Source organism: Phreatobacter sp. (assembly GCF_022843985.1).
Classification (GTDB): Bacteria; Pseudomonadota; Alphaproteobacteria; order Rhizobiales; family Phreatobacteraceae; genus Phreatobacter.
Genome location: NZ_JALHMP010000010.1, coordinates 1 through 108546, shown reverse-complemented (window position 1 = coordinate 108546; position 108546 = coordinate 1). Strand labels below are relative to the sequence as shown.

Sequence of the window (108546 nt, the reverse complement as noted above, 5' to 3'; positions counted from 1 at the left end):
CATCGTCCGCTGGATCCGGGGAATTGAGGCGGCTGCAGTGGCGCGGGCGTCGCAGCAGCCACGGCTCGCGCCGGTTGAGCCGACCATGCCGGACGATATCCGGCGGGTGTCGGAAGCCTTCAACGCCCTGGTCACCGACCAGGCAGAGCGGGTGGAGAGGCTGAACCTCACCATCGGCGCCAACCGCCATCTGGTGCGGGAGCTGCATCATCGGGTGAAGAACAGCCTGCAGGTGGTGCAGAGCTATATCAGCCTGGCACGCCGGCAGCAGGACACCGCGCATCGCCCGGTCCTCGCCGCGATCGAGGCGAAGGTGCAGGTGCTGTCCAGCGCCTATCGTCACGCCCTGGCGCTGGGCGAGATGCGCCCCGTCGAACTGAAGCCCTTCCTCGACGAGGTTTCGGCCATGCTGAACGGCCTGATGCAGGCGGGCAAGCCGTGGATCTCCACTGTCGCGCCCGACGATGTCGCGCTCGTCGTCGACAGGGCCATCCCCCTTGGCCTGCTGGTGGTCGAAATCGCCTCCCATGCAATCCATGAGGGGTATGAGAACCATGTGGTGGTGGAGATCAGTGGCGGGTCCGAGGGCCATCTGATCCTCTCCGTCGTCACCGACGACCGGCGCATCGGTGCCCTGGAGACGAAAATCGCCCGCGGACTGCTGCGCCAGATCGGGGCGACCCGCATGGAGGCCGCAGACGGGGCCAGCGCCGGGCGCTGGGACCTGCCGGTCTGAGCGGTTTCGGTCCTCACGCTACGTTCGAATAGGCCTGGGTGGCGGTGATGTCGACGCCGACCGACAGGCTGATCTGCGCGCCGACCGGCCCGACGAAACTGCCGGCCACCGGCGAGGCATCCCAGGGCACCCGCGCCACGGCGACGCGGATCAGGTGGGGATCGGCGACCAGGGCATTGGTCGGATCGAACTCGACCCAACCGTCGCCGGGAACGAATACCTCGGCCCAGGCATGAGTCAGCCCGACCGCCGCACGGTTGGATGGGTCGTCATTGGCGCTGGTGTGCAGGTAGCCGCTGACGAAGCGGGCGGCATAGCCGAGGCGCCGCACTGCCTCGATGAAGAGCCAGGCGAGGTCACGGCAGGATCCCGATCGCAGCGACAGGGTTTGCGATGGCGCCTGCGTGCCCTCCTCGAACCGGACGGCATAGCCGAAGCCGGCATGGATGGCACGGGACAGACGGGCCAGCGGATCCTCGTCGGCGGCGCCCTGGGCCAGGACCTCGGCGATCCAGGCGGCCAGCACGCCGCCGTCGTCGCCGGCGGCAGGCGTCATGAAGGGCTGCAGGACGATGCGCTCGCCATCGGCATAATGGGGGGCGAACAGGGCGCTGGCCGCCTTGCGGTCGCGCGGGAAGGCGGCAGCATAGCGGCGCAGCACGAGCCCGCTGGTGATCTCAAGCCGGTCCGCCGGCTGGGCGAAGGTCGCAACAGCGACCGTGTTGCCATAGACGTCGTGCGACCAGTGCAGGGCGGCCGGCGGAAAGATCTCGATCCGCGTGTCGAGGATCCGGATGTCGAAGCTGTCCCTGGGCCGGAGCATGAGCTTGTGCGGCCCGAACTGGACGGGCCCGGCATAGCGGTAGGTGGTGACGTGGCGAACCTGAAGGTCCATGGCGAATGATCGTCCTGTGCCGCGGATCGCGAGCCGAACCCTATCCGACAGTCGCCGACGGGGCAAAAAAGAAGCCGCCAGAGGCGGCTTCAGTGAGAGGTCCACATCGCGGGAAGGGTAAGCGATGATCGGGGGAACAACGCCCGGTCCCGGCTTCGGTTCCCTTGCCGCGGCGGGCCTTGCACGCCGCCGCAGCCGGCACTGCGGCGCACCGCCGCTCAGGCGGCCTCACGGCGTGGCCATTAGCTTCCACAGTGACTTGCGCAGCGGGCTCGCCTGCATATGCGCGCCGGCGGGACGGCGGATGAGCGTCACCTTCCGCGTGTGGAAATCCTCAAGGCCCGGGCGATGGCCGACACTGATAAGCGTCGATCCCGCGAGCTCCTTCTGGAACAGCGAGAGCAGGCTGTCCTGGCTGCCCTCGTCCAGCGCGGCGGTGGCCTCGTCCATGATGATGATGGGTGGCCGGTGGATGAGCAGGCGGCAGAAGGCGACCCGCTGGCGTTCGCCGCCGGAGAGGACGCGGTCCCAGTCGTCATCCGCGTTGAGGCGCTTGACCATGTAGTCGAGGCCGCATCGTTCCATGGCGGCGCGGATCACGTCCTCCGTCACCGGGGCGTCCGATTCCGGATAGAGCAGAACATCCTTCAAGGTGCCGCGCGGCAGGTAGGGCTTTTGCGGCACGAAGGCGTAGCGCACGTTCTTCGGAAAGGCGATCCGTCCCGAGCCCCAGGGCCAGAGGCCTGCGAGGGCGCGGATCAGCGTGCTCTTGCCGGTGCCGCTCTCGCCGGCGATCAGCACCTTCTCGCCCTGCGCGATGCGGATGGAGGCGTCGTCGATAACGACGCGGCCGTTGCGATGGGACAGCGACAGATTGTCGATATGGATGGCGTCGTCGTCGCTTTCACCAAGTTCGATCTGCTGCTCGTCCTCCATGATGGCGCCGATGTCGACCTCCTCCAGGGTCTGGGCTAATTCATCGACGCGCACCACCGAGGCATACCATTCCGAAAGACGAACGAAATTGTCGACGAACCAGATCAGCGCGGCCTGGACGGCGCTGAAGGCCGCGGCAACCTGGATGACGGCGCCGAGGGACAGATCGCCGGACAGATATTTCGGGGCGGCCAGCAGCAGCGGCACGAGGGGAAACAGGGCGCCGTTGGTGTTCAGAACGAGGGCGAGAAAGCCCTGACGCCGCACCACCGCCATCCAGGCCACCACGACATTCCTGTAGGTCTCCCGGACGGAAGCCCGCTCGTCGGAATCGCCCTTGATCAGGGCGATGCTCTCGGCATTCTCGCGCAGCCGCGTCATCTCGGCACGAAACAGCGCCTCAGTCTCGTTCTTCTCGGCGACCTTGCCGACAAGGGCGCGGCCGACGAAATAGGCGGCGAGCGAGGCGACGACTGCATAGACCACGGCGGCGATCGCCATATAGGCCGGAATGAACACGGTGCGTCCGGCGATCTCGAAGGTGATGGAGCCGGCGACGGTCCACAGGATCGCCGCGAAGGTCAGCGCCGTCACCGCCGCCGAGATGAGGCCGATGGCGAATTCGACCAGCGGCTCGGTGGCGATGCGCACGTCCTCGGCGATGCGGAATTCCGGCGCCGAATGTTCCGTGTCGAGAAAGCCGAGCCGATAGTAGCGCTGGTCGGCGATCCACCAGCCGGCGAGCCTGTTTGTCAGCCATTCGCGCCAGCGCACCTGCAGCAGCATGCGCGAGACCACCAGTCCCGACATGGTGAAGGAGGCGATGCCGAGCAAAAGCGGCAGGAGGCTGACCGTCGTGACGACGGCGCCGATATCCTTTCGCTCGAGGGCGTCGAAGAACAGTCGGTTCCAGCCGTTGATGCCGACCTGGGCGGTAATCTGGGCGAAGGCGAAGGCGAGAACGATGATCGTCAGCAGCCAGGCCCGCCGCGCCGAGGATCCGGTCCAAAATCCCCGCGCCATGCCGAAGAAGGCGCGGGAGCGCGACCGGATCGGCATCTCGGCGGGGTGGACTGGCGTGGCATCCACGGGGACATTCCGGAGGATCATCCGCCCCTCCCCCTGCCGTCGCGATCCCGGGGACGGCGGCAGGACATACGGAACAGGCGCAAGGAAACCCCGGAGCGCCGGGCGAGTTCCATGGCCGGGTCGACAGACCAGGCCCGCAGGACCACATTCCGAACCTCAGGAGCGTCATGCCACCCCATCCGCCGCCCCGGGCTCCGGCCCATCCGTGGTGCCGCGCCTGTCCGCTGCGACAGCGGCGGGCCTTTCATGAGAAGAGCCCCGAGGAGGTCGACTTCACCGCCTCGATGAAGATGGATCACCGGCGGGTTCCGGCCGGCCAGGAGATCATCTTTCCCGGCCAGGACGATGCTGAACTCTTCACGCTCTATTCCGGCTGGGCCTTCCGCTTCAAGGCGCTCAGCGACGGGCGCCGGCAGATCCTCAACTTCCTCCTTCCCGGCGACCTGATGGGTCTGCAGGCCTCGCTGCTGTCGGTCGCCCAGCACGGCATCGAGGCCCTGACCGATGTCGAGGTCTGCGTCTTCCCGCGCAAGAAGGTCTGGGACCTGTTCGTGAGGATGCCGCGGCTGGCCTATGAGGTGGCATGGCTCGGGTCTCGGGAGGAGAGCCTGATCGACGAGAACCTGCTGTCGATCGGCCAGCGCAACGCCACCGAACGCATCGCCTCGCTGGTCATCTCGCTCTATCGCCGTGCCGAGGCGCTTGACCTCGTCAGCGACCGCAGCTTTGTCTTCCCCCTGTCCCAGCAGCATCTCGCCGATGCCCTCGGCCTGTCGCTGGTCCACACCAACAAGACCTTTGCGAAGCTGCGCCGCGCCGGACTGTTCCGCTTCGCCCAGGGGCGGCTCAGGCTGGAGAACACGCGCCTGACGGAGCGAATCGCCGCACAATACGACCGGGATTTCGCACGGCGCCCGATCCTGTGACATGCTGGCGGCAGCCGGTGGTCAGCAGCCCGAGCGGAACGCCCAGGTCACGTCGGCCCGGAACTTCGCAGCGCATGGTGGCGTTTCCCAGTGGGCCCTGGATGTCCGTCGTGGGTTCGTTGCGAGCAACATCCAGCGCCCGGCAGGGCAGGGAGACCGGGATGCATATCCACTACGGCTACGATATCGAGATCCAATGCGAGCAGGAGCTTCCGTCAATCCTGATGCTCGATATTCATCCTGATCGACGCTCGGACATCACGCAGCCCGACACCATGACCGTGACGGCGCTGGCGGGCGGCATAAGCTGCCCGACCGAAACCTATCTGGATTCGTTCGGGAACATCTGCCGCCGCGTCACGCTGCCGCCCGGCGGCGCGCAGATCAGCGCCCTTGGAATCCTGCATGATTCCGGCTTTCCGGACCCCAGCCCCGTCGAGACGGCAATCGTCCCGCCCGAGGCGCTGCCTGCCGACACGCTCGGCTTCCTCCTCGGCAGCCGCTACTGCGAGACCGACCAGATGACCGCGATGGCCTGGCAGATGTTCGGCTCTCTTCCACCGGGCGGGGCGCAGGTTCAGGCGATCTGTGACTTCGTCCACCGCCATATTCGCTTCGACTACAAGGCGGCGCGATCGACACGCACGGCGGTGGAGGCCTTCACAGAAGGCGTCGGCGTGTGCCGCGACTATGCACATCTCGCCATCACCCTCTGCCGCTGCATGAACATCCCGGCCCGATACTGTACCGGCTATCTCGGCGATATCGGTGTGCCCGCGGACGCCCAACCAATGGACTTCAGCGCCTGGTTCGAGGTGTTTCTCGGCGGACGGTGGTTCGCCCTCGACGCGCGGCACAACCAGCCGCGGATCGGCCGGATCGTCATCGCGCGCGGACGCGACGCCACCGAGGTGCCCTTCTTCCATTCCTTCGGTCCGCACCGTCTGACCCATTTCTCGGTGGTGACCGAGGCGGTCTCCGGCGAGCGCTTTCCACAAACCGCGGAGAACCGCCGCGACCATTGGGAGTCCATCGCCCGCATCCGTAGTGCCGGCTAAACACATGGCGAATCCGTCCGCAATGTCGGTTTGCCGGGAACATTCGCCCCATCGGCCGGTTGATCGCAGAGCAGTGCCGCCCACGTCCGAGAGCGCCGGCAGCACTGGTCCGCCCCACCACAGCCCGAGGAGGCACCACCATGCTGAAGACCTATCTTGTGAACGCATCGGTCGCGACCATGCTTGCTACCGGCGCCCTGGCGCAGACCAGCGCCCCGGCCCCGCAGGCTCCGGCCGCACCGGCCCAGAGCCGAACCGCCGTCCCTCCGTCGACCGGCACGATGACCCGTGCCGCCAGCGAACAGCTCACCACGAGCAAGATCGTCGGCATCTCGGTCTACGCGCCGAAGCCGGATACGGCGGCCACCACCGGTTCGACAACCACCCGCGGCCCGACGGCCGGGTCCACCGCAAGCCCGGCGCCGGGCAGCGGTTCGGGGGCAATGACCCCGGGCTCGACGGCCGGGACCACCGGCAGCACGGCGCCAGGCACAACGGCCAGCGGGGCGATGGGCAGCGGCCAGATGACGATCACCCCGGTCAGCGACGAGCAGTGGCGCACGATGCGTGACCAGCACGATTCGATCGGCACCATCAGCGACCTGCTGGTCGGCGCCGACGGCCGCATCTCCCACGCCGTTCTCGGCGTCGGTGGTTTCCTCGGGATCGGCGAGAAGAACGTCGCCCTTCCGCTGGGCCAGCTGCGGCTGATGCGTCAGGCCGACGGCACGCTTGTCGGTTTCGTGAGCAGCACGAAACAGCAGCTGAAGGACATGCCGACGTTCGACGCGTCGCGCTCCTGACCCACCGTCTGATCGGGTCGAACAGGCCCGCTGGACAGGGCCCCGCGCTACACGGCGCGGGGCTTTTGCCGTGCGCCTGTCCGCTGCAGGCCCGCTGCGGAACAGGTCACTGGCGGCAGATGGCATGCGCCGCGCAGGCAAGGTCGGCGAGCATCAGGACGCGGGAAATGGCGAACATCTCGACCATGGGACGCTCCGCAGGCGGTCAACGGGATAACCTGCCGCGGCGCCAACCCTTCCCGCACCGGTCTCGGGCCGACATGAACCTTTTGGGTCACCCGACGTTGTCGTTCCAGGACCGTCAGTCGAGGAGGCAAGCCATGAAGGTCAGTGCTCACGCCCACCGCATCAGCATGGGCCTGATCGGCACCGCGGCGCTGGCCGCCGTTGTCGTGCTCGGCGTCGCTGCCGGGCCCAGCCGCAACAGTGCGCCGACAGCGGGGGCGATTGTCCATGCGCCGTCGCCTGGCTATCTCGACTTCGCCCACCGCGCCTTCGACCGCTTCCGCGATCTGCCTCCGGAACAGGATTTCAACGCTGCGGCAGCGGCAAGGTCGCGTCCTCAGCCGATCTGACGACAGCCTGATCATCATCGTCCCTGGATCCCCGCAAGCAAAACGGCGGCCCGCAAGGGCCGCCGTTGGTCGGTGTCGCCGACTCCGTGATCCGTCAGTGACGGGCGTAAGGCGTATAGTAGTCAAGCGAGGGTGCCTGGCCGGCGCCGTCTTGCTTCATCAGGTCCTCGAGATCGTAGGACGGGGCCTTCTCCAAAACATCGCGCGAAAGGCCGACGACATAGCCTCCGGTGTCGGCGTTGTAGTCGAGCATCGACCAGGGCATGGCGTGGTAACGCTCGCCGATGCCGAGGAAGCCGCCGAAACCGAGCACGGCGAACATCACCTTGTCCGACATCTTGTCGAGGACGACATCCTCGACATGGCCGATCTTGTCGCCCTGCTCGTTGTAGACATTGGTGCCCGTGACGCGCGAGGCGGCGATGGCGCGGGTATGGCCAGACGGGGTGGGCATTGGGAACCTCCTCCTGTTGGATTGACACCGGACCAACGCGCTCTGCCGCGCTTCGTTCCCCGTCAGGGGGTCTCGGCAAGGCGGTGCCTACATTGATTTCGCCGGCTCACCAGGTCCGTCGAACGAATGAGCACACTGTGCCTTGGCCTGAATCGCCGCGGCGATGAGGCCCTGCAGGGCAACCGGTTGGACGGGCTTGGGAAGAAACACGTGGTCGAGGCGGGCCAGGATTCCATCGATGCAACTGTCGCCGGAGATCACGACGATGCGCAGCCCTGCCTCGGCGAAGATCTCGGCGAGACGCGGCCCCGTGTGCCCGTCGTCAAGATGGAGGTCCATGAGCACGAGGTCGGGTGCGCTCAGCGCGGCGAGGTCGCGGGCCTCCGCGAAGGAGGCGGCTGAGCCGCAGGTCACCGCGCCGCAAGCAACCACGAGAGCCTCGAGTTCAAGGGCCAGAATGGGGTCATCCTCACAGATCAGCACATGCAGCGCGTCGGCGGCGATCGGCTGGCGGAGACGGCGGGCTGCGGTCATGAGAAGCTCTCCTGCACGGGCGCCGCCACATGGAGACTGGACGCGGTGGTTCATCGGTCGGAGACGGCGCTGGTGGATGTGGCGGAAGGGATCAATCTGCCTTGCCCCGCTGGCGGCCGAGGACGGCGCCGAGGGCCGCGATGCCGGCGATGACGCCGGCCGCAATCACCGGATGGGAGGCCACGGCGCGGACGGCCGGTGGCGCCATGGCAGGTGCGACCATCATGGCGGTTGTGGCGAGCGAATGCCGGCGACGCTGTCGGCGGACCAGGCCGGCCCAGAGCATGATGACCATGGCCAACAGGAAAAAGATCGCGGCAATGATCAGGCTCGCAGCCGTGGCTCCCCAGCTGTCAGCGAGAACGCCGTGTCCTGCCGCGACGAGAAAGCCGAGGGCGCAGATCAGTGACGCTGCCGCCAGCACAGACGTGATGACGGTCGCGACGCTGCGTTTCATGGCGCTGCCGAGTTCGGTTGCGGCCAGGAGTGTGAGCCCCCTCCACATGACGGTCACCGCGACGACAGCAAGCCGAGAACAAGCCCTGCCGCAGCGGCGAGGCCGAGCGTGCGCAACGGGTGCCCCTGCATCTCGTCGCGGACGACCGTTTCGAAACCGCTGGCCCGGTCCTTGGCGGCGGCGACCATCACGTCGGTGTCGATGCCGACGGCCTTCAGCCGCGCGCTCAGGTCCTCGGCGATCTCGGCAGCACGATCGGCGGCAACCTCCGGGGCGGCAGAAGCCTTGCGACCGGAACCGCCGATGGCGTCCACGGCATCGGATGCACCGTTGCGGGCCATCCCGGCAACCCTACCCGCCGTCTCCTTGACGGAGTCGGGGGTCGAATCATGGTCGGCTACGGCGCGCGACATGGGCTCACTCCTGAAGGTCCTGCGGTGTGGGGCGCCGGAAATTGCCACCTGGCGCCGTCCTGCAGCCAAGAACGCGATGGGCCGCCTTATGGTTCCTGGCGGCGGGCAGCGGGCCATGACGAAGAGCCTGCCGAGGTCGAGGCGGAAGACGACGCAGCCGTCTCCGGCAGGGCCGCGACCGGACGATCGGCTGTTGCCACCGCAGTGGCGCGCAAGACCGCATCCGGGGCGCTGGAACAAGGTCGGGCCGGCGACGTTGGTCCGGTGACATCGCAATAGCCGCGGCGGTGCGCTGCGACCAATCCGTCCTCTGTTCCGGAGATCCACCATGGGTTCGCTTCTTCACTGGGCCATCGTTTTTCTCGTCGTCGCGCTCATCGCCGCCGCCCTCGGCTTCGGCGGCCTGGCCGGCACCGCCATGGGCGGCGCCCAGTTGCTTTTCTGGGTCGCGATCGTTCTCTTTGTCGTGTCGGTGGTTGCCGGCCTGATCCGACGGGCCTGACCGCGGCGGTCGGAGGAAACACCCTGGCTCTGCGGCCGCGAGCGTCTTGCCCCGGCAGGCGCGCGCTCGCCTGCCCTGCGTCTTTTGACACGATCGGGCCTTATCCTGGTGCTATGGATGAACGCCGGACGGTCGCACCGGCGGGACCTGCATGATCGATCAGTACAGGGTTGTGAGATTGATGCGGAGCGCCGGGAGCCCGACCCCGGCGCTCGTCCTGCGTTGCCTGACCGAACCGCCAGTGGACCGCGGGTCGCCAGGATTACGGGCCGCGCATCCGTCATGACGAATGGCAGCACATGGACAGAGCGGCTGGCGTGCCGCGGCGGCGAGATGGGCCGGATCATCGCCGCCCATGACTGGACCGCGTCGGGGCTCGGCCCGATCGAAGGCTGGTCCGCGACCCTCAGAACCGTGGTGAAGGTCATCCTCGCTTCTCCCGCTCCGCAGGTGCTGTTGGTCGGTGCCGACGGCCTCATGATCTATAATGACGGCTATGCGCAGATTGCCGGCTCGCGCCATCCGCACATTCTCGGACAGGCGGTCTGTACAGGCTGGCCGGAGGCGGCGGCGTTCAACAGGACCGTGCTCGACACGGTGCTCGCCGGCACCCCCGTCACCTATACCGACCTGCCCCTGGTCCTCTATCGCAACGGCGGCCCGGAGGATCTGTGGTTCGATCTCGCTTACAGCCCGGTCGTCGACGAGGCGGGTGCACGCATCGGTGTTCTGGGAATCGTGACCGAGACAACGGAGCGGGTGCGTGTCCAGCAGGAACTGGCGCGCAGCCGCGAAAGGCTGGCCTTCGCGCTCAACTCAGCCGGCATGATCGGCACCTGGGACTGGCATATCGGCTCCAACCTGTTCTTCCCAGATGCACGCCTCGCGGATCTCTTCGGCCCCGGCAGGGTGTCGGGCGAAGCCGGCATGCCAGTGGAGCAATATCTCGAGTCGATCCATCCCGACGACATTGCGAGGGTGCGCGATGCCTTCCGCGTCGCCATCGCCAGCAAAGAGAAATACTCGGCCGAATACCGCCTCAAGGCGCGCGACGGCGGCTGGCGCTGGGTCATCGCCCGCGGCGAATGCCTCTATGACCACGAGGGTCGGCCGGCCCGTTTTCCCGGCGCCATCGTCGACATCACCGAGTTGAAGGAATCGGAGGAGGCGCGCTCGATCCTGCTGCGCGAGCTCAATCACCGGGTGAAAAACATCTTCGCCGTGGTGTCCGGTCTCATCTCCATGACCGCCCGCACGACGGCGACACCGCGGGACATGGCGGAAGCCCTGCGCGGGCGGCTGACGGCGCTCGCCGCGGCCCATGACCTGATCCGGTCCGCCGTGTTCGGAGAACCGAACGAGACCGAGACGACCCCCCTGTCTGACCTGCTCGAGCGCATCCTGGCCCCCCATCTCGGCCATCCCGACCAGGTGAGGGTGACCGGTCCGCCCGTCATGCTCGGTGCGTCGGCGGCGACGAGCCTGGCGCTGGTCTTCCACGAACTGGCCACCAATGCCGCCAAATATGGAGCGCTGGCGGAGGAGGGCAGCGCGCTGGACATCGCCTGGACGGCCACGGCGACCGAGGTGACGCTCAACTGGACCGAGCACAAGGCGACGGCAACCGGCGAAGCGCCGACCCATCGCGGCTTCGGTAGCCAGCTCATCACCATGAGCGTTCAGCGCCAGTTGAAGGGCGCGCTGACCTATGACTGGTCACGGTCGGGCCTGCGAGTCAGCCTGACGGTGCCGATCCAGACACTTGTGCGGTGACGCCGACGGCCTGTCACCTGTCGCATGGCCTGCGACATCGACAGGGCCCGGGACATGCCCGGTCCCTCCGTCCGATCGGGTCCATGCCGCTACGGGAGCCGCGTTCAGCCGCCCCAGAAAATGGCGAGAAGAATGATGATCGGCAGGGGAATGCCGATCAGCCACAGGAGAGCGCCGCGTCCGAGTCCCATGTTTCCATCTCCCTGTCTTGCGGTCTCGCGCTGACAACGCAGAGCTTCGGGAGAAGGTTCCGGAGCGGTTTCACCCCGGGGCGGCGACGGCCTCACGGCAGTCATGGGAGGCGATGGTGACGGCAACGATCCTGCCGGGCTCGACGGGAGCGGTGAGACGCACCGGGGTGAAGTGCTCGGTGCGGCCCATGTCGCGCGTCTCGGCCAGCACCCGGTAGCTGCGGCCGACCATGGCGTCGAGATGGGCGACGAGGGCGGCCTGGCCCTTGTCGCGCAGGCGGCGGGCGCGATCCTTCACCACGTCGCGGGCAACCTGGGGCATCCGGGCGGCGGGGGTTCCCGGCCGCGGGGAATAGGGAAAGACGTGCAGATGCGTCAGCCCGCAATCCTCGACGATGGCCAGCGAGCCGGAAAACATCGCCTCCGTCTCCGTCGGGAAGCCGGCGATGATGTCCGCCCCGAAGACCATGTCGGGCCGCAGGCGGCGGACCTCCGCGCAGAACCGGACGGCATCCTCGCGCAGGTGGCGGCGCTTCATCCGCTTCAGGACCATGTCGTCGCCGGCCTGCAGCGACAGGTGCAGATGCGGCATGAAGCGCGCCTCGCCGGCAATGACGTCGAGCAGGTCGGGATCGGCCTCGACGGAATCGATGGAGGAGATGCGCAGCCGCTCGAGAGCGGGAACGTGGCGGAGGATCGCCTTGACCAGTGCGCCGAGCCTGGGCTCGCCCGGCAGGCCCTGGCCGTAGCTGGTGATGTCGACACCGGTCAGCACCACCTCGCGGTAGCCGTTGTCGACGAGCCTCATGACCTGATCCACCACCTCGCCCATCGGCACGGACCGGCTGTTGCCGCGCCCATAGGGGATGATGCAGAAGGTGCAGCGATGGTCGCAGCCGTTCTGCACCTGGACGAAGGCGCGCGAGCGGCCGGTCAGCCCGTCGATCAGGTGCAGGGCCTGTTCGCGCACCGCCATGATGTCGTTGACCGCGACCTTCTCGCTGGCAGCGATGCCGAAATCGGGCCCGCGCGCCAGGGCCTGGCGGGTCTCGCCCCAGGCCTCGGCCTTCATCTTCTCGTCATTGCCGATGACCCGGTCGACCTCCGCCATGGCGGCGAAGACCTCGGGCTCGGTCTGCGCGGCGCAGCCGGTGACGACGATGCGGGCGTCGGGATTCTCGCGCTTCAGGCGGCGGATGGCCTGGCGCGCCTGCCGCGTCGCCTCGGCGGTGACCGCGCAGGTGTTGACGACGATGGCCTCGGTCAGCCCGGCCTCGGCGGCGAGCCGCTGCATGACCTCGGATTCCGAGGTGTTGAGCCGGCAGCCGAAGGTGATGACCTCGACCGAGGCGGGACGCGGGTCCATGGCGTCAGGCGGCCGTGGCAAAAAGCGCGGGCGCGAAGGTGCCCTGGTGCTCGAGTTCGGTCGGGCCGGTCATGATGACGTGATTATCCTCCCGCCATGCGACAAAGAGATCGCCGCCGGGCAGGGACACGGTTGCGGCGCGGTCGGTGCGCTTCGTCCGCGCCGCCGCGACGACGGTGGCACAGGCGGCCGAGCCGCAGGCGCGCGTGATGCCGACGCCGCGCTCCCAGACCCAGAGCAGGATATGGTCGCGCGCCTTCACCGCGGCGAGCGAGATGTTGGCCCGCTCGGGGAAGATCGGGTGGTTCTCAAGCATAGGCCCGATCTTCGGCAGGTCGAAGGCATAGGGGTCGTCGACCCAGAAGATCGCATGGGGATTGCCCATCGAGACCACCGAGGGCGAGTGCAGAACGGGCGCGTCGATGGGGCCGATCTGCAGTTCGATGGCGCGGGTGTCGCGGAACTCCTCGGCCAGCGGGATGTCCTGCCAGCCGAACTTCGGCTCGCCCATGTCGACCGAGAAGGCATGGGGACCGACGCGCCGGCAGGCGAGGAGACCGGCGACCGTCTCGACCGTGAACCGGTCGCTGCCGTCTTCCTCGGCCAGAACCCAGGCGACGCAGCGCGTGCCATTGCCGCAGGCGCCCGCCTCGGTGCCGTCGGTGTTGTAGATGCGGATATAGCAGCGCGTGCCGGGGGTACGCGGCTTGTGCAGCACCATCATCTGGTCGAAGCGCGAGCTTTCGTCGGCCGCAATCGCCCGCGCCTCGACGGCGGTGACGACATGGCCGGAGGCGCGCAGGTCGAGGACGACGATCTCGTTGCCGGCGCCGTTCATCTTCCAGAACGGATGGTTGGCGAGCGGGCTCATGCTCGGGACCCGTGGTGCAGCGTGGGAGTTGATGGGAGAATGTGATGGCGAGGACACAATGCGCGGTTCCTATATAGGATATCCTCGCCTTATCCAAAACCGACGGAAGGCTTGGGTCCGGGCAGGCGACGGGCACGAGAGGATCGACATGATGCGACGGGGTGCCGGATACGGTCTCAGCACTGCGCTCCTGGCCGGGCTCGTGGCCTTCGCGATGGGAGGGGAGGCCGCGGCCCAGACGCCGGCACCGCCGGCGGCGACCGAGGCGCCTCCCCCCGGACTGGTCGCCCCGGCCGAAGCCCCGCCCGCCGTGCCGCCGGCCGCTGCCAGCGTTCTGCCCTCCGACGAGGCGATCCAGGCGGCGGGCTTTGGCGACGAGGTGACGCTGGCGGCCCGGCCGGCGCTGATCCTGACCGGCAAGACCTCCTGGGACGACCTCTACGGGACCTTCCGCAAGGCCATTGCCGAGCTCAGGGCCATCGCCGCCCGCGAGGGCGCGGTGATCTCCGGACCGCCGATGATCCGCTTCGTCTCCTCCTCCGACGACGCCGTCGACTATGAGGCGATCCTGCCCGTGCGCGAGGCTACCCGACCCGCGGCGGCCTATGCGCCCGGCAGGCCCGGTGAAACTCCGGCCGGCCGGGCCCTGCGTTTTGTCCATCATGGCGGTTACGACACGATGGAACAGACCTATGACGAGATTGCCAACCACCTCGACGTCCAGTCGATCACGGCCGAGGACGCCTTCGTCGAGGAATATGTCCGCGATCCCGACACGACGCCGGAGACCGGCATGGCGACCTTCATCTATGTCTTCCCGAAGGCCAACTGACCCGACTGCCGCGGCGGGCGCGGGCGGCTGAGACGGACGCATAGTCGGCTTGCGCCGCTGCAACGTCTTTGCCGTGGCGCCCGGGCCCGCGCCCCCTATCTTGCCGTCAACGGGGCGCGACAGGCGTCCGACAGGAGGCTTTCATGTCCTTCAACGGCATCCACCATGTCACCGCCATTTCCGGCCCGGCGCGGCGCAACCTCGCCTTCTATGCCGACATCCTCGGGCTGCGTCTGGTAAAGAAAACCGTCAATTTCGACGATCCCGGCACCTATCACCTCTATTTCGGCGACGGGGCGGGCACGCCCGGCACGATCCTGACCTTCTTCCCCTGGGAGCAGGCGGCGCCGGGACGGCTCGGCGTCGGCCAGATCCAGGAGACGGTGTTCCGTGTGCCGGAAAGCGCGCTCGGCTGGTGGGCGCACCGGTTCGTCGACAAGGGCGTGCCGCACGAGACGATCGAGAAGCGCTTCGGCGACCCGGTCCTCGCCTTCCGCGATCCCGACGGGATGCGCCTGGCGCTGGTCGGCGTGCGGGGACTGGAGGCGGAGCCCGCGTGGGCGGACAGCGGCTTTCCCGCTGCCCATGCGATCCGCGGCTTCCATGGCGTCAGCCTGCTGGTCGACAGGGGCGAGGCGACGGGCGCCATCCTTACCGATGTCTTCGGCTTCGCGCGGGTCGGGATGGAGGGCGCGGTGACGCGCTATGCCGTGCCCGGCAACCCCCTCGGTGGCATTGTCGACATCCGGGCGTCCGGCGGGTTCCTCAAGGGCCGCGAGGGCGCCGGTTCCGTCCACCATGTCGCCTTCCGCGCCACCGACGATGCGGCCCAGCAGGCCATGGTGGAGCGCCTCACCCTCCGGCACGGCCAGCGCGTCACCGAACAACGGGACCGCAACTATTTCCGCTCGGTCTATTTCCGTGAACCGGGCGGCGTGCTGTTCGAGATTGCCACCGACGTGCCCGGCTTTGCCGTGGACGAGCCGGTTGAGACGCTCGGCGAGGCCCTGAAACTGCCGGCCGGTCTCGAACCGATGCGCGCCCGCATCGAGGCCGTCCTGCCCTCGCTCGCCTGACGCAGCCCCACGACACCGTCGCGCCATCCGGTGCGACGGCCGGCCAGACAAGGGTCTCCCATGACAACCATGACCGACACCGCCGGCGGATTCGTGCATCGATTCGTGCCTGGCAGTGGCCAGGGCGGACCCACGCTGCTGCTGCTGCACGGCACCGGCGGCGACGAGAGCGATCTGCTGCCGCTCGGCCAGATGATCGCTCCCGGCGCGGCGCTGCTGTCACCGCGCGGCCAGGTCCTGGAAAACGGGATGCCGCGCTTCTTCCGCCGGCTGGCGGAAGGCGTCTTCGACCACGAGGACGTGGTGCGGCGCGCCCATGACCTCGCCGATTTCGTCACGGCCACGGTCGCCCGCCACGGTCTTGCCGCACCGGTGGCGGTCGGCTTCTCGAACGGCGCCAATATCGCGGCAGCCATGATGCTGCTCCGCCCCGAGGTGCTCGGCGGCGCCGTGCTCATCCGCGCCATGGTGCCGCTGCCGCAACCGCCGGTCGCGGTCCTCGCGGGCCAACCCGTGCTGATCCTGTCGGGCGGCATGGACCCGATCGTGCCGGAGGAGGAAGCGGCGCGGCTGGCCGCCCAATTGACGGCCGCCGGCGCCGCGGTCGACCACGAGATCCTGCCGGCCGGCCACGGCTTGACACAGGCGGACGTCACCCTGGCGCGGCGGTGGCTCGCCGGTCTCGACCGGGCCGGAGAGGACGCCGGCGGGCCGCGCTGAGGCGGGCCGGCCTGCCCGGCGGATCGTCAGCGCTTGACGATGACCGTGGTGCCGACGCCGACGCGGTTCATCAGGTCGACGACATCCTCATTGAGCATGCGGAAACAGCCGAAGGAGGCCGCGGTGCCGACCGAGCGGCGCATGCTTTCCGTGGTGCCGTGGATGGCATATTCGCCGCCGGCAAGAGTCAGCGCCCCTTCGCCCATCGGATTGTTGGGGGCACCGCCGGGAATGACATCGGGCAGGTTCGGTTTGGCGCGCCGGACGACGGCCGGCGGCGACCAGGCCGGGCGTATGTGACGGCCATTGACGACCGTCCGGCCCTCCCACTGTTCCGACGCGCGGCCCACGGCGACGCGGTAGCGGATGGCGACGCCATTCTCCTTGACGAGGTACAGCCGACGTTCGGAATTGCGGATGACGATCGTGCCGGGCTCGGCCTGGAAATTCAGGCGAACGACCTCGCGCGCCTCAGCGCGCTCCGGTGCTGCAATACCAGCCACCGCACAAGCAACGAAGGCCGCGGCCACCAGCGGCCGCGTCAGACGACGTCCCATGACCCTCTCCCATACCGCCCTTCACCATCCGGCGGTCACGCGCCGAGAAAGCGGGGCGAGCAGTTTCTCTTCAGTTGTCGAAAGAAGAAAAATCGGAGCCAGAGTCAACGACTGGTTGCTTTGTGGCCAGCACGTGGCGGCGCCCTGTTGCCGCGCCGCAACGCCGGGGAAGCCGCAGGTCGTCAATGCTCATAAACCATTCACCACGATCACGATTCACGCGTCCTCAACCATGTCGGTCAACCCGGTCCTCTCCGGCTGTCGGTGACACTGCCTGCTGTCGCAGGGAGGACACGGGTGCGCACTACGGTGGGAGAGGCTGTCAGGCTGCCGGACCGGCGGACAACGCCTGCGCTGCTGGCCCTGTGCGCCTTCGCGGTCATGGCGAGCCTGCCCGTGGCGCTGCTCTGGGGCCTTGCCGGTGGGTCACCGGCGCCGACCGAGACCATCCGCCCCTCGATCGCCGCCGATGACGCCGCCGACGCCCTGCCCGTCTGGCGGGCGGTGACGGCGCGCCATGCCGGCTTCGACGTCGACGCACCGCGCTGGCGGCCGCTTGGCCAGGACGTCTCCCTGTTCCGGCGCTCCGACGGACTCGCCCGGGAAGTCTTCCGCTTCGGCCTCGCCGAGGACGCCCGCCGCCATGCGGCGCTGGTGATCGACCGCAGCGATGTCCCCGCCGCGACACCGGCCGCCGACCTGGCTGCGGTCCTCAGCGATCTCGGCTTGTCGGCGACGATCAACGCCAATCCGCTGCCGCTGGCGACCAAGTTCGGGCCGATGGCGACGGCCGACATGACATTGGAGAGCGAAGAGGGCAGCAAGGCCTGCCTCGGCTTTGCCCTGCGCGACGGCGAGGCGGGCATCCGGTTGACCGGGTGGGTCTGCAACGGCGGTCCGGAGATCGTCAACCGCCAGGATGCCTCCTGCTTCGTCGATCGGCTCTTCACCGTCGGGGTCCGCGACGCCGCCATCGCCGCCCTCTTCGCCCGGGCGGAACTGGCGCGCCTTCCCTGCAGCGCTGCGGCCGCGACGGCCCCCGCCAGCCCTGTTGCTTCCGACCGGGGCGGCCGGCCGATGCCGCTCCGCCTCAACCGCCTGTGAGCCGACGCGTGCCGGTCCTGCGCAGGATCTTTACCTCCGGTTAACCATGTTTCGGCACTGTCCCCGTCATCATTGACGGGGAGGCAGGGATGGCCATCGGTCAGATCGGAACGGGCGGAATCGGCCAGACGGGCGACCGCGCTGCTGGCGGCCAGTCTTCCGCGAGCGCCGTCAGGCCCGCCGATTCCGCGCCGCGCATGCGGACCGCGAATGTCACGGTGACGCTCTCACCGGAAGCCCGCCAGCATCTCTCGCGGCTCGAGGGCTTCGCCGCCACGATCGGCACGTCGAAACAGCCCAAGCAGATGACCAAGCCCGGGATCAATATCGACTTCCGCACCTGAGGCCCGGCGCGGGACGGTCCTCCCCGCGCCGCGGGCTGGCCGTCAGCCCGCCAGGTGCTGGAGTTCCTTGATGATGGCGTCGCCCATGCCGACGGTGCCGACCACATGGGTGTTGTCCGAGCGGATATCCGCCGTGCGCAGCCCCGAGGCCAGGACGTTGGTCACCGCCTTGTCGAGCATGTCGGCGGCCTCGATCGCCTTGAACGAATAGCGCAAGGCCATCGAGAAGGACGAGATCGTGGCGATCGGATTGGCCGCGCCGGTGCCGGCAATGTCCGGCGCCGAACCGTGGACCGGCTCATAGAGCGCCTTGCGCTTGCCGGAGACCGGGTCCTCGGCGCCGAGCGAGGCGGACGGCAGCATGCCGAGCGAGCCGGTCAGCATGGCCGCGACGTCCGAGAGAATATCGCCGAACAGATTGTCGCAGACGATGACGTCATACTGCTTGGGCCAGCGGACCAGCTGCATGGCGCAATTGTCGGCGAGGACGTGCTCGAGCGCGACATCGGCGAATTCCGCCTTGTGAACCCGCGTCACCACCTGCTTCCACAGGACGCCGGTCTTCATGACATTGTGCTTCTCGGCCGAGGAGACCTTGTTACGGCGGGTCTTCGCCAGTTCGAAGGCGACGCGGGTGATGCGCTCGATCTCGGATGTCGTGTAGACCTGCGTATCGATGCCGCGCTGCTGACCGTCCTCCAGCGTCACGATCTCCTTCGGCTCGCCAAAATAGACGCCGCCGGTCAGCTCGCGGACGATGAGGATATCGAGCCCTTCCACCACTTCCGGCTTCAGCGAGGAGGCCGCGGCCAGCGCCGGGAAGCAGATGGCGGGACGGAGGTTGGCGAAGAGGCCGAGATCCTTGCGCAGGCGCAGCAGGCCGGCCTCGGGGCGCTTGGAATAGGGCACGTCGGCCCATTTGGGACCGCCGACCGCGCCGAACAGCACAGCATCGGCCGCCTGGGCGAGCGCCATGTCGCTGTTGGAAATGGCCTCGCCATGGGCGTCGTAGGCGCTGCCGCCGACCAGGCCGCGCTCGGTCTCGAAGCCGGCGACGCCCTGCTTGCCGAACCAGGCGACGACCTTCTCGACCTCGGCCATTACCTCCGGGCCGATGCCGTCGCCGGGCAGGATGAGAAGCTTGTGCGTCGCCATGGAAATGTGTCCCCGTTCAGAGCGTTTGCGCGCTCTAGCGTTCCCGCCGGCTCAGGGCAAGGTCCCCGAACGCATGAGGGCGCGCCCTGCAGCGCGCCCCCTGAACCTCGCCCGTGTGGCGATCACTCGGCAGCGGGGGTCTTCTCGCCGGCGGGAGCCGCCGGATCATCCTCGACGCGCGGCGTGCGGCGCTTGCGGACACGGGGGGCGGGCGCCTCCCGTTCCTCGGCAGCTGCGGCGGCCGGGACGACGGCCGCGCCGCCGGTGATGAAGGAGGGCAGGCCGAGACCCGCCTCTTCCTCGCGCCGGGCCGGCGCCGGCTGGGACGGAGGGCCCTGGTCGGCATCAGGACCATCGCCTTCGAAGCTGCCGGGCTCGCGCCGGGCCTGCCGCTCGGCGAAACGCTCGGCGCGGCGGCGCTCGAAGCGCTCGCGCCGGCTCTCATAGGGACGCTGCCCGTCGCGGGGCATGCCCCCCTCGGCATCCGGTCCGGACCCGGCAATGTCGGGCTGATCACCGGCCACCACGTCAGGCTGCGGGCGGAGACGGTCCTGGCGATCAGGGCGGTCCTGGCGATCAGGACGGTCCTGACGATCCGGGAAGCGCTGGCCGCCACCGGGGAACCGGTCGCGATCACGGTCGCGATCACGGTCACGGTCGCGGTCGCGATCGCGATCGCGATCGCGATTCTGCCCCTGGAAGTCGCGCTGCCCCTGGAAATCACGCTGGCCCTGGAAGTCGCGCTGACCCTGGAAATCGCGCTGGCCCTGATAGTCGCGCGGCTGGCCGCCGGCGAAATCCCGCGGCGGCTGGGGCGGCAGTTCGGGCTTGGCCTGGACCGGGGATTCGAAGCGCTTGTCGAAGGGCGAGGCGAAATCGTCGTCGTCGTCGTCCTCGCCGTCATCCTCGACCTGCTGGCCTTCGATGCGGGGCGCCTGCTGCTGGCGCAGCGCCTCCTGGGCAGCGGCGATGAGGCGGAAATAATGCTCGGCGTGCTGGAGATAGCTCTCGGCGGATACGGGATCGCCGGATGAGTGGGCATCGCGCGCCAGCTGCAGATATTTCTCCGCGACGTGCTGGGCGGTCCCGCGAATCTTCACGTCGGGCCCGTTCGACTCGTAGCTTCGGGAGAGCGGATTGGGGCCCTTGCCGCCGCCGCGATTGTTGCGGCCACGCATGCGCTTGTTGTTGCTGTTTCTCATGTCGGTCCTTTATCGACCTCCTCAAGCGGAGCACGCGTCCAAGCGATGCATCCGGATCCTTCGGCGGAGCGCAGACAGACCTCGCAGGCATCTCGCGCCCGGCCTTGCCGCGTCCGGCAGTTCAACGATCTTCAGGGTTCAGGGCGACGGCTGACCATCCCGCCCTTCGCGCCTCGCGCGCGCCTCGTCCTTCATTCGGGATCGGATCATGGCGCCCCTCGCGCCCTGGCTCCGACGTGCCAAACCCCACCAGACCTGTTTGCTGTTGTGTTCGATGCGCGGATATGACCCCGGGCCGCAACGAATCTTGTGTTCGATTGTTTAACTGGTCGCAAGCTGGATTCCAAGCGGTTTCTCGGCCGGCATCCCTACCGTCAGGGCGCCGGGTTGCCCCTGAGCTGGTGGACGGCGTCGATGGCCGCGAGGGTGTCGGGAGAGAGGATCGTCTCGCCGGCGTCGATGGCGGTCTTCAACTGGGCCATGGAGGTCGCGCCGATGATGGTCGAGGTGACGAAGGGGCGGCTGGCGACGAAAGCGATGGCCAGGGTCGCGGGGTCAAGGCCGGCCTCGCGCGCGATGGCAACATAGTCCCGGATCGCCGCCTCCGAGCCAGGCTTCTGGTAGCGCTGCTGGCGGTCGAAGAGCGTCACGCGCGCGCCCGGCGGGCGGGCACCGTCGAGATATTTCCCCGTCAGGAAGCCCTGGGCGAGGGGCGAATAGGCAAGCAGCCCCACCTGTTCCCGCAAGGCGATCTCCGCCATCGCGGTCTCGTAGGTGCGGTTGAGCAGGTGATAGGCGTTCTGCACGCTCTGCACCCGCGGCAGGTCGCGCTTCTGGCTCTCCTTCAGGAACGTCATGGTGCCCCAGGCGCTCTCGTTCGACAGGCCGATGAAGCGCACTTTCCCCGCCCTGACGAAATCGCCGAGGACGTCGAGCTGCTCGCCGATGGTCGTGTCGTCGGCGCGCGGCGCCCAGCCCTCGGGGTCGAAGCGCGTCGGATTGGCGCCGAAGGGCGCGGCGCGCTCCGGCCAGTGGAGCTGGTAGAGGTCGATGTAGTCGGTACCGAGCCGCTTCAGGCTCTGGTCGAGCGCGGTCTGCATCTGCGCGCGCGTCAGCCGCGTCGCCGCGCCATCGGGCCGAAGCCATGTCATGGGGCCGGCGCCGGCGACCTTGGTGGCGAGGATGATGTCGTCGCGGCGGCCGTGCTTCTTCAGCCAGGTGCCGATGATCCGCTCGGTGGCGCCATAGGTCTCGGCCTTCGGCGGCACCGCATACATTTCCGCCGTGTCGAAGAAGGTCACGCCGCGCGAGACGGCATAGTCCATCTGGGCATGGCCCTCGGCCTCGGTGTTCTGCTCGCCGAAGGTCATGGTGCCGAGGCACAGGGCGGTGACGTCGAGGCCGGTGCGGCCGAGGGGACGGGTCTGCATGCTGTGCGCCGATCGCTGCGGGGAGGACGGCCGTGGTTAGGAAGGGAAAACCCGCCGGTCAACCACCGCGGCGAGATCGTACCTGTGCGATCAGGTCCTCGACCTTCGGCAGGATGCGCCGGACGATGACGTCGACGCCCTTGGCATTGGGGTGCATGCCGTCCGCGAGATTCAGGCCCGCCTCGCCGGCGACCCCGTCGAGGAAGAAGGGGTCGAAAAGCACACCGTGCTTGGCGGCAAGGTCCGGGAAGATCGGATTGAAGGCCGCCCCGAAGGTGCTGCCCATATTGGGCGGCGCCACCATACCGGACAGGAGAACAGTGATGCCGCGCGCCTTCAGGCGGGTGACGATCGCGTCGATATTGCGCCGGGTGACCGCCGGATCGATGCCGCGCAGGGCATCGTTGGCGCCGAGTTCGACGATGACGGCGTCGACGCCATCGCCCACCGCCCAGTCGAGCCGCTCGAGGCCGCCGGAGGAGGTATCGCCGGAGACGCCGGCATTCTCGACGGTGACGGCATGGCCCCTGGCCCGCAGCGCCGCCTGGAGCCGCACCGGAAAGGCCTCGGCGGGACCCAGCCCGTAGCCGGCGGTGAGGCTGTCACCGAGGGCGACGATGCTGACGGGTCGCGCCTGTTGAGCGCCAGCCGGCGCGCCGGACAGGGCCAGGACCAGGGCGGTCAGGCCGATCACGAACTGTCGCACGAGGTTTCCCTTTCCAAAGCCTGCTGCCGTTGCCATCTAGGGTCTTAGGTGCAATGCCGCAATGCGCGGCGCGAGACGAGCGACCGACATCATGCCCATGCCGACCGAAACGCCCCTCCGGGCGCCCGACGCCATCGTCATCGACACGGTCGAACTCTCGCTCGGGCGCGGCGCCTCGCGTGTCCACATCCTGAAAAACCTGTCGCTGTCGATCGCGGCGGGACAGTCGGTCGGCCTCGTCGGTCCGTCCGGCTCGGGCAAGTCGACCCTCCTCATGGTGATGGCCGGCCTGGAGCGACCCGATTCCGGCCGCGTGACGGTGGCGGGAACCGACATCACCAGTCTGGACGAGGACGCCCTCGCGCGCTTCCGCGGCCGCCATGCGGGTATCGTCTTCCAGTCGTTCCACCTCATCCCGACGATGACCGCGCTGGAGAACGTCGCCGTGCCGCTGGAGCTGGCGGGAGCGCCGGATGCCTTCGACCGGGCCGCCGACGAGCTGGACGCGGTCGGCCTCGGCACCCGCCTCAACCACTACCCGACGCAGATGTCCGGCGGCGAGCAGCAGCGCACCGCGCTGGCGCGCGCCCTGTCGGTTCGCCCCGACATCCTCTTCGCCGACGAGCCGACCGGCAATCTCGACGAGGCCACCGGCCGCACCATCATCGACCTGATGTTCGCCAAACAGGCCGAACGCGGCGCGACGCTGGTTCTCGTCACCCATGACCGGGCGTTGGCCGAACGCTGCGACCGCGTCGTGCGCCTGCGCTCGGGCGTCATCGTCGAGGACAGCCGCGCGGCGGAGCGGGTGGCGTGAGCGGCTTCGTCGCACGGCCGCGCCGCCTGCCCACCGCCATCCGCCTCGGCCTGCGGGACCTGCGCGGTGGCTTCAGGGGCTTCGGCACCTTCATCGCCTGCATCGCGCTCGGCGTCGCGGCCATCGCCGGCGTCGGCTCCTTCGCGCGCGGGCTGGTGGAGGGCCTCGCGCGCGAGGGCCGCGTCATCCTCGGCGCCGACGCCTCCTTCCAGGTGCTGCACCGCGAACTGCCGGAGGCGATCGTCCAGGCCCTGGCGGAGCGCGGGGTGGTCGCCACCATGGCGACGACGCGCGCCATGGCCCGTACCCCGGCGGTGGGCGATGCCGCCAAGTCCTCCCTGGTCGAGATCAAGGCCGTCGATCCCGGCCTCTATCCGCTGGTCGGCAGGCTCGAGACCGAGCCGGCCCTCAGCACGCCCGAGGCCCTCGCCGTCGTCGACGGACGGGCGGGCGTCCTGGTCGAGCCGGCGCTGCTGGCCCGTCTCGACGTCAAGGTCGGCGATTCCATCGTGCTCGGCGATCTGCCGGTGCGGATCGCCGGCGTCATCCGCAGCGAGCCCGACAGGCTCGCCGGCGGGCTCGGCTTCGGCCCGCGCCTCCTGCTGTCGCTCGACACGTTCCGCCAGACCGGACTGATCCAGCCGGGATCGCTGATCCGCTGGATGTACCAGCTCGATCTCGGCTCGAGCCAGGCGACCGATGCCGACCTGCGGCGGGTCGTCGCCGATATCCGGGCGCGCTATCCCGATGCCGGCTTCGAGATCCGCACACGGATGAACGCCTCGCCGCAGCTGACGACGCAGATCGAGCGCTTCTCGCAGTTCCTGACGCTGGTCGGGCTGACCGCGCTGCTGGTCGGCGGGGTCGGCGTCGCCAATGCGGTGGCGAGCCTCGTCGACCGCAAGCGCGACGACATCGCAACGCTGAAGGCGCTCGGCGCCACCGGCGGCATGGTCTTCGCGGCGACGCTCACACAGGTCGGGCTCCTCGCCCTCGTCGGCACGGCGATCGGGCTGGCGGTCGGCGCCATCCTGCCGGCGGCCGTGGTGGCGGCCTTCGGTGCGGCAATCCCGATCCCGGTCGCCACCGGCGTCCAACCGGGCGAGCTGGCAACGGCGGCCGCCTATGGCCTGCTGGTGGCGCTCGCCTTCGCCCTCTGGCCGCTCGGCCGGGCCCATGACGTGCCGGTGTCGGCGCTGTTCCGCGACACGGTCGACGGCGAGCGGCGCTGGCCGCGGCCGCGCTACCTCGCCCTGGTGGCCGCCACGCTGGTCGTGCTCGTCGGCCTGTCGGTCGCGACCTCGTTCAATCCGCGCCTCGCCCTCGGCTTCATGGCGGGTGCCGCCGGCATCTTCATCGCGCTGCGGCTGGTGGCGGCCGGCATCATGGCGCTGGCCGCCCGGATGCCGCACTCGCGCCGCACCAGCCTCCGGCTGGCCGTCGCCAACCTGCACCGGCCCGGCGCGCTCACCCCCTCCGTGGTGCTCTCCCTCGGCCTCGGCCTGACCCTGCTCGCCGTCATCGCCCTCGTGGATGCCAGCTTCCGCCGCCAGATCGAGGAGGCGCTGCCGGACCGGGCGCCGTCCTTCTTCTTCGTCGACATCGTCAATGCCGAGGCCGCCCGCTTCGACGCCTTCATCGCCGACAAGGCTCCGGGTGCCGACCTCAACCGGGTCCCGATGCTGCGCGGCCGCTTCGTCCGCCTCGGCGGCCGGCCGGTCGAGGAGATCCGTGCCGGCGACGACATTGCCTGGGCGCTGCGCGGCGATCGCGGCATCACCTATGCGGAGAGCCTGCCGCGCAACTCCCGCATCACCTCCGGCGACTGGTGGCCGGCAGATTATAACGGCCCGCCGCTGGTCTCCTTCGACGAGCGCATGGGCCGCGGCTTCGGGCTGAACCTTGGCGACGAGGTGACCGTCAACGTGCTGGGACGCAACATTACCGCACGGATTGCCAATTTCCGACACATCCAGTGGGACAATCTCGGGATCAATTTCATTGTCGTCTTCTCGCCAAACACCTTCAGGGCAGCGCCGCATGCCCATCTCGCCACCCTGACCTACCGCCAGCCCGCCTCGGCGGCCGAGGAGATCGCACTCCTCCAGCAGGTGGCGGCCGCTTTCCCGGCGGTCACCACGGTGCGGGTCAAGGATGCACTGGAGGCAGTCGGCCAGTTGGCGACACAGATCGCCACCGGCATTCGCGGTGCCAGCATCGTGACGCTGGTGGCGGCCATCCTGGTGCTGGCGGGCGCGCTCGCCGCCGGCCACCGGGCCCGGGTCTATGATGCAGTCATCCTCAAGACCCTCGGGGCACCACGGGCCATGCTGATCCGGACCTATGCGCTGGAATATGCACTGCTCGGCACGGTAACGGCGCTGTTCGGCCTCGCCACCGGCTGCGTCGCCGCCTGGGTGGTGACGACCCAGGTGATGACCATCCCCTTCGCCTTCGCGCCGTTGCAGGCGCTGGGGATCATCGTGCTGGCCATCGTGCTCACCGTCGGCTTCGGCCTGGTGGGCACCTGGCGGGCGCTGGGCGAAAAACCCGCTCCGGTTCTGCGCAACATGTGAATGAAACAGGACGGTGACAGTCCTGTCCCCGGCCATGTGAGGACTTGCGACAAAGGGACGCGAAGCCTCACCAATGCTGGTCCGGAGCGGGTCGGGGTCTTGTTTCCGTCATGTCCTCAGCCATATTGGGTAGCGGATGACAGATCCTGACCAGGGTCCGTCTTTTAGGGGAAAGCCAGAGGTTCTTCCATGTCGCACTACGATCCGAATGCCCAGGCCTATGGCGGCTACGGTTATGGCCAGCCAACGGCCGTTCAGCAGGCCCAGATCGACCAGGGCCTTCGCTCCTACATGGTCGGCGTCTACAACTACATGATGATCGGCCTGGCCATCACCGGCATGGCCGCCCTGGGCATCTACATGCTCTCGGTCACCGGTGACGCTTCGCTCGCCCAGCAGACGGCGCGCGGCGCCATGCGGGTGTCCGGCGGCCAGTTCCTGACGCCCTTCGGCGCCTTCCTGTTCGCCAGCTGGTTCAAGTTCGTCGTCATCCTCGCACCGCTCGGCGTGGTGATGCTGCTCTCCTTCCGCGCCGACCGGCTGAGCGCCCCCGCGGCCCAGATCACCTTCTGGATCTATGCGGCGCTTGTCGGCGTCTCGCTGACGACCATCCTGCTGGTCTATGCCCACACCTCGGTCGCCCGCGTGTTCTTCATCACTGCGGCCGCCTTCGGTGCGCTGTCGCTCTATGGCTACACGACCAAGCGCGACCTCTCGGGCATGGGCACGTTCCTGATGATGGGTCTCTTCGGCCTGATCATCGCCATGCTGGTCAATATCGGCATCGCCGCCTTCACCGGTACGCCGTCGACCATGCTGCAGTGGATCATCTCGGTGGTCGGTGTTCTGATCTTCGCAGGCCTCACCGCCTATGACACGCAGAACATCAAGAACGAGTACATCTACAGCCTGGCCTATGCGAATGACGGTTCGATGGTGCAGAAGGCCGCCATTTTCGGCGCGCTGCAGCTCTACATCAACTTCGTCGGCATGTTCCAGTTCCTGATGGCTCTGCTCGGCCAGCGCGAGGAATAAGTCCGACGACCGATCCGGCACTCCGATCCGACAACCCCCGGCCACAAGGCCGGGGGTTTTGCTTTGTCGGGGTCGGCAACGACGACCTTGCGGCGACCGGGCGGGGCGGTGCCCCGCCTCAGCCGGCGGCGAAGACCAGCGCCCGCGGAATGCCGGAGAGGTCTGAGATGAGGCGTGTCAGCCGGAACCGGCAAGCGCGGGCGATACCGGCGACGTCAGGGGCCTGGCCGATGCCGATCTCGACCGCGACATGGCCTCCCGGGACCAGCACCCGGCCGGCATCGGCAAAGATGGCACGATAGGCATCGAGCCCGTCCGCGCCGCCATCGAGGGCGAGGCGCGGGTCGTGCAGTGCGACCTCCGGTTCGAGGCCATCACAGTCAGCCGACGGGATGTAGGGCGGGTTGGAAACGATCAGATCGAAGGGACCGTCGAGGCCTTCGGTCCAGCGGCCCTCGGCGAAAGCCGCGCGGTCCGCGAGCGCGAGGGCACGGGCATTGTCGCGCGCTGCCGCGAGCGCCTGCGCCGAAAGGTCGATGCCGAGACCGGAGGCCTCGGGGCGCTCACTGAGGATTGCGAGCAGGACGGTGCCGGGCCCGACGCCGAGGTCGAGGATCCGGGCCTGAGCATCGGCCGGCAGCAGGTCCAGCGCCGCGGCCACCAGCGCCTCGGTATCGTCGCGGGGGATCAGGCAGGCCGCGTTGAGCGCCAGGTCGAGGCCGTGAAAGGCGCCCGTCCCAATGATCCGGGCCACCGGCTCGCGGGTGAGGCGGCGGGCGATGAGCGCCTCGATGCGGTCACGCTGCGCCGGGTCGAGGCACGTGCCGGCGGCGGCACCCGGCAGGGCCGGGTCGAGGCCCGTGGCCAGCCGCAGCAGGATGCGCGCCTCGCTGGCGGCCGCCTCGATACCGGCGGCCGCCAGCCGTTCGGCGGCGAGGCGCCGCGCCATGGCAAGGTTGGTGCCGGACGGGATCACGCCGCGCTGTCCAGCGCCAGAAGCCCGGCCTGGTGATCGGCGATGAGGGCGTCGATGATCTCGCCGAGGGCGGTACCGGCCATGATCTCCGGCAGCTTGTAGAGGGTCAGTTCAATCCGATGGTCAGTCACCCGCCCCTGCGGGAAATTATAGGTGCGGATACGCTCGGACCGGTCGCCCGAGCCGACCTGGAGGCGGCGGTCCTCGGCCCGCGTGGCGGCGAGGCGGCGGCGCTCCTCGTCGAAGATACGCGAGCGCAGGATGGCCATGGCGCGGGCGCGGTTCTTGTGCTGCGAGCGCTCGTCCTGGACCAGCACGACGGTGTTGGTGGGAATATGGGTGATGCGCACCGCCGACTCGGTCTTGTTGACGTGCTGGCCGCCGGCGCCCTGGGCCCGCATCACGTCGATCCGGAGATCGTCGTCGTTGATCGCGACATCGACCTCCTCGGCCTCGGGGAGAACGGCGACGGTCGCTGCGGAGGTATGGATCCGGCCGCCGGATTCGGTCGCCGGCACGCGCTGGACCCGGTGGACTCCGCTCTCGAACTTCAGTTTCGCATAGGCCCCGGCGCCGCGGATCTCGGCGACGATCTCCTTGAAGCCGCCGACCGTCCCCTCGCTGGCCGAGATGAGTTCCATGGCCCAGCCCTGCAGGGCGGAATAGCGCTCATACATGCGGAACAGATCACCGGCGAAGAGCGAGGCCTCATCGCCGCCCGTTCCGGCGCGGATCTCGAGGATGGCGTTCTTCGCGTCGGCCGCATCCTTGGGCAGGAGGGCGAGGCGGAGCTGGTGCTCCAGCGTCGCGACGCGCGCCTCCAGCGCCGGCTTCTCCTCGTGGGCGAGGTCGGCCATGTCGCGGTCAGTGGCGGGATCGGCGAGGAGCTGTTCGATGTCGGCGAGTTCGGCCCGGGCGGCGCGCCAGGCATTGATCGCCTCGACCACCGGCGTCAGTTCGGAGAACTCGCGCGACAGGGTCACATAGCGATCGCCCTCGACGCCGGCGGAAAGCTCGGCCTCGACGAGGTCGCGCCGCACGACCAGGGCCTGAAGCTTGGCGAGCGGCAGCATCAGAGGCTCACGCCCTCGGCTTCGGCGAAGTCGCGCAGGCGCTGGCGGATCGACTGGCCCTGGCGCGGCTGGTCGATCAGATCGTCGAGCAGCGCGGCAAAGCGCGAGAGGTCGAGGTCGAGCAGCATGGACTTCACCGGGCCCATGGCGGCCGGCGAAAGCGACAGCGACCGGTAGCCGAGGCCGGCCAGCGCCATGGCCTCCAGCGGCCGGGAGGCGAGCTCACCGCAGAGTGTGACGGACTTCCCATGCTCGCGACCCTTGCGGGCGAGGCTGCGGAGGGCGCGCAGGATGGGCGGTGTCAGCACGTCGAAACGGTTGGCGACGCGGTTATTGCCGCGATCCACCGCGAACATGAACTGGACGAGGTCGTTGGAACCAACCGACAGGAAGTCGACCCGCGGCAGGAGCTCGTCCAGCTGGAACAACAGGGCCGGTACCTCGACCATGACGCCGACCTGGACCCGTTCGGGCATGCGGTGGTCATGGCGGCGCAGATGGGTCAGCTCGCGCTCGACGATGGCCTTGGCGGCATCGAACTCCTCGATGGCCGCGACCATCGGGAACATGATGCGCACCTCGCGACCGGCGCCGGCGCGCAGCATGGCGCGGATCTGGCTGCGCAGCAGGCCGGGGCGATCGAGGCCGAGGCGGATGGCGCGCCAGCCCAGGGCCGGGTTCTCTTCCTGGATGACGTCCATGTAGGGCAGCACCTTGTCGCCGCCGATGTCTAGGGTGCGGAAGGTCACGGGACGGCTGCCGGCGGCGTCGAGCACCTTGCGGTAGAGGTCGAGCTGCTCGGCGATGCGCGGCAGGGCGTTGGCCACCATGAACTGAAGTTCGGTGCGGAACAGGCCGATGCCCGAGGCACCGGTCTCCTCCAGGAAGGGCAGGTCGACCATCAGGCCGGCATTGAGGTTCAGCTTGATCTCGACGCCGTCGCGCGTCACCGCCGGCAGGTGACGGATGGCGGCATATTGCGCCTGACGGCGGGCGCGGAACCGCACCTTCTCGGCATAGGCGCTCTCGACGTCACCGGTCGGCCTGAGATGCACCTCGCCGGTGGCCCCGTCGATGATGATGGCATCGCCGGGATCGGCAAGGCTGGTGACGTTCTCGGCCTGGCCAACGGTGGGGATGCCGAGGGCACGGGCGACGATGGCGACGTGGCTGGTCGCGCCACCCTCCTCCAGGACAAGGCCGCGCAGCTTGGTGCGGTCGTAGTCGAGCAGCGCCGCCGGCCCCATGTGACGGGCCACGACGATGGCGTTGTCGGGCAGCTCCATCCGCACCTCGCCCTTGGCACCGGTGAGCTGGCGCATCAGCCGGTTGGCGAGATCGTCGAGATCATGCATCCGTTCGCGCAGATAGGGATCGGTCTGGCGCATCATGCGGGCACGGTTGTCCGACTGGACGCGCTCGACGGCCGCCTCGGCCGTGATGCCGGTGCCGATCGCCTCCTTCAGACGGCGCACGAAGCCGCGGTCATGGGCGAACATGCGATAGGCTTCGAGGATGTCCTTGTGCTCGCCGCCGCGGGCGACATCCTCGGCGTCCAGCATGTGGTCGATCTCCGCGCGCAGCGACTCGATCGCCGCCTCGATGCGCAGGAGTTCGCGGGCCGGATCATCGGCGATGAGCTTGGTGACCTGGATGCGCGGCTCGTGCAGGACGACATGGCCGAGGCCGACGCCCTCCGCCAGGCCCTCGCCCGGCAGATGCAGCGGGCGACGGGCGGCGGGTTCCTGGCCGGGCGGGGCGAGTGCGGAGAGCTCGCCCGAGGCGATCATCTCCGCCAGCACCATCGAGGTCGTCTGCAGCGCCTCGACCTCGTCTTCCTCATATTTGCGGTGGGCGCGGTTCTGCACGACGAGGACGCCGAGCGTGTTGCCGCCGCGCAGGATCGGCACGCCGAGGAAGGAGTGGAAGATCTCCTCGCCCGTTTCCGGCTTGAAGGCGAAGGAGGGATGCTCCTGGGCGTCAGACAGATTGAGGGATTCGGCGGTCTGCGCCACCAGGCCGACCAGGCCCTCGCCGGCGCGCATCACGGTGAGGTGGACGGCTTCCCGGTTGAGGCCCTGGGTCGCATAGAGTTCGAGCGTCGCGTCGACGCGCAGGACATAGACCGAGCAGACCTCGGCCACCATGTTGGCCGCGATCAGAACCACGATCTTGTCGAGGCGTTCCTGCGCCGAAATCTGCTCCGCCATCACCTCGCGGAGGCGGCGGAGCAGGAGGCGCGGACCGCCGAATGCGGAGCGCATCGGCATCGTCACGATCTGGGCGGTGAGCCCGTTCCTGAGCATAAGACGCGGCGAGCCTCTGCCGCAGAATCCACCATTAAGGTGGTGGTGACGGTTTGCAAAGCCGGTCGCAGGCACCCTGCCGGCCGCAAGGCCGCCCAGGGGCCGCTGGCGGACGGGCCGCCGGGGGGCGACCCCGGCGATGATGATCACCCGGCCTTGTCGAGACCGTAGAGCGTGTGGAGGGTGCGTGCGGCCAGTTCGGTATAGGCGGCGTCGATCAGCACGGAAAATTTGATCTCCGAGGTGGTGATGGCGCGGATGTTGATGCCCTTGTCGGCCAGCGCCTGGAAGGCTTTTGCCGCAACACCGGCATGGGAGCGCATGCCGACACCGATGCAGGAGACCTTGACCACGTCAGAGGCGGTTTCCAGCGCCTTGAAGCCGATGGCCTGGCGCGCCTCCATCAGGACGTGGCGCGCCCGCTCGAGATCGGCACCCGGACACGTAAAGGTGATGTCCGTCGTCGCGCCGTCGGACGAGACGTTCTGGACGATCATGTCGACATTGATATTGGCCTCGGCGAGCGGGCCGAAGATCGCGGCGGCCACGCCCGGCTTGTCGGCGACGGCGCGCACACTGACCTGGGCCTCGTCCTTCGAGAAGGCGATGCCGGTCACGACCTGCTTTTCCACGATTTCCTCCTCGTCGCAGATGAGAGTGCCCAGTTGCGGGTTCTCGGGATCGTCAAAGGACGAGCGGACATAGGTGCGCACGCCATGGATCATTGAAAGCTCGACGGAGCGGACCTGCAGGACCTTCGAGCCCAGCGAGGCCATTTCCAGCATTTCCTCGAAGCCCACCTTGTCGAGGCGGCGGGCCTTCGGGACGATGCGCGGGTCGGTCGTATAGACCCCGTCGACGTCGGTGTAGATGTCGCAGCGTTCGGCGCGGATGGCCGCGGCGACGGCGACGGCGGAAGTGTCGGAGCCGCCGCGCCCCAGCGTCGCGATGCGGTTCGTCTCGCGCGAGACGCCCTGGAAGCCGGAAATGACCGCTACTTCCCCTTGGGCGAAGGCGGCATCGAGATGGGTGGCGGGAATGTCGGCGATGCGCGCCACAGCATGGGCCTCATCGGTGATGATCGGCACCTGCCAGCCCTGCCAGGAGCGCGCCTTGATGCCCATGGCGTTGAGGACGATGGCAAGCAGACCGGAGGTCACCTGCTCGCCGGCGGCGACCACGGTGTCATATTCGGCGAGGTCATGAAGCGGTGCGGCCTCCTTGCACCAGGCGACCAGTTCGTTGGTCTTGCCGGACATGGCGGAGACGACCACGGCCACCTGATAACCGGCCTCGATCTCGCGTTTGACGTGCCGCGCGACGTTCTTGATGCGGTCGACATTGGCGACGGACGTGCCGCCGAACTTCATCACGAGGCGAGGCATGGCTTGAAAACGATCCGGCGCCAGCGGCGCCCCTTGGGTCAAAAAGGCGCGTAGTCATAACCATCGATCGGATGTAAGGCAACGCGGGAGACCGTCCGTCCGACGACTGCCGAGGACCGGAAGCCCATGCACCCGACCGAGACGCCGACGCCCACCACGCTCGACCCCGGCGAGGTCGAGAAGTTTTCCCGCCTTGCCGCAGAATGGTGGAACCCGACGGGCAAGATGGGGGTGCTGCACAAGTTCAACCCGGTCCGGCTCGCCCACATCCGCGAGATGGCCTGCCAGCGGTTCGGCCGCGACCGGACGGCCCTGGACGCCCTTACCGGCCTGTCGGTGCTCGATATCGGCTGTGGCGGGGGGCTGCTCTGCGAGCCTCTCGCCCGCATGGGCGCCAGCGTCACAGGGATCGACCCGGCCCGGACCAATGTCGAAACGGCGCGCCTGCACGCCAAGCTTTCCGGCCTGGACATCGACTATCGTTGCACGACGGCAGAGGAACGCGCCGCGGCGGGCGCGTCCTTTGACATCGTCCTGGCGATGGAGGTTGTCGAACATGTGGCCGACGTCGCCCTTTTCGTCAGAGCCTGCTCGGCGTTGGTGAAGCCCGGCGGACTGCTGGTGATGGCGACAATCAACCGCACCATGAAAAGCTACGCGCTGGCCATCGTCGGCGCCGAATATGTGCTGCGCTGGCTGCCGCGCGGCACCCACGAATGGGACAAGTTTGTCACACCTGCCGATCTCGCGGGGGAGATGACCGCCAACGACCTCTCCGTCATCGACCGCAAGGGCGTGCGCTACGACCTTCTGCGTGACCGCTGGGTCGAAACCTCCGATCTCTCGGTCAATTACATGCTGACCGCCGGGCGCGGCTGACATTTCCGCAATCTTCCCGCGTTGGACGCGCGCGCCGGGCCTGCTAGGCTCTCGCCATGCGCCATGCGGTCCTCGTTGTCGCCGTCGTCAGCGCCGTTCTTGCCACAGGCCGCGAGAGCGCGGCCCAGCCACGCGCGACAGATCCGGCAGCCGAAATCGTCCAGCGCCAGCCCTTCACGCCCGGCCCTCCGGTGACCATGCCGCCCTGTACCTGCCGTGCAGCCGGCAAAAGTTGGATCGTCGGGGAGACAATCTGCCTCAAGACCCCCAGTGGGGAGAGGCTTGCTGTCTGCACAACCGACGAAAATGTTACAACGTGGCGTATATCACCTGTCCCATGCGCGACGTCTTCTTTGACGCCATATAGATCGGCGCAGATGACGCAGCGAAACGCCTGCTGATTCACCCAAAAGGGGCTGTGCAGTCCCAAAAATCCGAGTTACGCTTCTTTCTGGCTCTCAGATCCGGGCGGCGAGGATCTGGCGGCGATCCGGTCCCACCATGGTTCCGGAGCATCGCGGACATGTGCTGATCCGGAGCTCTAGCAGGTTCGCAATCGTGCGGAACCGGCAGTGCATTCGGAAAGGCTGACCGGCATGTCGATGACGGGGACCGTCAAGTTCTTCAACACTGAGAAAGGCTACGGCTTCATCAAGCCGGACGATGGGGGCAAGGACATCTTCGTCCATATTTCAGCTGTCCAGCGTTCGGGCCTCGCAAGTCTCGCCGAGGGGCAGAAACTGGAGTTCGAACTCGAACCCGACAAGCGCGGCAAGGGACCCAAGGCGGTCAATCTCGCCGTGCGCGGCTGATCCGCGGGGACCGCTCTTGCGGTAAGGGGCGGCGCGAGGTCGGTTTCATCGCCTCCGCGCGCGCAGGGGCCTTGCGCGTTGATCAATGTCGCGCGCGCCCCCCCGGCGAAACTCTCCGGTCGAGCGCCCGGACCGATCCAGGCCTGATCCGCGAATGTGAACGTCCCGGCATGCGGTTCCGATTTCTTCGGGCCCCGACTTCCGCTAAATCCCGGTCATGAGCCAGGATCCGACATCGCCCGCCCGCACCGCCATTCTCATCGCCGGGGGCGGCCTCGCCGGTCTTTCCCTCGCCGTCGCGCTCAAAACATCGCTCGGCCACACGTTCCACGTCACCGTCGCCGATCCCGCGCTGGGAGCGCCGCCATCGGAGTCCAGCAGGGCGTCGGCCTTCGCGGCGGCGGCGCGCCGCATGTTCGAGGCAACGGGCGTCTGGGACGCCATCGCGCCGGACGCCCAGCCGATCCTCGACATGGTGGTAACCGACAGCCGGACGCTCGACGTGGTGCGACCGGTCTTCCTGACCTTCGACGGCGAGGTGGCCCCCGGCGAGCCTTTCGCCCATATGGCGTCGAACGCCGTGGTGACGCGGGCCCTGAAGGATCGCGCCCGGGCGCTGGGCGTGACCTTCCTGGCCTCCTCGGTGGCCGCCTTCGAGGCTGGCGCGGGGGAGGCAAGCGTGACGCTGGCTGACGGCCAGGTGATCGCGACGCCGCTTCTGGTTGCCTGCGACGGCGGACGCTCGCGCCTGCGTGACCTCGCGGGGATCCGCACGGTCGGCTGGGACTATGGCCAGTCAGGCATTGTCTGCACGGTCGGCCATGAGCATGACCACGAGGGCCGTGCAGAAGAACACTTTCTGCCGGCCGGGCCTTTCGCCATCCTGCCGCTGACGGGCCGGCGCTCGTCGATCGTCTGGACCGAGGAGACTGGCCGGGCGGAACGGCTGTGCCGGCTGCCGCGCGAACTGTTTCTCGATGAACTCGAGACGCGGTTCGGCCACCGCCTCGGCGAGATCTCCCTCCTCGACACGCCCGCGGCCTATCCGCTCGGCCTGAAGGTGGCGCGCGACTTCGTGGCACCGCGCCTGGCCCTGGTGGGGGACGCAGCCCACGTCATTCATCCCATCGCCGGCCAGGGCATCAATATGGGCTTCCGCGACGTCGCCGCGCTTGCCGAATGCCTCGCCGATGCGGCCAGACTCGGCATGGACCACGGCGCAGCCGACGTGCTGGCCCGCTACCAGCGCTGGCGGCGCTTCGACACGACGGTCATGGGTGTCACGACCGACGGGCTGAACCGGCTCTTCTCCAACGGCTCGCAGCCGGTCCGTTTCGTGCGCGACCTCGGGCTCGGCCTTGTCGATAGGCTGCCGGGCCTGAAGAGCTTCTTCATCCGCCAGGCCGCCGGCATCACCGGCGACGTCCCCAAGCTGCTGCGCGGCGAAATGCCCTGACGCCCGAAGAGGCCGGGAGGGCTAGAGCCGCCCGGCCAGCCAGTGCAGGTCACGGTCGCGGAAACCGAGCTCCTCGATCGCCTTCACGGTGTTGAGAACATAGTCGGGATTGGCGCCGGAACGGCCGTGTCCTTGGCGGACGATATGGAGCTGACGGTCGAGCGGCAGGCGGCCGGCATATTGGGCATGGCCGCGGTCGACGATATAGGTCAGGGCGCGGACACGGGGCCGGTCGGGTCGCTCCAGCGTGACGTTGCGATAGACCTCGAGATAGACCGAGGTCGCCTGTTCGCGCGCGCGCAGATAGGCGATGGTCTCGTCGGCCTGGGCTGCGGCGACGCGGAAGGCCATGCCCCGGCAGGTGCCGCCGCGATCAAGGCCGAGGACCAGGCCAGGTTGCTCGGGCGTGCCGCGGTGGACATGGGAATAGACGCAGAGCGACCGGTGCAGGCCGACGAGGCGGGCGGGATGGCGCTCGACGAAGACAAAGCCCGGTCGCCAGATCAGCGAACCGTAGCCGAAGACCCAGAGATCGCCGGATTCATGCTGCATGCGACTTGACGGGGTGAGGGACGAGTCCTGAAGGTTCTGCTATAGACCCAGCCCTTCCTGTGCAAGCATCCCCGCCGGACGGAGCCCATGCGACCACGCACCATCATCCTGCCCCTCGCCGTCGTCGGTATCGCCATCGCCGGCTGGAGCGCCGTCTGGGCCTGGGGCGCCGGCCGCGCCGAGGACGCCGTCCAGCGATGGCTCGCGGCGGAGGCCGCCAATGGCCGGGTCATCCAGTGCGGCGAGCGCTCGCGCGGCGGCTATCCGTTCCGCATGGAGATCACCTGCAGCAAGCCCATGGTAGAGCTGCGGGACGAGGCGCGCCCCTACCAGACCTACCGGTTCGAGACGCTGAAGGTGGTCTCGCAGATCTGGAGCCCGGGCCATGTCATCTCCGAATGGACCGGCCCGATGACGGTGGTGACGGAGGGGGATCCCTCGGTCATCACGGCGACATGGCGGCTCGCCCAGGCCTCCGCCCAGTTGCAGATCGGCGGCTACGACAGTTCCAATGCGGTGATCGACGGGCTCGAGGTGGTGCGCGACGGCGTGACGCTGGTGAAGGCGGCGCGCGGCGAACTGCACACGCGCCCGAACCGCACCGACCCCGTCAGCATCGATGTCGTCGCCAGCCTCAAGAGCGCGACCTTTGCCGTCCGCCCCATGGCGCCGGTCGACGCGGAGATTCAGTTCGTCGCCCGCAAGCTGCTGCGAAACCCCAGCCGGGCTCAGATTCTGCCGGTGCGGCAATGGCAGGCGGCGGGCGGGGCCATCGACCTCGTCCTGCTTCGCCTCGTGCAGGGACCGGCGGTCGCGGTCGCCAAGGGCACGCTGCGCCTGACGCCGGAGGGCAAGCCGGACGGCGAGATCGAGCTCAGGGTGGCCAATGTCGAGGCGGCGCTACAGGCGAGCGGCCTCGGCGCCACGCTCGGCCCTCTCGCCGCCGGGGCGATGACGCTGGCGAGCCGTCCGACGGATGTCGAAGGCAAGCCCGGACGCATCTTCAACCTGCGGGCGACGGACGGGCGCCTGCAGATCGGCCCCCTCCGCATCGCCCTGCCCACCATCGCTCCCTGACGGCGGACCCGAGATGACCGCGACGACATTGCCCGTCGACCCGGGTGCCCGCCGGCCGGGCGGGCGGGGAACGCGCACCGAGGAACTCCAGACCCGACTCGCCGAAGCCATCGTCACCGGGCGGCTGAAGCCGGGAGCCGCCCTCGACGAGGTGCAGATCGCCGCCGAATATGCGGTGTCGCGCACCCCGGTGCGCGAGGCTCTGCGGCAATTGTCGGCGTCCGGACTGGTCGAGATCCGGCCGCATCGCGGCGCCGTCGTCGCCAAGCCGGACCATGCCCAGTTGCGCGACATGTTCGCCGTCATGGGTGAACTGGAGGCGCTGAGCGCCGGGCTCAGCGCCGCGCAGATGAACCGGTCCGAACGCGCGGCGCTGGAGGAGTTGCACGGGTCCATGGCCGTCCTGGTCCGCGCCGGCGACCTCGACGCCTACAGCGCAGCGAACATCGCCTTCCACGTCAGCATCTACCGGGGATCCCATAACAGCTACCTCGCCGAGCTCGCCTCCGCGACGCGCCGCCGGCTGGCACCGTTCCGGCGCGCCCAGTTCGAGGGCCGGGACCGCCTCACCCGGTCGCACCACGAGCATAGCCTGGTCGTCCAGGCGATCCTGCGGGCCGACAGCGCGCGCGCCGCGGCCGCCATGCGCGAGCATATCGGCCTTTCCGCCCGCGCCTGGGACGATCTGGCCAAGGCGACGACGGAAGCGATATGACAGGCAAATGCATGCTTTATGAGCACATTTTGCGATCATCGGCGTAATTGCATACAATCGCGTGATGCGTGTCCGCCCCTCTACGCGGTGCCCCGCGAACCCATTTTGTCAATATCTTTCAATAGCTTGATATTCACCACCCGGGTGGTCTGTCCGGTGGCATCCCTGGAACGCCCGGGCACGGCTGGTTTGGCACGTGCATTGCGACATGCCCTGCGCACGAGCAGGATCCATGTACAGCGAAAGCGCAACCACGATCGCCAATCTCCATGCCGGCTATGCCGGCGGAACGCCCGTCGCGGCGACGGTTTCGGCCGTCTATCGTCGTATCGCGGCGGTGGATGATCCCGGCATCTTCATCCACCTGCGTCCCGAGGCCGATGTGGCGGCGGCGGCGGCGGCCCTGCCGCCTTTCGATCCCGTCGCCTTTCCGCTCTGGGGCATACCGGTCGCGGTGAAGGACAATATCGACGTTGCCGGCCTGCCGACGACGGCCGCATGCCCCGCCTTTTCCTGCGTGCCCGTGCGGTCCGCGACCGTCGTCGAGAAGCTCGTGGCGGCCGGCGCCCTCGTCATCGGCAAGACCAATCTCGACCAGTTCGCCACCGGTCTCGTCGGGGTGCGCTCGCCCTATCCGATCCCGCGCAACGCCTTCGATCCGGCGCGCGTGCCAGGGGGCTCGTCATCGGGCTCGGCTATCGCCGTGGCGCGGGGCATCGTGCCGATCGCGCTCGGCACGGACACGGCGGGCTCCGGCCGGGTGCCAGCCGGGCTCAACGACCTCGTCGGCCTCAAGCCCTCGCTCGGGGCCCTCTCCACCCGGGGCGTGCTTCCGGCCTGCCGGACGCTCGACTGCGTCTCGGTCTTCGCGCACAGCGTCGACGATGCATTCGCCGCCTATGCGGTGATGCGCGGCCTCGACCGCGAGGACGCCTATTCGCGGCCGGTGGCGCAGGACCTGCCGTCGGAGGTCACGCCGATCATCCGGCTGGGCGTGCCGCGCGGCGCCGACCGCCTGTTCTTCGGCGACGCCGCCATGGCGGATGCCTATGCGGCGGCGCTTGACATCGTGACGCCGCTCGCCGCCAGCACCACCGAGATCGATTTCACCGCCTTCTTCGCCGTGGCGAAACTGCTCTACGAGGGTCCCTGGGTGGCCGAGCGCCATGCCGCGATGCGCGCCTTCCTCGCAACCCATGCGGCCGACGTGCATCCGGTGACGCGGATGATCGTCGGGGCCGCCGAGCGGTTCTCCGCGACCGATGCCTTCGAAGGGCTCTACAGGCTGGCGGCGCTGAAGCGCGCGACGGAACAGGTCTGGGACCAGGTCGAGGCGCTGGTGGTGCCGACGGCGCCGGTCTTCCCGACCCTCGCCGACCTCGCCGCCGATCCCATCGGCCCCAACAGCCGTCTCGGCACCTACACCAATTTCGTCAACCTGCTCGATCTCGCTGCGCTCGCCGTGCCGGGACCGTTCCGCGCCGACGGGCTCCCGGCCGGGATCACCCTGATCGGACCGCGCGGCAGCGACGCGGCGCTCGCCCGGCTCGGCGCAGCCTTTGTCGCGGCGGCGGGCGAGCGGCGCCATGCCGCGTCCCCGGCTGCAGCGTGAGGCGGTAAGAGGCCATGGCGATGCAGCACCCCATCAACAGGAGCCTCGGGAGGCCGCCTTGGCGGACATGATCGAAATCGTCGTCGTCGGGGCCCATCTCTCGGGCATGCCGCTGAACGGTGAACTGGCCAGCCGGGGCGCCAGCTTCCGGCGCGTCGTGCAGACGATGCCGGACTACAAGCTCTATGCGCTGGCCGGCGGCCCGCCGAAGCGACCCGGCCTGATCCGGGTTGCGGCAGGGACCGGGGCGGCCATCGCCTGCGAGGTCTGGGCGCTGCCGCCGGCAGGCTTCGGCACCTTCGTCGACACCATCCCCTCGCCGCTCGGCATCGGCACGCTGAAGCTCGCCGACGGCACCATGCCGAAAGGGTTTCTGGTCGAACCCGAAGGCCTCGCCGGCGCCGAGGACATCACCGCCCATGGCGGCTGGCGGGCCTATATCGCCGCGCTTTCAGGCCAGGCCGCATGACTGATCGCATTCCCCGCCCGACGGACGGGCGGGTCGCACAAGCAGACGGGATCCAACCCGCAACCCCTTCCAACGGAGTCACCCACATGATCGTTCGCCGTCACTTCCTCATCGGCGCCGGCCTCGCTGCCGGCACGCTTTCCGCCCCCTCCGTGCTGCGCGCTCAGGAGCGCGTGATCAAGATGGGCTCCCTGCGCCTCATCCACTCCATGCCGCCGCATTTCTACGAGCGCTTCGCGCCGGCCGGAACCAAGATCGAGATCATCACCTTTGACAGCCCGACCGACGGCAAGAACGCGGTCGTCACCAAGTCGGTCGATTTCGGCGCCTTCGGCATCGCGGCGGCGACCCTGGGTGCCGCCGCCGGCGAGCCGGTGGTCGTGGTCGGTGCCTTCTCCAACAGGGGCATGGGCGTCGTTTCCAAGGCGGGCTCCGACATCAAGACCGTCAAGGACCTGAAGGGCAAGCGCGTCGGCATCTGGCCGGGTTCCACCCAGGAAGTCTTCATCATGGAGCGCCTGCGCATGGAGGGCCTGTCGATCCGCGACGTCACGGCGGTCCGCGTTCCCTTCGGCGAGATGCACGCCATGCTGTCGCGGGGCGATATCGACGCCTATGTCGGCGCCGAGCCGGGCCCGGGCCTGTCGATCTCGTCGGGTGTCGGACAGTTGGTCGAATATCCCTACGGGACCAATATGGGCGGCCTCAACATGATCTTCGCCACCCATGAGGACACCGTGTCCGGCAGGCCCGACCTGGTGAAGGCGGCGCTCGGCGTCCACCGCAAGGCGGTCGAGTTCATGGTGGCCAACAAGCAGGCCGTCGCGGACATGACCGTTCAGCGGCTCGGCGCCAACCGCGCCGCGGTCGAACATGCGCTCGGCGCCAACAATGTCGAATATGTCTGGAAAATGGACGAGACCATGCTGCGCCAGGCCCGGACCTATGCCGAGCAGATGCTGTCGCTGCGCCAGATCCGCGCCCTGCCGGACTTCGCCAAGTTCCTCAACCCGAAGTTCTCCAACGAGATCTCCGCCTGATCCGGCTGAACGCACCGGCGCCGTCCGCATGGCGGGCGGCGCCTCCGATCGCTTGCATGTCACGAGAGGACAGCACCCATGGCGCTGGTTGAGACGGTGCCGCCGCCGGCGGCCTTGGTCACCGAGAAGCCCGTAGGGAAAACGCCGTGGGGGCGGGTCAAGCCGCTGGTGCTGGCGCTGATCGTGCCGACGCTGCTGCTCGCCTTCTGGCACATCGCCACCACCCAGCGCTGGACCCGCCTCATCCCGACCCCCTATGAGGTCGGCGAATACATGATCGATTTCGCCGTGGGCGGCATCTACGACGACGCCTTTTCCGGCACATTGCTGACCCATCTCATCGCCTCGATGAGCCGCGTCTATGGCGGCTTCGCCCTCGCCGCGCTGTTCGCTCTGCCGCTCGGCCTCATGATCGGCCGCATCCCGACCGCCCGGATGGTGCTCGACCCCTTCCTGCAGGTGATGCGCCCCATCCCCGTGACGGCCTGGCTGCCGCTGTCGATGATCCTCTTCGGCCTCGGTCCGCGCTCGGCCTTCGCCCTCGTCTGCCTCGGTGCCTTCTATCCAATCCTCCTCAACACGATCTTCGGCGTCCGCTCGGTCGACCCGAAACTGTTCGAGGCGGCCTCGATGCTCGGCTGCCAGGGCAACGCCCAGTTCTACAAGGTGGTGTTGCCGGCGGCCCTGCCTTCGATCTTCACAGGCCTGCGTCTGGGCCTCGGCCTTGCCTGGTTCGTCATCGTGGTCGGCGAGATGACCGGCGTGCCCCAGGGCCTGGGCGCCGTCATCATGGACGGGCGCACCCTGTCACGCACCGAACTCGTCATCTGCGGCATGATCATCATCGGCATCGCCGGCTATCTCTCCGATCGGATCGTGGTGATGATCGGCAACCGCCTGCTCGCCTGGAGCCCGACCCATCATGGCTGAATCCAAGACGCCGATCATCGAGATCAAGCAGGTTTCCAAGGTCTTCAAGCTGCAGGACCAGACGATCAACGCCCTGCACGACGCCAACATCTCCATCCGCAAGGGCGAGTTCGTCTGCCTGATCGGTGCGTCGGGCTGCGGCAAGTCCACGCTGCTGCGCATCATCGCCGGCTTCGAACAGCCGACGACGGGCGATGCATTGATGTGGGGCTCACCGATCAAGGGACCGGACCCGACGCGCGGCATGGTCTTCCAGGACTATGCGCTCTTCCCCTGGCTGTCGGTGCGCGACAATATCGCCTTCGGGCCGGCCTCGCGCGGCCTCGCCAAGGCGGTGGTGAAGGAGACGGTCGACAAGTTCATCGATCTCGTCGGCCTCGGCAAATTCGCCAGCGCCTATCCGCACCAGCTCTCCGGCGGCATGAAGCAGCGCGTGGCGATCGCCCGCGTGCTGGCCAATGACGCCGAGGTCGTTCTGATGGACGAGCCCTTCGGCGCCCTCGACGCCATGACGCGCGAGCGTCTGCAGGACGAGTTGCTCGATATCTGGCAGCGCACCGGCCTGACCGTCGTCTTCGTCACCCATTCCATCGAGGAAGCGATCTTCCTTGCCGACCGCGTGGTGGTGATGACGCCGGGCCCCGGCCGCATCGAGAGCGACAATCCGCTGCTCCTGCAGCGGCCGCGCGACGTGGCGAGCCCCGAGTTCAACGACATCCGTCGCGTGATGAGCGCCAAGCTGCACAGCCACCACGGCAAGAAGGCGGCCTGAGCCGTCTCCGGTCTTCGCACGGCCCCCGACCCTCGCCCTCTCTCCTCAGATTGTGATCGGGGCGAGGGGCCGACCATCATTCCCGACACCGGACCGAGCCGTCATCCCATGACCGAGCCCCTGCGCCCCGAACAACGTCTCCCCTACAGGGCCGCCATCGACCGGCCGCGCATCGCCGGCGCAGCGCATGAGGCCGGCTGGGAGTTCATGGGCCATGGCTGGCACCAGGTGCCGACCCATCGGATCGACGACCAGAAGGCGATGATTGCCCGCACGGTGGAGACGCTGTCGAGCTTCACCGGCGCGCCGATCGTCGGCTGGCTCGGCCCCGGCCTCACCGAGACGCTGGAGACCGCCGATCTCCTCGCCGCGGCAGGCATTCGCTATATCGGCGACTGGGTTGTGGACGACCTGCCCTGCCGGCTGAAAACGACCGCGGGCGAGGTGCTGACCATGCCCTATTCGGTCGAGTTGAATGATATCCCGATGATGATGATCCAGCACCATCAGGCGCGCGAGTTCCTCGATCGAACCCTCGCCCAGGCCGACCGGCTGATCGCCGAGGCGAAGAGCAGCGGCCCGATGGGCGGGGCGAAGGTGCTGTCCTTCGCCATCCACCCCTTCATTCTCGGCGTTCCGCACCGGGTCGCCGTTCTCGAGACGCTGCTGGCGGAACTGGCCTCCCGGCCGGACCTCGTGTTCATGCAGGGCCGCGAGATCATGGACTGGTATCTCGCCTCGGGCGATCCGACCTGACCTGAAACGCGCTTTACGAGTCCACGCTCCAGCCGTTGCTCTCGCTCAAAGACCTCCCCCCGCCGCTTCGGTAATCTTGTCGCCACGACCGACAGCAGGAGGAGAGTTCACCATGACCGAACGCATCTCGCTCGCCGGCAAGGTGGCGGTTATTACCGGAGCGGCCGGCGCCATCGGCAGCGCCACCGCCGCCCTGATGGGCCGTCGCGGCGCGGCGATCTTCGCCATCGACCGGCCGGGCACGGATTTCGCGCCCTTGCGCGGGCTCATGCCGCCCGGCGCCCGCCTCGAGACAGCCACGGCGGATGTGAGCGTCGAGGCGGATATCGCGAACGCCGTGGCCGCGGTGCGCGCCGCCTTCGGCCGGATCGACATCTTTTTCAACAATGCCGGCATCGAGGGCGTGGTCCAGCCGATCGAGGACTATCCGCTCGCGACGTTCCGACAGGTGATCGATGTCAACGTCATCGGCGTGTTCCTCGGCCTGAAACACGTGTTGCCGGTGATGTACGGGCAGGGCAGCGGCTGCATCGTGAACAATTCCAGCATTGCCGGCCTCAAGGGGACGCCGGGGCTTTCCGCCTATACGGCCTCCAAACATGCGGTGATCGGCATCACCCGGTCCGTTGCAGCCGAGGCCGGGCCGCGGGGCGTCCGGGTGGTCTCGGTCAATCCCGGGCCGATCGAGAGCCGCATGATGGACTCGATCAATGCCGGCCAGAGCCCGGATGTGCAGGCTGCCCGTGCCGCCGTCTCGGCCGCCGTGCCTCAGGGACGCTATGGCCATGTCGACGAGGTGGCCGAGCTCGTCGCCTTCCTCGCCTCCGATGCCGCCGGTTACTGTCACGGCGGGGTGTACAGCGTCGACGGCGGCATGTGCGCCGTCTGACCCTGCCCGATCAGGCGACGGCCGTAGGCTCGGCCAGAACGAGCGCCCAGAAGACGCGGTAGCGCGAGCCCGGGCGGAAGCCCGTCGCGATGCCGAGACGGGTGACGGCGGGGTTCAGCATGTTGGCGCGGTGGGGCGGGGAATCGCGCCAGCCGGAAAAGGCCTCGGCGAGGGTGAGATAGCCGGCGGACGTGTTCTCGACAGCGGCCCGGTGGCGATAGCCGGCCGTGGTCAGCCTGGCGCCGACGGCGCCGGTGCGCACGCCGACCTGGTCCGCCTGGGTCATGGCCGTGGCCTGGGCTTCGGCCACCGCCATCAGGACGGGATCGACGGTCAGGGCGCTGCGGCCGTTGTTGCGGCGGAAGCCGGAGATCATCGCGGCGGCCATGGCGGAATCGACGCGCGCCCCCGCCTGCGCGAGGTTGCGATAGAAGCTCGGCTGGGACGGCGCCGCCACCGGAGGCGCCGAGCAGGCGCCGAGAAGAAGCGACGCGCCGCCGCCGGCGAGGAGCATCCGGCGCGGCAGCAGGTCGCCGCGGCCCTTCAGGTCATATTCAGCCATTGAACCTTTTCCTTCACCCGAACCACCCATGCCCATCACGGCTCCATGGATGGGCCATGAATGGTTAAGCAAACTTCTCAACGCTCTCTCAACGTCGATGTGGTTGGGAGAGGCTTGAACAGGAAATTGGACGGAAACATGCCCTGGTATCGTTGCGACGCCCGTGGAGAAACCGACAGCGCCAACGGCTCGCGCTTTGCGGCGACCCGTTTCATCGAGGCCGATATCGCCGAAACGGCGGCGGCGCATGTGCGCAAGAGCCTCGGCCGCGAACTCGTGCGGCAGGGCGTCTGCCCGCTCAACGCCGAGAAGATGGTCTCGGTGGATGCCGTCAGCCGCATCGACGAGGACGACGTGCCCGGTATCGTCGCGCCTGACATGGTGTGGATGGCGCGGGCCTGAGTTCGCCTGCCGTCAGTGAATGGCGAGGGCTGGCATCTCGATCATGGCGGCACCGACCACGGCCCCCGGGCGCCGCGGCGTCCCGGCCTGGACGAGGACCGCCAGCCGCTCGCATTCCGGCGCGACCTGTTCGCGGCGGGAGACCGTGAAGGTCTGCGCGCCGCCGGTCCATTCGCCGAGAATGGCGTGGGAGCGCACCACATTGCGATAGATCATCGTCTGGCCGCGGTTCTCGCCGCGGGTGATGTCCACCGGCTGGCGCGACGAGACGCCGAACAGGAAGACGGTGGCGGGATTGTCAGTCCCGAGGCCGAGATTGGCCGGCGGCAGGATGATGGTGATCGTGTCACCGCTGATGCGCAGCGTCACCGGCACGGCAAGCACCCCGGCCTGGCCGCGGGTCTGTTCCATCACGCGCTCGACGGCGGGGCGATCGGAACCGATCACATGGCCGATGCCGTTGACGATCATCTGTGGCGTGTAGATCTGCCGGTCGCCGCGCAGATAGGCATAGGCCTTCTGGCGCTTGGCATGGATCGGCCGGGCGAGGGTGTCGCGCCAGCCGAGATAGTCCCAGTAGTCGACCGCCAGGGTCAGGGCGATCACATCAGGACGATCGGCCAGATCGGCGACGAAGCGGTCGGCGGGCGGGCAGGACGAGCAGCCCTGGCTGGTAAAGAGTTCGACCACGGCAGTGGGACGCTGAAGCGGCGATGCCTGCGCTCCTCCCAAAGCGATGAAGGCGCACGCGAACACGCCGCAGATTCTGCCAAGCAACATCGAAATCCGCCCCGATTTCGGGAACCCGTTCGGTTCCGCGAGGGTTGTCTACGCCCACGACCCTCCCGGAGGCTACTCACGGTTGGGTGAAAATAGCGCAAACGGCCGTGAATGCCTGCTGCATCCCCAAAAAGACAACGGCGGCTTGGCACATACCAAGCCGCCGCGACCGGGCTAACCGGCTGCGAACAAGGCGCTCAGGAACACTCCATGCGTAAGGTCGCCGACGCGGGCGCTCCCCGGGGCGCGATAACCCGAACAATGTCAATGAAACACGCCTTGTAGTCTCGAAGCTCTTCTCTGAAAAAATCTTTCAGATTCCAGCGGCTTCCGATCCGAAAGCCGGCCGAGCTATTGGGATATCGAAAAATGACCAGCGCCCGAGTTGGGTCTTCGGCATTCTGGATCGAATCGATCATGATCATGATCTTCTTGTCGGTCAGGTCGACTGTGCGCCCGACCTGCAGCTCAAAGATGCCTTCATCGACGCGCATGAGACGGGCGTTGTCGCTTTGGGTCAGTACGGGATGAGCTGGCACTGACGCCGAAGGCTGAACGCCCTGTCCCCAAACTGCCGATGCGCTTCCAAGCTGCAGCATCAGCAAGACCATCCCAATCCGTCTCATTGAGCACCCCTTGTCCCTATTGCATCACGAGATCAACTGTCGGCGGCTCGTCCGACGCCATGCGGTGCGGCCGCACGATGAACCGCGGCGCATCCGACCATCTCAGTCCGCAAAGCTCGCCAAACAGGCAGAACTGTCGGTTCCGGCCATCGAGATAGTAGAGGCGCGTGCCGGACATGCTTTCGATGACGATCCGGCTGGCTCCGTCGGAGGAGCAGAGCACGTCATTGGGCTTGACCCGGATGATCGGAGCCGCCCCCAGGACGGTGCAGCCCGCGAATGTCCGAGGGCCGTCGCCACGGGTCGTCGCCGGCGGTGGAGCGACCGGCACAGCCACCGCCGTGACGACAGGAGGCGGGGTGGCCGTCACGATTGGTACGGCAGGCGCCGGGGCTGGCACCGGCACCGCGACGATCGGAGCGGCGGCGACCGGCGCAACAGCGACCGGCGGTGACGCCGGTGGCGGCGCAGCCGAACCCGACGTGACTGCTGGCTTTGCTGCGCTGACCGTCTCAGACCTTGTATCTTGCGAGGAAGGAGGTGCCGTCGCATGGCCGGCATTGACCGTAGGTGAAATGATCACCGTCGGCGAGATCACCACCTGAGGCGGCTGCATGATCGCTGAGGGTGGCGGCGCACTTTCCTTAGGCGGAGCCGGGGCGGCAAAAAACACTGTCCACCACGTGACCGCCCCTCCCACCGCCGTTCCCACAGCGATAAGGCTGCCGACCACAGCGGTCGACGCGTTGGCAATCTTCGTCACGCGCTCGGACTTTGTTTCCGTGCGCGAAGGATCTGCCGCCGGACTTTCACCTGTCATACTTCGGAGCCTGAATGGCGTGACATAGCGTCAGGATAACTATGTCACGCCGCAGTCTTAGGCGGCAAGATCGCGCAGCACGTATTGCAGGATGCCGCCGTTCTTGAAGTACTCGATCTCGTCCAGCGTATCGATGCGGCAGAGGATCGGCACCTTCTTGACCTTGCCGTCGGCGAAGGTGACCTCGGCGGTCATCTTCTGGCGCGGCTTGACGGTCTCAAGGCCCTTGATGGTGACGGTCTCGTCGCCCTTCAGGCCGAGGGAGGCCCAGGTCGTGCCTTCCTCGAAGGTGAAGGGTACGATGCCCATGCCGACGAGGTTGGAGCGATGGATGCGCTCGAAGGACTGGGCGATGACAGCGCGCACGCCGAGCAGGTTGGTGCCCTTGGCGGCCCAGTCGCGCGAGGAGCCGTTGCCGTATTCGATGCCGGCGAAGACGACCAGCGGCACCTTCTCGGCGCGGTACTTCATGGCGGCGTCGTAGATCGACATCTCCTCCTTGGAGGGATAGTGGATCGTGAAGCCGCCTTCCTTGCCGTTCGGGCCCATCATGTGGTTGCGGATGCGGATATTGGCGAAGGTGCCGCGCATCATCACTTCATGGTTGCCGCGGCGGGTGCCGTACTGGTTGAAGTCGGCGACATCGACCTTGTTGTCGAGGAGATATTTGCCCGCCGGGCTCGCTGCCTTGATGGAACCGGCCGGCGAGATGTGGTCGGTGGTGATCTTGTCGCCGAACAGGCCGAGGACGCGGGCGCCCTCGATGTTGCTGATGGCGTTCGGCTTCATGCCCATGCCGACGAAATAGGGCGGGTTCTGCACATAGGTGGACCCGTCGTCCCAGGCATAGGTCTGGCCGGTCGGCGCCTTCACCTTGGCCCAGTTGGCGTCGCCCTTGAACACGTCGGCATAGCGCTCCTTGAAGAGCTTCTTGGTGACGTTCTTGGCGATGAAGGCGTTGATCTCCTGCGAGGAGGGCCAGATATCGCGGAGATAGACCGGGTTGCCCTTCTTGTCGGTGCCCAAAGGCTCCTTGGTCAGGTCCATGGTGACCGAACCGGCGAGCGCATAGGCGACAACGAGGGGCGGCGAGGCGAGGTAGTTCGCCTGGACGTCGGGGGAGACGCGGCCCTCGAAATTGCGGTTGCCCGAGAGCACGGCCGAGGCGATCAGGCCGTTGTCGTTGATCGCCTTGGAAATCTCGGCCGGCAGCGGGCCGGAATTGCCGATGCAGGTGGTGCAGCCGAAGCCGACGAGGTTGAAGCCGAGCTTGTCGAGGTCCTTCTGCAGGCCGGAATTCGACAGATACTCGGCGACGACCTGGCTGCCGGGGGCGAGCGAGGTCTTCACCCAGGGCTTGGTTTTCAGGCCCTTGGCGACGGCGTTGCGGGCGAGGAGGCCGGCGGCGAAGAGCACGGCCGGATTGGACGTGTTGGTGCAGGAGGTGATGGCGGCAATCGCCACGTCGCCATGGCCGAGGGTGAAGTCACGGCCCTCCACCTTGACGCGGCGGCTCATCTCGGAGGCCTTCTTGTAGTCCTTCTCCATGGCATCGGCGAAGCCGGCACCGACGGCCTCCAGCGCGACGCGGCCCTCGGGACGCTTCGGACCGGCCATGGAGGGCACCACGGTGTCGAGCGCGAGGTCCAGCGTGTCGGTGAAGACCGGATCGGGCGAGGCCTTGGTGCGGAACAGACCCTGGGCCTTGGAGTATTTCTCCACCAGGGCGATGCGGGCCGGCTTGCGACCCGACGTCGTCAGGTAATTCAGCGTCTCCTCGTCGACGGGGAAGAAGCCGCAGGTGGCGCCATATTCCGGGGCCATGTTGGCGATGGTGGCGCGGTCGGCCAGCGTCATGTTGTTGAGGCCGGGGCCGTAGAATTCGACGAACTTGCCGACGACGCCCTTCTTGCGCAGCATCTGGGTGACGGTCAGCACCAGATCGGTGGCGGTGACGCCTTCCTTCAAGCGGCCCGTCAGCTTGAAGCCGATGACCTCGGGCAGCAGCATGGACTGCGGCTGGCCGAGCATGGCGGCCTCGGCCTCGATGCCGCCGACGCCCCAGCCGAGGACGGCGAGGCCGTTGACCATGGTCGTGTGGCTGTCGGTGCCGACCAGCGTGTCGGGATAGGCGACCTCGTAGGTGACGGTGGTCTTCTTGCCGTTGACCGTCTTCACGGCCTTTTCCTTCTTCGTCCAGACGGTCTGGGCGAGATATTCGAGGTTCACCTGGTGGCAGATCCCGGTGCCGGGCGGCACGACGGAGAAGTTCTTGAAGGCCTGCTGGCCCCACTTGAGGAAGCGGTAGCGCTCGCCGTTGCGGGCATATTCGAGATCGACGTTCTTCTTGAAGGCCTTGGGCGAGCCGAACTCGTCGACGATGACGGAATGGTCGATGACGAGATCGACGGGGACCAGCGGGTTGATCTTCTGCGGGTCGCCGCCGAGCGCCTTCATGGCGTCGCGCATCGCGGCGAGGTCGACGACCGCGGGCACGCCGGTGAAGTCCTGCATCAGCACGCGGGCCGGGCGGAAGGCGATTTCCTTGCCGGCCTTGCCCTTGTCGTTGATCCAGGCCGCGACCGCCTCGATGTCGGCCTTGGTGACGGAGCGGCCGTCCTCGGCGCGCAGGAGGTTCTCGAGCAGCACCTTCATCGAGAAGGGCAAGGCCGAAATGCCGGCGAGGCCGTTCTTCTCGGCCTCCTTCAGGCTGTAATAGACGTAGGACTTGGAGCCGACCTTGAGCGTCTTGCGGGCCTTGAAGCTGTCGAGCGACATATGGCGATGATCCCCTCGTTCTGGAGGCCGACGTCGCGCCCTGAAACCCTGGGCCCTCGATACACGCATGAGAGGCGGCGGCCGATCGGCGGCGTTATAGAGGGATTCCAATCAGCCCGCCATATGGTTAGAAGCGCTTATCGCCTCTCGCAGGTCACCCTTTCGTCGCGGAGGAATGCGGCATGATGCGCCTGACCGCCCATGCCCTGACCTGCCAGCGCGGCGGCCGAATCGTCTTCGCCGACCTGGGCTTTGCCGTCGATGCCGGCGAGGCTGTGCAGGTGACCGGGCCGAACGGGGCTGGCAAGTCGAGCCTGTTGCGCCTGATCGCCGGACTGGTGCGCATCGAGGAGGGCCAACTCACGCTGGAGGGCGGCGACCCCGAGGCGAGCATCGGCGAACAGTGCCACTATTGCGGCCATCAGGACGCCTTCAAGGGATCGCTGACCGTGGCCGAGAACCTCGCCTTCTGGACCCGCTATCTCGGCGGTGGCGGCCGGGGTCCGGAGGCAGCCATGGAACGGCTCGGCATCGGCCATCTCGCAGCCCTGCCGGCGGGCTATCTCTCCGCCGGCCAGCGGCGCCGGCTGGCGCTCGCCCGGCTGCTGACGGTCACCCGGCCGATCTGGCTCCTCGATGAGCCGACCGCGGCCCTCGACCTCGCCAGCCAGAGGGTGTTGGCCGGGATCATGGCCGACCACGTGGCGTCCGGCGGACTGATTCTCGCCGCCACGCACGGGCCCCTCGGCCTGCCGACGCGGGAACTGGCCATCGGACGGGCAGCATGACCGGACCGCTCGCCGCCATCTTCCGCCGCGACCTCCTTCTCGCCATGCGCATCGGCGGTGGGGCGATGGTCGGCGTCGTGTTCTTCCTCGCGGTGGTCACCATTGTGCCCTTCGGGGTCGGGCCCGACATGAACCTGCTGGCGCGGATCGGCCCCGCCATCCTGTGGATCGGCGCCCTGCTGGCGACGCTGCTTGGCCTCGACCGGCTGTTCCAGGCCGATGCCGATGACGGGTCCCTCGACCTGATGATGATGGCGCCGACACCCCTGCCGCTGGTCATCGCCACCAAAGCAGCAGCGCACTGGCTGGCGACCGGCCTGCCGCTGGTGGCGGCGGCCCCGGTGCTCGGGCTCTTCCTCAACGTGCCGCCGGAGGCCATGGGCGCCGTCGCGCTGACGCTTGGCGCGGGCACGCCGGCCCTCAGCCTCATCGGTGCGGTCGGTGCCGCGCTGGCGGTGTCGCTCCGGCGCGGCGGCCTCTTGATGGCGATCCTCGTGCTGCCGCTGACCATCCCGGTGCTGATCTTCGGCGTGGCGGCGACGAACGCCGCCATTATCGGACCGCTGCCCTTCGGCCAGCCCTTCATGATCCTGGTGGCGCTGTCGCTGATGAGCCTGGTGCTGGGGCCGATCGCCGCGGCGGCAGCCCTGCGCTTCGGTCTGGAATAGGCTCAGCCCTTCGCGGAGGTCGCGGCCCAGGCCTCGGGCATCAGGGCGATGAAGCCATCGAGCCAGGCGACGAGGCGCGGATGGCTCTGGCGCCAGGTCCCCTCGAAGCGGATGTCCTGATAGCCGAGGGCGCAGGCCAGCGTGATGGTGCCGGCATGGACGGCGAGAGCCGGGGGCGCGGCCTCGAGCGCCGCCATGGCCCGCTCGACCTTGCCGCGCTGGTGGGCGAGCCACTTTTCCGAGCGTGCCGCCTCGTCGTGGAACATGGCCTCGTAGCGCTGCTGGATGAGCGCATCCATGATGCCATCGGCGAGCGCCTGCAGGGTCAGAGCCGTTATGCGGGCCTTCGGCTCCGCGGGGATGAGCTTGCCGCCGGCCACGAGGTCGAGATGTTCGATGATGACGCGGCTGTCGTAGACGACCGTGCCGTCGGCGAGGACGAGGGCCGGAATCTTGCCGAGCGGATTCGTCCGACGGATCGGATCCTCCGCATTCATCGTATCGGTGGTGACGACGGTGACATCGGCCAGACTCCCGAGATGGTGCAGCGCCAGCTTCACCTTGCGGCCGAAGGGGGAAAGGGGCGAGGAGTGCAGGGTCATCGTCATGGCGGCGTTTTCCGAACCGTTCGGTGGCGGGAGCGCCGACCCTTCGCAGCGCCGTGACCCCGGGTCAAGGCCGGCCTGCGGAGGCGCGCTGCCCGGCGGCTTGCCTTGCCGCGGCAGCCCGCCACCCCCATAATCCGTGATCTGCTTCGCTGGACATCATGAAGATCGACTCGCCCTATTTCGACAGCATCCGGGTCAAGCCCGGCGACGACCGGCGCACCCGTGCCCGGCCGGGCATGCGCGTGTGCGGGTTCAACGGCTGTCCCTGCGAGGCGACCCACCGGGCCCCCCTGGGGCGGGACCGGGAGGGTGAATTCGTCTGGTTCTGCCTCGACCACGTCAAGGAATACAACGCCAGCTACAATTATTTCGCCGGTATGAACGACGCGGCGGTGGCGGCCTATCAGAAGGACGCGCTGACCGGGCACCGGCCGACCTGGAGCATGGGCGTCAATTCGTGGACGAAATCCGGGCGACGCGAGGAGCCGAAGCCGCATTTCGACCCGCGCAAGGCTGCCGACCCCTTCGGCATGTTCGACGGTGCCGACTGGCGGCAGGCCGGCGAGCGGGCGGCCGAGCCCGAGGGGCGGATGATCCGCAATGCCGAGCGCAAGGCGCTCGACACGCTCAACCTCGACATCCATGCCACTGCGACCGAGATCAAGGCGCGGTTCAAGGAGCTCGCCAAGCGCCTGCATCCGGACGCCAATGGCGGCGACCGCTCGCGCGAGGACAAGCTGCGCGAGATCATCCAGGCCTATAATTATCTCAAATCCGTCGGCTTCTGCTGACCCCGGATGGTCGGCACCATGATGCGACGCATCAGAATTTCGAATGGCATTCCCGCGAAGGGCACCCTTCCGGGCTTTGGATGCGATCTGGTAAGGTCGCCGCCATCATGTGGACATGGCTCGCTGCGCCGAACGCGGCATCGGAGGTTCTTTCGTGACAGTGCAGACTGACAATGTGTCCGGGCTCCCGGATACGACCGTTTCCGTGCGCCAGGTGTTCGGCATCGATTCCGACATGGTGGCGCCCGCCTATTCCCAGGGCGGCGACCATGTCCCGGACCTCGACACGGATTATCTGTTCGACAAGCCGACGACGCTGGCCATCCTCGCCGGTTTCGCCTTCAACCGCCGCGTCATGGTCTCGGGCTATCACGGCACGGGCAAGTCGACCCATATCGAGCAGGTCGCCGCCCGCCTCAACTGGCCCTGCATCCGCGTCAACCTCGACAGCCATGTCAGCCGCATCGACCTCGTCGGCAAGGACGCGATCGTGCTGAAGGACGGCAAGCAGATCACCGAATTCCGCGACGGCATCCTGCCCTGGGCCTATCAGCACAATGTCGCGCTCTGCTTCGACGAATACGACGCCGGCCGCCCGGACGTGATGTTCGTCATCCAGCGCGTGCTGGAAAGCTCGGGCCGTCTCACCCTGCTCGATCAGAGCCGCGTCATCCGCCCGCATCCCGCCTTCCGCCTCTTCGCCACCGCCAATACGGTCGGCCTCGGCGACACGACGGGCCTCTATCACGGCACGCAGCAGATCAACCAGGCGCAGATGGACCGCTGGTCCATCGTCACCACGCTGAACTACCTGCCGCACGACAACGAGGTCGGCATCATCCTCGCCAAGGCGAAGAACTTCGCCAAGACCGCCGAGGGCCGCGACCAAGTGAACAAGATGGTGCGCGTGGCGGACCTCACCCGCAACGCCTTCATGAACGGCGACCTCTCCACCGTCATGAGCCCGCGCACCGTGCTGACCTGGGCCGAGAATGCTGACATCTTCAAGGATATCGGCTTCGCCTTCCGCCTCACCTTCCTGAACAAGTGCGACGAGCTGGAGCGGACGCTGGTCGCCGAGTTCTACCAGCGCTGCTTCGGCCAGGAATTGCCGGAAAGCGCCGTCAACGTGGCGCTGAGCTAACAGGAGGGGAGCGGGCATGGGCCAGATCGTCAAGGACAAGGCTGAGAAGGCCCGGCCCGCGACGAAGGCCCATACCCGCTATGAGGAGGACCTCTACACCTGGGTGTTCGAACAGGTTGCGCTCCTGAAGGCTGGCCGCGTAGCTGAAATCGACGTGGCCAACATTGCCGAGGAGCTAGCCGACGTGGGGCGTTCGGAGGAGAGCAGGCTGGAAAGCGCGCTCAAGGTGCTCCTCATGCATATGCTGAAGTGGGACCAGCAACCCGAGAGGCGATCGCGCAGCTGGGAGGCGACCATCCGGGAGCAGAGGCGACGGATTGCTCGGGTCCTTGGGAAAAGCCCCGGGCTCAAAGCACGGTTGAGCGGCATCCTTGCCGAAGCGTACGAGGATGGTCGGGCCTGGGCCGCGGTCGAGACATTGCTGCCGGAGGCTGATTTTCCGCCCGAGTGCCCCTACTCCTGGGACGAGATCCAGACCCGACCGTTCGAGGTCGATCCGGCGTCATGACTGTCGCGCAGGCCGGCCGGCAAGATGCATGGATGCAGCGGTTTCGTGAGGGCAGCGACGCCTATCGCGCGTGGCTCAAACTGACATTTGAGGGCAGCATCTCAACCGGCTGGCAGCACGGCGACAGCGACCCGGATGACTATCCGGACAATGGGTGGCCGGACGAAGAGCGGTGCTTCCTACTCGGAGCGTTGTGCCAGCGCGCGGGCGAGGATCTCGCCCGCTACTCAGACCAAGCCGCCGGTTACGGTCTGTATTTTACGTTTTCCAATGCCTGTTCGAGGATGAGCGAGGCTCTGACAGAGCAGACGGTCGAGCGCGATTTGCGCGTCGCGGCGATTAGGTCGTTGCCAATCCTCTATCGCGACTTTTTCGCAGTGCGGTTCCCGACGGGGCAATTGGACGATCGCCCCGGGCCATTGGCTGATTGTCTCTATATGCTCTGGGACATGGCGGCATTCGGCTTCGATCTCACCGATGAGCAGATGTCGGATATCGGCGAGGATCTCCTAGATGTGCTGGCCGCCATTCTGGCCATGGAGAATGTCGCCTGCACCCAAAGCGCGTTGCACGGACTGAACCACAAGGCTTCCAAGAGCGCCCGTGCGTCGAAGGTCATCGATGAATGGCTTAAAGCCCATCCTTCGATATCAGAGGAGCTTCGCGCTGAGGCTCTGGCGGCGCGCGGAGGGCTTTCGATGTGAGCTACACTACGCTCCGCATCGCCGAGGACAGCCGCGTCGCCGAGACGGCGCGGGCCGTGGTCAAGGGCCTCGTCGCCTATAACGCGGCGCAGGCCGGGCCGTCGAAGTGGAAGCGCTTCGCCGTCTCGGTGCGCGACGATGCCGGCACCATCAAGGGCGGCGTCGTCGGCTCTACGCTGTGGGACTGGTGCTTCATCGAGCTCCTGTGGCTCGACGAGGCGCTGCGCGGCACCGGCTTCGGCACGGACCTGATGGCGAGGGCCGAGGCGGTGGCGGCGAAGCGTGGCGCACGCCATGTCTATCTCGACACGTTCTCGTTCCAGGGCGACGGCTTCTACCAGAAGCTGGGATACGAGGTTTATGGCGAGCTCGGCGATTTTCCGCCCGGCCATCGCCGCATCTGGCTGAAAAAGGACCTTTCGTGAGCTCCAATTCCAAGGCCAAGCCTACACCCAAGGAAAGCCCGACCGAGCCGTTCAAGCGCTCCGTCGCCTCCTGCATGCGCGCCATCGCCCGCCGCGACCTCGAGGTCACCTATGCCGCCGACAAGCCGGGGCTGGCCGGTGACAAGGCGCGCCTGCCCGAGCCGCCACGCAAGCTTTCGGCCAAGGACGCCGCCATCGTGCGCGGCCATGGCGACGCCATGGCGCTGCGCCTCGCCGTGCACAATGCCAAGGTCCACCGGCAGATGACGCCCGACGGCCAGCAGGCCCGCGCCGTGTTCGAGGCGGTGGAGAATGCCCGCATCGAGGCGATCGGCTCCAACCGCATGGCGGGCGTGGCGCAGAACCTCACGGCGCGGCTCGAGGACCACTACCACCGCATGGGCAAGTACGAGGAGATCACCGACAAGGCCGATGCGCCGCTGGAGGATGCCCTCGCCCTCATGGTTCGCGAAAGGCTGACGGGACAGGCGGCGCCGGCCCAGGCGGCGAAGATCGTCGATCTCTGGCGCGAGACGATCGAGACCAAGGCGGGCAAGAATCTCGAGGCGCTGGTCGGCCTCGAGAACAACCAGCGCGCCTTCGGCAAGGCGGTGCGCGACCTCCTGACCTCGCTCGACATGGGCGACGAGCAGGGCCGCTCCGACGAGGACAATGACGACGACAGCGCCGACAACCAGGAGCAGGAGACGCCGGAATCGGGCGAGAGCCCGGACAGCCAGGACGAGGAATCCTCCGAAGGCATGCAGATGGAGGATGCCCAGGAGATGGCCGACGAGTCGCCGGAGGGCGCACAGGAGGCCTCCGACGCCGAGACCGCCGAACTGCCCGACGAGAACGATCTCGGCGATTCCGAGGATGCCAGCGAGCCGTGGCGGCCGAAGAGCCAGACCGCCGAGCGCAAGGGACCGGACTACAAGCCCTTCACCCCGAAATTCGACGAGATCATCGACGCGCCGGACCTGTGTGATGCCGAGGAGCTCGACCGGCTCAGGGCCTATCTGGACAAGCAATTGTCCAATCTCGGCCCGGTGGTCTCCCGGCTCGCCAACCGCCTGCAGCGCCGCCTGATGGCGCAGCAGAACCGCTCCTGGCACTTCGACCTGGAGGAGGGCATCCTTGATCCGGCCCGTCTGCCGCGGGTCATCATGGATCCAATGGCGGCGCTCTCCTTCAAGCAGGAGAGCGACACCAATTTCCGCGACACGGTGGTGACGCTGCTGCTCGACAATTCCGGCTCGATGCGCGGCCGGCCCATCACCGTGGCGGCGACCTGTGCCGACATCCTCGCGCGCACGCTGGAGCGCTGCGGCGTCAAGGTCGAGATCCTCGGCTTCACCACCCGCGCCTGGAAGGGCGGACAGGCGCGCGAGTTCTGGCTGCAGAACGGCAAGCCGGCCAATCCGGGCCGCCTCAACGATCTCCGGCACATCATCTACAAGGCGGCGGACGCGCCCTGGCGGCGCGCGCGCAAGAATCTCGGCCTGATGATGCGCGAGGGGCTCCTGAAGGAGAACATCGACGGCGAGGCGCTGGACTGGGCCCACAAGCGCCTGCTCGCCCGCTCCGAGCAGCGCAAGATCCTGATGATGATCTCCGACGGCGCGCCGGTGGACGATTCGACCCTGTCGGTGAATCCCGGCAATTACCTCGAACGGCACCTGCGCTGGATCATCGAGGAGATCGAGACCCGCTCTCCGGTGGAGCTCATCGCCATCGGCATCGGCCATGACGTGACGCGCTATTACCGCCGCGCCGTAACCATCGTCGATGCGGAGGAGCTGGGTGGCGCCATGACCGAGAAGCTCGCCGAGCTCTTCGACGAACATGCGAGCGAAGGCGCCTCGGGCGGCGTCAAGCGCCGGCGGGTCGCCTGATGCTCCCGCCCACACGGCGCGGGATCCTCGCCCTCGCCGGAGGCCTCGCCGCCCTGCCCGCGCTCGCCCGTCCTGCCGCGGCGCGCAATCCCGTGCCGCGGACGCCGGTCGACATCGACATCCGCTCCTTCCCGATCAACGCCTTCACCCCGCGCGAGCCGGACAAGCAGGAGTTCGGCGCCTTCGCCTTTCGCGGCGGGCTGGAACTGCAATCGGACTATGGCGGCTTCGGCGGGCTGTCGTCCCTGCGCACCGATGCGACGGGCCAGCGCCTCACCGCCCTGTCGGACCAGGGCCAGTGGCTCACCGCCGGCATCGCCCTCGAGGGCGGCCGCCTCTCCGCTCTGTCGAAGGCCCGCATGGCAGCGGTGCTCGGCCCCGGCGGCCGGCCGCTCGCCGAGACCGGCAACTGGGACACGGAGAGCCTGTGGATCGAGGGCGGCACCGCCTATGTCGGCGTAGAGCGCACCCATCGCATCTTCCGCTTCGATACGTTCGGCCGCGAGGGTGTCCTTGCCCGCGGCGTGCCCTCCCCGGTGCCGATGGGCGCCAACCGGATGCCGGCCAACCGCGGCATCGAGGCCCTCGGCGTTCTGCCGCGGCCCTCGCCGCTTGCCGGCACGCTGCTTGCCATTTCGGAACGGGCGCTGAATCCCGGGGGCGATATCCGCGGCTTCCTGATCGGCCCGGGGCCGGCGCGCGACATCTTCGTCCGGCGGACCAATGATTTCGACGTCACCGACCTCGCCTTCCTGCCGGGAGGCGACATGCTGCTGCTGGAGCGCTGGTTCTCGGCCTGGCGGGGCGTTGCCTTCCGTATCCGGCGGATCGCCGGTGACACGATCCGCGCCGGGGCCGTGCTCGACGGACCCATCGTGCTGTCGGCGGACATGTCGGCGCAGATCGACAATATGGAGGGCATCGCCGTCCACCGGAACGGCGAGGGCGAGACCATCGTCACCCTCGTGTCGGACAACAATTTCTCGTTCCTGCAACGCACGCTGCTACTGCAATTCGCCTATCGGGGGTAGGGCCGCACAGGGGGAGTGCGTCCTTCGAGGCTCGGCTGTCCCGGCCTCGCACCTCAAGGATGAGGAGGTCGAGCATGGCAGCGTCGAGGGACAGAATCCTGACCTACCGTAGCGCCAGTCACCGCCATCCTCATCCTGAGGAGCGAGCGATAGCGAGCCTCGAAGGACGCACCGCCCCACTGCAGGCGATCCCGATCCGATTCACAAAACTGGTGCCGGCCTCTGGCACGCCCTGCCGAAAGCGTGTATAGGCCCGCGTCTCACGTTTCGCCGATCGCCTGGGGGGCAGACCCCTACGGCCCCGCCAGAAGAGAGTTCCATGGCCGTTCCGAGAAGAAAGACGTCGCCCTCGCGTCGCGGCATGCGCCGCTCGCATGATGCCCTCGTGGCCCCGACCTATGTCGAGGACAAGGATTCCGGCAATCTGCGCCGCCCGCACCATGTCGACCTGAAGACCGGCATGTATCGCGGCAAGCAGATCCTGAAGCCGAAGACGACGACCAACGACTGATTGCGCGGGTCTGATCGCATATGAAAAAGGCCGGTCTCGCGACCGGCCTTTTTGCTTTGGCGGATCAGGCGCCGGTATCGGCCTTGAGACCCACGGCGGCGATGCCGGCAAGGGCGCAGACCTCGTCGTTGTCCGAGCTGTCACCGGAAATGCCGACGGCCCCGAGCACCGCGCCAGCCGCGTCGCGGATGAGCACGCCGCCGGGGACCGGGGTGATGCGGTCCTTGGTCAGGCCGCCGAGGGCTGTGACGAAATGCGGGCGGTCCTTGGCCATGCGCTCCAGGGCACGGCCGCCGACGCCGACCATGACGCAGCCGAAGGCCTTGCCATGGGCGATGTCGGCGCGCAGCGGCGCATTGCCATCCTCGACGAGCGTCAGGCGGACGGCGCCGCGGGCGTCGACGATGACCACGCCGAGGGGCTTCATGCCCTTTTCGCGGCCGGTGGCGAGGGCCGCGTCGGCAAGGGTTCGGCAGATGTCGAGGGTCAGGTTCATCGTCGGCTCCAGCAGAAGGGTGTCGGCAATCGCGCATGGGCGGCCCGGCCGGGGCGCGCTTGCGTGAAGCCCTGCGCCCCGTGCACAAGCCGGACCCACCCGGATCGTGGCGGGCGACCGCGCTCTTGTGTTATCCTTAGGACAAGAATGCCGTCGCAAGCCGGTGATGACAGTTTTTCAGTCCCGGCGAAAGTCCCGGGCAAGGGAGGATGCCCCGGTGACCCATCAGACGCGCGACTTCCACAAGCCCGGACGCTCCCCCGCCTATGCCACTGAGGCGATGGCGGCAACCTCCCATCCGCTGGCGACGGCGGCGGCCATCGACATCCTCCGGGATGGCGGCACGGCAGCGGATGCGGCGATCGCGGCGGTCGGTGTGATGGCGGTCGTCGAGCCGCACATGACCGGGATCGGCGGCGACTGCTTCACGCTGATCTCCAAGCCCGGCCAGCCGATCTGGGGCTATAACGGCTCGGGCCGTGCGGCCAGGGCGGCGACGGCCGACAGGCTCCGGTCGGAAGGCTTGAAGTCCGTTCCCACCGATTCGGTTCACGCCGTCACCGTGCCGGGCGCCATCGAGGCCTGGGAAACGATCCTGAAAGCCCATGGCCGGTTCGACCTCGGCCGGGTGCTGCAGCATGCCATCCGCTATGCCAAGGGCGGCTGGCCGGTGACGCCGCGTGTCGCCTTCGACTGGCCGACGGATGCCGCGGCGCTGGCGAAGGATGCCGGTGCCTCGCGCCATTATCTCCTCAACGGACGCGCGCCCACCGCCGGCGAGCGGATGACCAGCGCGGCACTGGGTGCCACTCTGGAGGAGATCGCCGCCAAGGGTGCCAAGGGCTTCTACGAAGGCCGGGTCGCCGCCGACATCGTCGCCACGCTGAAGGCCAAGGGCGGCCTCTTGACGCTGGAGGACCTCGCCTCCCACCGCGGCACGGTCGAGACGCCGGTCATCGGTGACTACAAGGGGACGGGCGTCGCTGAACTGCCGCCCAACGGCCAGGGCATCACGGCGCTGATCATCCTCAACATCCTCGAACAGTTCGACGTCCGGAGCATGGACCCGACCTCGCCGGAGCGCCTGCATCTCGGCATCGAGGCGGCACGTCTCGCCTATTCGCTGCGCGACAGCCATGTCGGCGACCCCGCTGCGATGAAGGTGACCGTCGCGCAGCTCGTCTCCAAGGATTTCGCCAGGACCCTCGCCGGCATGATCGATCCGGGCAAGCGGACCGCCCGCCTCATCCCCCCGCCGCCGGGCACCAACACGATCTACTGCTCGATCGTCGACCGGGACCGGATGGCCGTGTCGTTCATCAACTCGCTCTTCCACCATTTCGGCTCGAAGATCTGCACGCCTGAGACCGGCGTCCTGCTGCAGAACCGTGGTTCGAGCTTCAATCTGGAGGACGGTCACCCGAACTGCATCGGCCCGGGCAAGCGGCCGATGCATACGATCATTCCCGCGATGACGCTGGAGAAGGGCGAGGTGACCAGCACCTTCGGGGTGATGGGCGGCAGCTACCAGTCGTCGGGTCATGCCCATGTGATCTGCAACATGGTCGACTACGGCATGGACCCGCAGGCGGCGATCGATTCCCCGCGGGCCTTCTTCGAGGGCGAGAAGACCACGGTCGAGCCGACCTGGCCGGCTGCCACCATCGAGAAGGTGCGGGCCATGGGCCATGACGTCGACGTGACGGTGAAGCCGATCGGCGGCGGCCAGATGATCCGCATCGACCCAACGGGATTCCTGGTCGGCGGATCGGACGCCCGCAAGGACGGTCTCGCCCTCGGCTATTGAGAACGGACGCGCCGCTCAGACGTCGCGGCGGACCAGCGAGCCGCTGGCGGTCGGCTGCGCGGCGGGATCGGCAGCCTGGTAGCGCGCATCCACCTCTTCCCGATCGGCACGCCGGCGACGGGGGGCCGGCGTCACATTGAGGCGGGCGGCGAGCAGCTGGGTGATGAAGGCGGCGGCAGGACGGGTGCTGGGCGCCCGGGCCTGGTCGAAGCGGTCGGCGCGCGGCGCCAAGGGCAGCGTCGCAAGCGCTTCGCCGAAGGTGCCCGCCGGGCGACGTGCGGCGCCGAAGCGGTCGTCGTCGCGGCGGCGCCAGCGCAGGGGCTGGGAGGTTCCTGCTGGATGGACCATGGACATGTCCCGCTCCTGTGTGGCTGACCGGACCGCGCCGATCGACGGGATGATGAGTGCAACGCGCGTGCCGGGCGTCGCGTTCCAGATCGGGACAATGCGACGGATCGGGAAAAACCATTCCCGACATGACGCTAGGTCATTTTCCTCGCTATCGCGGAGGATTCACAAGATTTCCTTCATTGTTTTGCGGCCTATTGGAGGCATTCAAACAGCGACAGGCGGAAGCGTAGTGGATCGGGCCGACATCATCAGCGCAGGCCACGGCGGGACGCATTCCGGCCCTCCAGAGGCCTCGGCAGCTGCCGACATCCTGTCTTCGGTCGGAACTGCCACCTATGACTGGGCCATCCCCTCCGACCGGATGACCTGGAGCGACAACGCTTCCGGGGTGTTGGGGATCGCTCCCCGCCATCTGGCTTCGGGCCGGGCCTATGCCCAGATGCTGGCGAAGGAATCGCCGGCCGGCCGCTACGAGGCCATTGTCAATTCACCGCATGTCGACCGTGGCGAAGGCGTCGCCTATGCGATCGAATATGCGATCCAGGCCGAAGGGGGCGCCACCCACTGGGTGGAGGATTCGGGGCGCTGGTTCGCCTCGTCCGATGGACGGCCGCTACGGGCCCATGGTGCCGTCCGCATCATCACCGAGAGCTACGAGACACGGCGCCGCCTGATCGAGGCGAGCGAGATCGATCCGATGACCGGACAGCTCTCCCGCCATCGTTTCTGCGAGGTGCTGGAAACCGCGCTTGCCGACGCCGCCAAGGTGCGTTGCTCGATCGGCCTCCTCGTCGCGGCCGTCGACAATCTCGCCCATGTCAACGAGGCCTATGGCTTCGACATCGCCGACGAGATCATCGCCTCGGTCGGCAAGCGCATCCGCACCCGGCTGCGCGGCGGCGACCTGCTCGGCCGGCTCTCCGGCAACAAGTTCGGCATGCTGATCCGCAACTGCCAGCTGGAGGATATGGAGATCGCCGCCGAACGCATCCTCAACGCGGTGCGCGACGACATCTTCCTCAGCCGGGCCGGCCCGGTCGCCATCACGGTGACGATCGGCGGGATCATCGCGCCGCGGCACGCCGACAGCCTCGCGGCCATGCTGGGGCGCGCGCAGGAAGCCCTTGACGGCATCAAGGCGCGGCGGCGCGGTGCCTTCCAGATCTATGCGCCGAGCCTGGAGCGCGAACGCGCCCGGCAGGAGAACCTGAAGACCACCGACGAGATCGTCTCCGCCCTGAATGACCGGCGCATCGGTCTGGCCTTCCAGCCGATCGTCACCGCGACACCGGACCGGCGCACGGCCTATTACGAGTGCCTGCTGCGCATCCGCCGCGCCGACGGAACGCTGCTGCCGGCGAGCGCCATCGTGCCGCTGGCCGAGAAACTCGGCCTCGTGCGCCTGGTCGATGCACGCGTCCTCGAACTCACCATGAGCGAGCTGATCGCCGCGCCCGATCTGCGACTGTCGGTCAACGTGTCACCGGCGACCACCATGGACATGAGCTGGCTCAGGTCGCTTGAGGCCTATCAGCGGACGCATCCATCGGCCGTCGAGCGGCTGATGGTGGAAATCACCGAGACCTCGGCGATCGCCGATGTCGAGGACACACGTCGCTTCGTCGCGCGCGTGCAGGGGCTGGGCTGTCGGGTGGCCATCGACGATTTCGGCGCCGGCCATACCTCGTTCCGCAACCTGCGGAAGCTCGGGATCAATTGCGTCAAGATCGACGGCGCCTTCGTCGCGAGTTTCCATGCCAATCCCGACGACCGCCATTTCGTCCAGGCCCTGCTCGACCTGGCACGGCACATGAACCTCACCACCATTGCGGAATGGGTTCCGAGCGAAGAGGTCGCCGTCACCCTCGCCGAGCTCGGCTGCAACTACCTGCAGGGCGACCATACAGGCCCCGCCAGCGACGAGCGGCCGTGGCTGACGGCCAGTGCCTCACCACTTGCGCAGAGCGCCTGACGCAGGCCGATTTCGGGACCCCCCGCCTTACTTCCGCGACAGGCTCTCGATCTTCTTCTGCATGGCCGAGAGCTGGTTCTTCAACTCGTCGAGCTCGCCGGCGGCCGGGGCCGTCGCCGCGACAGGCGCGGCCGAAGCCGCGGTCTCGGCGCCCGCCTTGGCCTCGGCGGCAGCCGCCTCGTTGTCTTCGCGCCGCGCGAAGGGCGTGAACATGGTGAAGGCCTTCTCGAACAGGTCCATATTGCGGCGGATATGCTGCTCGAAGGGTGCGACCAGCGGGTTGACGCCGACGGCCGTCGACAGCTGCTGGCGCAGCCGGTCCTGCTCCTTGGAGAGCGTGTCGATCGACAGTTCCAGATAGCGCGGCACCAGCAACTGCATGCTGTCGCCGTAGAAGCGGATGAGCTGGCGCAGGAAGGAGACCGGCAGCAGGTTCTGCCCGTCCTTGTTCTCCTGTTCGAAGATGATCTGGGTCAGCACCGAGCGGGTGATGTCGTCGCCCGACTTGGCATCGTAGACGAGGAAATCCTCGCCCGCCTTGACCATGGAGGCCAGATCCTCGAGCGTCACATAGGTCGAGGTACCCGTGTTGTAGAGACGCCGGTTCGCGTACTTCTTGATCGTGACCGGATCATTCTTAGCCATCGTTCCCCCTGGACCTGCTCGCGGCGCTCTTCCCCCGACAACGCCATGAGAGCGTCACGATAGGGTGTTTTCTCCGGTGCTGCCACGGTTTTGTGCAGCGCGGCTCCGGCCGGGCCCGGAACGCTCGCGGCATTGGCAGTTTGGCGCGGTTGACAGTGACACGCCGCCATAGACAAGGTCAGGGGAAGGTCGCCGCCGGTTGCGGCAGGCGCCGGGCTCATTCAGGAGGTTTTCATGTCCGAGGACGTCGTCATCGTCGGCGCGGCCCGCACGGCCGTCGGCTCGTTCAACGGAGCGCTCGCGTCGCTTGCCGCCCATGAACTGGGCGCCGTCGCCATCAAGGCCGCACTGGAGCGCGCCAACGTGAAGCCGGAAGAGGTCGACGAGGTCGTCTTCGGCCAGATTCTGACGGCCGGCGAGGGCCAGAACGCCGCCCGCCAGGCGGCGATGAAGGCCGGCATTCCCGCGGAGAAGACCGCCTGGGCGCTGAACCAGCTTTGCGGCTCGGGCCTGCGCACCGTGGCAGTCGGCATGCAGCAGATCGCCAATGGCGACGCCAACATCATCGTCGCCGGCGGCCAGGAGAGCATGTCGATGGCCCCGCACGTTGCGCATCTGCGCAACGGCACCAAGATGGGCTCCATGGAGATGGTCGACACCATGCTCAAGGACGGCCTCATCGACGCCTTCCACGGCTACCACATGGGGATCACCGCGGAGAACGTCGCGGAGAAGTGGCAGATCACCAAGGACGAGCAGGACCAGTTCGCCGTCGCCTCGCAGAACAAGGCGGAAGCGGCGAAGAAGGCCGGCCGGTTCAAGGACGAGATCGTCCCCGTGACCATCTCGACCCGCAAGGGCGACATTGTCGTCGACACAGACGAGTATATCCGCGACGGCGCGACCATCGACGCGCTCGGCAAGCTGCGGCCCGCCTTCAAGAAGGACGGCACCGTGACCGCCGGCAATGCCTCGGGCATCAATGACGGTGCCGCCGCCATCGTGCTGATGACGCGGTCGGAGGCGGAGAGGCGCGGCCTGAAGCCGCTCGCCACGATCCGGTCCTGGGCGACGGCCGGCGTCGATCCCGCCATTATGGGTACGGGCCCGATTCCGGCGTCGCGCAAGGCCCTGGAGAAGGCCGGCTGGACCGTGAAGGACCTCGACCTCATCGAGGCGAACGAGGCTTTCGCCGCCCAGGCGATCGCGGTGAACAAGGATATGGGCTGGGATACGGACAAGGTGAACGTCAATGGCGGCGCCATCGCCATCGGTCATCCGATCGGCGCATCCGGCGCCCGCGTGCTCGTCACCCTCCTCCACGAAATGGCGCGGCGCGACGCCAAGAAGGGCCTCGCGACTCTCTGCATCGGCGGCGGCATGGGCGTCGCCATGTGCGTCGAGCGCTGAGCCCGCCACCGGCTGCGGCCGACAATCTTCGCCGGAGGCGGTCGCCGCCTCTGGCAGGGTCTTCATCTCCCCCGATGAAGTGATGATACAACCCGTCTCACAAGAGGGCGGGAACACCGAATCGTTGATCCAAGGGAACGCCAGCGAGGGAGATCATTCATGGCGAGAGTGGCATTGGTCACGGGAGGCACGCGCGGCATCGGCGCGGCGATCTCGCGGGCCCTGAAGGACGCCGGCTACAAGGTTGCGGCAAACTATGCCGGCAATGACGAGGCGGCGGCGAAGTTTAAGGCCGAGACGGGCATTCCCGTCTACAAGTGGTCCGTCGCCGACCACGAGGCCTGCGCGGCCGGCATCCGGCAGGTGGAGGCCGAACTCGGACCGGTGGAGATTCTGGTCAACAATGCCGGCATCACCCGCGACGGCATGTTCCACAAGATGACCCTCAGCCAGTGGCGGGAGGTCATCGACACCAATCTGACCGGTGTCTTCAACATGACCCACCCGGTCTGGAGTGGCATGCGCGACCGCAAGTTCGGGCGCGTCATCACCATCTCCTCGATCAACGGCCAGAAAGGCCAGGCGGGCCAGGTGAACTATTCGGCGGCCAAGGCCGGCGACATCGGCTTCACCAAGGCCCTGGCGCAGGAAGGCGCCCGCGCCGGCATCACCGTGAACGCCATCTGCCCCGGCTATATCGGCACGGAAATGGTGGCGGCGATCGATCCGGAAGTGCTCAAGACGCGGATCCTGCCGCAGATCCCGGTCGGCCGCCTCGGCGAGCCGGAAGAGATCGCGCGGGCCGTCGTCTTCCTCGCGTCCGAGGACAGCGGCTTCATCACCGGCGCGACGCTGTCCATCAATGGCGGCCAGTACGTCGTCTGACGCGGACAAACCACAAGGCATCGTCGCGCGCAGGCGCGATGATGCCGGCCACCGTCACTTGTTCCAGGCGTTGACCAGCTTGGTGAAAAAGGTCTCGTTGACAGTGTCACCGAGCGTATAGACGGCCAGGATCACGACGCCGGCGATGCCGCTGGCAATGAGCGAATATTCGATCGCGGTGGCGCCGGAGCTGTCCGAAGTGAAGCGCCTGATCAGGCGTGTCATGTGCCGAAAGCTGCGGGCCATCCTGGCGTCTCCTCTCAGTCGCGCGCCTCGCCGAGCAATTCGGTGAGGAAGGGGATCAAGGGCTCGTCGGCCGCCGGCATCGGATAATCCCTCAGCCGGCCCGGCTTGACCCATAGAAGCCGCTGCCCTTCGCGACCCTGGACGCTTCCCTCCCACCTCCGGCAGACCCACAGCGGCATGAACAGCTGAAAAGTCTCGTAGGCGTGGCTGGCAAAGGTCAGCGGCGCGAGGCAGGGTTCCTCGACACGGATCCCGAGCTCCTCGCGCAGCTCGCGGATCAGCGTCTCTTCCGGCCTCTCGCCCGGCTCGACCTTCCCGCCGGGGAACTCCCAAAGACCCGCGAGAGGCTTGCCTGCCGGCCGCTCCGCCAGGAGGATCCGGTTGTCCGGATCAACCAGGGCGCAGGCGGCAACAAAAACCAGCCTCAAGGTCATGGCGATGCCTGTTCTAGCCCAGAGAAGTTAACGTTTGCGCTGAGGTATAGGCGAAACCTGGCCCAATGCGCGACAGATCGTCAGGACCGGTAGTCACCGTTGATCGCGACATAGTCCTTGGTCAGGTCGCAGGTCATGACCCGCGCGGTGCCGCGCCCGAGCCCGAGGTCGGCGGTGACGGTGATCACATCCGCCTTCATCACGGCGCTGGCGGCCGCCTCGTCATAGGCGGGGTCCCGCTCGCCGCGATGGGCGACCCGGACATCGCCGAAGGAAATCGACAGAAGGTCGCGTTCGGCAGGTTCCCCCGCCTTGCCGACGGCCATCACGACGCGCCCCCAGTTGGCGTCCTCGCCGGCGATCGCGGTCTTGACCAGCGGCGAGTCGGCGATCGACTTGGCGACACGGAAGGCCGAGGCGGCGGAGACGGCGCCCTTGACCACAACGTGGACCAGCTTCCGCGCGCCCTCGCCGTCGCGGGCAACCTGTTCGGCGAGATCGGCAAGGACGGCCTGGAGGGCCTTGCGGAACCCGGCGAGCCGGCGGTCGCCGGTTTCGGCGATGCGCGGCGCACCGCGTTTCTCGGCGGCGCCGGTGGCGAACAGCATCAAGGTGTCGGAGGTGGAGGTGTCGCTGTCCACCGTGACGGCGTTGAACGTCGTCCTGACGCCCTTCGACAGGAGCGCCTGCAGGACGGGGGCTTCGATCGGCGCGTCGGTGAAGACAAAGGAGAGCATCGTGGCCATGTCCGGGGCGATCATGCCGGCGCCCTTGGCCATGCCGTTGATGGTGACCGTGACGCCGCCGAGACGGGCCGTCGCCGTGGCGACCTTCGGGAAGGTGTCGGTGGTCATGATGGCCCTGGCGGCGTCGAGCCAGCCGTCGGCACGGCCGGCGGCGAAGGTCCTGTCGAGCACGGCATCATATTTCGTCGCATCCAGCGGCTCGCCGATGACACCGGTCGAGGCGAGGAAGACCTCGGACTGCTTGCAGCCGGCCGCCTTGGCCGCGATCTTCGCGGTCAGGGCCACGGCGTCGCGGCCCTTGCGGCCGGTGAAGGCGTTGGCATTGCCGGAATTGACGACGAGGGCACGCGCCCGTCCGCCAGCCAGATTGGCGCGGCACCAGTCGACCGGCGCCGATGGGCATTTCGAGCGGGTGAAGACGCCGGCGACCGTCGTGCCGGCCGCCAAGCCCACAGCCAGGACATCGGTACGGTTCTTGTAGCGGATGCCGGCCTCGGCGGTAGCCAGGGTCACGCCGTCGATCGGCGGCATGGAGGGCACCGTCTTCGGTGCGAGAGGGGAAACGGGGGGCACGAACTTGGCCATGGCGATCCTCGGCTGCCGCAATGAGGTTCAGGACGGCCCTGCCCTTAACCCAAGGCCGGCGAGACGGGAAGGTGGGCTACGCATGGATTATCGCCGCGTCATGCGCGCACGCCGCCGGTCCTGGCGAAGGGATCCAGCGTCAGCACATGGCCGCCCGGGAACCTGTCGAAGACGGCGGGGAGGTCTTTGGCGGGTTCAGGCCGCCCGAACAGAAACCCTTGGGCTTCCGTGCAGCGCTCCTCGCGCAGGAAAGCGAGCTGTTCTTCGGTTTCGACGCCTTCAGCCGTGCTGATGATGCCAAGGCTGTCGCACATGCCCGTCACGGCCCGGATGATGGCGCTGCTCTCTCTGGTCCCCGACAGATCCTTGACGAAAGACCGGTCGATCTTGACCTTGTCGAAGGGGAACGTGCGCAGGTAGCCGAGCGAGGAATAGCCCGTGCCGAAATCATCCATGGCGAGGGCGCAGCCGGTCTGCTTGAGGCGGAGAAGCGCGTTCATCGCGCCCTCGACATCGTCCATCAGCGCGTTTTCGGTGATCTCCAGTTCCAGCCGCGCCGGCGCGAGGCCCGAACGCTTCAATGCCGCGTCGACGATATCGGGGAAGTTGCTGTCGGCAAGCTGCTTGGGCGAGACGTTGACGGCAACCTTGACCGGGCGCGGCCAGAGCGCGGCGTCGGCGCAGGCCTTGTCCAGCACCCAGCGGCCCAGCGCGCCGATCAGCCCGATATCTTCTGCGAGGCCGATGAAGTCGCCCGGCGGCACCGTGCCGCGCTCGGGATGGTGCCAGCGGACGAGCGCCTCGAACCCGACGAGGGCGCAGGAGCCGACCGCCACGATGGGCTGGTAGTGCAGGGCGAACTGGCCCTGCGCGACGGCCGCCCTGAGGTCGCGTTCCAGGCGGAGGCGCACCTGCATGGAAGCGTCCATCGCCTGTTCGAAAAAGGCGAACCGGGCGCGCCCGTCCATCTTGGCGCGATCCAGGGCGATGTCGGCATTGCGCAGGACGGCAACGGGACCTTCCTCATCCGGCAGGGCGATGCCGATACTGGCCGTAATCGCCACGGAATGGTCGCCGATCAGCATGGGGGCAGCGATGGCCTCGACGATCGCATGGGCAAGGGACGAGGCCGCTTCGGGCTGGGCGCCGTTCATCTGGATGACCGCGAATTCGTCGCCGCCGATCCGGGCCACGATATCGCCCGTCTGGATGCATGCCTTCAGGCGCTCCGCGACCATCACCAGGACGGCATCACCGATGGCATGGCCAAGGGAGTCGTTGACCCATTTGAACCGATCAAGGTCGATGCACAGCACCGCCGTCTGGACTGCCCCCGGGCCGCTGTCGCAGACAGCCGCGAGGCGGTCCTGGAAGAACAGCCGGTTGCGGAGCCCGGTCATCGGGTCATGCTGGGCAAGATGGGCGATGCGGGCCTGGGCGTCGCGGCGGGCATCGACATCCTCGATGACGCCGATCCATTCCTCGCCGGTGCCGTCCTCGCTGTCGACCTTCGTGCCGCGCGAGCGGACCCAGCGCCAAGTGCCGTCGGTGCGACGGATGCGGTATTCGATGTCGAACTGGTCGCGGCTCTGCTGGGCCTCGATCCAGGCGGCGCGGACGAGCGGCGCGTCGTCGGGGTGGAGATTGTCGTACCAGGAGAGGTCCAGGGCGCCCCAGGGGGCTTCGATGTCGGTGGACGAGCCCGCGAGCCGCTCCCAGCCGGTGGCGCTGACGACGCCGGCCGTGTCACGACGCCAGAAGACCAGTGCACCCGTGCTGGCGAGCAAACGGTAGCGCTTCTCGCTCTGGGCGAGGCTTCTGGCAACCTGTCCCTGCGCCTCGGCACGGTCTCGCAGCACGCGTTCCGACACTTCCAGACTGCGGCGCAGATCCTCGAACTCAGCGATACCCGAGGGCGCGGCCACGGCGGGAGTGGCTCCGTCATTCCCGGCGGCGACCTGCCTCGCCCGCGCGACGAGGGTCTGGACCGGGCGCAGGACCGTCTTGCCGATCCAGGCGGCAGCGAGCAGGGCGAGCAGAAGGGCGCCGATGGCGCCGACACCCAGGTCGATCAGGGGAGCCTGGTTGCGGGCGCGGAAGATGCTGAGCGGTTCCCCCACCCCCAGAACCCAGCCCGGCGTACCCTTGAGCGTCTGGAAGGCGAAGACGACCGAGCGACCGTCCGCCGTATGGCCTTCGAAAATGCCGGCTTCGGAGCCGATCGCCTTGATCCGGGCCAATTCCGGTACCGGCTGGCCGACAAAAGCGGGGCTGTCGCGTGAGCGCGCGATGAAATGACCCTGACCATCGACGACGGCCAGGACACGGTCCGTCTCGGCCGTATCCGACTGCTGGAGGACGTGGACCAGGCGCCCGGGCGGGATCACGAGGGCAGCGAAGCGGATGGTGGCCTCGTCGAAAGCCACGAGGGCGGCGATGGCGATCCGCTGCGAATTCGTGCCGGGATCGGTGAAGAGATCGGAGACGGCGGCCTTGCCCGTCTGCATGGCCCGACGCAGGACGTCCAGCGGAATGCCCTGCGGCGACAGGCCCTGCCGATCCGGGATGCCGGTCAGGGTGGCGAAAACCTCTTCCACCAACCGGCCACCAATCTTCTGCTCCGCGGCGGCGGCCCAGGGATCGACACCTTCCGTCGACGGAACCGCATGGGGCACCCGGACGAGCACGTCGAGCAGCGTCGCCCCGGCCGCGATTTCGCCCTCGGCTGCCCGCGCCAGCGTGCGGGCCGTATCGAGAAGGCGGGCGGCGGCGGCGGTCTCATAGGCCCGACCGGCCTGCAACAGGGCGAGGGCGGCGGCCACAATCATCGGCACCAGCGCCACGATCACCAGGCCGCCGAGATACCAATTCAGGCCAAAACGGACAGACCCGCTGCTCACCTGCGCCGCATGCTCTCCGCCATGTCGGGCCGAATCGCTCAAGTGTGTCATTGCCTCACGAAAAGCAGACATATCTTACCATAGGGGAAAGACACAGTGCTTTCGTGCATTAATGGCCCTCAACGGAACATCTCCCTTACGGGCAATTCATGTGTGGGGCGGCGATGGTCTGCTATCATCGCGCCATGACCATGATGGAAGCGATCCGAGAAGCCCTTTCGGCCCTGCGGGCACACAAGCTGCGCTCGGCCTTGACCATGCTCGGCATGGTGATCGGCGTCGCCGCGGTCATTGCCATGGTGGCGATCGGCGGCGGGGCCCGCGACCGCGTGCTGGCGCAGGTCCAGTCGCTCGGCGCCAATCTGTTCATCGTCCTGCCCGGCAACGTGACCCAGGGCGGCGTGCGCCTCGGGCTCGGCGCCTCCTCCTCGCTGACGGAGGACGATGCCCGCGCCATCGAGGCGGAGGTGCCAAGCGTCCAGGTGACGGCCCCCAACAGCCGCACCCGGACGCAGGTGGTCGCCGGCGGCAATAACTGGTTCACCGAGGTGGTGGGCGTCGATCTCGGCTGGTTCGAGGCACGGGAATGGTCGATTGCGACCGGTCGGCTCTTCGAGCCGGAGGAAACCTCGCGCGGCGGCCAGGTGGTGATCCTCGGCCAGACGGTGGCGCGCAACCTGTTCGGCGAAGGCGTCGACCCCATTGGCGAGACCGTCCGCATCCGGGCCGTCCCCTTCACGGTGATCGGTGTCATGGCCTCCAAGGGCCAGTCGATGATGGGGCAGGACCAGGACGACACGACCTTCGTGCCGCTGCCGACCCTGCGGCAGAGGCTGGTCGGGGTGAACCGCGCCAATGCCCGCTCGGTCGGGGTGATCCACGTCAAGATCCGCGAGGGCGAGAGCATGGCCCAGGCGGAAGACGACATCCGTCAGCTGCTGCGCCAGCGGCACCGGCTGCAGCCCGGCCAGGAGGACGATTTCCAGATCCGCAACCTCACGGAAATCGCCAATACGGCAGCGGGCGCCGCCACCACCCTGTCGCTGCTGCTGGCGGCGGTGGCCGCGATATCCCTCGCCGTCGGCGGCATCGGCATCATGAACATCATGCTGGTCAGCGTCACGGAACGCACGCGGGAGATCGGGCTGAGGCTGGCGGTCGGCGCCAGGCGGCGCGACGTCATGCGCCAGTTTCTCATCGAGGCGACGTCCCTGGCAGCCATCGGCGGCGTCATCGGCATCATGGTGGGGCTCGGCGCCGCCTTTGCGGTCTCCGCCCGGTTCGGCTGGCCGCTGCTCGTCGAGCCGCAGTCGATCCTGGGCGCTGTCCTGTTCTCCGGGCTCGTCGGAGTTTTCTTCGGCTGGTACCCGGCCAAGCGGGCGAGCCTTCTCGACCCGATCACGGCCTTGCGGACGGTGTGAAGTCGCGTCAGACGATGCGGCCGCTGGCGCGCCCGATCGCCGCGTTGAACTCGCCGCCGAGGACGAAGATGGCGGCGGAATAGTAGAGGAACACCAGCGCGACCATGACCGAAGCGAGGCCGGCATAGGTGTTGACGTAATTCTGGGCGAAGCTGGCGAGATAGGTGCCGAACAGGCTGCCGGCGGCCAGCCACAGGACCAGGGTGATGACGATGCCCGGCAGCACGTCGATGAACCGGCGGCGTCCGGCCGGCAGGAACAGGTGCACCAGGGTCAGGGCGATGACGATGACGAGGGACGCCGCTGCCACGCGCAGGAACAGCACCACCCAGCCGAGCGGTGCGAGGCCCGGCACGAAACGCACTGCCGTCGCCCAGATCAGCGGGCCGAGGACCACGAGAACCGCCACAACCAGCAAGGCCAGGGCCCCGACGAGCACATAGGCGATGGATTCCAGGCGGCACATGTACCACCAGCGGCCTTCGCGCACCTCGTAGGCGCGGTTGAGGGATGTTCGCAGGGCCTCGACGCCGTTGGAGGCGAAGTAGACCGCGAGCAGGGCGCCGATGGTGAGGAGGTCGGTGCGCGTCGTCGTCAACACGGTCTCGATCTCCCGGGCGATGGGCCGGGCCACCACTTCCGGCCAGGCCTCGAGCAGGATGCGCGTGACCTCGTCGCCATAGGGCCGCACACCGGCGAAGCTCGCCAGCGCCGTGACCAGGATGAGGAACGGAAACAGCGACATCAGCCCGTTGAGGGCGATGTGGCTGGCGGTTGCCCAGCCGTCATTCGCCAGGAACCGGTCAACTGCGTCCCAGGTGACGCGCCATGCCTTGAGCATCGGTGATCCTTCTTCTCGGGCGATCTTTCGCGGCAAAGACGCTGAAGGGCAAGGCTCGCCGCGAATTTGACGCAGGATGGGCCATGCACCATATGCCGCCGATGACAATGCAGCATTTCGACAACCACCTCGCCGGACGGCGCCGGCTTCGCGCCGCGCGGGGAGAGGTGGCAGACTTTCTGCTGACCGACGTCGCCGAGGACATTGCCGACCGGCTGCTGCTGGTGCAGCGGACATTCACCGACATCGCCGACATCGCAACACCGACCGATGCGCTGCGGACAGCCCTTGCGGCGCGCCGATGGCCCGTCGTGCTCGCGACCGAGGCGGTGGAGGAACTGGCCCGGCGGCGTGCCGCGCCGGTCGTCGTCGCCGCCCCGGACATGCTGCCCTTCGCCGAGCAGAGCCTCGACCTCGCCGTCTCGGCACTGGGCCTGCAATTCGTCGACGACCTGCCGGGTCTCTTCGTGCAGGTGCGCCGGGCGCTGAAGCCAGATGGCCTTTTTCTCGCGGCGCTCCTCGGCGGCGATACCCTGATCGAACTGCGCCAGGCCTTCGCCGCCGCGGAGAGCGAGCTGGATGGCGGGCTGTCACCGCGGGTCGCCCCCTTCGCCGACGTCCGCGACATCGGCGGCCTGCTGCAACGGGCGGGCTTCGCACTGCCGGTCACGGATTCCGACCGGCTGACGGTGCGCTACCGCGATGTCTTCGCGCTGATGCGGGACCTGCGCGCCATGGGTGCCACCAACCCGCTCGTCGCCCGCCGACGCGTTCCCCTGAAACGCGCGACGCTGCTGCGCATGGCCGCCATCTACCACGCGCGTTTTGCCGATCCGGACGGCCGCATCCGCGCCACCTTCCAGGTCGTCACCCTGTCGGGCTGGGCGCCGCATGACAGCCAGCAGAAGCCGCTGCGGCCGGGCTCGGCCAAGGCCCGGCTGGCTGACGCGCTGAAGGCGGTCGAATGGCCCGCCGGCGAGAAGCCGGGCGGCTGACCGGGCGCCCTGCCGAAGACGGGCTCGACAGCCGCCCGCCGCCGGTCCTAGTCTCCGCTCCGAAATCGCCCCAATCGAAGGCCCCATCCCATGGACATGACTGGCACCCAGCGTATCGAGGCCCCGCGGGAAGTGGTGTGGGCGGCGCTCAACGATCCCGATGTGCTGCGCCAGTGCATTCCCGGCTGCCAGAGCATGGAGCGCACCGGCGACAATGGCTTTGCCGCCAAGGCGGTGCTGAAGATCGGGCCGGTCAAGGCGAGTTTCTCCGGTAGCGTCACCCTCTCCGACATCGATCCGCCCAACGGCTACACCATTTCCGGCGAAGGCAATGGCGGCGTCGCCGGCATGGCCAAGGGCGGCGCCACGGTGAAACTGACGGAGGAGAGCGAAGGGGTGACGCTCCTCACCTATGACGTGAAGAGCCAGATTTCCGGCAAGATCGCCCAGCTCGGCTCGCGGCTGATCGATGCCACCGCCAAGAAGCTGGCGGGCGAATTCTTCGACAGCTTCTCGAAGGTGGTCGCCCCGCCCGCCCCCGGCGAGGAGATGCCGGAGGAAAAGAAGAAGTGGTGGAAGTTCGGCAAGGGCTGACGCACCGTCGAAGCCCTGCCGCTCACTCCCCGCGCCGCTCGATCGCCTCCATGTCCTCATCCGACAGGCCGAAATGGTGGCCGATCTCATGGATCAGCACATGGGCGATGACGGCGCCGAGCGTCTCGTCATGTTCGGCCCAGTAGTCGAGGATCGGCCGCCGGTAGAGCCAGATCATATTGGGCATGGCGCCGGAATGCTGGACGGACTGAAACGGCATGCCCGTGCCCTGGAAAAGGCCGAGAAGATCGAAATCGGTCTCGGCCTCCATCTCCTTCAGGACCTCCTCGGTGGGAAAATCCTCGACGCGGATGACGAGACCCTTGCAGAGGGCACGGAAGTCCTCGGGCAGGCCGGCATAGGCGGTGGCGGCGATGGCCTCGAAGGCTTCGAGATCCGGTGCCTTCAGGCCGGCGAGGGCTGCGGCGCTCTCAGCGGCCATAGGTCAAGCCCAGATAGATGAGGCAGCCGATGCCGATGGCGATGGCGAGGCCCCGGCCGATGCGCTTGCCCCAGATCTCCGCGGGATCCTCGGATTCGCCGCGGGCGGTGAGGAAATCGCCGCTGCGCCGCAGGGCGGATTCGAGGATGGGCGCGGAATCGCGGTGGGCGCGCTCCAGGATGCGCCGCGCCTCCTCCTGCCGCTTCGCGTCGTCGTCGGATCTCGGGCTGTTGGTACTCATCAACAAGGTTCTAACCGATCAGGAGCGCGGCGCCACCCGGTCCGGGCGTCGCAGGTGGAAACGGATTGGTGACTCTGTTGCGGCATTCTCGCCGTCCGTCTCCGGAGTATCGCCATGTCACGCCGCCCGTCGTTCATGCTCGCGCTCACCATCTGTGCCCTGGTGACCTTCCTCGCACCGGTGGCCCCGGCCGCGGCGAGCCCGTTCTGGACCGGCTGGTTCGCCACCGAGAGGCCGGTGGTCTATCGGCCGATCGTGACGCCGCGCACCTACTATTTCGCCCCGGCTGCCACGGCGGAGATGCTTCCCCGGCCGCACCATCGGCACCATCGGCACGGGCGCCACCATCGCATGCCGCACTGAGGCCCGTCAGCCCTCGTCGAGGCCGACGATGGCGCGGGCGAAATCCTGCGCCGCGAAGGGTTCGAGATCGTCGATGCCTTCGCCGACGCCGATGAAATGAACGGGAAGCCCGGTCTTCGCCGCGACGGCGACGAGGATGCCGCCGCGGGCCGTTCCGTCAAGCTTGGTCATGACCAGGCCGGTCACGCCGGCGGTGCGGGCGAAGGCGTCGACCTGGGTCAGGGCGTTCTGGCCGGTCGTGGCGTCGAGGACGAGGAGCACGGCGTGAGGCGCGGCGGCATCGACCTTGCGGATGACGCGCACAACCTTCTCGAGCTCGGCCATCAGCTCCGACTTGTTCTGCAGCCGCCCAGCCGTGTCGAGGATGACGACGTCGGTGCCCGCCTCCTGCGCCTGTGACACCGTGTCGAAGGCGAGGCCCGCCGCATCCGACCCCTGCGGCCGGGTGACAACCGGCGCGCCGGTGCGCTCACCCCAGATCTTCAGCTGCTCGATGGCGGCAGCGCGGAACGTGTCGCCGGCGCCCAGCATGACCGAGCGCCCCTCGGCGCGGAACTTGGCGGCGAGCTTGCCGATGGTGGTGGTCTTGCCGGCACCGTTGACGCCGACCACCATGATGACGAAGGGCCGGGCGGCGGGGTCGATGACCAGGGGCCGGGCAACGGGACCGAGAACGGCCTCGATCTCGCCGGCGAGGACAGCGCGCACTTCCTCCGGCGCGATGTCCTTGCCGAAGCGGCCCTTGGAAAGGGCGCCGGCAATGCGCCCGGCAGTCTCGACGCCGAGATCGGCCTGGATCAGGAGGTCCTCGAGCTCCTCGAGCGTCGCATGATCGAGCTTGCGCTTGGTAAAGAGGTCGGTGACCCCCGTGCCGAGCTTGGAGGACGTGCGCGACAGCCCTTCGGTGAGCCGGCGCCACCAGCTCCGCGGCTCGGCCGGTGCCGCGGATTCAGCATCGGCCGGGGCGGCCGCGGCCGGCCGTGCCGGCGGGTGCGGGGCAGGCTCGTCCTGGCCGAACAGCCGCTTGAAGAAACCGGGCCGCTTCGGCTCGTCGGGCTTCGGCTGATCGGACATCGGCAAGGGATCTCGCTGGCAACGGGGCAGAAAAGTGCAGGCGGCGTCACCGGCATTTAGGCCGGATGGCCCGCCATGGCTAGGCCGGCAGCGCGGGGAAGGCTGGCGGGCGCGGCGGCGGCATCCTATCAAGGATCCATGACGTCAGCTGCCCCGCACCCCGTTCCCGACGATCCGCTCGGACTGATCCCGCGCCTGCTCCATCGCGACGCCAATGTGCTGATCCTGAACAAGCCGGCCGGCCTGCCGGTCCACAAGGGGCCCGGCGGCGGCGAGACGCTCACCGACCATCTCGACTTGCTGCGGTTCGGGCTGCCGCGGGCGCCGGAACTCGCCCACCGGCTCGACAAGGACACGGCGGGATGCCTGGTGCTCGGCCGCCATCGGCGGGCGCTGGAACGGCTCGGCCTGATGTTCAAGCGCGGCGAGGTGACCAAGACCTACTGGGCTGTGGTGGAGGGTGGCCCGGCCGACGCTGCCGGCGAGATCACCATCGCCATGAGCCCGCGCGATCCGAAGCGCGGCTGGTGGATGAAGGCGGACCCGAAGGGCCAGCCGGCGCTGACGCGCTACCGGGTGCTCGGGCGGGGCGAGGGGCGGAGCTGGCTCGCTTTGGAACCGGTCACCGGACGCACCCACCAGCTGAGGCTCCATTGCGCGGAGAGTGGCTTTCCCATTCTCGGCGACACGATCTACGGCAAGGCGCCGCGGGTCGGCGGACCGGGACTGCATCTCCTCGCCCGGTCCCTTGTGCTGCCCTTCGATCCGAAGCGCCCGGCCGTGGTGGCGGAGGCGCCGCCGCCGCCGGCAATGGAGGCCGCGCTGAAAGGCTGCGGCTGGATCAGCTGACGCTACGTAAGTTCTCTCGCGCCGCTCTTTGGCGAAACATACTTTCTACAACCTCCGGGTTCATTCGGACCAAGGTTGGACTTGGCGCGGCCCCGGCCAGCGCCGATACTCATCGGCGAGGGAGATCATCATGGCTGGCCATTACGACAAGCGCGAAACGCGCGACGACGCCGCGCGCGAGAAGGACCTGATGAAGCGGTTGCCGCAGGTGCTCACCGCCGCCATGAAGGTCCCGGCCTGGCGGCGCCACCTTGGCAAGATCGATCCGCGGGGGATCACCTCGCGGGCGGCGCTCGCGGAATTGCCCATCCAGCGGAAGGCGGACCTGCCGGCCCTGCAGAAGGCGGCGCTGCCCTTCGGCGGCTTCGTGCCGGGCAAGCCCAGCGCCTTCGGGCGGCTGTTCATGTCGCCGGGACCGATCTTCGAACCCGAGGCCATCGGCCACGACGTCTGGCGGGTCGGGCGCGCCATGGCGGCGGCGGGCTTCAAGCGCGGCGACATCGTGCTGAACACGCTGTCCTACCACCTGACGCCCGGGGCCTGGTGTTTCGATTCCGGCGCGCGGGCGGTCGGCTGCGCCGTCATCCCCGCCGGACCCGGCAATACAGAGGCCCAGCTCGACCTGATCGAGGCCTATCGGCCGAGCGCCTATGCCGGCGTTCCGGACTTTCTGAAGATCCTGCTCGACGCCGCGAGGGAGAAGGGCCGCGACGCCTCATCGATCAAGCGTGCGCTGGTCGGCGGGGCGGCCTTCCCGGCGTCGCTGCAGAAGGAGATCGCCTCCCGCGGGGTCGACGCCTATCAGACCTATGCCATCGCCGAATGTGGCGTCATCGCCTATGAGACCGCGGCGCGCGAGGGCCTGGTGCTCAACGAGGACATCATCCTGGAGATCGTCCGGCCGGGGACCGGCGACCCCGTGACGCCCGGCGAGGTCGGCGAGGTTGTGATCACGGTGCTCGACCCCCATCACCCGCTGATCCGCTTCGCCGTCGGCGACCTCACCGCCATCCTCCCCGGTGCCTCGCCCTGCGGGCGGACCAATACCCGCATCAAGGGCTGGATGGGCCGCGCCGACCAGACCGCCAAGGTGAAGGGCATGTTCGTCCGCCCCGAACAGGTGGCGGAGGTCATCCGCCGCCATCCCGAGATCGCCCGGGCGCGGCTGGTGGTGGCGCGCAACGGCGAGACCGACGCCATGACGCTGAAGGTGGAATCGCGCGCACGCTCGCCGGAATTCGTCCACGCCGTCGGCGAGAGCCTGCAGGCGATCCTGAAGCTGAAAGGCACCGTGGAGCCGGTGAAGCCCGGCTCCCTGCCCAATGACGGCAAGGTCATTGAGGACACGCGGCCAGTGGGGTGACGGCGCCCCACGGCGGCAGAGAAAGCCGGCGAAGTCCGGGTGTCAGATCCAGCCCTGGAGTTCGCGTTCGACCACGGTGGTGATCACCTTCATGCCGAGATCCGACTCGTTCAGACAGGGGATGTAGGTGAACTTCTCGCCGCCATGCTCCTCGAAGATATGGCGGTTCTCGCCATCGAGTTCCTCCAGCGTCTCCAGGCAATCGGCGGAGAAGGCCGGGGCGATGATGGCGAGCTTCTTGACGCCCTTCTTCGCCAGGGTCTCGACCGTCTCGTCGGTATAGGGCTTCAGCCATTCGTCGGGCCCGAAGCGCGACTGGAAGCTCATCATCATCTGGTCGGTCGTGTAGCCGAGTTCCTCGCGCAGCAGGCGCCAGGTCTTGGCGCACTGGCAATGATAGGGGTCGCCGCGCAGGAGATAGCTCTTCGGCATGCCGTGGAACGAGGTGAGGATGACCTCCGGCTCGAAATCCAGCGTGGCGAGGTGGTCGCGTACCGACTGGGCAAGGGCGGCGATGTAGGCGGGCTCGTCGTGATAGGGCGGCGCGATGCGGAGGGTCGGCTGCCAGCGCATCTGCATCAGGGCGCGGAAGACATGGTCATTGGCGGTCGCCGTGGTTGCGGCCGCATATTGCGGATAGAGCGAGAAGGCGAGGATGCGGTCGCAGCCCTCGGCCATGAGCCGCTCGATGGCCGGCTTGATGGCGGGGTTGCCGTAGCGCATAGCCCATTCGACATGGATGTCGGGGCTGACACCCTGGAGATGGGCGGCGAGCTTGTCCGCCTGGTTGCGGGTGATGGTCTTGAGAAAGCTCTCGTCCTTCTCGGTGTTCCAGATCGTCGCGTAGTCCTTGCCCTTCTTCTGCGGCCGGGTCTGAAGGATGATGAGGTTCAGGATTGGCCACCAGATGGCGCGCGACGTCTCGATGACGCGCCGGTCGGACAGGAATTCCTTCAGATAGCGGCGCATGGACCAATAGTCGGTGCCATCGGGGGTCCCGAGGTTCATCAGCAGCACGCCGATCTTGCCCGTTTTCACGGGAACGTGGCCGGCAGGAAGTTTCATCTCGCGCATGGGGACTCGCGGTGGATCTGGCTCATGGGCGCGGGTGATACGCCTGAATGGTCAAGGTTGAAAGCTGTTACGCGGCCACAGGGCCGATGGATTTGCGCCAGGTCAGGCGCGGGCCCGCCATGCGGCGGTCGCGGCGAGCGCCAGACCTGCCACGGCGCCAATGGTTCCCGCCGCGTTCAGCGCCAGTGCGGAGCCGAACAACCGCGGTCCGAAGACGGCGGCGGCATAGCCGACGAGGACCGTTGCGAATGCAATGGCGGCCGACAGCGCCATCTGGTGCGAGAGCCGCGTCGTCAGCAGACGGGCGGTTGCGGCCGGGCAGACGATCATGGCGACGGCCAGAACGACGCCGACCGACTTGAAGGCGGCGGTGCAGGCGAGCGCCGTGGCGGTGAGGAGAGCGGCCTCCAGCAGCCCAACCGGCAGGCCGCTCGCGCGCGCGAAGACCGGATCGAAGGCGAGAAGGGCGAATTCCTTGCGGAAGGCGGCGAGGATGGCAACGACGAGGACCAGAACCAGGCCGAGTTCAAAGACGACCTGCGGCAGGTCCATGAACGCCTGGACGAGCCCGGCTGAGCCCCCGGGATCACGGCTCACCCAGATGAGGCCTTCCAGATGGCCAGTCACCACATGGTGGATGTCGAAGCCGGTGCGCGACAGGCCGGTCCATTCGAGCACCAGGATGCCGAAGGCGAAGAAGCTGGTGAAGACGACGCCGAGCGCCGTGCCTGGCTCGACCCGGCCGGCGGCGATGAGGAAGGCAACCAGGCCGGAAGCCGCAAAGGCGGCGGCGAGCCCCCCGGCGAGCGCAACGATGCTGCCGGAAAGGCCGGTGATGGCGACGGCCACCACGACGCCAGGGACGACGGCATGGCTCAGGGCATCGGCGGCCATGGCGCGCCGGGTGAGGACCAGGAGGTTGCCGACAAGGGCGCAGGCAAGCGCCGACAGGCTGGCGGCGAGCAGCGGCACGAAATCGACGGTCCAGAACTCGGCCATCACGTGCTCTTCCTGAGAAGGCCGCGGGCGCGCCCGAAGGTGAGGCTGAGGGTGAACAGCAGCGCCGCAACCAGCACGATGGCGGGGCCGGTCGGCGTGTCCTTCAAGACGGCCGAGAGCGCCGCGCCGGTGAAGGCCGAGACGGCGCCGACGGCGGCGGCGACGGCGACGACGGTCCCGGCGCGGTCGGACCAGAAGCGGGCTGCGGCGGGCGGGATGACCACGAGGGCAATCGCGAGGACGAAGCCGGCAATGGGCAGAGCGGCCACGACGACGACGGCACAGACGAGGGCGACCAGCGCGTCGAGACGGGCCACCGGCAGGCCCACCGTCGCGGCGAAATCCGGATCGAAGGCGACGGCCGAGAATTCCTTGAGCAGCAGCGCGATGACAACGAGCACAAGGAGGGCGAGGCCCGCCATCATCTGCGCCTCGCCGGGGAGCATGCCCGCCGCAGAGCCGAACAGAAGGGATTCGAGTCCCGCCTGGCGGCCGATGGCGAGGGTCTGGACGACCGACATGAGGGCGAGGCCGAGCCCGAAGCCCGCGGCGAGCACCACCGCGGTGGCGGTGTCATGGCCGACACGCGGCCGGCGGCCGAGCCATTCGATGGCGAGGAGCGAGACAAGCGCCGCGATGCCCGCCCCAGCCATCAGCCAGCCGGCCTCGCGCGGCGAGCGGCCGAGCAGGGCGGCGACGAGGAAGGCCGCGGCGATGCCGGGCAGGGTTCCATGGGCAACGGCGTCGGAGACGAGGGCCCGCCGCCGCAACATGGCGAAGGTTCCCGCCGCCCCGGCCGCGCAGCCGAGCGCGGCGGCGCCGAGCATGACGACGGTCGTGTTGAAGCCGGCCTGGAAGGTGACGACGGCGAAAAGCTGAGCGAGGACCGCGTCCATGCCTCTCAGACAGTCAACGGGACGCCATAGGCGCGCGCGAGGTTTTGCGGGGTGAAGGCCACCTGGACCGGCCCTGCGGCAATGACCGTCTTGTTCAGCACCAGCACGTCGGCAAAGCGCTCGGAAACCGTCCCGAGATCGTGGTGGACACAGACGACGAGCCGCCCATCGCGGTCGAGGTCATCGAAGACGTCGAGGATGATGCGCTCGGATGCGGCATCGACGCCGGCCAGCGGCTCATCAAGAAAGAGGATGGCGGCGTCGCGCGCGAGGCCGCGGGCGAGGAAGACGCGCTGCTGCTGGCCACCGGACATCTGGCCGATCTGGCGGCCGGCGAGATCGGCGAGGCCGACCCGGTCGAGGAGGGCGAGCGCCCGTTCCCGGCGGGCCCGGCCATAGCCGCGGAACCAGCCGGGCTCGCGCACCATGCCCTGCAGGACGACGTCGAGGGCCGTCGCCGGAAAGTCCCAGTCCACCGTCGCCCGCTGCGGGACATAGGCGGTGGCGTCGCGCATCGCATCGACGCTCCGGCCGCCAATGGTGACGCGGCCGGTCGAGGGCACCAGGCCGAGGATCGCCTTGATGAGCGTGGACTTGCCCGCACCGTTCGGCCCGACGATGGCGGTGAGCCCGGTGACGGGGGCCTCCCAACTGACGTCATTGAGAACGGGCACGCCGCGATAGGCGACCGACAGCCCCTCCACGGCCAGACGGCCGATGGCCGGGGCGAGGGCCTCGGGTGGCGTGACGGCAAGCATGTCCACTCCTCAGCCTGTGAGCCGTCCGGACATGCCCTTTTCAGGAGCCGCCCCGCCGAGCGCGCGCGCAATGGTGGTGACGTTGTGGTCGATCATACCGACATAGGTTCCTTCATAGGTGCCGGGTTTGCCCATGGCGTCGGAGAAGAGTTCGCCGCCAACGACGAGAGTATGGCCCCGACGCGCAGCGCCTTCAATGACGGCGCGAACATTGCGGTCGGAAACCGAACTCTCGACGAAGATCGCGGGGAGGCGGCGCTGAACCACGAGGTCCACCGTCGCCTCGATGGCCCGAAGCCCAGCCTCGCTTTCCGTCGACAGGCCCTGGATGCCGTGAACCTCGAAGCGATAGGCGCGGGCCAGATAGCCGAAGGCGTCGTGAGCGGTAACGAGGACGCGGCGCTCCGGCGCGATCGAACCCAAGACCTGTCCGGCATAGGCGCCCAGCGCCTCCAACCGGGTGAGCACAGGCGCCAGATCCGGCGTCAGCTTGGTGCGACCGGGCAGATCGAGCCCTGCGAGGCGCTCGGCAACGGCGCGGACGACGACGGTCCAAAGAGCCGGGTCCATCCAGACGTGGGGATCGGGCTTGTCGGCGACCTCCTCGTCCTTGAGCAACTGATCGCGGCCAATCGCCTCGGCGGCGAGAAGCGGTGCCCGCTGGCGCGCCAATTGCTGGAAGGTCTCGCGGAACTGGGCTTCAAGGCCGAGGCCATGGGCGATGACGAGGTCGGCCTGGGTCAGCTTGACGATGTCGGCGCGGGTCGGCCGGTACAGGTGGGGATCAACCCCCTCGCCCATCAGCGCCTCGACGGCGACCTGCTCGCCAGCCAGCATCCTGACGGCATCGGCCAGCATGGCCGTGGTGGTGACGACGGACGGCTTGCGGGCGCCTTGGGCGAGCGCTGGCCACGGTGCGGTTGCCGCCGTTGCTGCGGCAAGGGCAAGAAGGGTACGGCGGCTGACATCGGAAATCATTGCATCACCTGCTCAGAGCCAAGGGGTCCCCGCAACATCGCTGTTGCAACTCATTTGCATTAACATGAGGGTGAGGCCGGCCCCTGTCAAGCCAGTTGCGAGGCATTCGCAACAATGTAGCGCCGGCGAAATGTCCGGGTGGGCCTCGCGCCATGGCAGCGCAATATATAGATGGTTCCCTGCAGCCGTCGTGTTACGCCTAGTCCGGGCTCGGGATCAGGATAGGCGTGCTGCTGGCCGGCCCATCTTGATTGCCGTTCGGAGCGTCGGGCCGGGACACTGTCGCCGCCATGCCGGGCGCCTCGCTTCCCCCATTCGCAACGGAGAGACATCATGATCCCATTCGCCGGTAGCGACATCGCGCTCATCGCCATCGCCCTCGTTGTGATCCTGTTTCTCTTTGCGGCCATCAAGACGGTGCCGCAGGGCTATCAATGGACGGTGGAGCGGTTCGGCCGGTACATCCGGACCTTGCATCCCGGCCTGAAGCTGATCGTGCCGTTCATTGACCGGATCGGCCACAAGGTGAACGTCATGGAGCAGATGCTCGATGTGCCGAGCCAGGAGGTCATCACCAAGGACAATGCCAAGGTGACCGTGGACGGCGTGCTGTTTTTCCAGGTGCTGGACGCGGCGCGCTCGTCCTACGAGATCACGCGGCTGGAACTGTCGCTGATGAACCTCGCCATGACCAATATCCGCACGGTGATGGGCTCCATGGATCTTGATGCCCTGCTGTCCAACCGCGACACGATCAACGAGAGCCTGCTGCGCGTCGTCGATCAGGCGGCGGCACCCTGGGGCATCAAGGTGAACCGCATCGAGATCAAGGACATTGCGCCGCCAGCCGACCTTGTCGCCGCCATGGGCCGGCAGATGAAGGCCGAGCGCGAGAAGCGCGCCGTCATCCTTGAGGCGGAGGGACAGCGCCAGTCGGAGATCCTGCGGGCCGAGGGCGAGAAGCAGTCGCAGATCCTCGAGGCCGAGGGCCGCAAGGAGGCCGCCTTTCGCGATGCCGAGGCCCGCGAGCGCCAGGCGGAGGCGGAGGCCAAGGCCACCGAGATGCTGTCGGCCGCCATTGCCGGCGGCAATGCGCTGTCGGTGAACTATTTCATCGCGGAGAAATATCTGAAGGCACTGGAGGGGCTTGCCATGTCACCCAACCAGAAGACGCTGATCCTGCCGATCGAGACAACGCAGATCCTCGGCTCGCTTGCCGGAATCGGCGAGATCGCCAAGGCCGCCTTTGGTCCCGACGGCCCTGCCCCGCGGCCGCCAGGACGCAGCGGCAGCGTGCCCAGCGCGGGAGGCTGAGATGATTCTTGCAACGCTGGCCAGCTGGGGGGCCTGGAGCTGGATCGCCTTCGCGGCAGTCCTGATGGCAGCGGAGATTCTCGTCCCCGGCTATTTCCTGATCTGGCTCGGGGCCGCCGCGGCCCTCACCGGCATGACCTTCCTGGTCATGCCAGGCCCCTGGCAGATTCAGCTCCTGGTCTTCGCGGTGCTGTCGCTGCTCTGCCTCTTCGGCTGGGTGAAGGTGATGAAAGCCACCAACGGGACCACGAGCGACAAGCCCGACCTCAACCGTCGCCTCGAGGCGCTGATCGGCAACGAATTCGTGCTTGAGGAGCCGATCCAGGCCGGACGCGGACGCGTCCGCATCGCCGATTCCGTCTGGCTGGTGACGGGACCGGACCTGGCCACAGGCGCCCGGGTCCGCGTCACCGCCTTCCAGGGCGCCGTGCTGGTGGTGGAGGCGGTCTGACCGCCTCCCGTCCGCCTCACATCGTCGGCGGCCAGGGTGTCTCGGACACCGGGGTGAGAGGCCCCTTCCCGTCGGCCCAGGAGACGAGGTTGTCGACGACGAGCTGCGCCATGGCGTTGCGCGTGTGGACCGAGGCCGATCCGACATGGGGGAACAGGACGATGTGGTCCATCGCGATCAGTTCCGCCGGGACGCGCGGCTCGTCCTCGAAAACATCGAGGCCGGCGGACAGGATGGTCTTCTTGCGGAGTGCCTCAACCAGCGCCGCCTCGTCGATGACCGTGCCGCGACCGACATTGATGACGACGCCGTCGGGACCCAGCGCCTCGAGCACCTCGCGGTTGACGATCTTGCTGGTGGCGGCACCGCCCGGAGCGACGATCATCAGAACGTTGACGTCGCGGGCCATCTCGACCAGCGAGGGGTAATAGCGGTAGGCGACATCCGGCTGGGCCGAGCGGCCATGATAGACGACCGGCAGCCCGAAGGCCTCAAGGCGCCGCGCGATGGCCTTGCCGATGCGGCCGAGGCCGAGAATGCCGACCTTGCGGTCGCGCAGCGTGCCGGTCAGCGGATAGGGCTTCTCCAGCCATTTGCCGGCGCGCAGATAACGGTCGGTCTGGGGAAACTGGCGCATCGTGCACAGGAGCAGGCCGAGGGCGGTGTCGGCGACCTCCTCGTTGAGGACATCGGGCGTGTTGGTGACGACGATGCCGTTCTGGCCGGCCCAGGCGGCGTCGACATGGTCATAGCCCACGCCGAAGGACGAGACGATCTTGAGGCCGGGAAACCGCCCCATCAGGGCGGGATCGCAGGAAACATGGCTGCCCGAGGCGAAAGCGACGACACTCGGCGCGAGCTGGCGCAGAAGGGCCTCCTTGTCGGCCGCCTCCCAGAGCTTGTGCAGCGTGAACCGCTGCGCCAACTGGTCCTGGATGGTCTGCATCATGGGGCCGGTCATGAGCAGGTCGGGCTTCGTCATGGGTCGTCTCCCTCAGGCGCCGGCGCGATGAATATCGGTCAGTACGGCAGAAATTTTCCCGCATTCAACCGATTAAATGTCAGCCCTGCCGGACCGTGATCACACTTGATTTCCATTTTCGGCATGCCACACTGTCTCTCGAAAGAAGCCATATGGCCGCACTGGTCCCACGGGACCGGATCACAGAGCCCAGGTCAAGGGCCGGCGGCAGAAGGCAGGGTCGAGGGACCCACGGGAGGAATGTGAATGGCATCCGTCGACATTCGCGACGTGCGAAAGTCTTTTGGCTCGACCGCGATCATCCATGGCGTCTCCGTTCCGATCGCGGATGGCGAATTCGTCGTGCTGGTGGGCCCGTCGGGCTGTGGCAAGTCCACCCTGCTGCGCATGATCGCGGGCCTTGAGAACATTACCGGCGGCGAGATCGCCATCGGCGACCGCGTCGTGAACAATGTTCCGCCGAAAGAGCGCGACATCGCCATGGTGTTCCAGAACTACGCGCTCTATCCGCACATGACGGTGGCGGACAATATGGGCTTCTCGCTGAAGCTCAGGAACGCGCCGCAAAGCGAGATCGACTCCAAGGTGAAGCGCGCCGCGGAGATCCTCAATCTCGGTGCCCTGCTCGACCGGTTCCCGCGCCAGCTTTCCGGCGGCCAGCGGCAGCGCGTCGCCATGGGGCGCGCCATCGTCCGCGACCCCCAGGTCTTCCTCTTCGACGAGCCGCTGTCGAACCTCGACGCCAAGCTGCGTGTCGCCATGCGCACCGAGATCAAGGAACTGCACCAGCGGCTGAAAACGACCACCGTCTATGTCACCCACGACCAGATCGAGGCGATGACCATGGCCGACAAGATCGTCGTCATGCATGACGGGATCGTCGAGCAGATGGGCGCGCCGCTCGATCTCTATGACAACCCGGTCAATCTCTTCGTCGCCGGCTTCATCGGTTCGCCGGCGATGAACTTTCTCCGCGGCAAGATCGACGGCCAGAGCTTTGTGCTGGAGGGCGGCGCCCGCCTACCGCTCGGCACGCCGCCGTCGGCCTCGGCCAGCCAGCCGGCCATCTACGGCATCCGGCCCGAACATTTCCTCATCGACAACGAGGCCGGCGCCGCGGCGGAGGTCGTCGTCGTCGAGCCGACGGGTTCGGAAATCCAGGTGGTTGCCCGGCTCGACGGCCAGGAGGTCATCGCCGTGTTCCGCGAGCGCCACGACTTCAAACCCGGCGACAAGATCCGCCTGGGCACCGATCGCCGGGTGACGCATCTGTTCGATGCACAGTCGGGAAAGACCCTGGCGCGCCAGTAGAGCACCGGCGCGTCCGAACCAACAGGCGGGGCAAACCCGTGTCGACAAAAACCGGCAAGGTCCACGGCGAAGATGGGCTCCGGATCCTTATGGGAGGATAACCTGATGACTGCCTTCACTCGTCGTACCCTCGTCAAGGGCGCCGCCGCCGCGGGCGTTCTCACCGGCTCCGGCCTCACTGACTGGGCCAAGGCCTGGGCGCAGACCTCGCCCTTCAGGCCGGAAACCGGCGCGACCCTCAACCTCCTGCGCTGGCGCCGCTTCGTCGAGGCGGAAGACGCCCAGTTCAACCGCATGGTGGCGGCCTTCACCCAGGCGACCGGCTGTCGCGTCAACGTGTCGAGCGAGAGCTTCGACGACGTGCAGCCCAAGGCCTCGGTCGCCGCCAATACCGGCACCGGCCCCGATCTCATCTGGTCGCTCTATTCCGTGCCGCACCTCTTCCCACAAAGGTGCCTGGAGGTGACCGACGTCGCCGACTATCTCGGCAAGAAATATGGCGGCTGGGTGCCGCTGGCCGAAGCCTACGGTAAGTCCGGCGGCAAGTGGATCTCGATCCCGGTCGCCGTCAACGGCGGCTATATCAACTACCGCATCTCGATGCTCAAGGCCGCCGGCTTCAACGAGGTGCCGCAGGACACGAAGGGCTTCCTCGAGCTCTGCAAGGCCCTGAAGGCCAAGGGTACGCCCTCCGGCTTCCCGCTGGGACGCGCCACCGGTGACGGCAATGCCTTCGCCCACTGGCTCCTCTGGTCGCACGGCGCCGCCCAGGTCGACGAGAACGAGAAGATCACCATCAACTCGGCCGAGACCCGTGCGGCCCTGCGCTATGCCAAGGAACTCTGGGACACCTTCATTCCCGGCACGGCGGCGTGGAACGACTCAAACAACAACCGCGCCTTCCTCTCGGGTGAAATCTCGCTGACGGCCAACGGGATCTCGATCTATGCCGCCGCCCGCGTCTCGCAGGATGCCAAGCAGCGCGAAATCGCCGCCGACATGGACCATGCCTTCTGGCCCATCGGCCCGATCGGCAAGCCGGCGGAGATCCAGCTCGCCTTCCCGATGTTCGGCATGACCTATTCGCGGTTCCCGAACGCCTGCAAGGCCTTCATGGCCTTCATCCTGGAGGCCGAGAACTTCAATCCGTGGCTGGAAGCGGCCGAGGGTTACCTGACGCACGTCCTCAATGCCTATGACAGCAATCCGGTCTGGACGCGCGACCCCAAGGCACGGGTGTTCGGTGAGTCGGCGAAGCGTTCCTTCCCCGCCGGCTACAGGGGGCCGATCAACGAGAAGGCGGCGACCGCCATCGCCGACTTCATCGTGGTCGACCTCTTTGCCAACCACTGCACCGGCAAGGAAGACGTCGAGGGCGCGATCCGCGTCGCCGAGCGTCAGCTTCGCCGCATCTATCGCTGATCGGCCGGGCGGCGCGGCTGCCCGACGCATTCCGGACGGGGGCGGCGTGCCGCCCCCGTTCTCGACAGTTTTCCGGAGAACACCATGGCCGATGCCGCCGTCGCACGCACCGAAGCCCGCCCCATGCCGGGCGAGCCCTCGGCCTGGCAACAGCTCAAGGTCAACCGCAACTGGTTGGGCTTCTGGTTCATGGTGCCCGCCATGGCCTTCCTGGTTCTCTTCCTGGTCTATCCGCTCGGCAAGGGCCTGTGGATGAGCTTCACCGACGCCCGCATCGGGCGTGAGGGGCGGTTCGTGGGCCTCGAGAACTTCGAGTGGCTCAGCGAGGACAGCGACTTCATCGGGGCGCTCATCTTCACCATCGTCTTCACCTTCGTCGCCTCGGCCGTGAAATTCGCGATCGGCCTCTATCTGGCGCTGCTGCTCAACAACAACCTGCCGTTCAAGGCCTTCATCCGCTCCGTGGTGCTCATCCCTTTCATCGTGCCGACAGTGCTCTCGGCGGTCGCCTTCTGGTGGATTTTCGACACCCAGTTCTCGGTCATCACCTGGGGGCTGGTAAAAATGGGCATCATTGATCGCGGATCCCCCATCAACTGGATGGGCGATCCCTTCATGGCCCAGTGCGTGGTCATTTTCGCGAATATCTGGCGCGGCATCCCCTTCATCGCGATCACGCTGCTGGCCGGCCTGCAGACCGTCTCGCCCTCGCTCTACGAGGCGGCGACGCTGGACGGGGCCACCCGCTGGCAGAATTTCCGCTATGTGACCTATCCGCTTCTGACGCCGATCATCGCGGTGGTGATGACCTTCTCGGTGCTCTTCACCTTCACCGACTTCCAGCTGATCTGGGCGATGACCCGCGGCGGGCCGGTCAACGCCACCCATCTGATGGCGACCCTGTCCTACCAGCGCGGCATTCTCGGCGGCAATCTCGGAGAGGGCGCGGCCATCGCCATCTCCATGGTGCCCTTCCTTCTCGCCGCCATCATGTTCTCGTGGTTCGGGCTGCAGCGCCGGAAGTGGCAGCAGGGCGAGAGCAATGACTGACATACACCCCCATTCCGCCCGCCTGACCCCCGCCGACGGAGCCCTGACATGACGACCAGCGCCGGAACCGACCTGAAGAACCCGGCGGCCAGTGGCGCCTTCAGCCGCTCGGCCGCCAAGGACGACCATTCCGAGGGCATGAGCTATCTGGAAAGCCTGCCGCGCAAGACGGTGACGGTCTATATCCCGCTGTTCATCATCGTGGTCGTACTGTTGTTCCCGTTCTATTGGATGTTCATCACCTCCATCAAACCGGACCAGGACCTGCTCGACCTCCATGGCGGCAACCCGCTCTGGGTGAGCGAGCCGACCTTCCGCCACTTCTACAAGCTGCTGTTCGAATCGAACTATCCGACCTGGCTCTGGAACACGATGTTCGTGGCCGTCTGCGCCACGTTCCTGTCCATTGTCGCTTCGGTACTCGCCGCCTATGCGATCACCCGGATCCGCTACAAGGGCGCGCAGACGGTCGGCGGCCTGATCTTCCTCGCCTATCTGGTGCCGCCGTCGATCCTGTTCATCCCGCTGTCGACCATCATCCATGTCTACGGCCTGTTCGACACGCCCTTCGCGCTGATCCTGACCTATCCGACCATCCTCATTCCATTCTGCACCTGGCTGCTGATGGGCTATTTCAAGACCATTCCCTACGAGTTGGAGGAATGCGCCCTGATCGACGGCGCCAGTCGCTGGCAGATTCTGGTCAAGATCATCATCCCCCTGGCGGTTCCAGGCCTGATCTCGGCCTTCATCTTCGCTTTCACCCTGTGCTGGAACGAGTTCATCTATGCGCTGACCTTCATCTCCTCGAACCCCAACAAGACGGTGCCGACCGCCATCGTCTCGGAATTCGTCGACGGCGACGTGTTCCGCTGGGGCTCGCTGATGGCCGGCGCGCTGGTCGGCTCGCTGCCGCTGGTCATCCTCTACGCCTTCTTCGTCGAGCATTACGTCTCGGCCATGACCGGCGCGGTGAAGGAATAGGCTCCGCAGGCGAGAAAAACGTGGATGCCCGGCGCGCGACCGGGCATGAGGATAAGGGCGAACCCAACCACCGTGCATCCTGGAACCTTGCCCATGACCACCATCTGCTTTGCCGGCCTCGGAGCCATGGGCCGCCCCATGGCGGCCAATCTCGTCAAGGCCGGCCACGCCGTCCACGGGACCGACGTGAACCCCGCGGCACTGGTGTGGCTGAAGGAGAATGGCGGCACGCCCTTCCCCTCGGCGAGGGAAGCAGCCACCGGCGCCGAGATGCTGGTGCTGATGGTGGTGAACGCCGACCAGGCCGAGGCCGTGTTGTTCGAGGCCGGCGCCCTCGAGGCGCTGGCGCCCAATGCCATCGTGGTGCTCTGCGCCACCTGCGCGCCCGCGCGCGCCGCCGCCATCGGCGACAAGGTCGCGGCGAGCCAGCGCCGCTTCGTCGATGCCCCGGTCTCCGGCGGTGTGGTGGGTGCGGAAGCCGGCGCATTGACCATCATGGCTTCGGGTCCGGCCGCTGTGCTGGATGCCGCCGAGCCGGTCCTCAAGGTGATGGGCTCGCGCCTGTTCCGTGTCGGCGAGAAGGCTGGCGACGGCGCCATGGTGAAGACCATCAACCAGTTGCTGTGCGGCGTGCATATCGCCGCCGCGGCGGAGGCGCTCGCCCTCGGCGAGCGCGCCGGGCTCGACACGAAGGTGCTTCTCGAGATCTATGGCTCCAGCGCCGCGGGAAGCTGGATGCTCAACAACCGCGGCCCGCGCATGCTGATGGACGACCCGCCGGTAACCTCGGCCGTCGACATCTTCGTCAAGGATCTCGGCATCGTGCTGGATGCGGGCCACCAGACGAAGGCGCCGCTCTTCCTCGCCGCCGCCGCGCATCAACTCTTCCTCGCCGCCTCCGGCATGGGGCTCGGCAAGGCCGATGACGCGCTGGTCATCGAGGCCTATCGCGCCCTGGGCCCCAAGGCCTGACGCAGGTCAGGAGTCCTCGCCGTCGTCATCGTCGTCCGGCTGCTCCTCGGCATGGGGACGCAGGGTCTTTTCCATGCGGCGCAGCAGCTTGCGCAGGCGCTTGACGTCCTTGCCGTCCATGTCGGCGAGCATCTCGTCCTCGGCAGCGAACCAGAGGTCGTCGATGGCGGCGGATTTCTCCACCCCCGCGGCGGTCAGGCCGACCTGGACCAGACGGCCATCCGCCGACCCGCCGTTGCGACGCTCGACCAGTCCCTGGGCAGCCAGACGCCCGACCGTCTTCGACGCCGTGGGAGGGCGGACCCGCAGGGCGGCCGCGAGTTCGCCCATGGTCATGTCGCCACCATCGGCGAGGATCTTGAGCACCTGCTCCTGGCCCGGATAGAGGCCGAGGATCGTCAGCTTGCGCGCCACCAGGGTACGGTGGAGCCGCGCGGCGTGCTGGATATGGGCGCCGATCGTCTTGCGGTAGGGCTCGCGCGAACCCTTGTCGGAGTCCTTCAGCCTGGTCATGCCATTCCCCCCTCAGCGGGACGCGGGCGCCCCGGCGACCGCGCATGTGCAGCCGGCGCATGTTTCGCGCTCAATGGTGACGAGAGCGTGACACACGCGAGCCGGCTCACCAACGGGAAAAGACAATCTGAACCCGTTTCAGGAAGGCCTGCCGCGTCGCCGGCGTCGAGCGGTTCATGTCGTAGTGAGCCAGATACGTGACGGAGGCCTTGAAGGCGGTGACGGCCCTGAGCGACCGGGTGCAGAACTTGCGCGGCGGATTGCCCAGCAGCGTCGCCTTGGTCCAGCTGGCGCCATAGGTGGTCACGACGCCGATCCGGCGGATGTTGGAGAGCATGCCCTGGGTCCGTCCGTCGACCAGACCGAAGGAGATTCCCGGCAGGAAGACCCGGTCGAAATAGCCCTTGAGCATGGCCGGAAAGCCGAAATTCCAGACGGGAAAGACAAGGACGATCGCCTCGGCCGCCTTCAGGCGGTCGACATGGGCCTGGACGGGACGGGTGTTCGCGGCGAGGTCGTGATAGCCTAGCCGGTCGGCGCGGGAGAGTACGGGGTCGAAGCCCTCGCCATAGAGGTCGCAATCGTCGACGACATGACCGGCAGCGGTCAGGCTTTTGATCACGGCCAGATGCAGGGCCGCCCCGTAGCTCTCCGGGTTCGGGTGGCAGTAGAGGACGAGGATACGCATCAGGACCGGCGCGTGGCGGGAGAGGCCCCGCTCCTTCGCCGCACCATCACGCCTTGCCCCCATCGGCTGCCAGTCCCTTGAACAGGAAGGTGCCCCCTGCGGCATAGTCGTAGGCAGGATCCTCCCAGGCGATCATCTTTCCCGGATTGAGCAGCCCCTGCGGATCGGCCTCCTTCTTGAAGGCGAGTTGCACCGCGTCGGTCTGCTTCATGCCGCCCTCCTCCAGCGTGTAGCGGTGCGGATTGAAGATCGGCGCGCCCATGTCCTCGTGGATCTTCATGATCTCCTCGAGCCGCTCCTCCGTGGTGAAGCGCACCATGGGCAGGCCGAAACAGGTCACCTTGCCGTCGAAGCGGACATATTCCAGATGGCTGATCAGTTCGTCGCCGAAGCGTTCCTCCAGCGCGGCGGCAAGTTTCACCTGGTCGGGGAAGGGATAGAGCACCTGCAGATAGGTGATGGCGGGATCGACACGCAGGGCCCGGAGGGTCGTGTGGTTCCAGGTCAGTTCGAAGCCGGGCGGCAGCTTGCGGCGCTCGTCGTCGCTCAGCTTGTCGGAACGCAGCAGCATTTCGGCTCCCGCCTTGGTCGCCAAGTTGAGCGCCGCATCCACCGCGAAATCGGCAATGACGGCGATGACCACGTGCTGGCCGGGGCGCATGTAGTCCTGGTGGCGCAAAAAATAGGTCTGCGGCGCCGGCGCGGCGATGACCGCGATGTTCTTCTTGGCGATGCCGTCGGCCTCACCCAGCAGATTGGCGAAGGCACTGGCACGCTCGAACGTGTCGAAGCCGAAGAAGAGGTCTGTCCAGGGATAGGCCGGCCCAAGCGGCATCTCCACCTCGGTGATGATGCCGTTGGTGCCGTAGGCATGGGCGACCTTGGCCAGATCGTCGCCGGTGAGATCGAGGACACGGGGCTTCGCCTCCATGGTGACGACCTTGAGCCGGATCACGTTGCCGGCGTCGCGCAGTCCCCCCCAGGTGATCGAACCGACGCCGCCCGACCCGCCGGCGATGAAGCCGCCGACGGAGGCCGTGGCATAGGTCGAGGGGTGCATGCGGATTTCCTGGGCCTGCGGACGAGCCACCTTGTCGATATCGGCGATGATGGCGCCCGCCTCGGCGACGAAGCGCCCGGGCTGGACGGTGAGCACCTTGTTGAGGCCGGAGAGGTCGAGGACGATGCCGCCGGCCAGCGGCATGGCCTGACCGTAATTGCCGGTGCCGGTGCCGCGCGGCGTCACGGGAATGCCGAGTTCATGGGCGGCGGCGAGCACGCGCACCACCTCCTGCTCGCTCGTCGGCGCCACGATGATGTCGCCGACCACGTGGTCAAGCTGGCGTTTCAGGGTCGGCGAGTACCAGTAGAAGTCGCGGCTCTTCTGGCGGACCAGATTGGCATTGTCCTCGGTCTTGATGCCGGCGAGCCTGGCCTTCAGCCCGTCGATATCGTAGCGCGCACGGGCCTCGCCCGCGGCAGCACCGGATGGCGTCTCGCCTGTCGTCATGGGGTCAGCTCCAAAGCCTGTCGAGGTCGCGATAGTCGGGCAGGGTCGTGTCGATGGCGCGTCCGGCGCGGATAACGGTGCGGTCGGACTGGGGCCGGCTGAGAAGCTCGGTCCAGGACCGGCCGCGGAAGACGATGAGGTCGGCCGCCGTGCCGGGGGCGATCCGGCCGCGGCCGGCGAAGCCGCAGGCTTCGGCGGGAGTCGCGGTGGCGGCGCGCGGCCAGTCGCCGACGGGATGGTCGAAATGCAGGATGCGGGTGGCCTCGCGATAGGTCTCCAGCATGTCGAGGTCGCCATAGGCATAGAAGGGATCGCGGGTGTTGTCGCTCGCCACCATGACCGGAATGCCGCGCGCCTTCATCTCGTGCAACAGGGTGACGCCGCGGCGGCGCGGCGTGCGGCCGGGATGGCGATCCTGCAGGTACATGTTGCACATGGGCAGCGACACCACGGCGATGCCGGCCGCGGCGACGCGATCGAGCGTCCGTGCGACCTCGTCCTCCGGCTGAACCGACAGCGAGCAGCAATGGCCGACCACGATGCGGCCGAGGCCCGCCTCGCTCCAGCGGTGGCGGATCGCCGCCTCGGCGATGAGGCGCAGGGAATGGGCGCCGGGGTCCATGGTCTCGTCGACGTGGAAATCGAGCGGCAACCCCGCATCGCGGGCCACCGCGAAGATCGCCTCCAGCCCGGCCGGCAGGTTGGGCGACATGTAGGTGACGCAGCCGAGGCCGCCGCCGAACCGGGCGACCGTCGCCGCGGCGCGCGGCAGGTAGCCGTCCTCGACCGCCACGTCGATGCCGCACAGCGAGGAGGCCTGCAGGTCGATGCGGCCGCGCCAGGTCTCGCGCAGCGCCGCGAGGACCGGCCAGGAGATGTCCATCTGGGCGGGCAGGGAATCGATATGGGTGCGGATGGCGGCGGTGCCGTGGGCGAAGGCGGCCTGCAGCGCGAAGGTCATGCGCGCCTCGACATCGGTTGCCGACCAGTAGCGGGCGCGGTCCTCGCCGACGGCCGCGAGCGCGCCCGGAAAGGTGCCATCGGGATTGGGCGTGCGCGGCCAGATATGCCCCTTGTCGAGATGGGTGTGGGCATCGACGAAGCAGGGAAAGACCATGGACCCGTCGAGCAGGACCGGCGCCACGCCCGGCGCGGTCGGCACCGTGCCCGCCGGATCGACGGCGGCGACGAGGCCGTCCACCACCAGGATGTCGGCGCGGAGGCAATCGTCCCGCAAGAGCCCATCCGCCCGGCGATCCACCAGCGCTGCCGGCACTGTGGCGTCCATCAGCCGGAACTGCGCCGCCGCCGGCAGAGCGAGAAATCCCGAACCCATTGGCCACTCCCGCATCGCCGCCCCTGCGGCACCGTTTGGGGATAGCGGTCCTCCTGCAGTGCGTCAAAGCATGGAGGCGCCAAAGGCCGCGCACGGGCCCTGAAAAAAGTCGAACCTGGCCATTGCAATCGCCCGCGTCCTTTGGCATAGAACCGCCCTCCCCCGGCGCCCAGGCGCTGGCGGGTACCCGGATGCGGGAGTAGCTCAGGGGTAGAGCACAACCTTGCCAAGGTTGGGGTCGAGGGTTCGAATCCCTTCTCCCGCTCCATTTTTCTTCAAGTCGGTCGTCCGTTCGTGGCGGGGAGTTTCGCATGACCTTCGGTTCGGTGAAATCGATCATGCGTGCTGCCGATGCCGACTTCCTGAAAGTGGACGGCGCATCCGAGACCGCCCGGTTTTTCGTGCCGGCGCAGGACCGCCGCATCGAGATCTCGACCCGCGGCGTCACCGTCACCCGCCGCGTGGCCAAGCCCCGCTCGCGCATCCGCCGCTTCGTGCGCGTGAGCTGAGGCGGCACGTTCCGGACCTGCGGTTTTCGATGGCCGGCGTCGGCTGCGCGATCTTGCATCGCCGGCGCAGGCGCGGACAATGAACGGTCGCCCATCCCATCAGGTTCATCGTGTCCCCCGCGTCAAGCCCGATCCTCCGTCCCGCCACCGCAGCCGATATCCCCGCCATTACCGCGATCTACGGGCCGAATGTTGCCGAGGGGATCGCCTCCTTCGAATATGAGGTGCCTGACGCGGCCGAGATGGCGCGGCGCCAGGCGGCTGTGCTGGAGGCCGGCTATCCCTATCTCGTGGCCGAGACCGACGGCACGGTGATCGGCTATGCCTATGCCAGCGCCTATCGCAGCCGTCCCGGCTATCGCTTCGCCTGCGAGAATTCCGTTTATGTGGCGCCGGCCGCGAAGGGGCTCGGCGTCGGCAAGGCGTTGCTGACCCGCCTGATCGCGGAATGCACGCTGCGCGGCTACCGGCAGATGATCGCGGTCATCGGCCATCTCGGCAACCATGGCTCGATCGCGCTGCACCGCGCCTGCGGCTTCACCGTGGTCGGCGTGCTGCCCTCCATCGGCTGGAAGCGCGACCGCTGGGTCGACTGCGTCCTGATGCAGAGGTCACTCGGGGCCGGCGACCAGGGGCCGCCCGACGCCGGCTGATCACAGCCTGGCGGGGGGTGCCGGTTCTCCCCCAGCGAGGGCGGGGGCGCTGGAAAAAGCTGCTGGTCGACTGAAGCTCGCGGTCTGTCTTCGCCCGTATCCGGATCGCCCTGCAACGACACAAAAACACAGCGAGAAGATTTTCCTTGCAGTCTCTGCGGAATCGTCCTACAAGACGGCATCGATGTTTGCTCGGCTGAACTTTGTTTTATTGCCGCTTCGGCGCGCTTCTGACGAACTTCCCCCTTTCGAAAATCGTTCTACCCCGACGCGCAGCCGCGCGAAGGTCTTCTATTGCCAAAAGGGAGGGTTCTTCATGACCACCGGCACAGTGAAATGGTTCAACGCCACCAAGGGTTTCGGCTTCATTCAGCCGGATGACGGCGGCGCCGACGTTTTCGTCCACATCTCTGCCGTCGAGCGCGCCGGAATGCGCGACATCGTCGAGGGCCAGAAGCTCGGTTACGAAGTCATGCGCGACAACAAGTCGGGCAAGATGGCGGCCGAACAGCTTCAGGCTGCTTGATTGCACTTCGCCTTCAGTCCGGTTGCCACGGATGTACTGGGACCTGCGACAAGGCGAGTTGATAGGAAAGGCCGGGCTCACGCCTGGCCTTTTTTGTTCCTGCGGTCGCCACGGCGGCCAAGACCCGATCGGAGTCCTTTGCCATGAGTGACCTGTCCCCGTCGCACCAGAAGGCCAATGCCGCTTTTCTCAAGGTGCAGAAGCAGTCGATTACGCGTGACCGCGTCTTTTCGGACATCGCCGATTCGAACGAGGCCCGTACCGCCAACATGAAAAAGCTGCGCGAATTGCGGCTGGCACGGGAGCAGACGGACGCGATCGAGCGCGCCGCCGCCGCCGCCCTTCCCAAGACCCGCGCCCGCCGCCCGAAGGCCGCCTGAGCCTTCAACAGGCTTGGCGCTCCCTGCGCCCCTGGCGGTCGACAGGCCGTCAGGTCGTGGCCTTCAGGTCATCGACGTCAGGTCATGGACGTCAGGTCATGGCCGCCACGCCGAGCGCCGCCGCCACTGCCGCGGTCAGGCCCAGGCGCAGGCGTCCGTACCATTCCGGCGCCACCGTGCGGCAGGCGAGCCCATAATCCATCAGCCCGAGCAGCACGAAGGCGAGCGTCATCGCCCACAGGCCCGCGGTGGCCGGCAGCAGGGTGGCTGCCCAGCCGACGACAGCCGGGATGACGGCGATGATGAAGTCCCGCACCGCCAGCTTGTCGTCGCTGTAGCCCATGGCGATTCCCCAGCGCACCCCGCCGAGAAACGACAGGATGGCGACGGCATAGGCCATCAGGGCCGCGCGAATCGCCACATCGCCGCCGATCAGCGGCAGGGATGTTCCAGCGGCGAGGGCAACGGCCAGCACCAGGAATGGCGCCAGGCCCCCGATACCCAGCCAGAGGGTAATGGGGGGCATGGCCGCTTCCTGGTCGTCTCTCACATCCACCGTCATCGCTCCTGATCCGCCTGCCCGTTGCTGCGTCGCGACCGGCCGTCAGCGCGGTCTGTCATGATTACGTTCGTTGTCGCCTGCCGGGTCAACGGCACCGACGGCAAGCACCACGCGAAGCGTGACCCCGGCGAGACGAGCGGCTAGGACTACGACTTCCGCGCGGGTGATGCCCGGCGCCGCTCTCTCTCCGTCGAGCCGTTATCCATGCGCCTGCTGATTGCCAATCCCAATACGACCGCGGCGGTCACCGATCGCCTGATGACCGCCGCCGCGGCGGTGAAGGCGCCGGACACCGCGCTGGTCGCCATGACCGCACCGCGCGGCGTGCCCTATATCGCCACCCGCGCCGATGCCGTGGTCGGCGCAGCGGTCGCGCTGGAGATGCTGGCGGAAGCCCATCAGGACGTCGATGCCGCGGTTGTCGCCGCCTTTGGCGATCCCGGCCTCGGCGGAGCGCGCGAACTCTTCGACATCCCTGTCGTCGGCATGGCCGAGGCCGCGATGCTCACCGCCTGCATGCTGGGGCGCTCCTTCGCCATCGTCACCTTTTCCGGCGGCCTGGTGCCCTGGTATCACGAGTGCCTCGACTGGAACGGGCTGCGCGGCCGCTGTGCCGGCATCTTCGCGCTGCAGGGCGCCTTCACCTCGCTCGCCGACGTGCAGGAGGAGAAGGAAGCCGCCCTCGTCGATCTCGCCAACCGGGTCGTTACCGACCACATGGCCGATGTCGTCATCCTCGCCGGTGCGCCCCTGTCGGGCCTCGCCCAGACCGTACGCGCGCGGGTGCCTGTGCCGCTGGTCGACGGCATCCAGGCGGCGGTGAAGCAGGCCGAGGCGCTGGCCGCCCTCAGGCCCGCCAAGGCGACGACCGGCACGTTCCGCCGGCCGGCGGCGAAGACCTGCACCGGCATTTCCGAGTCCCTGCGGCAGCGCTTCGAGCATCGCGACCGCTGACCGGGAGCAGGCTGAGGCGGTTGGTCGCATCGGCCGCCAGCCACCGCATGTGGCCTGAATCGGCCGCATTATCGCCAAGATCGGCGGGCTTTTCTCCGCCCGATCCGGGCCCCTCTGATGGCTCACGCCATGATGTCGGATCATCTCGCAACCTCGAGATACGGGTCCGATCATGGAACTCCTCTCTGATTTTCTGTTGTCCGTCTGGCTGACCAAGCCGGTCTGGATGTGGCTCGCCTTCATCACCATCGTCATCGTTCTGCTCGTCCTCGACCTCGGTGTGCTCCACAAGGGGCACCGCGAGATCGAGACCAAGGAGAGCCTGCTGCTCTCGGCCTTCTACATCACGCTCGGCGTCGCCTTCGGCGCCTGGGTCTGGTGGGCGCTCGGCGCGGAAGCCGGCATGAACTACCTCACCGGCTTCGCCGTCGAGAAGGCGCTGGCGATGGACAATGTCTTCGTCATCGCCATGATCTTCTCGTTTTTCGCGGTGCCGCGGAAATATCAGCACCGGGTGCTGTTCTGGGGGATCATCGGCGTCATCGTCCTGCGCGCCATCATGATCGGCGTCGGCGCCGCCGTGGTCAGCCAGTTTTCCTGGGTTCTCTCGGTCTTTGCGGTGTTCCTCATCGCTACCGGCGTGAAGATGCTGGTCTTCAAGGAAGGCGAGACGGACATCGCGACCAATCCGGTGCTGGCCTTCATGCGGCGGCGGTTCAACGTCACCGACAGCCATCACGGCGAGAAGTTCTTCGTGAAGCTGCCGGACCCGAGGGCGCCGGCGAGTGGCCGGACGGTCTGGTTCATGACGCCGCTGTTCATGGCGCTGGTGCTGATTGAGATCGCCGACGTTATCTTCGCGGTCGATTCGGTGCCGGCCATCTTCGCCATAACCACCGACCCGTTCATCGTCTACACGTCGAACATCTTCGCCATTCTCGGCCTGCGCGCCCTCTATTTCGCCCTCGCCGCCATGGTCCATCGCTTCCACTACCTGAAGACGGCGCTGGCCCTGGTGCTGATCTTCATCGGCTCGAAAGTGTTCGCGGCCGACCTCCTGGGCATCGACAAGGTGCCGCCGGCCCTCTCGCTGGCGGTCACTTTCGGGCTGCTCGCCGGCGGCGTCCTCTACAGCCTGTGGAAGACGCGCGGCCAGGCGGGTCACATGGCGGGCCGGGCCATGTAAGACAGGGGGATGGAAGTCCTTCTCTCGCCAGTCATCCTCTTCTTCGTGCTCGGCGCGCTGGCCGCCGCCGCCCGCTCCGATCTCGCCATCCCCGAGCCTATTGCCAAGGGGATGGCGCTTTACCTAATGGCCGCCATCGGCCTGAAGGGTGGCGTGCAGGTGGCGGAGGGCGGCTTCTCACCCCTGATGGCCACGGCCGCCGTCGCCGGTCTCCTGCTCAGCTGCATTATCCCGGTAGCGGCCTTCGGCCTGCTGCGCAGCGTCGGGCGGCTCGGGCGGATCGATGCGGCAGCGGTCGCCGCCCATTATGGCTCGGTGAGCGTGGTGACCTTCGTGGCCGGCAGCGAGATGCTCTCGGCGGCCGGCATGCCGCCGGCCGGTTTCATGGTGGCGGTGCTCGCCCTGATGGAGACCCCGGCGATCATCGCCGGCCTGATCCTGGCGAAGGGCACCGGGGCCTCCGACAGCCACGAGCGTGGCGAACTCCTGCGCGAGACGCTGCTGAACGGCACAGTCGTGCTGCTGCTCGGCAGCTTCGTCATCGGACTGATTGTGGGCAAGAACGGCTTCGCGACGATCGCGCCCGTCTTCGAGTCCGGTTTCCGCGGCATCCTTTGCCTTTTCCTTCTGGACATGGGCCTGATCGCCATCCGCCGGCTGCGCGAGACGCGGTCACTCACGCTGCGCCTTGCCGGGCTCGGCGTGCTCATGCCGGTGGTCAACGGCACGGTCGGTACGCTGGTCGGGCATGGGATCGGTCTCGATACCGGTTCGGCGGCAGCCCTCGGCATCCTCTGCGCCAGTGCCTCCTACATCGCCGTCCCCGCGGCCATGCGCCTCGCCCTGCCGCAGGCGGATGCCGGCCTGTCGCTGGCCATGTCGCTGGCGGTGACCTTTCCCTTCAACATCGCGCTCGGCATTCCCGCCGTGTCGCTCTTCGCACGATGGTTGGCGTCATGAACAGCACGGCCCGACGCAAGAAGGTTGAGATCCTCGCCGACCAGCCGCTGGTGCGGCGGATCGTCGAGGTGGTGAAACGCTGCGGCGTCACCGGCTACACGGTCCTGCCGGTCGCGGCGGGCGGTGGCCGGCTGAATGCCTGGTCGGACGACCAGATCGCCGGCGCCTCGGCCAAGGCGCTGGTCTTCACCATCACGACGGAGGCCCATGCGGGCGAACTCGTCGAAGCCTTGACGCCGCTGCTCAATTCGTACGGCCTCTTGGTCTGGGTCACCGATGTCGAGGTGGTGCGGCCCGAGCGGTTCTGACGCCGCATCACCTCCGCGTGTCCGGTCGATCCCCGCACCGATGGCCGACGTATCGGCTCGGACTCGGCGGAACGTGACCCATGACCATCGGATATCGGCGCAGGATTCTATCGACCTTCCTCTGCTGGGCGCTGCTGCTGGCGGTCCTGCCAGCCCTGTCCTCCGGCGCCCGCGCACAGGGGAGCGAGGCCCGGGCCTGGGAGGGGCTTGCCAGCGGTGGCGTCGTCCTCTTCCGGCATGCCAATGCGCCCGGCGGCGGCGATCCCCAGGGCATGCGGATCGGCGATTGCGCGACCCAGCGCAATCTCGACGCGGCCGGCCGTGATCAGGCGCGACGGATCGGCGCAGCCTTCGCGATGCGCCGCATCGCCGTGGGCGCAGTCCTGACCTCGCAATGGTGTCGCACGCGCGAAACCGCCGCCCTCGCCTTTCCGGGGCGGTCCGAGGACGCGATGGCCTTCAACTCGTTCTTCAGCAACCGCGCCGCCGGGCCGGCACAGACAGCGGCGGCCCGGGCGATCCTCGCCGGCTGGGCCGGGCCGCAGGCCCTGGTCGTCGTCACCCACCAGGTCAACATCACCGCCTTGACGGGCATTGTCCCCGCATCGGGCGAGGGCATCGTGCTGACAAGGGACGGGGACGGGGACGGCTGGCAGGTGGCCGGCCGGATCAGGCCCTGACGTCGGGCGGCGAACGGCGGGACGTCCAGCGGCCGTAGGCACGCGACAGATAGGGGCGGACCGGCAGGAACAGGCGATAGGCGCCTTCCAGGACCGGCGTGACGCCCGGCAGGCGAGCAAACCTCGCGAGCCAGCGCCAGCCGGGGATTTCCGCCCAGAGCGCGACGAAGGCGGCCGCACCCGAGCGCAGGGTCCCATCAGCTTCCCGCACATGGAAACGGGCCATCGCCTGGCGCGCCGACAGGTCGGGAGCGGGTGCCGTGTCGGTCGCCGAGACATCCACGAAGCAGAGTCGTGCATCGCCGTCCTGGCGGCGATAGAGGTCGATCTCGGCGCGGCAGAGCGGGCAGGATCCGTCGAAAAAAACGGTCGGCTTGTCGGTGGCGGGGGGCATCGGGCGGCGTCCAGCGGGCGGCAGCCTCGTTGGCTGTCCTGACCTGTACGCCGGATAAGGCCAGGCAGTTCTGTCATCCGCTTGTGGCAGGAGCCGTGCCAGCCCGCCGCGCCTCCCGCTGGTGGTCCGCCGCGGCGCGCGTTTCGTAACCTGCCTCGACTTCCAGGGGACGGCGGACGAAGCTGCCGGTCTCTCCCTCGCCGACCGCGCCGATGCCACCCTCAAGCCCGTCATCATCAGGAGATGCCCGCCTCATGACCGCCCGCCTCGCCACCGCCTACGGCGTCACCTTCCTCGCCTTCGTGCTGATCGACGTCCCCTATCTGATGACGCTGGGCGTGCCGATGTTCCGGGCCGTGCTCGGTGATGTCCTGCTCCAAGAGCCGCGGCTCGCCCCCGCCATCCTCTTCTACCTGCTGTTCCCGGCAGGCATCGTGTTCTTCGCCAGCCGGCAGGCTCTTGCGGATGGCTCTCTCGCCACGGCGGCGATCAACGGCGGGGCCTTCGGGTTCTTCGCCTACATGACCTATGAGTTGACCAACCATGCGACCATGCGGCTGTGGGCCTGGAACCTCGTCGTCGTCGACACGCTGTGGGGCACGGTCCTGACCGCCGCCTGCGCGGTCATCGGCGTGGCGGTGGCCCGCCGCATCAGCGCCCGTCCGTCGGCGTGACCGACGCGGCGCGCCACCAGAGGCGGCGCGACAGATAGGCCATCACGGCGAGAAGGCCGCAGACACTGAAGGCATTAATGCGGCGCAGAGATGTCAGTTCATCAGCCGTTATCAGCACGAGCCCTTCGGCGCCTGCGAGGCGGACGGCGCCCATCGCACAGACCATGGCGATGAGGGTGGCCGCCACCGCCAGATTGCGCGTGCGATCGGTGAACAGCAGCAGCGCCAGAGCGATGCAGGGCAGGTAGAAGAGCTCGACACCCGAGGCCGGCCCCATTGCCAGGGTGCACAGGGTCGTGTTGGCCATGCCGGCCGTCACCAGCAAGGCGCCGCCGCGCGCCTCGCTGCTGCGCGCGACATGCGGAACAGCGGCGAAGAGCGGGGCAGAGAACCAGGTGAGGAGCGCCGGCCAGGCCCGTCCACCGAGCAGCAGGTAGAGATAGAAGGGGTAGAAGGGCTGGTTGGAGACGACGATGAAGGCGACCGATCCGGCGATGGCGCTGCGCGGCGTCGTCCCGTCGAAATAGGCCCAGACGGTGGCGGTCATCCGCTTGGCTCCTGCGAGCATGGGCTTTCTCCTTCGGCGGCGCTGTTGCCGGCACCCTCCCGCATACAGCCCGGCAGCCCGATCGGATCGCCGGACCGTTGAGAATCCTGCGCCGACAGCTGTTCTTCATTCTCACGGGGGGCCCTTGAAATAAAGCCAGCGCGCCCCTTCGCGTTTTCAACTTTAACGACTATCTTATGTCGAGGTTCTCCCTGCTCCTGAACGGGCCGGGGCGCAGAACCATGATGAAGGTGTGGTCCGGGCCGCAAGCGGATCGACCCGTCGACCTGCATCCTCTTCCGGCATCCATGCCGGCCGGCTCGGTGTCGATGCACCGATGGAGCGCAACCTCCAGGACGCATCGCCCTTCTGGACCGGAGTCGTGCGTGACCATCGCCTTTCCCAATGCCGCCCGCAGTTTCGACGCCGCCAAGTGCACGATCCGCTTCTGGGGTCATGAATCGCAGTTCGAGTTCACCTTCGACGTGGATGCCGACGCGCTCCGACGACTGAGCCCCCAAAGCGCCGACGACGAGGTCTCGCTGCTGCGCGTCTTCGATGCCAATCGGCCTCGCATCGAGGCGGCGGCGCGCCTCGCCCATTCCCGCGGCCGGCAGACCATCTATCACCTGTCCGCAGCAGCATTCTGAACGTTCAAAAGGGAGGCCACCATGGCCAGAAGCGACAATCGCGGCAGCCGCGAGGCGAAGAAGCCGAAGAAGCCAAAGGTCGCCGAGGTGGCCCCCACCGCCGTGACGAGCTTCGCATCGGTGCAGAAGAAGATCCTGGATGCGGCGGCCAGCCGCAAGAAGTAACGGCCACCCGGTCCGGCCGCCGTCGTCGCGGGTCGGGACCGTCCAACGCTGACCGGCTCGCCGCATTCGCCTTTGCCGCTCCCTTCGGTGTCCGGCGGGCGCGGTGGGCCCATTGATCACGCGCGGGGTCCAAAGCCCCGTAGATTGCACGGGAGTACGCTTTGATGGCCTATCGCAAACCGCCCCTCGAAGGCGCGCGCGCCACAAACCATGCCGGGATCGACAGCGCCGAACGGCGCCGGAGAGAGGCCGTCGCGGCTGAAGAGAAGCTGCGCATCGCCCGCATGGCCAATATGGCGAGGCTTCGGGCACTGCGCCTGGAGAAGGAAGCGGCCGAGGCGGCGGAAGCGGCGCGGATCGCGCTGGAAACACCCGCACCGGTCAAGAAGATGCGCAAGCCGGCGGCAAAGACGGCCACCCGCACCCCATCGGCCCAGACTCCGGCGAAAGCGGCGGCCTCGTGAGCGCGGCCGGCCCATCCCGCTCCCTGCGGATGGCGCTACCATGGTGATCCGCTACGGCTACGAGATCACCGTCACCTGCACCGCACCGACACCGATGGTCTGCCTGCTGACCGCCCATGGCGACCGGGCGCAGGACATCCGCAAGGTGGAGGAGCTGGTGACGACGCCGGCGGTCGACAGCCGCACCTATGTCGATCTCTACGGCAATCTGTGCCGGCGCTTCACCGCCCCGGCGGGAGACCTGACGCTCTGGGCCGACGGCACCATCGCCGACAGCGGCGCCCATGACATCGCCTGTCCGCAGGCCGGCGAGGTTCCGGTGGAGGCGCTGCCCGACAACTGTCTCGTCTATCTCCTCGGCAGCCGCTACTGCGAGACCGACAGGCTGAGCCAGTTGGCCTGGGATCGCTTCGGGCAGATCGCGCCCGGATGGGGCCGGGTCCAGGCCATCTGCGACTTCGTCCATGGCCATATCCGCTTCGGCTATCTCGACGCGCGCTCGACGCGCAGCGCGGCCGAGGCCTATGACGAGCACATCGGCGTCTGCCGCGACTATGCCCATCTGGCCGTCACGCTCTGCCGCTGCATGAACATCCCGGCCCGCTATGTGAACGGCTATCTCGGCGACATTGGCGTGCCCATCGTCGACCCGATGGATTTCAGCGCCTGGATCGAGGTCTATCTCGATGGCGGCTGGATGACCTTTGACCCGCGCAACAACCAACCGCGCATCGGCCGGATCGTGGTGGCGCGCGGCCGCGACGCGGCCGACGTCCCGCTGATCAATTCCTTCGGGCCGCACGTGCTGAAGTCGTTCCGCGTCTGGGCCTATGACGTCACGCATGTCGATGCCGCCGCGTCGCGCGCCGGATGCCCTTGATCGCTTCTTGCGCCGAACTGGCGGGCGTCCGCTGCCTCTGTTCCATCGTCAGTCTGCATGGTGACGATGGAACAGAACTCTTCTTGAACGAGATCACCCGATCTGTCGCATGGGCGCTGACGGGGACCGTACAGATTTCTTCAGTCTGCCACTGGCAAAACCGCGTAAGCGGTGTCCTGAGCCCACCTTCCGCGCGGGGGCGTGACCGACGATGTTCGAGCCGGGAGGGCTTGGGCATATGTCGATGTCAGAGCTTACGCTTAAATCGAGCACCGAGGGGCCG

The 108546-nt window shown here is 67.7% G+C and carries 117 protein-coding genes and 1 tRNA gene (1 of these 118 only partly in view); 71 read left to right on the top strand and 47 right to left on the bottom strand.

The features are described from left to right. A protein-coding gene (locus Q0C57_RS09280) for a sensor histidine kinase (RefSeq protein ID WP_296575336.1) crosses the window boundary here: on the top strand, nucleotides 1-736 show its 3' portion. Its footprint begins 914 nt before the window's first position; the window shows 736 of its 1650 coding nt (coding positions 915-1650); the start codon falls outside the window, past its left edge; it ends in the stop codon at nucleotides 734-736. 13 nt (nucleotides 737-749) lie between these two features. Here Q0C57_RS09280 and Q0C57_RS09275 read toward each other — a convergent pair whose 3' ends face one another. Both Q0C57_RS09275 and Q0C57_RS09270 read right to left on the bottom strand, forming a co-directional pair. After that, nucleotides 750-1631 (bottom strand): transglutaminase family protein, encoded by an 882-nt coding sequence (locus Q0C57_RS09275; RefSeq protein ID WP_296575334.1) that lies wholly within the window; start codon nucleotides 1629-1631, stop codon nucleotides 750-752. Between the two features lie 228 nt (nucleotides 1632-1859). Further along, nucleotides 1860-3656 carry an ABC transporter ATP-binding protein/permease gene (locus tag Q0C57_RS09270; RefSeq protein WP_296575331.1) on the bottom strand — a complete coding sequence of 599 codons (1797 nt, stop codon included), beginning with the start codon at nucleotides 3654-3656 and terminating at the stop codon, nucleotides 1860-1862. A gap of 167 nt (nucleotides 3657-3823) precedes the next feature. On the opposite strand from Q0C57_RS09270, the gene Q0C57_RS09265 reads away from it, so the two are divergent. The 4 genes from Q0C57_RS09265 (at nucleotide 3824) to Q0C57_RS09250 (ending at nucleotide 7018) form a co-directional block, all read left to right on the top strand. Then, nucleotides 3824-4582 carry a Crp/Fnr family transcriptional regulator gene (locus tag Q0C57_RS09265; RefSeq protein WP_296575328.1) on the top strand — a complete coding sequence of 253 codons (759 nt, stop codon included), beginning with the start codon at nucleotides 3824-3826 and terminating at the stop codon, nucleotides 4580-4582. Between the two features lie 101 nt (nucleotides 4583-4683). After that, nucleotides 4684-5640 carry a transglutaminase family protein gene (locus tag Q0C57_RS09260; RefSeq protein WP_296575325.1) on the top strand — a complete coding sequence of 319 codons (957 nt, stop codon included), beginning with the start codon at nucleotides 4684-4686 and terminating at the stop codon, nucleotides 5638-5640. A 140-nt stretch (nucleotides 5641-5780) separates the two neighbouring features. Continuing rightward, nucleotides 5781-6443 carry a PRC-barrel domain-containing protein gene (locus tag Q0C57_RS09255; protein WP_296575320.1) on the top strand — a complete coding sequence of 221 codons (663 nt, stop codon included), beginning with the start codon at nucleotides 5781-5783 and terminating at the stop codon, nucleotides 6441-6443. A gap of 320 nt (nucleotides 6444-6763) precedes the next feature. Then, nucleotides 6764-7018, top strand: coding sequence for a hypothetical protein (locus Q0C57_RS09250; protein WP_296575317.1), 255 nt, complete (start codon nucleotides 6764-6766; stop codon nucleotides 7016-7018). A 94-nt stretch (nucleotides 7019-7112) separates the two neighbouring features. On the opposite strand, the gene Q0C57_RS09245 is transcribed toward Q0C57_RS09250, so the two are convergent. The 4 genes from Q0C57_RS09245 to Q0C57_RS09230 all read right to left on the bottom strand — a co-directional run bounded on the left by Q0C57_RS09245 (nucleotide 7113) and on the right by Q0C57_RS09230 (nucleotide 8876). Then, on the bottom strand, nucleotides 7113-7472 hold the full coding sequence (locus tag Q0C57_RS09245; protein WP_296575315.1) for a PRC-barrel domain-containing protein: 360 nt from the start codon (nucleotides 7470-7472) through the stop codon (nucleotides 7113-7115). 87 nt (nucleotides 7473-7559) lie between these two features. Continuing rightward, a complete protein-coding gene (locus Q0C57_RS09240) occupies nucleotides 7560-8006 on the bottom strand; it encodes a response regulator (protein ID WP_296575312.1) in 447 nt (148 codons plus the stop codon). Between the two features lie 91 nt (nucleotides 8007-8097). Continuing rightward, nucleotides 8098-8511 (bottom strand): hypothetical protein, encoded by a 414-nt coding sequence (locus tag Q0C57_RS09235; RefSeq protein WP_296575310.1) that lies wholly within the window; start codon nucleotides 8509-8511, stop codon nucleotides 8098-8100. A gap of 5 nt (nucleotides 8512-8516) precedes the next feature. Next, a complete protein-coding gene (locus tag Q0C57_RS09230; RefSeq protein WP_296575307.1) occupies nucleotides 8517-8876 on the bottom strand; it encodes a hypothetical protein in 360 nt (119 codons plus the stop codon). 328 nt (nucleotides 8877-9204) lie between these two features. On the opposite strand from Q0C57_RS09230, the gene Q0C57_RS09225 reads away from it, so the two are divergent. Next, a complete protein-coding gene (locus Q0C57_RS09225) occupies nucleotides 9205-9378 on the top strand; it encodes a DUF1328 domain-containing protein (RefSeq protein WP_296575304.1) in 174 nt (57 codons plus the stop codon). 282 nt (nucleotides 9379-9660) lie between these two features. After that, nucleotides 9661-11151: an HWE histidine kinase domain-containing protein gene (locus Q0C57_RS09220; RefSeq protein WP_296575301.1), complete on the top strand. Its 1491-nt coding sequence runs from the start codon at nucleotides 9661-9663 to the stop codon at nucleotides 11149-11151. 261 nt (nucleotides 11152-11412) lie between these two features. Here Q0C57_RS09220 and mtaB read toward each other — a convergent pair whose 3' ends face one another. Continuing rightward, entirely contained in the window at nucleotides 11413-12708 is a 1296-nt protein-coding gene (gene mtaB, locus Q0C57_RS09215) for a tRNA (N(6)-L-threonylcarbamoyladenosine(37)-C(2))-methylthiotransferase MtaB (RefSeq protein ID WP_296575299.1), read from the bottom strand. 4 nt (nucleotides 12709-12712) lie between these two features. Continuing rightward, a complete protein-coding gene (gene dapF / locus Q0C57_RS09210; protein WP_296575296.1) occupies nucleotides 12713-13579 on the bottom strand; it encodes a diaminopimelate epimerase in 867 nt (288 codons plus the stop codon). A gap of 148 nt (nucleotides 13580-13727) precedes the next feature. Between dapF and Q0C57_RS09205 the strand changes: the two genes are divergently transcribed. From Q0C57_RS09205 to Q0C57_RS09195, 3 genes are all read left to right on the top strand, one after another. Beyond that, entirely contained in the window at nucleotides 13728-14411 is a 684-nt protein-coding gene (locus tag Q0C57_RS09205) for a GyrI-like domain-containing protein (protein WP_296575293.1), read from the top strand. Nucleotides 14412-14554: 143 nt separating this feature from the next. Then, nucleotides 14555-15487, top strand: a complete 933-nt coding sequence (locus Q0C57_RS09200) for a ring-cleaving dioxygenase (protein WP_296575290.1) — start codon at nucleotides 14555-14557, stop codon at nucleotides 15485-15487. Nucleotides 15488-15556: 69 nt separating this feature from the next. Beyond that, nucleotides 15557-16207: an alpha/beta hydrolase gene (locus Q0C57_RS09195; protein ID WP_296575447.1), complete on the top strand. Its 651-nt coding sequence runs from the start codon at nucleotides 15557-15559 to the stop codon at nucleotides 16205-16207. Nucleotides 16208-16233: 26 nt separating this feature from the next. Here the strand turns inward: Q0C57_RS09195 and Q0C57_RS09190 are convergent, their stop codons facing one another. Continuing rightward, nucleotides 16234-16764 carry a L,D-transpeptidase gene (locus tag Q0C57_RS09190; RefSeq protein ID WP_296575287.1) on the bottom strand — a complete coding sequence of 177 codons (531 nt, stop codon included), beginning with the start codon at nucleotides 16762-16764 and terminating at the stop codon, nucleotides 16234-16236. A 297-nt stretch (nucleotides 16765-17061) separates the two neighbouring features. Here Q0C57_RS09190 and Q0C57_RS09185 point away from each other — a divergent pair, with 297 nt between their 5' ends. After that, on the top strand, nucleotides 17062-17868 hold the full coding sequence (locus Q0C57_RS09185; protein WP_296575285.1) for a hypothetical protein: 807 nt from the start codon (nucleotides 17062-17064) through the stop codon (nucleotides 17866-17868). 89 nt (nucleotides 17869-17957) lie between these two features. Then, complete coding sequence (locus Q0C57_RS09180; protein ID WP_296575282.1) at nucleotides 17958-18212, top strand: hypothetical protein; 255 nt, start codon at nucleotides 17958-17960, stop codon at nucleotides 18210-18212. Between the two features lie 42 nt (nucleotides 18213-18254). Here Q0C57_RS09180 and leuB read toward each other — a convergent pair whose 3' ends face one another. The 4 genes from leuB to Q0C57_RS09160 form a co-directional block, all read right to left on the bottom strand. Beyond that, nucleotides 18255-19367 (bottom strand): 3-isopropylmalate dehydrogenase, encoded by a 1113-nt coding sequence (gene leuB, locus Q0C57_RS09175; RefSeq protein ID WP_296575279.1) that lies wholly within the window; start codon nucleotides 19365-19367, stop codon nucleotides 18255-18257. A 122-nt stretch (nucleotides 19368-19489) separates the two neighbouring features. Then, a complete protein-coding gene (locus Q0C57_RS09170; protein WP_296575276.1) occupies nucleotides 19490-20569 on the bottom strand; it encodes a DUF4167 domain-containing protein in 1080 nt (359 codons plus the stop codon). Nucleotides 20570-20943: 374 nt separating this feature from the next. Then, a complete protein-coding gene (locus tag Q0C57_RS09165; protein ID WP_296575274.1) occupies nucleotides 20944-21999 on the bottom strand; it encodes an aldo/keto reductase in 1056 nt (351 codons plus the stop codon). 58 nt (nucleotides 22000-22057) lie between these two features. Continuing rightward, nucleotides 22058-22705: an arylesterase gene (locus Q0C57_RS09160; protein ID WP_296575271.1), complete on the bottom strand. Its 648-nt coding sequence runs from the start codon at nucleotides 22703-22705 to the stop codon at nucleotides 22058-22060. 97 nt (nucleotides 22706-22802) lie between these two features. Here Q0C57_RS09160 and Q0C57_RS09155 point away from each other — a divergent pair, with 97 nt between their 5' ends. From Q0C57_RS09155 to Q0C57_RS09145, 3 genes are all read left to right on the top strand, one after another. Further along, nucleotides 22803-23522: an ABC transporter ATP-binding protein gene (locus tag Q0C57_RS09155; RefSeq protein ID WP_296575270.1), complete on the top strand. Its 720-nt coding sequence runs from the start codon at nucleotides 22803-22805 to the stop codon at nucleotides 23520-23522. After that, complete coding sequence (locus tag Q0C57_RS09150; protein ID WP_296575268.1) at nucleotides 23519-26098, top strand: FtsX-like permease family protein; 2580 nt, start codon at nucleotides 23519-23521, stop codon at nucleotides 26096-26098. The genes Q0C57_RS09155 and Q0C57_RS09150 overlap by 4 nt, the downstream gene beginning before the upstream one ends. A 189-nt stretch (nucleotides 26099-26287) precedes the next feature. Next, nucleotides 26288-27133, top strand: a complete 846-nt coding sequence (locus Q0C57_RS09145) for a Bax inhibitor-1/YccA family protein (protein ID WP_296575265.1) — start codon at nucleotides 26288-26290, stop codon at nucleotides 27131-27133. A gap of 118 nt (nucleotides 27134-27251) precedes the next feature. On the opposite strand, the gene prmC is transcribed toward Q0C57_RS09145, so the two are convergent. The 4 genes from prmC to Q0C57_RS09125 form a co-directional block, all read right to left on the bottom strand. Then, the gene (gene prmC, locus Q0C57_RS09140) at nucleotides 27252-28109 is read right to left on the bottom strand and encodes a peptide chain release factor N(5)-glutamine methyltransferase (protein ID WP_296575263.1); all 858 of its coding nucleotides are present in this window, start codon (nucleotides 28107-28109) and stop codon (nucleotides 27252-27254) included. Further along, nucleotides 28106-29182, bottom strand: coding sequence for a peptide chain release factor 1 (prfA, locus tag Q0C57_RS09135; protein ID WP_296575260.1), 1077 nt, complete (start codon nucleotides 29180-29182; stop codon nucleotides 28106-28108). The genes prmC and prfA overlap by 4 nt, the downstream gene beginning before the upstream one ends. Next, entirely contained in the window at nucleotides 29182-31446 is a 2265-nt protein-coding gene (gene ptsP, locus Q0C57_RS09130) for a phosphoenolpyruvate--protein phosphotransferase (RefSeq protein WP_296575258.1), read from the bottom strand. Before ptsP ends, prfA begins: the two co-directional genes overlap by 1 nt. Before the next feature lie 188 nt (nucleotides 31447-31634). Beyond that, the gene (locus tag Q0C57_RS09125; RefSeq protein ID WP_296575255.1) at nucleotides 31635-32873 is read right to left on the bottom strand and encodes an aspartate kinase; all 1239 of its coding nucleotides are present in this window, start codon (nucleotides 32871-32873) and stop codon (nucleotides 31635-31637) included. A 126-nt stretch (nucleotides 32874-32999) separates the two neighbouring features. Between Q0C57_RS09125 and ubiG the strand changes: the two genes are divergently transcribed. From ubiG to Q0C57_RS09110, 3 genes are all read left to right on the top strand, one after another. Then, nucleotides 33000-33752: a bifunctional 2-polyprenyl-6-hydroxyphenol methylase/3-demethylubiquinol 3-O-methyltransferase UbiG gene (gene ubiG, locus Q0C57_RS09120; protein WP_296575252.1), complete on the top strand. Its 753-nt coding sequence runs from the start codon at nucleotides 33000-33002 to the stop codon at nucleotides 33750-33752. Between the two features lie 596 nt (nucleotides 33753-34348). Then, nucleotides 34349-34564 (top strand): cold-shock protein, encoded by a 216-nt coding sequence (locus tag Q0C57_RS09115; RefSeq protein ID WP_296575249.1) that lies wholly within the window; start codon nucleotides 34349-34351, stop codon nucleotides 34562-34564. Between the two features lie 217 nt (nucleotides 34565-34781). After that, complete coding sequence (locus Q0C57_RS09110) at nucleotides 34782-36020, top strand: ubiquinone biosynthesis hydroxylase (protein ID WP_296575247.1); 1239 nt, start codon at nucleotides 34782-34784, stop codon at nucleotides 36018-36020. A gap of 21 nt (nucleotides 36021-36041) precedes the next feature. Here Q0C57_RS09110 and Q0C57_RS09105 read toward each other — a convergent pair whose 3' ends face one another. Next, a complete protein-coding gene (locus tag Q0C57_RS09105) occupies nucleotides 36042-36572 on the bottom strand; it encodes a gamma-glutamylcyclotransferase (RefSeq protein WP_296575244.1) in 531 nt (176 codons plus the stop codon). Between the two features lie 87 nt (nucleotides 36573-36659). Here Q0C57_RS09105 and Q0C57_RS09100 point away from each other — a divergent pair, with 87 nt between their 5' ends. From Q0C57_RS09100 to Q0C57_RS09060, 9 genes are all read left to right on the top strand, one after another. Further along, on the top strand, nucleotides 36660-37649 hold the full coding sequence (locus tag Q0C57_RS09100) for a DUF2125 domain-containing protein (protein WP_296575241.1): 990 nt from the start codon (nucleotides 36660-36662) through the stop codon (nucleotides 37647-37649). A gap of 13 nt (nucleotides 37650-37662) precedes the next feature. Then, nucleotides 37663-38364, top strand: a complete 702-nt coding sequence (locus Q0C57_RS09095; protein WP_296575237.1) for a GntR family transcriptional regulator — start codon at nucleotides 37663-37665, stop codon at nucleotides 38362-38364. Between the two features lie 232 nt (nucleotides 38365-38596). Continuing rightward, entirely contained in the window at nucleotides 38597-39976 is a 1380-nt protein-coding gene (atzF, locus tag Q0C57_RS09090) for an allophanate hydrolase (RefSeq protein WP_296575233.1), read from the top strand. A 58-nt stretch (nucleotides 39977-40034) separates the two neighbouring features. Beyond that, on the top strand, nucleotides 40035-40445 hold the full coding sequence (locus tag Q0C57_RS09085; protein ID WP_296575231.1) for a hypothetical protein: 411 nt from the start codon (nucleotides 40035-40037) through the stop codon (nucleotides 40443-40445). 86 nt (nucleotides 40446-40531) lie between these two features. Continuing rightward, nucleotides 40532-41485, top strand: coding sequence for an ABC transporter substrate-binding protein (locus tag Q0C57_RS09080; protein WP_296575228.1), 954 nt, complete (start codon nucleotides 40532-40534; stop codon nucleotides 41483-41485). Between the two features lie 78 nt (nucleotides 41486-41563). Then, nucleotides 41564-42415 (top strand): ABC transporter permease, encoded by an 852-nt coding sequence (locus Q0C57_RS09075; protein ID WP_296575225.1) that lies wholly within the window; start codon nucleotides 41564-41566, stop codon nucleotides 42413-42415. Further along, nucleotides 42408-43187, top strand: coding sequence for an ABC transporter ATP-binding protein (locus Q0C57_RS09070; RefSeq protein WP_296575222.1), 780 nt, complete (start codon nucleotides 42408-42410; stop codon nucleotides 43185-43187). Before Q0C57_RS09075 ends, Q0C57_RS09070 begins: the two co-directional genes overlap by 8 nt. 108 nt (nucleotides 43188-43295) lie before the next feature. Further along, entirely contained in the window at nucleotides 43296-43943 is a 648-nt protein-coding gene (locus Q0C57_RS09065) for a hypothetical protein (protein WP_296575219.1), read from the top strand. A gap of 112 nt (nucleotides 43944-44055) precedes the next feature. Further along, nucleotides 44056-44832, top strand: coding sequence for an SDR family oxidoreductase (locus Q0C57_RS09060; protein ID WP_296575216.1), 777 nt, complete (start codon nucleotides 44056-44058; stop codon nucleotides 44830-44832). 10 nt (nucleotides 44833-44842) lie between these two features. On the opposite strand, the gene Q0C57_RS09055 is transcribed toward Q0C57_RS09060, so the two are convergent. Further along, entirely contained in the window at nucleotides 44843-45394 is a 552-nt protein-coding gene (locus tag Q0C57_RS09055) for a CAP domain-containing protein (RefSeq protein WP_296575213.1), read from the bottom strand. 138 nt (nucleotides 45395-45532) lie between these two features. On the opposite strand from Q0C57_RS09055, the gene Q0C57_RS09050 reads away from it, so the two are divergent. Further along, entirely contained in the window at nucleotides 45533-45796 is a 264-nt protein-coding gene (locus tag Q0C57_RS09050) for a hypothetical protein (RefSeq protein WP_296575210.1), read from the top strand. Between the two features lie 12 nt (nucleotides 45797-45808). Here the strand turns inward: Q0C57_RS09050 and Q0C57_RS09045 are convergent, their stop codons facing one another. After that, complete coding sequence (locus Q0C57_RS09045; protein WP_296575207.1) at nucleotides 45809-46486, bottom strand: thioredoxin family protein; 678 nt, start codon at nucleotides 46484-46486, stop codon at nucleotides 45809-45811. Nucleotides 46487-46773: 287 nt separating this feature from the next. Next, nucleotides 46774-47187: a hypothetical protein gene (locus Q0C57_RS09040; RefSeq protein ID WP_296575205.1), complete on the bottom strand. Its 414-nt coding sequence runs from the start codon at nucleotides 47185-47187 to the stop codon at nucleotides 46774-46776. Between the two features lie 374 nt (nucleotides 47188-47561). Between Q0C57_RS09040 and Q0C57_RS09035 the strand changes: the two genes are divergently transcribed. Then, the gene (locus Q0C57_RS09035) at nucleotides 47562-47807 is read left to right on the top strand and encodes a hypothetical protein (RefSeq protein ID WP_296575202.1); all 246 of its coding nucleotides are present in this window, start codon (nucleotides 47562-47564) and stop codon (nucleotides 47805-47807) included. Nucleotides 47808-48079: 272 nt separating this feature from the next. Here Q0C57_RS09035 and acnA read toward each other — a convergent pair whose 3' ends face one another. After that, a complete protein-coding gene (gene acnA / locus Q0C57_RS09030; protein ID WP_296575199.1) occupies nucleotides 48080-50800 on the bottom strand; it encodes an aconitate hydratase AcnA in 2721 nt (906 codons plus the stop codon). Between the two features lie 185 nt (nucleotides 50801-50985). Here acnA and ccmA point away from each other — a divergent pair, with 185 nt between their 5' ends. Beyond that, on the top strand, nucleotides 50986-51588 hold the full coding sequence (gene ccmA, locus Q0C57_RS09025) for a heme ABC exporter ATP-binding protein CcmA (protein ID WP_296575444.1): 603 nt from the start codon (nucleotides 50986-50988) through the stop codon (nucleotides 51586-51588). Then, on the top strand, nucleotides 51585-52256 hold the full coding sequence (ccmB, locus tag Q0C57_RS09020; RefSeq protein ID WP_296575197.1) for a heme exporter protein CcmB: 672 nt from the start codon (nucleotides 51585-51587) through the stop codon (nucleotides 52254-52256). Before ccmA ends, ccmB begins: the two co-directional genes overlap by 4 nt. Nucleotides 52257-52258: 2 nt before the next feature. On the opposite strand, the gene Q0C57_RS09015 is transcribed toward ccmB, so the two are convergent. Continuing rightward, nucleotides 52259-52864 (bottom strand): glutathione S-transferase family protein, encoded by a 606-nt coding sequence (locus Q0C57_RS09015; protein ID WP_366937819.1) that lies wholly within the window; start codon nucleotides 52862-52864, stop codon nucleotides 52259-52261. A 158-nt stretch (nucleotides 52865-53022) separates the two neighbouring features. On the opposite strand from Q0C57_RS09015, the gene Q0C57_RS09010 reads away from it, so the two are divergent. The 8 genes from Q0C57_RS09010 (at nucleotide 53023) to rpmF (ending at nucleotide 59873) form a co-directional block, all read left to right on the top strand. Beyond that, entirely contained in the window at nucleotides 53023-53655 is a 633-nt protein-coding gene (locus Q0C57_RS09010) for a J domain-containing protein (RefSeq protein ID WP_296575194.1), read from the top strand. 154 nt (nucleotides 53656-53809) lie between these two features. After that, entirely contained in the window at nucleotides 53810-54799 is a 990-nt protein-coding gene (cobS, locus tag Q0C57_RS09005; RefSeq protein WP_296575191.1) for a cobaltochelatase subunit CobS, read from the top strand. Between the two features lie 16 nt (nucleotides 54800-54815). Continuing rightward, a complete protein-coding gene (locus Q0C57_RS09000; RefSeq protein WP_296575189.1) occupies nucleotides 54816-55307 on the top strand; it encodes a DUF29 domain-containing protein in 492 nt (163 codons plus the stop codon). Then, nucleotides 55304-56011, top strand: a complete 708-nt coding sequence (locus tag Q0C57_RS08995; protein WP_296575186.1) for a hypothetical protein — start codon at nucleotides 55304-55306, stop codon at nucleotides 56009-56011. Before Q0C57_RS09000 ends, Q0C57_RS08995 begins: the two co-directional genes overlap by 4 nt. Further along, a complete protein-coding gene (locus Q0C57_RS08990; protein ID WP_296575183.1) occupies nucleotides 56008-56436 on the top strand; it encodes an N-acetyltransferase in 429 nt (142 codons plus the stop codon). The genes Q0C57_RS08995 and Q0C57_RS08990 overlap by 4 nt, the downstream gene beginning before the upstream one ends. Beyond that, entirely contained in the window at nucleotides 56433-58331 is a 1899-nt protein-coding gene (gene cobT / locus Q0C57_RS08985; protein WP_296575181.1) for a cobaltochelatase subunit CobT, read from the top strand. The genes Q0C57_RS08990 and cobT overlap by 4 nt, the downstream gene beginning before the upstream one ends. Beyond that, nucleotides 58331-59362, top strand: coding sequence for an esterase-like activity of phytase family protein (locus Q0C57_RS08980; RefSeq protein WP_296575178.1), 1032 nt, complete (start codon nucleotides 58331-58333; stop codon nucleotides 59360-59362). Before cobT ends, Q0C57_RS08980 begins: the two co-directional genes overlap by 1 nt. Nucleotides 59363-59681: 319 nt before the next feature. Beyond that, nucleotides 59682-59873, top strand: coding sequence for a 50S ribosomal protein L32 (gene rpmF / locus Q0C57_RS08975; RefSeq protein ID WP_106750512.1), 192 nt, complete (start codon nucleotides 59682-59684; stop codon nucleotides 59871-59873). A gap of 64 nt (nucleotides 59874-59937) precedes the next feature. Here the strand turns inward: rpmF and Q0C57_RS08970 are convergent, their stop codons facing one another. Beyond that, the gene (locus Q0C57_RS08970) at nucleotides 59938-60369 is read right to left on the bottom strand and encodes a heme-binding protein (RefSeq protein WP_296575167.1); all 432 of its coding nucleotides are present in this window, start codon (nucleotides 60367-60369) and stop codon (nucleotides 59938-59940) included. Nucleotides 60370-60586: 217 nt separating this feature from the next. Here Q0C57_RS08970 and ggt point away from each other — a divergent pair, with 217 nt between their 5' ends. Next, on the top strand, nucleotides 60587-62176 hold the full coding sequence (ggt, locus tag Q0C57_RS08965; protein ID WP_366937818.1) for a gamma-glutamyltransferase: 1590 nt from the start codon (nucleotides 60587-60589) through the stop codon (nucleotides 62174-62176). 15 nt (nucleotides 62177-62191) lie between these two features. Here ggt and Q0C57_RS08960 read toward each other — a convergent pair whose 3' ends face one another. Then, a complete protein-coding gene (locus tag Q0C57_RS08960) occupies nucleotides 62192-62530 on the bottom strand; it encodes a hypothetical protein (RefSeq protein WP_296575162.1) in 339 nt (112 codons plus the stop codon). Between the two features lie 226 nt (nucleotides 62531-62756). Here Q0C57_RS08960 and Q0C57_RS08955 point away from each other — a divergent pair, with 226 nt between their 5' ends. Next, nucleotides 62757-64499, top strand: a complete 1743-nt coding sequence (locus Q0C57_RS08955) for an EAL domain-containing protein (protein WP_296575159.1) — start codon at nucleotides 62757-62759, stop codon at nucleotides 64497-64499. A gap of 27 nt (nucleotides 64500-64526) precedes the next feature. Here Q0C57_RS08955 and phaR read toward each other — a convergent pair whose 3' ends face one another. Next, nucleotides 64527-65144, bottom strand: coding sequence for a polyhydroxyalkanoate synthesis repressor PhaR (gene phaR, locus Q0C57_RS08950; RefSeq protein ID WP_296575157.1), 618 nt, complete (start codon nucleotides 65142-65144; stop codon nucleotides 64527-64529). Between the two features lie 234 nt (nucleotides 65145-65378). Between phaR and Q0C57_RS08945 the strand changes: the two genes are divergently transcribed. Next, on the top strand, nucleotides 65379-66554 hold the full coding sequence (locus Q0C57_RS08945) for an acetyl-CoA C-acetyltransferase (RefSeq protein WP_296575155.1): 1176 nt from the start codon (nucleotides 65379-65381) through the stop codon (nucleotides 66552-66554). 159 nt (nucleotides 66555-66713) lie between these two features. After that, a complete protein-coding gene (gene phbB / locus Q0C57_RS08940; protein ID WP_296575152.1) occupies nucleotides 66714-67439 on the top strand; it encodes an acetoacetyl-CoA reductase in 726 nt (241 codons plus the stop codon). Nucleotides 67440-67493: 54 nt separating this feature from the next. Here the strand turns inward: phbB and Q0C57_RS08935 are convergent, their stop codons facing one another. The 4 genes from Q0C57_RS08935 to Q0C57_RS08920 form a co-directional block, all read right to left on the bottom strand. Then, the gene (locus tag Q0C57_RS08935) at nucleotides 67494-67664 is read right to left on the bottom strand and encodes a Flp family type IVb pilin (RefSeq protein ID WP_296575436.1); all 171 of its coding nucleotides are present in this window, start codon (nucleotides 67662-67664) and stop codon (nucleotides 67494-67496) included. 35 nt (nucleotides 67665-67699) lie between these two features. Next, entirely contained in the window at nucleotides 67700-68119 is a 420-nt protein-coding gene (locus tag Q0C57_RS08930; protein ID WP_296575150.1) for a (deoxy)nucleoside triphosphate pyrophosphohydrolase, read from the bottom strand. 80 nt (nucleotides 68120-68199) lie between these two features. Then, nucleotides 68200-69450 (bottom strand): bifunctional glutamate N-acetyltransferase/amino-acid acetyltransferase ArgJ, encoded by a 1251-nt coding sequence (gene argJ, locus Q0C57_RS08925; protein WP_296575147.1) that lies wholly within the window; start codon nucleotides 69448-69450, stop codon nucleotides 68200-68202. Between the two features lie 98 nt (nucleotides 69451-69548). Next, a complete protein-coding gene (locus Q0C57_RS08920) occupies nucleotides 69549-72350 on the bottom strand; it encodes an EAL domain-containing protein (RefSeq protein WP_296575145.1) in 2802 nt (933 codons plus the stop codon). 164 nt (nucleotides 72351-72514) lie between these two features. On the opposite strand from Q0C57_RS08920, the gene Q0C57_RS08915 reads away from it, so the two are divergent. After that, nucleotides 72515-73771, top strand: a complete 1257-nt coding sequence (locus Q0C57_RS08915) for an ABC transporter permease (protein ID WP_296575142.1) — start codon at nucleotides 72515-72517, stop codon at nucleotides 73769-73771. A gap of 7 nt (nucleotides 73772-73778) precedes the next feature. On the opposite strand, the gene Q0C57_RS08910 is transcribed toward Q0C57_RS08915, so the two are convergent. After that, a complete protein-coding gene (locus Q0C57_RS08910) occupies nucleotides 73779-74612 on the bottom strand; it encodes a YihY/virulence factor BrkB family protein (RefSeq protein WP_296575139.1) in 834 nt (277 codons plus the stop codon). 83 nt (nucleotides 74613-74695) lie between these two features. Here Q0C57_RS08910 and Q0C57_RS08905 point away from each other — a divergent pair, with 83 nt between their 5' ends. Then, nucleotides 74696-75607, top strand: coding sequence for a methyltransferase domain-containing protein (locus Q0C57_RS08905; protein WP_296575136.1), 912 nt, complete (start codon nucleotides 74696-74698; stop codon nucleotides 75605-75607). Nucleotides 75608-75697: 90 nt separating this feature from the next. Beyond that, nucleotides 75698-76201 (top strand): carbon monoxide dehydrogenase subunit G, encoded by a 504-nt coding sequence (locus Q0C57_RS08900; protein ID WP_296575133.1) that lies wholly within the window; start codon nucleotides 75698-75700, stop codon nucleotides 76199-76201. A 22-nt stretch (nucleotides 76202-76223) separates the two neighbouring features. Here Q0C57_RS08900 and Q0C57_RS08895 read toward each other — a convergent pair whose 3' ends face one another. Together Q0C57_RS08895 and Q0C57_RS08890 are read right to left on the bottom strand one after the other, a co-directional pair. Next, nucleotides 76224-76643, bottom strand: coding sequence for a metallopeptidase family protein (locus tag Q0C57_RS08895; protein WP_296575131.1), 420 nt, complete (start codon nucleotides 76641-76643; stop codon nucleotides 76224-76226). Further along, entirely contained in the window at nucleotides 76633-76884 is a 252-nt protein-coding gene (locus Q0C57_RS08890) for a hypothetical protein (RefSeq protein ID WP_296575129.1), read from the bottom strand. The genes Q0C57_RS08895 and Q0C57_RS08890 overlap by 11 nt, the downstream gene beginning before the upstream one ends. A 114-nt stretch (nucleotides 76885-76998) precedes the next feature. Here Q0C57_RS08890 and Q0C57_RS08885 point away from each other — a divergent pair, with 114 nt between their 5' ends. Further along, on the top strand, nucleotides 76999-77247 hold the full coding sequence (locus tag Q0C57_RS08885; RefSeq protein WP_296575127.1) for a hypothetical protein: 249 nt from the start codon (nucleotides 76999-77001) through the stop codon (nucleotides 77245-77247). A gap of 6 nt (nucleotides 77248-77253) precedes the next feature. Here Q0C57_RS08885 and ftsY read toward each other — a convergent pair whose 3' ends face one another. Next, nucleotides 77254-78321, bottom strand: a complete 1068-nt coding sequence (gene ftsY, locus Q0C57_RS08880; RefSeq protein ID WP_296575124.1) for a signal recognition particle-docking protein FtsY — start codon at nucleotides 78319-78321, stop codon at nucleotides 77254-77256. A 138-nt stretch (nucleotides 78322-78459) separates the two neighbouring features. On the opposite strand from ftsY, the gene Q0C57_RS08875 reads away from it, so the two are divergent. Beyond that, complete coding sequence (locus Q0C57_RS08875; protein WP_296575121.1) at nucleotides 78460-79170, top strand: RluA family pseudouridine synthase; 711 nt, start codon at nucleotides 78460-78462, stop codon at nucleotides 79168-79170. Between the two features lie 130 nt (nucleotides 79171-79300). Next, entirely contained in the window at nucleotides 79301-80533 is a 1233-nt protein-coding gene (locus Q0C57_RS08870; protein WP_296575118.1) for an AMP-binding protein, read from the top strand. Nucleotides 80534-80575: 42 nt separating this feature from the next. Here the strand turns inward: Q0C57_RS08870 and hemH are convergent, their stop codons facing one another. The 5 genes from hemH to Q0C57_RS08845 all read right to left on the bottom strand — a co-directional run bounded on the left by hemH (nucleotide 80576) and on the right by Q0C57_RS08845 (nucleotide 85238). Then, nucleotides 80576-81607, bottom strand: a complete 1032-nt coding sequence (gene hemH / locus Q0C57_RS08865) for a ferrochelatase (protein WP_296575115.1) — start codon at nucleotides 81605-81607, stop codon at nucleotides 80576-80578. Nucleotides 81608-81709: 102 nt separating this feature from the next. After that, a complete protein-coding gene (locus Q0C57_RS08860) occupies nucleotides 81710-82606 on the bottom strand; it encodes a metal ABC transporter permease (protein ID WP_296575112.1) in 897 nt (298 codons plus the stop codon). Next, on the bottom strand, nucleotides 82606-83502 hold the full coding sequence (locus Q0C57_RS08855) for a metal ABC transporter permease (protein ID WP_296575109.1): 897 nt from the start codon (nucleotides 83500-83502) through the stop codon (nucleotides 82606-82608). Before Q0C57_RS08855 ends, Q0C57_RS08860 begins: the two co-directional genes overlap by 1 nt. 5 nt (nucleotides 83503-83507) lie before the next feature. Next, nucleotides 83508-84260: a metal ABC transporter ATP-binding protein gene (locus tag Q0C57_RS08850; protein WP_296575107.1), complete on the bottom strand. Its 753-nt coding sequence runs from the start codon at nucleotides 84258-84260 to the stop codon at nucleotides 83508-83510. Between the two features lie 9 nt (nucleotides 84261-84269). Beyond that, the gene (locus tag Q0C57_RS08845) at nucleotides 84270-85238 is read right to left on the bottom strand and encodes a zinc ABC transporter substrate-binding protein (protein WP_296575103.1); all 969 of its coding nucleotides are present in this window, start codon (nucleotides 85236-85238) and stop codon (nucleotides 84270-84272) included. Nucleotides 85239-85571: 333 nt separating this feature from the next. Here Q0C57_RS08845 and Q0C57_RS08840 point away from each other — a divergent pair, with 333 nt between their 5' ends. Together Q0C57_RS08840 and Q0C57_RS08835 are read left to right on the top strand one after the other, a co-directional pair. After that, nucleotides 85572-86552 (top strand): SPFH domain-containing protein, encoded by a 981-nt coding sequence (locus tag Q0C57_RS08840; RefSeq protein ID WP_296575100.1) that lies wholly within the window; start codon nucleotides 85572-85574, stop codon nucleotides 86550-86552. Nucleotide 86553: 1 nt separating this feature from the next. Next, nucleotides 86554-87003 (top strand): NfeD family protein, encoded by a 450-nt coding sequence (locus tag Q0C57_RS08835; protein WP_296575098.1) that lies wholly within the window; start codon nucleotides 86554-86556, stop codon nucleotides 87001-87003. A gap of 16 nt (nucleotides 87004-87019) precedes the next feature. Here the strand turns inward: Q0C57_RS08835 and Q0C57_RS08830 are convergent, their stop codons facing one another. Beyond that, nucleotides 87020-87985, bottom strand: coding sequence for a 2-hydroxyacid dehydrogenase (locus Q0C57_RS08830; protein WP_296575094.1), 966 nt, complete (start codon nucleotides 87983-87985; stop codon nucleotides 87020-87022). Nucleotides 87986-88231: 246 nt separating this feature from the next. Here Q0C57_RS08830 and ugpC point away from each other — a divergent pair, with 246 nt between their 5' ends. From ugpC to Q0C57_RS08805, 5 genes are all read left to right on the top strand, one after another. Continuing rightward, the gene (gene ugpC, locus Q0C57_RS08825) at nucleotides 88232-89296 is read left to right on the top strand and encodes a sn-glycerol-3-phosphate ABC transporter ATP-binding protein UgpC (protein WP_296575091.1); all 1065 of its coding nucleotides are present in this window, start codon (nucleotides 88232-88234) and stop codon (nucleotides 89294-89296) included. A 105-nt stretch (nucleotides 89297-89401) separates the two neighbouring features. Then, nucleotides 89402-90718 carry an ABC transporter substrate-binding protein gene (locus Q0C57_RS08820; RefSeq protein ID WP_296575088.1) on the top strand — a complete coding sequence of 439 codons (1317 nt, stop codon included), beginning with the start codon at nucleotides 89402-89404 and terminating at the stop codon, nucleotides 90716-90718. 84 nt (nucleotides 90719-90802) lie between these two features. Next, the gene (locus Q0C57_RS08815) at nucleotides 90803-91768 is read left to right on the top strand and encodes a carbohydrate ABC transporter permease (protein ID WP_296575083.1); all 966 of its coding nucleotides are present in this window, start codon (nucleotides 90803-90805) and stop codon (nucleotides 91766-91768) included. A 138-nt stretch (nucleotides 91769-91906) separates the two neighbouring features. After that, nucleotides 91907-92752 carry a carbohydrate ABC transporter permease gene (locus Q0C57_RS08810; protein ID WP_296575433.1) on the top strand — a complete coding sequence of 282 codons (846 nt, stop codon included), beginning with the start codon at nucleotides 91907-91909 and terminating at the stop codon, nucleotides 92750-92752. 93 nt (nucleotides 92753-92845) lie between these two features. Then, nucleotides 92846-93724: an NAD(P)-dependent oxidoreductase gene (locus Q0C57_RS08805; RefSeq protein WP_296575080.1), complete on the top strand. Its 879-nt coding sequence runs from the start codon at nucleotides 92846-92848 to the stop codon at nucleotides 93722-93724. Between the two features lie 6 nt (nucleotides 93725-93730). Here Q0C57_RS08805 and Q0C57_RS08800 read toward each other — a convergent pair whose 3' ends face one another. The 4 genes from Q0C57_RS08800 to Q0C57_RS08785 all read right to left on the bottom strand — a co-directional run bounded on the left by Q0C57_RS08800 (nucleotide 93731) and on the right by Q0C57_RS08785 (nucleotide 97771). Then, nucleotides 93731-94237 (bottom strand): MarR family winged helix-turn-helix transcriptional regulator, encoded by a 507-nt coding sequence (locus Q0C57_RS08800; RefSeq protein WP_296575077.1) that lies wholly within the window; start codon nucleotides 94235-94237, stop codon nucleotides 93731-93733. A gap of 106 nt (nucleotides 94238-94343) precedes the next feature. After that, nucleotides 94344-94925: an NAD(P)H-dependent oxidoreductase gene (locus tag Q0C57_RS08795; protein ID WP_296575074.1), complete on the bottom strand. Its 582-nt coding sequence runs from the start codon at nucleotides 94923-94925 to the stop codon at nucleotides 94344-94346. A 46-nt stretch (nucleotides 94926-94971) separates the two neighbouring features. After that, nucleotides 94972-96435: an FAD-binding oxidoreductase gene (locus Q0C57_RS08790; RefSeq protein WP_296575071.1), complete on the bottom strand. Its 1464-nt coding sequence runs from the start codon at nucleotides 96433-96435 to the stop codon at nucleotides 94972-94974. Nucleotides 96436-96439: 4 nt separating this feature from the next. Next, entirely contained in the window at nucleotides 96440-97771 is a 1332-nt protein-coding gene (locus Q0C57_RS08785; RefSeq protein ID WP_296575068.1) for a cytosine deaminase, read from the bottom strand. A 193-nt stretch (nucleotides 97772-97964) separates the two neighbouring features. On the opposite strand from Q0C57_RS08785, the gene Q0C57_RS08780 reads away from it, so the two are divergent. The 5 genes from Q0C57_RS08780 to Q0C57_RS08760 all read left to right on the top strand — a co-directional run bounded on the left by Q0C57_RS08780 (nucleotide 97965) and on the right by Q0C57_RS08760 (nucleotide 99839). Further along, a tRNA-Gly gene (locus Q0C57_RS08780) sits at nucleotides 97965-98039 on the top strand. 43 nt (nucleotides 98040-98082) lie between these two features. Next, complete coding sequence (locus tag Q0C57_RS08775) at nucleotides 98083-98280, top strand: hypothetical protein (protein WP_296575065.1); 198 nt, start codon at nucleotides 98083-98085, stop codon at nucleotides 98278-98280. A gap of 110 nt (nucleotides 98281-98390) precedes the next feature. After that, nucleotides 98391-98933, top strand: coding sequence for a GNAT family N-acetyltransferase (locus Q0C57_RS08770; RefSeq protein ID WP_296575062.1), 543 nt, complete (start codon nucleotides 98391-98393; stop codon nucleotides 98931-98933). 316 nt (nucleotides 98934-99249) lie between these two features. After that, complete coding sequence (locus tag Q0C57_RS08765; RefSeq protein ID WP_296575429.1) at nucleotides 99250-99459, top strand: cold-shock protein; 210 nt, start codon at nucleotides 99250-99252, stop codon at nucleotides 99457-99459. Between the two features lie 143 nt (nucleotides 99460-99602). Next, nucleotides 99603-99839: a hypothetical protein gene (locus Q0C57_RS08760; protein ID WP_296575059.1), complete on the top strand. Its 237-nt coding sequence runs from the start codon at nucleotides 99603-99605 to the stop codon at nucleotides 99837-99839. A gap of 91 nt (nucleotides 99840-99930) precedes the next feature. Here the strand turns inward: Q0C57_RS08760 and Q0C57_RS08755 are convergent, their stop codons facing one another. Then, nucleotides 99931-100365 (bottom strand): DUF3429 domain-containing protein, encoded by a 435-nt coding sequence (locus Q0C57_RS08755; protein ID WP_296575056.1) that lies wholly within the window; start codon nucleotides 100363-100365, stop codon nucleotides 99931-99933. A 240-nt stretch (nucleotides 100366-100605) separates the two neighbouring features. On the opposite strand from Q0C57_RS08755, the gene Q0C57_RS08750 reads away from it, so the two are divergent. From Q0C57_RS08750 to Q0C57_RS08730, 5 genes are all read left to right on the top strand, one after another. Further along, a complete protein-coding gene (locus tag Q0C57_RS08750; protein ID WP_296575053.1) occupies nucleotides 100606-101355 on the top strand; it encodes an aspartate/glutamate racemase family protein in 750 nt (249 codons plus the stop codon). A 172-nt stretch (nucleotides 101356-101527) separates the two neighbouring features. After that, a complete protein-coding gene (locus Q0C57_RS08745) occupies nucleotides 101528-102541 on the top strand; it encodes a TerC family protein (protein WP_296575050.1) in 1014 nt (337 codons plus the stop codon). Nucleotides 102542-102550: 9 nt separating this feature from the next. Further along, complete coding sequence (locus Q0C57_RS08740; RefSeq protein ID WP_296575049.1) at nucleotides 102551-103501, top strand: sodium-dependent bicarbonate transport family permease; 951 nt, start codon at nucleotides 102551-102553, stop codon at nucleotides 103499-103501. Continuing rightward, nucleotides 103498-103809, top strand: coding sequence for a hypothetical protein (locus tag Q0C57_RS08735; protein ID WP_296575046.1), 312 nt, complete (start codon nucleotides 103498-103500; stop codon nucleotides 103807-103809). Before Q0C57_RS08740 ends, Q0C57_RS08735 begins: the two co-directional genes overlap by 4 nt. An 80-nt stretch (nucleotides 103810-103889) precedes the next feature. Then, entirely contained in the window at nucleotides 103890-104489 is a 600-nt protein-coding gene (locus tag Q0C57_RS08730) for a histidine phosphatase family protein (protein WP_296575044.1), read from the top strand. Here Q0C57_RS08730 and Q0C57_RS08725 read toward each other — a convergent pair. Continuing rightward, on the bottom strand, nucleotides 104479-104883 hold the full coding sequence (locus Q0C57_RS08725; RefSeq protein WP_296575041.1) for a thiol-disulfide oxidoreductase DCC family protein: 405 nt from the start codon (nucleotides 104881-104883) through the stop codon (nucleotides 104479-104481). The genes Q0C57_RS08730 and Q0C57_RS08725 overlap by 11 nt on opposite strands. Nucleotides 104884-105137: 254 nt before the next feature. Between Q0C57_RS08725 and Q0C57_RS08720 the strand changes: the two genes are divergently transcribed. Beyond that, nucleotides 105138-105557 carry a DUF2177 family protein gene (locus Q0C57_RS08720; protein ID WP_296575039.1) on the top strand — a complete coding sequence of 140 codons (420 nt, stop codon included), beginning with the start codon at nucleotides 105138-105140 and terminating at the stop codon, nucleotides 105555-105557. On the opposite strand, the gene Q0C57_RS08715 is transcribed toward Q0C57_RS08720, so the two are convergent. After that, nucleotides 105535-106125 carry a hypothetical protein gene (locus Q0C57_RS08715; protein WP_296575036.1) on the bottom strand — a complete coding sequence of 197 codons (591 nt, stop codon included), beginning with the start codon at nucleotides 106123-106125 and terminating at the stop codon, nucleotides 105535-105537. The genes Q0C57_RS08720 and Q0C57_RS08715 overlap by 23 nt on opposite strands. A gap of 365 nt (nucleotides 106126-106490) precedes the next feature. Here Q0C57_RS08715 and Q0C57_RS08710 point away from each other — a divergent pair, with 365 nt between their 5' ends. The 4 genes from Q0C57_RS08710 (at nucleotide 106491) to Q0C57_RS08695 (ending at nucleotide 108263) form a co-directional block, all read left to right on the top strand. Then, nucleotides 106491-106754 carry a DUF1488 family protein gene (locus Q0C57_RS08710; protein WP_296575033.1) on the top strand — a complete coding sequence of 88 codons (264 nt, stop codon included), beginning with the start codon at nucleotides 106491-106493 and terminating at the stop codon, nucleotides 106752-106754. Between the two features lie 21 nt (nucleotides 106755-106775). Further along, nucleotides 106776-106919: a hypothetical protein gene (locus tag Q0C57_RS08705; RefSeq protein ID WP_296575031.1), complete on the top strand. Its 144-nt coding sequence runs from the start codon at nucleotides 106776-106778 to the stop codon at nucleotides 106917-106919. Nucleotides 106920-107083: 164 nt separating this feature from the next. Then, nucleotides 107084-107383 carry a transcriptional regulator gene (locus tag Q0C57_RS08700; protein WP_296575028.1) on the top strand — a complete coding sequence of 100 codons (300 nt, stop codon included), beginning with the start codon at nucleotides 107084-107086 and terminating at the stop codon, nucleotides 107381-107383. A gap of 40 nt (nucleotides 107384-107423) precedes the next feature. Then, on the top strand, nucleotides 107424-108263 hold the full coding sequence (locus tag Q0C57_RS08695; RefSeq protein ID WP_296575025.1) for a transglutaminase family protein: 840 nt from the start codon (nucleotides 107424-107426) through the stop codon (nucleotides 108261-108263). Nucleotides 108264-108546 lie beyond the last annotated feature (283 nt).

Excerpts from the sequence above, each read along its gene's own strand:
- Q0C57_RS09275 (WP_296575334.1), bottom strand. The coding sequence starts at position 1,631 with ATGGACCTTCAGGTTCGCCACGTCACCACCTACCGCTATGCCGGGCCC.
- Q0C57_RS09265 (WP_296575328.1), top strand. The coding sequence starts at position 3,824 with ATGCCACCCCATCCGCCGCCCCGGGCTCCGGCCCATCCGTGGTGCCGC.
- Q0C57_RS09260 (WP_296575325.1), top strand. The coding sequence starts at position 4,684 with ATGTCCGTCGTGGGTTCGTTGCGAGCAACATCCAGCGCCCGGCAGGGC.
- Q0C57_RS09255 (WP_296575320.1), top strand. The coding sequence starts at position 5,781 with ATGCTGAAGACCTATCTTGTGAACGCATCGGTCGCGACCATGCTTGCT.
- Q0C57_RS09250 (WP_296575317.1), top strand. The coding sequence starts at position 6,764 with ATGAAGGTCAGTGCTCACGCCCACCGCATCAGCATGGGCCTGATCGGC.
- Q0C57_RS09245 (WP_296575315.1), bottom strand. The coding sequence starts at position 7,472 with ATGCCCACCCCGTCTGGCCATACCCGCGCCATCGCCGCCTCGCGCGTC.
- Q0C57_RS09240 (WP_296575312.1), bottom strand. The coding sequence starts at position 8,006 with ATGACCGCAGCCCGCCGTCTCCGCCAGCCGATCGCCGCCGACGCGCTG.
- Q0C57_RS09235 (WP_296575310.1), bottom strand. The coding sequence starts at position 8,511 with ATGTGGAGGGGGCTCACACTCCTGGCCGCAACCGAACTCGGCAGCGCC.
- Q0C57_RS09230 (WP_296575307.1), bottom strand. The coding sequence starts at position 8,876 with ATGTCGCGCGCCGTAGCCGACCATGATTCGACCCCCGACTCCGTCAAG.
- Q0C57_RS09225 (WP_296575304.1), top strand. The coding sequence starts at position 9,205 with ATGGGTTCGCTTCTTCACTGGGCCATCGTTTTTCTCGTCGTCGCGCTC.
- Q0C57_RS09220 (WP_296575301.1), top strand. The coding sequence starts at position 9,661 with ATGACGAATGGCAGCACATGGACAGAGCGGCTGGCGTGCCGCGGCGGC.
- mtaB (WP_296575299.1), bottom strand. The coding sequence starts at position 12,708 with ATGGACCCGCGTCCCGCCTCGGTCGAGGTCATCACCTTCGGCTGCCGG.
- dapF (WP_296575296.1), bottom strand. The coding sequence starts at position 13,579 with ATGAGCCCGCTCGCCAACCATCCGTTCTGGAAGATGAACGGCGCCGGC.
- Q0C57_RS09205 (WP_296575293.1), top strand. The coding sequence starts at position 13,728 with ATGATGCGACGGGGTGCCGGATACGGTCTCAGCACTGCGCTCCTGGCC.
- Q0C57_RS09200 (WP_296575290.1), top strand. The coding sequence starts at position 14,555 with ATGTCCTTCAACGGCATCCACCATGTCACCGCCATTTCCGGCCCGGCG.
- Q0C57_RS09195 (WP_296575447.1), top strand. The coding sequence starts at position 15,557 with ATGACCGACACCGCCGGCGGATTCGTGCATCGATTCGTGCCTGGCAGT.
- Q0C57_RS09190 (WP_296575287.1), bottom strand. The coding sequence starts at position 16,764 with ATGGGACGTCGTCTGACGCGGCCGCTGGTGGCCGCGGCCTTCGTTGCT.
- Q0C57_RS09180 (WP_296575282.1), top strand. The coding sequence starts at position 17,958 with ATGGCCATCGGTCAGATCGGAACGGGCGGAATCGGCCAGACGGGCGAC.
- leuB (WP_296575279.1), bottom strand. The coding sequence starts at position 19,367 with ATGGCGACGCACAAGCTTCTCATCCTGCCCGGCGACGGCATCGGCCCG.
- Q0C57_RS09170 (WP_296575276.1), bottom strand. The coding sequence starts at position 20,569 with ATGAGAAACAGCAACAACAAGCGCATGCGTGGCCGCAACAATCGCGGC.
- Q0C57_RS09165 (WP_296575274.1), bottom strand. The coding sequence starts at position 21,999 with ATGCAGACCCGTCCCCTCGGCCGCACCGGCCTCGACGTCACCGCCCTG.
- Q0C57_RS09155 (WP_296575270.1), top strand. The coding sequence starts at position 22,803 with ATGCCGACCGAAACGCCCCTCCGGGCGCCCGACGCCATCGTCATCGAC.
- Q0C57_RS09145 (WP_296575265.1), top strand. The coding sequence starts at position 26,288 with ATGTCGCACTACGATCCGAATGCCCAGGCCTATGGCGGCTACGGTTAT.
- prfA (WP_296575260.1), bottom strand. The coding sequence starts at position 29,182 with ATGCTGCCGCTCGCCAAGCTTCAGGCCCTGGTCGTGCGGCGCGACCTC.
- ptsP (WP_296575258.1), bottom strand. The coding sequence starts at position 31,446 with ATGCGCTCCGCATTCGGCGGTCCGCGCCTCCTGCTCCGCCGCCTCCGC.
- Q0C57_RS09125 (WP_296575255.1), bottom strand. The coding sequence starts at position 32,873 with ATGCCTCGCCTCGTGATGAAGTTCGGCGGCACGTCCGTCGCCAATGTC.
- ubiG (WP_296575252.1), top strand. The coding sequence starts at position 33,000 with ATGCACCCGACCGAGACGCCGACGCCCACCACGCTCGACCCCGGCGAG.
- Q0C57_RS09115 (WP_296575249.1), top strand. The coding sequence starts at position 34,349 with ATGTCGATGACGGGGACCGTCAAGTTCTTCAACACTGAGAAAGGCTAC.
- Q0C57_RS09110 (WP_296575247.1), top strand. The coding sequence starts at position 34,782 with ATGAGCCAGGATCCGACATCGCCCGCCCGCACCGCCATTCTCATCGCC.
- Q0C57_RS09105 (WP_296575244.1), bottom strand. The coding sequence starts at position 36,572 with ATGCAGCATGAATCCGGCGATCTCTGGGTCTTCGGCTACGGTTCGCTG.
- Q0C57_RS09100 (WP_296575241.1), top strand. The coding sequence starts at position 36,660 with ATGCGACCACGCACCATCATCCTGCCCCTCGCCGTCGTCGGTATCGCC.
- Q0C57_RS09095 (WP_296575237.1), top strand. The coding sequence starts at position 37,663 with ATGACCGCGACGACATTGCCCGTCGACCCGGGTGCCCGCCGGCCGGGC.
- atzF (WP_296575233.1), top strand. The coding sequence starts at position 38,597 with ATGTACAGCGAAAGCGCAACCACGATCGCCAATCTCCATGCCGGCTAT.
- Q0C57_RS09080 (WP_296575228.1), top strand. The coding sequence starts at position 40,532 with ATGATCGTTCGCCGTCACTTCCTCATCGGCGCCGGCCTCGCTGCCGGC.
- Q0C57_RS09075 (WP_296575225.1), top strand. The coding sequence starts at position 41,564 with ATGGCGCTGGTTGAGACGGTGCCGCCGCCGGCGGCCTTGGTCACCGAG.
- Q0C57_RS09070 (WP_296575222.1), top strand. The coding sequence starts at position 42,408 with ATGGCTGAATCCAAGACGCCGATCATCGAGATCAAGCAGGTTTCCAAG.
- Q0C57_RS09065 (WP_296575219.1), top strand. The coding sequence starts at position 43,296 with ATGACCGAGCCCCTGCGCCCCGAACAACGTCTCCCCTACAGGGCCGCC.
- Q0C57_RS09060 (WP_296575216.1), top strand. The coding sequence starts at position 44,056 with ATGACCGAACGCATCTCGCTCGCCGGCAAGGTGGCGGTTATTACCGGA.
- Q0C57_RS09055 (WP_296575213.1), bottom strand. The coding sequence starts at position 45,394 with ATGGCTGAATATGACCTGAAGGGCCGCGGCGACCTGCTGCCGCGCCGG.
- Q0C57_RS09050 (WP_296575210.1), top strand. The coding sequence starts at position 45,533 with ATGCCCTGGTATCGTTGCGACGCCCGTGGAGAAACCGACAGCGCCAAC.
- Q0C57_RS09040 (WP_296575205.1), bottom strand. The coding sequence starts at position 47,187 with ATGGTCTTGCTGATGCTGCAGCTTGGAAGCGCATCGGCAGTTTGGGGA.
- acnA (WP_296575199.1), bottom strand. The coding sequence starts at position 50,800 with ATGTCGCTCGACAGCTTCAAGGCCCGCAAGACGCTCAAGGTCGGCTCC.
- ccmA (WP_296575444.1), top strand. The coding sequence starts at position 50,986 with ATGCGCCTGACCGCCCATGCCCTGACCTGCCAGCGCGGCGGCCGAATC.
- ccmB (WP_296575197.1), top strand. The coding sequence starts at position 51,585 with ATGACCGGACCGCTCGCCGCCATCTTCCGCCGCGACCTCCTTCTCGCC.
- Q0C57_RS09015 (WP_366937819.1), bottom strand. The coding sequence starts at position 52,864 with ATGACGATGACCCTGCACTCCTCGCCCCTTTCCCCCTTCGGCCGCAAG.
- Q0C57_RS09010 (WP_296575194.1), top strand. The coding sequence starts at position 53,023 with ATGAAGATCGACTCGCCCTATTTCGACAGCATCCGGGTCAAGCCCGGC.
- Q0C57_RS09000 (WP_296575189.1), top strand. The coding sequence starts at position 54,816 with ATGGGCCAGATCGTCAAGGACAAGGCTGAGAAGGCCCGGCCCGCGACG.
- Q0C57_RS08995 (WP_296575186.1), top strand. The coding sequence starts at position 55,304 with ATGACTGTCGCGCAGGCCGGCCGGCAAGATGCATGGATGCAGCGGTTT.
- Q0C57_RS08980 (WP_296575178.1), top strand. The coding sequence starts at position 58,331 with ATGCTCCCGCCCACACGGCGCGGGATCCTCGCCCTCGCCGGAGGCCTC.
- rpmF (WP_106750512.1), top strand. The coding sequence starts at position 59,682 with ATGGCCGTTCCGAGAAGAAAGACGTCGCCCTCGCGTCGCGGCATGCGC.
- Q0C57_RS08970 (WP_296575167.1), bottom strand. The coding sequence starts at position 60,369 with ATGAACCTGACCCTCGACATCTGCCGAACCCTTGCCGACGCGGCCCTC.
- Q0C57_RS08960 (WP_296575162.1), bottom strand. The coding sequence starts at position 62,530 with ATGTCCATGGTCCATCCAGCAGGAACCTCCCAGCCCCTGCGCTGGCGC.
- phaR (WP_296575157.1), bottom strand. The coding sequence starts at position 65,144 with ATGGCTAAGAATGATCCGGTCACGATCAAGAAGTACGCGAACCGGCGT.
- Q0C57_RS08945 (WP_296575155.1), top strand. The coding sequence starts at position 65,379 with ATGTCCGAGGACGTCGTCATCGTCGGCGCGGCCCGCACGGCCGTCGGC.
- phbB (WP_296575152.1), top strand. The coding sequence starts at position 66,714 with ATGGCGAGAGTGGCATTGGTCACGGGAGGCACGCGCGGCATCGGCGCG.
- Q0C57_RS08935 (WP_296575436.1), bottom strand. The coding sequence starts at position 67,664 with ATGACACGCCTGATCAGGCGCTTCACTTCGGACAGCTCCGGCGCCACC.
- Q0C57_RS08930 (WP_296575150.1), bottom strand. The coding sequence starts at position 68,119 with ATGACCTTGAGGCTGGTTTTTGTTGCCGCCTGCGCCCTGGTTGATCCG.
- argJ (WP_296575147.1), bottom strand. The coding sequence starts at position 69,450 with ATGGCCAAGTTCGTGCCCCCCGTTTCCCCTCTCGCACCGAAGACGGTG.
- Q0C57_RS08915 (WP_296575142.1), top strand. The coding sequence starts at position 72,515 with ATGGTCTGCTATCATCGCGCCATGACCATGATGGAAGCGATCCGAGAA.
- Q0C57_RS08910 (WP_296575139.1), bottom strand. The coding sequence starts at position 74,612 with ATGCTCAAGGCATGGCGCGTCACCTGGGACGCAGTTGACCGGTTCCTG.
- Q0C57_RS08905 (WP_296575136.1), top strand. The coding sequence starts at position 74,696 with ATGCACCATATGCCGCCGATGACAATGCAGCATTTCGACAACCACCTC.
- Q0C57_RS08900 (WP_296575133.1), top strand. The coding sequence starts at position 75,698 with ATGGACATGACTGGCACCCAGCGTATCGAGGCCCCGCGGGAAGTGGTG.
- Q0C57_RS08895 (WP_296575131.1), bottom strand. The coding sequence starts at position 76,643 with ATGGCCGCTGAGAGCGCCGCAGCCCTCGCCGGCCTGAAGGCACCGGAT.
- Q0C57_RS08890 (WP_296575129.1), bottom strand. The coding sequence starts at position 76,884 with ATGAGTACCAACAGCCCGAGATCCGACGACGACGCGAAGCGGCAGGAG.
- Q0C57_RS08885 (WP_296575127.1), top strand. The coding sequence starts at position 76,999 with ATGTCACGCCGCCCGTCGTTCATGCTCGCGCTCACCATCTGTGCCCTG.
- ftsY (WP_296575124.1), bottom strand. The coding sequence starts at position 78,321 with ATGTCCGATCAGCCGAAGCCCGACGAGCCGAAGCGGCCCGGTTTCTTC.
- Q0C57_RS08875 (WP_296575121.1), top strand. The coding sequence starts at position 78,460 with ATGACGTCAGCTGCCCCGCACCCCGTTCCCGACGATCCGCTCGGACTG.
- Q0C57_RS08870 (WP_296575118.1), top strand. The coding sequence starts at position 79,301 with ATGGCTGGCCATTACGACAAGCGCGAAACGCGCGACGACGCCGCGCGC.
- hemH (WP_296575115.1), bottom strand. The coding sequence starts at position 81,607 with ATGCGCGAGATGAAACTTCCTGCCGGCCACGTTCCCGTGAAAACGGGC.
- Q0C57_RS08860 (WP_296575112.1), bottom strand. The coding sequence starts at position 82,606 with ATGGCCGAGTTCTGGACCGTCGATTTCGTGCCGCTGCTCGCCGCCAGC.
- Q0C57_RS08855 (WP_296575109.1), bottom strand. The coding sequence starts at position 83,502 with ATGGACGCGGTCCTCGCTCAGCTTTTCGCCGTCGTCACCTTCCAGGCC.
- Q0C57_RS08850 (WP_296575107.1), bottom strand. The coding sequence starts at position 84,260 with ATGCTTGCCGTCACGCCACCCGAGGCCCTCGCCCCGGCCATCGGCCGT.
- Q0C57_RS08845 (WP_296575103.1), bottom strand. The coding sequence starts at position 85,238 with ATGATTTCCGATGTCAGCCGCCGTACCCTTCTTGCCCTTGCCGCAGCA.
- Q0C57_RS08840 (WP_296575100.1), top strand. The coding sequence starts at position 85,572 with ATGATCCCATTCGCCGGTAGCGACATCGCGCTCATCGCCATCGCCCTC.
- Q0C57_RS08835 (WP_296575098.1), top strand. The coding sequence starts at position 86,554 with ATGATTCTTGCAACGCTGGCCAGCTGGGGGGCCTGGAGCTGGATCGCC.
- Q0C57_RS08830 (WP_296575094.1), bottom strand. The coding sequence starts at position 87,985 with ATGACGAAGCCCGACCTGCTCATGACCGGCCCCATGATGCAGACCATC.
- ugpC (WP_296575091.1), top strand. The coding sequence starts at position 88,232 with ATGGCATCCGTCGACATTCGCGACGTGCGAAAGTCTTTTGGCTCGACC.
- Q0C57_RS08820 (WP_296575088.1), top strand. The coding sequence starts at position 89,402 with ATGACTGCCTTCACTCGTCGTACCCTCGTCAAGGGCGCCGCCGCCGCG.
- Q0C57_RS08815 (WP_296575083.1), top strand. The coding sequence starts at position 90,803 with ATGGCCGATGCCGCCGTCGCACGCACCGAAGCCCGCCCCATGCCGGGC.
- Q0C57_RS08810 (WP_296575433.1), top strand. The coding sequence starts at position 91,907 with ATGAGCTATCTGGAAAGCCTGCCGCGCAAGACGGTGACGGTCTATATC.
- Q0C57_RS08805 (WP_296575080.1), top strand. The coding sequence starts at position 92,846 with ATGACCACCATCTGCTTTGCCGGCCTCGGAGCCATGGGCCGCCCCATG.
- Q0C57_RS08800 (WP_296575077.1), bottom strand. The coding sequence starts at position 94,237 with ATGACCAGGCTGAAGGACTCCGACAAGGGTTCGCGCGAGCCCTACCGC.
- Q0C57_RS08795 (WP_296575074.1), bottom strand. The coding sequence starts at position 94,925 with ATGCGTATCCTCGTCCTCTACTGCCACCCGAACCCGGAGAGCTACGGG.
- Q0C57_RS08790 (WP_296575071.1), bottom strand. The coding sequence starts at position 96,435 with ATGACGACAGGCGAGACGCCATCCGGTGCTGCCGCGGGCGAGGCCCGT.
- Q0C57_RS08785 (WP_296575068.1), bottom strand. The coding sequence starts at position 97,771 with ATGGGTTCGGGATTTCTCGCTCTGCCGGCGGCGGCGCAGTTCCGGCTG.
- Q0C57_RS08775 (WP_296575065.1), top strand. The coding sequence starts at position 98,083 with ATGACCTTCGGTTCGGTGAAATCGATCATGCGTGCTGCCGATGCCGAC.
- Q0C57_RS08765 (WP_296575429.1), top strand. The coding sequence starts at position 99,250 with ATGACCACCGGCACAGTGAAATGGTTCAACGCCACCAAGGGTTTCGGC.
- Q0C57_RS08760 (WP_296575059.1), top strand. The coding sequence starts at position 99,603 with ATGAGTGACCTGTCCCCGTCGCACCAGAAGGCCAATGCCGCTTTTCTC.
- Q0C57_RS08755 (WP_296575056.1), bottom strand. The coding sequence starts at position 100,365 with ATGCCCCCCATTACCCTCTGGCTGGGTATCGGGGGCCTGGCGCCATTC.
- Q0C57_RS08750 (WP_296575053.1), top strand. The coding sequence starts at position 100,606 with ATGCGCCTGCTGATTGCCAATCCCAATACGACCGCGGCGGTCACCGAT.
- Q0C57_RS08745 (WP_296575050.1), top strand. The coding sequence starts at position 101,528 with ATGGAACTCCTCTCTGATTTTCTGTTGTCCGTCTGGCTGACCAAGCCG.
- Q0C57_RS08740 (WP_296575049.1), top strand. The coding sequence starts at position 102,551 with ATGGAAGTCCTTCTCTCGCCAGTCATCCTCTTCTTCGTGCTCGGCGCG.
- Q0C57_RS08735 (WP_296575046.1), top strand. The coding sequence starts at position 103,498 with ATGAACAGCACGGCCCGACGCAAGAAGGTTGAGATCCTCGCCGACCAG.
- Q0C57_RS08730 (WP_296575044.1), top strand. The coding sequence starts at position 103,890 with ATGACCATCGGATATCGGCGCAGGATTCTATCGACCTTCCTCTGCTGG.
- Q0C57_RS08725 (WP_296575041.1), bottom strand. The coding sequence starts at position 104,883 with ATGCCCCCCGCCACCGACAAGCCGACCGTTTTTTTCGACGGATCCTGC.
- Q0C57_RS08720 (WP_296575039.1), top strand. The coding sequence starts at position 105,138 with ATGACCGCCCGCCTCGCCACCGCCTACGGCGTCACCTTCCTCGCCTTC.
- Q0C57_RS08715 (WP_296575036.1), bottom strand. The coding sequence starts at position 106,125 with ATGCTCGCAGGAGCCAAGCGGATGACCGCCACCGTCTGGGCCTATTTC.
- Q0C57_RS08705 (WP_296575031.1), top strand. The coding sequence starts at position 106,776 with ATGGCCAGAAGCGACAATCGCGGCAGCCGCGAGGCGAAGAAGCCGAAG.
- Q0C57_RS08700 (WP_296575028.1), top strand. The coding sequence starts at position 107,084 with ATGGCCTATCGCAAACCGCCCCTCGAAGGCGCGCGCGCCACAAACCAT.
- Q0C57_RS08695 (WP_296575025.1), top strand. The coding sequence starts at position 107,424 with ATGGTGATCCGCTACGGCTACGAGATCACCGTCACCTGCACCGCACCG.